We start from the raw sequence: 115,343 nt of genomic DNA, 5'->3' as shown, positions 1-115,343 counted from the left end.
AAAGGATTCACCCCAAGGAATACATTTTCCTGTTTATGTGGTTCCCCCGCGTTTTTTAACTTCAGCGATTTAGAAATTTGAAACTTTTTAAATTGTGTTGTAATAATACTCCCACTTACGTCATTTGTAAATATTTAAGTTGAATTTTTTTCGTAAATTCTTAGCGCTCGATTTGCATAGTGCATCATGAGTAAGAATAAAGTAAGGGCAATTCCTACGAATAAAAATTTTGCGTCAATAAAATCAAATAATGCACCGAATAATAAAGAGCCTATCGGGCCCATGCCGACAGAGACCGTTTCAATCAGTCCAAATACACGTCCACGATAATGATCTTCTACCGAACGCTGAATAAGTACGCCAATCGGGGTATTCGAGCAAATATTCATTGCGGATATACTGAATAAAACCATCATATAAAAAACAAAAGTTAGCTCTTTTGAAAAATCGAAAAAGAGTGGAATTGCGATACTTCCAATGAACATACAAGCGAGAATAACTGCACGTCGAATGAAAATAAGTGGTCTTCGTAAATCACTACGAACAGATAAATAAATGGACGCAATCAACATTCCAACAGCACCTGCTCCTTGTATAATCCCTACATTCGTAGAAGGCATTTTTAATTGCTCTACAAGGATAAAAACAATGCCTACACTAATTGCTGAATTGAAGAAGTTTAACCAAATATTCATCCATAAAAGAGACTTCACAAGTGGTTTTTCTTTTAAATACTTTACCCCTTCTTTCATACTTTGTAGCATGCTTTCTTTTTCACGTTTTTGATGTTGTTCAAATAATGTAAAATCCATTGTGGCTTCTAAAATTAACGCGATAAAATAAGCGACTGCCATCGAAATTAAGAATACTTGCATCGAGACAAAACCATATAACATCCCCCCGATAACAGGTCCACCAATCCCGCCGATTGAATAGGAAATTTGATTAAATGATAACGCTTTTTGTAGACGCTTTTTCCCCACCATATTAGGGATCGCACTTGAAAATGCTACGCCATTAAATGCACCAATCGTTGAGAAAATAGCGGTAATTGTATAAATTGCAACAACAGATAAACCAAATAGCCATGTATGTATAATTAATAAAACAACAGATAACGTAATACCTGTCATACTCGCGACAACAATTCGTTTTTTCGGAAAACGATCCGCGACATATCCTGCAAATGGTGCAGCCAATGCACGCGGTACAACATTAAATACGATATTCGTTGCGAATGACAGTGCCGAGCCTGTAATTGATAAAATATAGAGACTAATACCAAAGCTAAATACCGTAAAACCAAGAGATGTAAGCATTTTACTAATGAAAAAAGTAATTAAATTACGCGTTGCACGCCTTTCAATTTGAAAATCCACAGATGCCCTCCTTTACTTCGGTTATCGTAATATTTTACCAGATACAGTCATTCTGTAAAGAGGATTTAGTTGGCAGACACACACTTTCCGTATTATATTGACACTATAGATGAAAAAAAGGAGTTTTAAATATGACGACTATTTTAATTGTCGATGACGACTCACGCATTGTAGAACTAGTGGAAACACATCTACTCGAAAAAGGCTATCAAACAATCAAGGCAGCAAATGGTATGGACGCATTGGATCAACTAAAAAAACATAGCTGTGACTTGGCAATTGTTGATGTCATGATGCCCTTCATGGATGGTTTACAACTCACAAAAGAGATTCGAAAAAAATACAATATCCCGATTTTATTATTAACAGCGAAAGACCAAATTACAGATAAAGAAGTAGGTTATGAAGCAGGTACAGACGATTATCTCGTCAAACCATTCGAACCACTCGAACTACTATTCCGTGTTAAAGCACTTCTTCGTCGCTATGATGTACAAGAAGATACATTACTTCGCATCGGAAATATTACGGTGAATACGAACACATTTGAAGTAACGGTCGATCAGCGTTCATTGTTCTTACCACCGAAAGAATTTGATTTACTTGTTTATTTTATTCAGCATAAAAAACAAATTTTAAGTCGCGATCAATTGATTGAACAAGTATGGGGCGCTGATTTTTCAGGAGATGAGCGTACAGTTGATGTACATGTAAAACGTCTGCGCGAACACTTTAAAGAGATTTCGCCTTTCGTTCAAATTAAGACGATTCGCGGCATTGGTTACATGTTGGAGGAAACAGAATGAAATCGCTCTATACAAAATTTGTTGTTTATACAGTAGCGATTATGATTGGTAGTGGTGTCATTGCCTTTCTCATTTCAAATGGTTATTATCAACAAAAGCTAAAGCCAGTAAATGATGCAAAGAATACACGAATTGCACTCGATATTGCAGAATTTGCAGATCGTCATCCAGATATGAACTTAACCGAATATCTCGAAAATACAGCGGCAGTTGGCTATCAATTTTACCTCGTAAAGCCTGATTTAAAAGGTGAATTTTTCGGCTCAGATTTCCGTGAAAAAAATCTAAGTAAAAAAGAAATCGAATCAGTTTTAGACGGTAATATCTTTCATGGTATTCAAAACTTCCCTCAATCCACCTTTGTTACAGGGTTCTTTGCGAATGAATTGCAAAACTCGATTGGTGTTCCTTTAAAGCATGACGGCAAAAACTATGCACTCTTTATTCGCCCTGATATTAAACTACTCTTCGGCGAAATGCATATTCTCTTTGGTATTCTCTTTGTTCTCACGATTGCACTTAGTATTGTTTTTGTATTCATTAGCACAAAATATTTAGTGAAGCCGATTCGCACATTAACATCTGCAACACAACAACTCGCTAATGGTAAATTTGATGTAGCATTGAATGTGACACACCGCGATGAAATTGGACAGCTTGCAAAAAGCTTTACACATATGGCAGAACAACTTGAAAAAAATGAAACCACACGTAAAGAATTCATCTCCAATGTGTCGCATGATATTCAATCACCATTATCTAATATCAAAGGCTATACGAACTTATTAGAAAAAGAAGATTTACCAGAAGAACAAAAGAAACAATATATCGAAGTCATTAACCGTGAGATTACACGACTATCTGAACTAACGAAACAACTTCTTCTTCTCACATCGCTCGATCAAAATAAATCAATGATTCAACCAACTGAAGTTGATATTGCGCAGCAAATTCGTTCACTCATCAGACAGTACCAATGGCAAATTGGCGAAAAAGGATTAATGGTCGGTTACACACTCCCTTCTTCTTGCGTCATTGAAGGCGATGCAACTTTCCTAAATACCATTTTCGATAACCTTTTAACGAATGCGATTAAATATAATGAAGAAGGTGGGCAGATTGATGTTTCGCTTCGTGAAACAGACTCGCGTGTTATTCTACAATTTAAAGACACTGGAATTGGTATGACAAAAGAACAGCAAGAACGTATTTTTGACCGTTTTTATCGTGCAGATACTTCACGCACACATACTGTTACAGGAACAGGACTAGGTATGGCGATTGTGAAATCAATGGTACAACTACATCATGGCTCTATTTCAATTGATAGTGAGTTAGATGAGGGTACAGTCTTTACTATTTCATTACCAAAACAACTAAAATAATCAAAGAAGAAATCGCTTCATCGAGCGGTTTCTTTTTATATTCCATTTTTTACCTCCATTTATTCATATTCTATTCATATTCCGACCGTATAGTAAGAGTATCAAGAAAAACGGGAGGAAAAAATTATGTTTTCACTATCACTAAAAGAAATTAAATTCTTTAAATTACGTTATATCCTCATCGGGTTTATTTTATTCTTCGTTGCAGCACTTGTATTTATCATCAGCGGCTTAGCAAATGGCTTAGCGAATGATAATGCTTCATCGATGAAAAATATGAATGCTGTTTCGTATTATGTTTCAAAAGACTCCGATAATCGAATGGATCGTTCACGCTTTACAGCTACTGACGTTGAAAAGATTAAAACGAACGATGCACAACCTTTAGGTATTCAAATGATGACACTAAAGGATAAAGAATCAAAAGAAAAACTAGACGTTACATTAATGGGAATTAACCCTAGTCAATTCTTAATGCCAACTGTTGTAGATGGCAAAACCATTTCAAACACATCAAATAATGATGTCGTTGTTGATAAGACATTAGAAAAACAAGGCGCAAAAATTGGTGACAAACTATATGCGGAAAACTCAAAAACAACATTAACAATCGTCGGTTTTACAGAAGACCAAACATATAGTCATACACCAACAGTGATTATGAATACAGACACATGGTATAAAATCTTCGGTGGCAAAGAGAATGCTGGATTTAATGCAATTGCCCTAAAAAATGATAATGCCACAACAAAAGCAGATGTGAAAAATGCAGTTGCTGACGGTAAATTCGTTCCAAAACAAGACCTAATCGATACAATCCCTGGTTATAGTGCTGAACAAAGCTCATTAATGATGATGCTTGCGTTCTTAATTGTCATTGCGGTATTCGTACTTGGTGCGTTCTTCTACATCATGACAATTCAAAAAGTAAATCAATTCGGGATTTTAAAAGCGATTGGCGCAAAAAACAAATTCTTAATCGGTTCAACAATGCTACAAGTACTTGTATTATCTGTTGTCAGCATTGGCTTAGCAATTGGCTTCGCATTCGTTTTACAACAAATCATGCCAAACGGAATTCCATTCGTCTTTGACTTTGCGTTAATTCTAAAATTCGGTGGCGCATTACTTGTTGTTTCACTATTAGGTGCTTTATTCTCAACAACAAGTATTGTGAAAGCCGATCCACTACAAGCAATGGGGAGAGCTGAATAATGAATACACCATTACAACTTGTCAATATTCAAAAACATTTTAAAGATGGCGATAACGAAATCGAGATTTTAAAAGACTTAAACTTGAGCGTAGAAAAAGGCGAGTTTGTCGCAGTTGTCGGTCCATCAGGTTCAGGGAAAAGTACGGTATTATCCATCGCAGGTGCTTTACAAAGTGCCGATGGTGGTGAAGTCGTAATCAACGGTCGCGATATTAACCAATATAGCGATAAAGATAAATCGGACGTGCGTTTAAAATCAATCGGCTACATTTTCCAAGCAGCTAATCTTGTACCATTTTTAAATGTGTACGATCAATTAAAGCTTGTGACTGAACTTGCAGGTGATTGGAATGACGAAACGAAAAAACGTGCAGATGATTTACTAGAATCAGTTGGTTTAGCAAATAAAGCGAAAAAGACAGTTCAACATTTATCAGGCGGTGAAAAACAGCGTGTTGCAATCGCACGTGCTTTCATGAACGACCCTGATATCATCCTTGCCGACGAACCAACTGCAGCACTTGATGCCAATCGTAGTAAAGAGATTGTTGAATTAATCGCTAAAGAAGTTCACGATAAAAATAAAGCAGCCATCATGGTAACACATGATGAATCTGTCCTTCACTACTGCGATAAAATTTATGAAGTACATGATAAAAAATTAAGATTACGTAAATAACAAAAAGAGCCGAATCCATTATTTCAAAATGGGTTCAGCTCTTTTTTCATTCTTGTAAAACATGTTCATCGATTTGTTTCAAGTGATAATAGATGCCTTGTTGTTCAATTAAATCTGCATGTGTACCTACTTCTGCAATACGTCCCTCATCCACTACAAGAATCTGGTCCATCTGTTCCAACCCTTGTAGGCGGTGGCTAATCATGACAACCGTTTTCCCTTTCGTTTTTTGAATGAGTTTATGATGCAAACGTTTGGTTGTTGCAGGGTCAAGTGCAGAAAATGGCTCATCTAGTAACCAAACAGATGTATTTTTCAGCCACATGCGACCTAGTGCAAGTCGCTGCTTCTCCCCACCTGATAGGTTTTCGCCATGCTCTAACACTTGCATGTTTAAATCAAAATCAAGTTCCATCTCTTTTAATACATAGTCTAATTCTTCGTCTGTCGCAATTGGTTTTGCGATACGTAAATTATCACGAATTGTACCATAGAAGAAGTGATTTTGTTGTAACAATACCGTTGTCTTCTTCCATAAATCTTCGGATTGAATTTCTTCAAGCGGTTGTCCTGCAATTCGAATTTGCCCACTTGTTGGGTTATAGAGGTCGAGCATCAATTGGAAAATAGTCGATTTACCAGAGCCACTCGCGCCGACAATCGCTGTTCGCGAACCTTGTAAAGCCATAAATTGAATGTGTTGTAATGTGTCTTCAGCTTGCCCTTCGTATCGAAAAGATACATCTTGAAAAGCAATTGAAAATGGTTGCTTTTTAATAAATGTACCAACATCTGTTTCTTTACCAAAGTCCTCTTGTTCAATCATTTGTAAACGGGTCATCGCTTGATCCGACTCTTTCTCAAATGTAGGAACGAGTGCCATTGGAATCGCTAAATCAAACACCGTCAATGTAATTAACACGAGCATCGCTAAATATAAACCATTCAATGAACCTGTTGTCACAAAGTATGCACCAATCACGAGTACCGAAGCGACAGTCAGCATGGATACGAATGCATTGAGTGCTTGGTCACGAATAAGTGCCTTACTCTCCTTATGCTGTTCCTCTGCATAGGCATCCGCAATCGCTGCTACTTCATCCATTTGTTCATGTAATGTATGACTAATCGTTAAATCTCGATAGCCATATAAAACTTCCGTCATCTCCGTTGAAAGTGCCGCACGCTTTTCTAGCTTATGTTGCCCTACTTTTTCATGTCTTTTCGTTCGTAGTGTAGGAATAACAACTGCAGTTAAAATGAGACTGACTAGAATAACGAGCGCAATCCATACCGAGTAAAACATCGTAAAGAAAATCGTACAAATAAAGACAATTGCCAAAACAATCGGTGGATAAAATACTCGTAAAAAGAAATTTTGAAGTGACTCTACATCGCTGACAATACGCGATAGTAAATCACCACTACGATATTTTGTGAAGATACGTGGTGCTAGTCGTTCGAGTTGGTCATAAAAGGTCATACGAATATTACTCAATATTTTCAACGTACCTTCATGTGAGATAACTCGTTCAAAATAGCGACTTACTGATTTTGTAATGCCAAATAGTTTTAAACAAGCTGCTAAAATTAAAATAACGTAAAGTGGTGGTTTTAAAGAGGCTTCCGAAATGATATATCCACTCATCGCAAATAGCCCTGCAGCTGTAATACCACCAATACTTCCTAAAAGAATGGAGATGAGAACAGCTTTTCTTTCTTGCATGACTAAATTAACAAGTACCTTCATGTCGCTCGCCCCCTACCATTTCACGATAAATCGCACTCTTTTGAAGTAATTCCTGATGTGTACCTGTCTGTTCAATTGTTCCATTATGAACGAGTAGAATTTGATCTGCTTGTTGAATCGTATGCAAACGATGCGCCACTGTAATGACGGTTCGTGTTTGTGCTAATTCATCCATTACACGCTGTAACAATTGTTCTGTTTGCACATCTAAGCCCATCGTCGGCTCGTCAAAGAAGACAATTGTACATTGTTTATAGAAAGCACGCGCAATCGCTAGGCGCTGCTTCTCGCCGCCCGACATACCGCGACCTGCTTCGCCTACTGCTGTATGCATACCATTCGGTAATGTCGCAATCCAATCGCCTAATTGAGCCTGTTCAATTGCTCGCTGAATGGCTACTTCATCACAAGCACCTTTCTTCATTTGAATATTTTCTGCAATCGTTCCCGTAAATAAATACGGATGTTGTGAAATATAGGCAATCTGCTCAAACCAAGCATCTTTCGAGACTTCTTGACGCAGCTTCCCATCGATTTTCACATGACCTTCTGTTAATTCATATACACCAGCCAGAATGTTTAGAAGCGTCGTCTTACCCTGTCCTGTGGGTCCTACAATCGCTGTTCGACTATTCGGAGGGACTTTCACATTCAGTTGTTCTAATTTGAACGCATCACCATATTGAAAAGCACCCTGTTCAATCGCAATACTTGGTTGTTGTTCAAGTGACTGTGTCCCCCATTTTACTGGCTCGATTGGACGCTCTAATTCCTCTTCTAAAATTTCAGCTGCAGCCATAGAACCACGCCCTGAATGGAATGCACTACCTAAGTCTTTAATCGCATTATAAAACTCAGGGGCAATCGCTAAAATGAAAAATGCAGGGGCAAATGTCATCGTTTCAAATGTAATCATTTGATACGCAATTTCGATGGCAACTAGTCCAATTCCAAGTGTTACAACTAATTCAATGAAAAATGTCGAAGCAAACGCAACTTTTAAAATACTCATCGTCGATGTTTGAAAAGCACGATTATTCTCAGCTAGTTCTTCGCGTTGTTGCTTCCCTTGACCAAATAATTTTAATGTTTGTAGTCCTTGTACTAAATCTAAAAACTTCCCTGAAAAAAAGGTCAGTTCTTTTAATTGTCGTTCTGATTTTTTTTGCGTTTGTAAACCAACAATAATATACGCAACCGGAATAAGCGGCGCTGTACATAAAAGAATCAACCCGCTATAAATATGTGTCATAAATACGGCTATTAATAGGATGAACGGTACGAGCATCGACTGGATCACTTGTGGCACATAATCTCGGTAATAACTTTCTAACTGGTCAATCATCTCAATTAACATTGTCACTTTGCTACCGGTCTGTCCTTTGACGGATATCTGAAGCGGGTCTTGTTGCCACTTTTTAAGCAGTGACTGGCGGACACGTTTTTTCACATTCGTTGATAGACGGACACCTAATTGGCGATTTACACTCGTACAAATAACACGAATAATAATCGCACCAATTAATACTGCTATATAAGGAAATGTCGCTGAAAAAGCAGACTTTTTAATAAACACTTCATTGACAATTTGAACAATTGCATAAGACTGCGCAATAATTGCTAACCCTATACAAATAGAAAAAATAGCATTCCCTACTAAAACACCTTTTTGTCTCATTGCCCATTTTTGTAGCCATATCATGAAATTGCACCTTCTCTCTTAATTCCACTATAGAAGAATTTATTATGCTTTTCTTGTTCCAATACCCTTTTCTAGACAGAATTACTTTTTCATTCACAAAAATTACATCGCTTCTTCACAAACGTGAAAAGTTTTTGAAGTTTCGTCATAATTTTTAGAATGAGAGGCGAATGATTCGATTCCACAACCCAATGTCCCGTTCCGCCGAACCAATGTCTCGTTTTGTTGAGCGAATGTCTCTTTCTACAAACCAATGTCCCATTCCACACTCCAATGTCCCATTTCTCCGAGCGAATGTCCCGTTCCGCCGACCCAATATCCCCTTTCGCTCACAATAAAAAACCAGCATAATGCAAACATTATACTGGTCCGTTACAGGGCTTATTCATGCCATGTGTACGTATAGAGTTGTTTTTTCTCTTGGATTGCTAAGAAATAGTCCTTACCATCGTTTTTCGCACGATAATATGCATAATCTCCTACTTCAATTGTTGGTTCATGATCCTGTAAAGATTTTTTCATATCACTTTTCAAACCTGTATCAATTGCATCCTCTTTAAACTTATTTAATAGCTTTTGATAATAAGCTTGGTTCTCTGTCGTAACTTCTTCCATCTCTGTATTCGTCATAGAGGGTATTTTATCGTATTCATATAATGTAACCCATTGCCCACTTCCTGCTTGGGCTAATTCATGCGCTAGAATGGGTGATTCCGCAGTTGGTGGTGGAATCGTCACGCCCCATTCTTGTTTATATGCATCTACAACAACTTTCGGATCCATACCGCCTTTTCCAGTCAAAATGTATAGAGAAGCTGTAACCAAAATAATAAAGAGTAAGATAAAATAATATTTCTTTTTCATGTAGAATCTCCCATAGTAAGTGATATAGTAAGATTATCAAAAAATAGCGTTCTATACGAATGAATACTGTAAAATATGCAAATTTAATGTGCGACCTACCATGCGAAGTTCAGTATCGGTATAGCCTTGTTTTATATACAAAGTACGCGCACGTTCATTTCCTTCATCCAGTGTTAAAATAATACGTTTAATATGTGTAAAATTCTTTTGCACATAGCTTGGAATTTTTTCAAGAATTTTTGTCGCATAGCCATGTCCTTCATAACGAACATCTGTTGAAAAAGAACGTAATAAAATATCATGTTCGATACCTAAAAAAATCGAGAGGGCCTTTCCCCTCATGCAAAACAAAAAATGTTACAAATAAATCCTCATCCATCGCCAAAATAGAGTGCCTCTCGCAGTCTTCTATTTTTATAACTTCACGTGGTGAGGCAGTGTAAAGCAGTTGATCTTCTGTTAGTAAATAGTTTTGAATACGTGGCTCATCTTCAACCGTAAATTTTTTAAAATACATACATTCATCCCCTTTTCTTCATTTTACAGAAAGAACGCTTGTTCGTAAATTTTAAACTATAAAAAGAGGTACTACATTTATGGAAATCATCACAACTCAATTAATCTTCATCGCGATTTTCATTTTGATGATTCACTCAATTGAAACACTCGCTTATGCAGTTCGCTTATCTGGCGCGCGAGTTGGCTTACTTGCCTCGGCACTCTCATTATTTAATATTCTTGTGATGGTGTCACGTATGGCAAATATGGCGCAACAACCATTCACAGGAAACTTACTCGATGAAGCACCTCAAGATGACGGTTCTTTTTTAGAGACACAATTTCGCTTCATTATCGGCGCTTCAACAGTTGGCACACTTGTAGGTATTCTTCTACTTCCAACATTTATCGCGGTATTCTCACGAGCAATCATCCATTTAACAGAGGTTAATGGTTCAGTTGGTGCACTATTTAAAAAAGGATTTACAGAAGGTTACTTTCGCCGCAGTTTAAACTATATTCGCTTACCCAAACGAAAAGACTGGCAAGAGATTGAATGGAAGGATGCACCGTATCGCCTATTCTTTATTAATATTTTTATTACAGCCATCTATACGATTGGTGTCTTATCTGCTTTATATGCGGCGCTCTTAATGCCCAGTCATAGTGCAACTGCTACAATGGCATCTGGACTGATTAATGGTGTAGCAACAATCCTTTTAATTATTTTTATTGACCCAAAGATTTCTGTCATGGCGGACAGTGTAATCCGAGGAAAAGGTCGTTATAATCAACTGAAAACAGCAAGCATTTTTATGATTACATCAAGATTAATCGGTACTCTAGTAGCTCAATTATTATTTATTCCTGGGGCAAAATATATCGCTTGGTTCACAACACTCCTCTAGGAAAGGACATATATTGTCTATTTCAAACGTAAATTTAGTTGTATTTTTCAATAAATCTGATAAAATACGAATGGTCATTTGAAAGGGGTGTCAGCCATTGACTTGGGAGATTTTTAGTGTCGTCGGAACGATTGCTTTTGCAATATCTGGTGCAATTATCGCTATGGAAGAAGAATATGATATTTTCGGCGTTTACTTACTAGGAATCGTCACAGCTTTTGGTGGTGGTGCAATCCGTAACGCATTACTTGATATTCCTGTTTCTGCACTTTGGGAACAAACTTCATTATTCCAAATTGCGCTTGTATCTATAACACTCGTCTTTTTATTTCCCCATAAAAGTATCGCGCATTGGAATCGATGGGGGAATTATTTTGATGCGGTTGGTCTATCTGCATTTGCTATTCAAGGTGCCTTATATGCCGTCCACCTAAATCTACCTGTAGCAGCGGCTATCGTAGCAGGTATTTTAACAGGTTCTGGCGGTGGGATTATTCGTGATTTACTAGCAGGGCGTAAACCACTTGTTTTAAAACAAGAAGTATATGCCGTCTGGGCTGGAATCGCTGGTTTAATTATTGGACTTGAGTGGGTAAAAGCTGATTGGGCGCTCTACACATTATTTGTCGTCATCACGATTTTAAGAATCATTTCATATATTTATAAATGGACATTACCATTTAAATCGTTAAAACCAACGATTGTAAAATAAAAAGCTAGGTTGTTTTCGATGATTCATCGAACAACCTAGCTTTTATTGTATAATTTGCTGCCAACAAATCACTTTTTCTTCAAAAGATTTGACGTTTTTACCTGGAACGGGACTTGTTGAAGGCATAAGCATGTATGAAACTTGCTCTGAAAAAGTATGTTTAAAATACTTCAAAAAAACACGTTCTGCTTTCCCGCCATTAAAAACAATACGTTCAACATTCGGATAACGAACAAGCAACTGTTCAAAATCATTTGGCACTTCTTGTTTAATAGCTGAATCTAGACTTCCTATACGCTCACAAGAAGCAATCGCATCCCATAATCCAATCTGATTGTCTAATAACCATGCAATCTTTTTATCATATGTAGATGGTACATCTTGCTGTAAAATATGCGACATAATTCCCCAAAAATGATTTCGCTCATTTCCGTAATACTGCTGCTTCTCAAGAGAAATTTTCCCTGGCATCGAACCGACAATTAATACTTTCGTCTGTTCGTCAATAACAGGTGCTAGTACATTATTAATTTTAGCCATTAAAAGCTTGTTTTAGCTTTTCAAATTGTTCTTGAAGAGCTTCTAAATCCGGTTTTGATGCTTTTTGATCCGCCTTCACATTAATTTCATAACGTAATTTTGAATAATGTTCATCAAATTTTGCAACAGCTTGTTGGAAATCTTTTAATGGTTGGAATGATTCAAATTCCGGATCCATAAATGTATACACTTGGAATGAATGTACACTCGCACTAAAATGTGAATAGTTTTCCATACCTTTTTTACCTGTTGGCTCACCTTTTTGAAGCGCTACTGCATTGTCGATGATACTTTTAGCCGCATCAATTAATAATTGTGTATTAGTTGAATCCATATGTTACCCAACTACCTTTCTTTTAATCAAATTGACTTCTCTTACCAATTGTAGCATATCGACGCAAATTTTTTATATGTAAAACACTTGATTAAATTTGAACATTACAGCCCCTTTCAACTAATATATCCAGCCAAGGTGGAACATCTTCAATTGGATTATCACGTAAGTCAAGTTCTTGTAAATTCGTTAGTTGTAATAGCTCAGATGGAACCTCTGTTACTTGATTGCCTCGCATATTTAATACTTTCAAAGCCTGACATTTAAACATCTTACCAGGGAATCTTTTTAATTGATTCGCTTGTAAATCGAGTACTTCTAAGCTTGAAAAACTTGGCGTAAAATCCTGTATCTCAGCAATTTGATTATATCCTGCATAAAATTCTTTTAGATGAACAAGTGTATAAAATGAACGTGGAATTGTCATAATTTGATTATGGTCGATTGATAAATGTGTTAATTGAATAAGCATACCAATCTCTTCAGGGATTTGAACAAATTGGTTGTGTGAAATATTTAAAGATTTTAGTTTATGTAAATTCCCAATCGTACTTGGCAATTCTTTCATTTGATTATATTCAACGTGTAATGCTCCTGATAAATTTTGTAATAACCCTACCTCTGCTGGCATCTCTTCAATTTGATTATGGGATAGATTCAATTCTTCCAATTCAGTTTGTAAAAATAATTCATTTGGAAAACAAGTTAATTGTTGTTCAGATAAATCGACACATGTCATTTGACCTTCTGCATTAGAAAACATCTATTTAAAACCTCCTATCCTTTATTTTTATACAATCTTAGTATGCTAGTTATATCGTCACACTTATTTCATTATATAGTATAAAAGGTCTTTAATTATATAAAAAAATGGATATTATTGAAATGTAAGCATAACATCTCTATTAAAAATATAAACAAAACGTTATTGAATCTGTCTTTCCACTATGTATTTGTTAGAAATCAATATTTTTATTATTATACTAATAATATGATTTACCCAAATTATGTTATAAAAAAACCTCGAATACACTAATGTACTCGAGATTTTAAGATTACTTTTTTTGTTTTTGAATATAGATAACTAAACTTAACACACTAATTAAAATAATGATTAAATGTAGTGCTAATAAAAGTCCGCTTGTTTGTTCTGATATTGGTAACAATACCGTTAAAATACCGATACCTAATAAAAAATAGGCACTATTCGTTGCAACTTGTAATAGTGATTTTTTTATTTGAGTTACTTGCATACCAATAAGCATTTGCAAATTTTTAGTGCGCCATAAATAAATAGCTAATAAAATAAGTGCCGTTCCAATAACGGTTGTTGGCACAAAGTCCATCGCCTTCATATTCTTCATTCCTTACCTCGGTTGAATTGTCCATAGCCCACAACAATGAGCATATTTCTTAAATTGTACCTTGGCAAATGTCGAAATGATAGGTAAAAGCTTTGTCACGATAAAATAATATTCGCTATCATCCCACTCATCAATATGCTGTTTACGACATTTACTCTGTAAAAAGTGTGTTTCAAAGCTAATGTCGCCAATATAGACGACACCACCTTCATTTAGATGTGTCAATAATTCACGCAACAGCCTAACTTTGTCGTCATCTGTTAAGTGATGCATCGCATAGGTACTGATAATAACATCGAATTTTTGATTCGTAATCAACTTCGATGTATTGTGTAAATCGCCTTCGATAAAAGTCGCTTTTGGCATTTTATCGCGTGCAATGTTCAACATCTCTTCCGAAAAATCAATACCTGTAATATGATGTCCTGCATCATATAAACGTTTCGTTAGTTTACCTGTTCCAACGCCTAAATCGACAATGTTTTGTACATCCTTTGTACAAACTTTTTCGTATAAAGCTTCCATCATTGGTTCATACCCCGCAAAAGGATATGCCTCTTGTTCATCACTTAATTTAACTGTTTGATCATAGCTTGAAGCCCATAAATCAAAACCTTTATTATCCAACATCAATGTAGAACTCCTCCAGATTATTCCGGAGAATTTACATGTGTAAACCCTCCTTATTTGCTGTAATTGTTTTCATTGATTTAATCATGTCCAACACTCCTTCATTTTTTCTTTTTTTATTTAAGCTTCATCCCATTCATCAAAATACAATGCCATATGGTACTCATCAATATATTGATGATTTGGCATCTTTAAAATATCTTTTTCCATACCGATAATTTCAAAACCAAAAGATGTATACACACCTTTTGCAATTTGATTTTTCACATTAACTTTGAGATGAATTTGCTCACAACGTAATTCTTTTGCACGCATAATCGCTGCGGCAATAATTGGCTTACTAATGCCCTCTCCTTGATAATCTTGATGCACATAAATTCCTTTTAAAGAAGCGATATGACGCAATTTCAGCCTTGTATTTGTCTTTAACGTGACCATTCCTACAAGTTGTTCTTTCTCAAATGCGCCAAACACAATATGGTTTTGATTATTTAGAAAATTTTCAAAATAATGAGGTTCATATGTTACTTCTTCTTCATAAGATGCGGCAAACGCGGTTGGAGAGTGTTCAAGTGCTTGTAATCGTAATTCTCGATAGATCTGTGTATCTTCTTTCGTTAACACGCGAATACGCACAAAAGACCCTCCTTTATTTTTTGATATTATACCACATTTTAGCAATTACAAGCCATTATGACCCAAAATGAAAAATGAGCTATAACGAGTCGGGTAACTCGTTATAGCTCATTTAGATTCAAAAAGTGTAAGCGATTTTTTTGGAGAAAAGTGGCTTACCTTTTTGTTTCCAATATCTATTTTACTAAACATATGCAATAAAAACTAGATATAACTTTGTATAGGATGTAACCCTTTATCCTCGATTTAAAGCATTTTCTTCTAAAGCTACTATTTTAGAATTATTCACTATTGCTTGATTGGATTTACTTTGTAAAAATACGCTCATATTGGAATTCTTTTGTTGCTTCATCTCGTGTAATTAAGAAGACATCTGGATTCGTCATCTTCTGCCAATCTTCAAAGCTAAACTGATCATTAATTGTTTGTAAGAACATCGAGATTAAATTACCATGACTGACAACGACTGCTGCTTCTTCAGGTCGTTCAATTAACTCGTTCATCACTTCTACAATGCGCGCTTGTGCTGCACGACCTGATTCGCCACCCTCAAATTCTAAATCCATCTCTACAAAGCCTCTTTGCATCCATGTCAGCCAATCATCCACTTTTAATGTGCTAAATACACGCTCTGTTAAACGCTTTTCTTCATGAATAGGTAAATCACGTGATGCAGCAATTGGTTCAGCTGTCTGAACTGCTCGGTCATATGTACTCGCCATAATTAAATCGATGGGATACTCTTCAAAAAATGGAATTAAGTCTTGTGCTTGTTGACGTCCTTCTTCTGTTAATTGTGCTTTAGGCTGTTGACCATCCGCTTTACAATGACGTACTAGGTAGATTTTTTCCATAGAATCTCCTTCTTTCTAATTGATTGTCTCATTATACAAAAAGTGTGCCCGAATGAATAGTTATAACCTTTCATTCGGACACACATCTTAGCGTATAAAAAGCCACCATATAATATACAGCGGTAGTAAAAATCCTAAACTATATAAAACAATGCTTTTCCACATACACTTTAATTTATTAACCCATAACTGCATAGAAAACTTCCTTCATTCATTTTCTATAGTATAGTAAAAATCATTAGAAAATGCGATTAAAGTAGATTACGAATACCTAATATGAATTCATAAAGGAAATACAATGCGAAACCAATTAGAAGAATACCTGCAACAATAGAGACGTTTCGAATCACTTTGCGACTCATTGCCCGTCTTGAAATCGATACAATCGCTAATAGACCGACATCATGTAAAAGAATACCTGTTAAAATTCCGAGCCCTGCAAAACCGAATTCATGGACACTATATGACTTTGCGAGCACTGCACCAAATACAGATACCCAAAAGACTAAGTTTCCTGGCGATACAGCTACTAAAATTCCGTTTTTATATGTACGCCAAAAAGACTGATTCGGTTTTTCTCCTGCTAAACTAATTCCTTGATCTGCATTTTTAATCGAATCATACGCTAAATAAAATAAAAAAGCGGCGCCAACAATCCATAGTGGTAATTGAACAAATGGAAGTGCTAAAAATGAAGCTAATCCAAAATACAGTGCAATAATTAATGCGGCATCAATTGTCATGCCGCCAAGTCCAACTGCCCATCCATGAATAAAACCATTTTTCAAACCTTGTTTTGTCATTTCAACAGTCATGGCTCCGACAGGTAAAGCAATTGTAAATCCAACAATTAAATAAGAAATATATGTTTCCATAACTTTACCAACTCCTTACTTGATTATAAGGAGAATAATCATGAATATCAATACATAAATAAGAATATTTATACTTACAAAATATAAAAAAAGCAACTCTCCTAAGAGAGTTGCTTTTTACGGACAAACTTTAAAAATTAAAGTTTAGTTACGTTAGTAGCTTGTGGTCCGCGGTTACCTTCTTCAACTTCGAATTCAACTTTTTGACCTTCGTCTAAAGTTTTGAAACCGTCGCCTTGGATAGCTGAGAAGTGTACGAATACGTCGTTTCCACCTTCAACTTCGATGAAACCGAAACCTTTTTCTGCATTAAACCATTTAACTGTACCTTGTGTCATTATGAATGACCTCCTATTAATGAATTCAATAATAGATTGTTCAACCGAGAATAAAAATACACCTGCTAGAGTGACCGCATTATACAGTCTTCCAAACAGGTGAATGTATTGTATACGCTGAGCCAATTTCATTATTAATAACAGTATAACCTATTTTGTCCGATTTGTCTAAAAAAGACTATCCAATCATTAAAAATTTTCTGCTTTTTTATACAAAAATCTTTACTTAATCAAGGTTCCTTGATGGAAAAATAATTTCCAATCTTTCTCTTTTTTACGCCAAATCGAACTTCTTAAAGCTTGCTGTTTTGTTAAAATATTTGTTGTTTTATATGTTACTAGAATGACACTTTCATCTACAAAACGTTCTTCATAATCTTCTACACGGAAAAAACGTTCTGTTGGTGGTGATTCCTTACCGATGGCATTTAGCTGATCTTGTTTTGTGTATTGTGTACCGATTGTGCCAAATTCTATAAAGTCTTCATCCATCATTTGATCAAACTCATCATACACATAATCTTGCAATCTCATCTCTAAGTCATATATTTGCATCATAAGCATCTCCCCTATACTTCACAATACACTTTACTTATACCCCTTTATCTATGAATTAAAATTGTCATTTGTATTTGATTAATTTATACAGTAACAGGGAATGTAGATTAGGGATGAAAAATCACTTTAAAGGAGCGTTTTAAATGAATTTTAAAAATATTACGGTTGCTGGTAGTGGTGTTTTAGGAAGTCAAATTGCTTTCCAAACTGCTTTTAAAGGCTTTAACGTAAGTGTTTATGATATTAATGAAGGTGCGATTAAAGCCGCACAGGAACGCGCTCAAAAGCTTGCTGAGACATATAAACACGAAGTTGCAAGACATCCTTCAGAGGTAGACGATGCCCTCGCTCGACTTTCTTTCTATACAGATTTAGGTGAGGCTGTAAAAGATGCTGATTTAGTTATTGAAGCTGTTCCAGAACGAATTGATATTAAAACAAGTTTTTATGAACAATTAGCAAAAGTAGCACCTGAAAAAACCATCTTTGCAACGAACTCTTCTACAATGATTCCAAGTCAATTCCGCGATGCAACAGGACGACCTGAAAAATTCCTAGCACTGCACTTCGCAAACGAAATTTGGAAAAATAATACGGCTGAAATCATGGAACATGATGGAACAGATTCAAAATACGTAACAGAAGTAATTGATTTTGCTCGTGCGATTGGCATGGTTCCACTGCATATTTTAAAAGAACAGCATGGCTATATTTTAAATTCATTACTTATACCATTACTTAATGCTGCACAGGCATTGTACGCAAACGGTATTGCTGAACCACAGACCATTGATAAAACGTGGATGATTGCGACTGGTTCACCAAGAGGGCCATTTGCTATTTTAGATGTAGTTGGCTTGCAAACCGCTTACAACATCGTATCTGCAAGTGCAGATAAAAATCCGATTGCTGGAAAAATTGCTGACATTTTAAAACATGACTTTATTGATAAAGGAAAGATGGGTGTTGCGACAGGCGAAGGGTTCTATAAATACCCAAACCCTGCTTACGCCGATCCAAACTTCTTAAAATAATTCGCTCAACAAAGGAGAAATTTCGCTATGACGAGATTTCTCCTTTTTAATTTGTATAATTTCATTTGATTACGCATACTTAGAGTATTCATATATGTAGAAAGGGTTAAATAAATGGCTGAAAAAGAAAAAATCTCAAAGAAAAATTTTAAAAAGTTCGTTCAACTCGTTAAAAGTACCAATCCGCCAAAACTTCTAATCGTGATTGCGCTTATATTAACACTCTCCACAACTGCTGTATCGTTGATGGTTCCGCTATTCACGAAGAACCTCGTAAATGACTTTACGATTGACGATTTGAATAAGACAACCATCGCCTTATTAGTCGTTGCAATTCTTGTACAAGCATTATCAGGTGGGTTCTCCATCTATATTTTAAACCGTATTGGACAAAGTGTTGTCGCTGGCATGCGTGACCGTCTATGGAAGAAGTTATTGGTTCTACCCATTAATTATTTTGACGAAAATCCTTCTGGTGAAACAGTAAGTCGCATGACGAATGATACGACCGTCGTTAAAACACTTATCTCAGAACATCTTGCCAACTTCTTATCAGGTATCATCTCGATTATTGGTGCAATGATTGTCCTGTTCATTTTAGATTGGCGCATGACAACTGCGATGTTTATCGCCATTCCGTTAGCTGCCGCCATTCTAATTCCGCTTGGTCGTAAAATGTACAAAATCTCAAAGAATACGCAGCTTGAAACAAGTAAATTCACAGCACTTTTAACACAGGTACTCTCTGAGATTCGTCTTGTGAAATCTTCAAACTCTGAGAAAATTGAATACAATAACGGAGCAACAGGTATTCGTAACTTATTCAATTACGGTTTAAAAGAAGCAAAAGTATATGCTTTTATTGGACCGATTATTAACTTAGTTATGATGATTTTATTAGTTGTATTACTCGGTTATGGTGCTATGCGTGTATCTTCTGGGGCGCTATCAGCAGGTGCATTAGTAGCTTTCATCATGTACCTCTTCCAAATCATTATGCCAATGGCACAAATTGCAGAGTTCTTTACGCAATTCCAAAAAGCTTCAGGTGCAACCGAACGTATTATTGAAATTTTAGAAGTTGAAGATGAAAAAGATGGTTATGAAGAAGTTCAAAAAGTTGATGAAGCGATTCAGATTGAGCGTTTATCTTATAACTATCCAGATAAAGAACCTGTATTAAAAAACCTAAACTTTACGATTCCGCCGAATCAAGTAACCGCAATTGTCGGTCCGAGTGGTAGTGGTAAAACGACCTTCTTCTCTCTTATTGAACGTTTTTACCAACCACAAGAGGGAGCGATTCTTCTTGGTAATCAAGATATTCAAAACTTCTCTCTACTATCTTGGCGTAAGCAGATTGGCTATGTGTCACAAGAAAGTCCGATTATCGCAGGGACCATTCGCGACAATATCATATATGGATTAGAACGAGAAGTATCAGACGAAGAAATCAATCGCGTTATTAAAATGGCCTATGCCGATCAGTTTATTGAAAACTTAGAAGGTGGCATTTTAACCGAAGTAGGTGAACGTGGCATGAAGTTGTCTGGTGGACAGCGCCAACGTATCGCCATTGCACGTGCGTTCTTGCGTAACCCGCAAATTCTAATGTTAGATGAAGCAACATCGAGTTTAGATAGTAAATCCGAACAAGTTGTACAACGTGCGTTAGAGGAGCTCATGAAGGGGCGTACAACAATTGTGATCGCTCATCGCCTCTCAACCGTTATTCATTCCGATCAAATTGTCTTCCTAGAACAAGGTGAGATTACAGGGATTGGTACACATCAAGAACTTTATGCAACACATGCACTCTATAAAGAATTCTCTGACCAACAACTAAAAGGTTTACAAGCCTAATCAAAAAGAAGAATCGTTCCTCACGTGAAGGGGCGATTCTTCTTTTAATATTTAAGATTGTACTGCATAGCTTTCAACCTGTGCTTGAACTTTTTTCTTCATATGAACAACAGGCATTTGGTGTCCTAATAAATTCGTCGTTTCAAATGTAGATTCAATGTGCATACCATAAGATTCATAGAGATGAACATTACGTGATTCATTCGCGCGAACGTCGCAAGCAATCCATTGTACAGATTGTTGTTTTGCGATATTTTCTAAATGGGCAACTAGCTTTTTCGCATATCCTTTTCCACGTTGAGTTGGTAAAACACTCACACGAGAAAAAGTGAGTGTACCTTCTTTTATCTCATAGCGTGCCATCGCCACAGGACCTTCATTATTCAATCCAACAATTGCTTTTTGACCACGAGCTAACGCTTTTTTAACATCACGCTCTGTTTCCATGATGGCGCTTGATGGCGGATTCATATACTCTTTAAATGCTTCATGCATGAGCTCTACGATTAATTCCTCATTTTCTGTATGCACAATAATCATCTCTACACATCCTTTAACGAATTTTTATTCATTATTATACATAAAAATTCTATAAAAATGCAAGAACTATGATTTATTTCTTCCAGTGAAGTTGTTGTAAAAAGTGTAAAAAGTCTTCATACATTGTTTTAGCATCTTTTCCATATGTCATTAAATGTCCTGCTTGTTCATAACATTTTACAACTTTTTGTGTTGAACCGATCTGCTCGGCTACATAATTAGCTGTCTCTTCATATAACGCATCATCTTGTCCACCATATGCTAAATAGATGGGTACTTCGATTTGCGCTATATATTGCATTTGTTGTTCAATCATCTCAATAAAGGCTGGTATAATCTCCATCGGATGTGCTTTTAAAGCTTGTCGTGCCGCTTCTTTTTCTTCATCTGTACCTTCTTCATATTGTTGATGTTGTTTTGCATAATAGACCACTCTTTTTCGCAAGGTCACTTCATCACGCGTCATCGGTAGTGACATTGTAACAATTGCAAGTGGGTTTAATTCATGTGCTACTTTTAATGTGAGTACAGCTCCTAAAGATAGCCCCATCACAACAATCTCCTCATATCCCTCATCTTCTAGAAACTCATACGCTGATTGAACATCCTCCCACCAAGTAGATGGACCATACTGTAGTAATGTATCTGCCTTTTGGCCATGCCCCGTATACATCGGTGCATGAACCGTATATCCTTCTCTATTTAAAAACTTCCCAAGTTGTCGCATATCAATCGTCGATCCCGTAAATGAATGAAGTAGTAAAATCGCTTTACTACCGCCTTGAAAATAAAATGATTCCGGTGCTTTATATTTCATAAGTCCCTCCTGTTAGGTTTAAATATTAAAAATAATTTGCATATCTTCTGTTTTTTTAATAGACTAGAATACGTCAGTTTTTTAGAAAAGAAGGTGATTTTGTGGAAGACGCGTTGCATTATTTCGTCATTTCTACAACCGCAGGCTACTATGCACAATCTGGATTTGTAGCAGATATTGAAGAAGCACAAGCTTTTTGTTCTGAAATCGAAGCCGAAAGAGCTGCTCAAATTATTAAAGGTACAGTCTGCTCGCAATCTGTATCTTACGACGAACTTGAACAATCTTTTTTAGAACTCTCAGCACAATACGATATACTTTATACATTAGATGAGCAGCAAGCCATCCAAAGCATTTGCGTGGAGCTTCAAGCAATCTAAGTCTCTGGTCTTAGACAAAGTTACAGTCTGAGACCTTTTTGTTTTCCTTTTTTTCTTTTTATAATAATAAATATAGAAAGAAAAAGGAGGCTTAATATGAAAACCATTTTGAAGCAGTTAGGTATTTTCTCTTTTGCTGTATCAATGATGTTCGGAATTACATACTTACTCACAGGTGACCGATTCATGCCCTTCATTCCATCTGAACACTTCTATGCAGTAGCACATACAGCAGAAGAACAACAGCGCGTCAGTGGTCATTACGTATATGAAACCTACGCTGTAAATACAGCAGGTAAAAAACAATTCCTTGCATTCCAAACAGAACGTCCACTTCCAGAAGGTACATATGTGAAACTCTACGTAAAAGGCAATTATATCAAACTCATACAAGAAACTACCGCAGAAAGTATTCCATCAACAATGCGGAATTCACTCCATTAAAAAATATTCTAACGTCACATGGACGCTAGAATATTTTTTATTTGACTATTTTTTCTTTTAGCGTGATTTTTCGATATGCGACTCGCGGTTCTTTCACTTTCTTTTGATAGTTGGCAATTGTTACACCGAGCATGATAAATACTGCACCAATATAACCCGTCATGCCCATTACTTCTTGTAAGAATAAGAAGGCAAAGAAAGCCGAGAAGATTGGTTCAAGTGAGAAGAAGAAACCTGTGTTTTCAGGTGTTGTATATTTCTGTGCAATGGGCTGCATAACAAAACCATATGCTGAACAGATGAACGCTAAACCTAAAATCGAAATCCAAGAACCTGATGTTGTCGGTAGAGCAGGTGTTTCAAATGTGAACGCAATAATAATGGCATATAACGAACAAAAGCCTAATTGATAAATTCCTAATTGCAGTACATCGACCTTACGCGCAAACTGATTCGTCACAAGAATATGAATGGCATAACACAACGCACCAATTAAACAATAAATAGCACCAAGCTGAATAGAGAAGCCATCTTTTAATGTTAAAAATGCTAGTCCCATCATGACCACCACAACACCGATCATAATTTGCTTCGCTGGTAGTCGCTTCGTTAAAAAGATTTGCAAGATTGGTACAAGTACAACCGTTGTACTCGTTAAAAATCCTGCTGTCGAAGCATCTGTATATTTCGTTCCTAATAATAATCCTAAAAATACACCGTATAATAATGCACCAACAATCGCACTGTACTTGATCGTTTGCCACGATACGCGAACCATCTTCTTCGCGAATAATAACCACATGAAGATGAATGCGATAATACTACGCATTGCGACGATTGTAAAAGAAGGCATTCCATCATCTGCAGCTACTTTCATAAATAAATAAGACGTTCCCCACGCCATCGAAACTGTAATTAATAATAAGTTTGCTTGTTTCTGTGTCATTCCATCACTTCCTTATTTTTTCTTTTTCTTAGATTATCACCGTTGTTTACATTAATAAAACGAATATTTATAATAGTAATATTAGTTTTACTAATGTATAGGAGATGATGAAATGAATATTTATGAGTCCTTCGTTAAAATTGTTGAGCTCGGTAGTTTTACAAAAGCTGCTGAAGCGCTTGGTTACACACAATCAGCAATTAGTCAGATGGTGAATAATCTTGAAAAAGAACTCGATACAACGCTGATCATTCGTTCTCGCAAAGGAATTTCTCTCACACCAGATGGTGAGGAAATGCTACCTTTTATTAAAAATATTTGTCATGCACATAGTGAATTAAAAGAAAAACATCAAGAAATGCAAGGTTTGGAACGTGGTCTCATACGGATCGGTACATTTTCAAGTGTTTCGACGAATTGGATTCCAACCCTATTACATGACTTTAAACAACTGTATCCAGGTGTTCACTTCGAGTTACAACAAGGTGAATATACAAGTATTTCAAAATGGATCTATGAAGGGACCGTCGATTTTGGTTTTGTGAATCCTGCTGCTGTATCGAATTTAACGACTATTCCATTAGCACAGGATGAGGTCTTAGCTGTGCTACCTTACGGACATGAACTTGCTGACCATGATGAAGTACATATTCATGACTTAACAAAAGACCCTTTTATTCAAATTGACGAAGGAGATTTTAGTGAACCACAACACTATTTTGAGAAGGCAAATCTTACACCGAACACACAATTTAAAGTGTATGACGACTACACAATCATGGCGATGGTCGAACAACAACTCGGTATTTCCATGTTACCGAAACTCGTATTAAGCCGCTGCCCTTATCATATTTTGACGAAACGCATCTCGCCACCTGTTGTCCGTACAATTAGTCTCGCTTATAAAAATAAAAAAGTGCTCCCAATCGCAAGTCGCTATTTCATCGACTTTATTACGGAACACTTCTCAAAAAAACAGGAAACACGCATATAAAGCGCATTTCCTGTTTTTATTTAAATATCACTATGTGTTTCTACGCTCGTTAGTTTATTGAAAAACGGGTAGAATTGATCTTTTTCAGGTGTTTTACGCATCGCAATCGCACTGCGTGGATGTTCATTGAATAATCCAGTCAAAGCGTAGGCTGTATTATATCCCCACTCTACTTCCTTACTAAGCGGTACAAAACGATCATCAATTAATTTTAAAAGTGGTTTCATATCATAACGTGAAGCGGTTAAGTGACCCACTACTAATTCTGTTTGACAGTTCCCTGCGCCGCGTCCCATACCGTAAACCGATGTATCTAAAAATTCAACACCTAGCTCAATGCCTTCTAATGTATTAGCAAAAGCCATCTGTAAGTTATTATGCGTATGAATTCCTAAACGTTTTGACGGTGCATGCTCTTTGAAAAGCTTCACTAAGTAAGCAATGTCTTTCGGGAAAAGGCTCCCGAATGAGTCGACAACATATAGTACATCGACAACACTATGTTCAATTTTCTCTAGTGCTTCAACTAAATGTGAATTAATTGAATTCGATACAGCCATAATATTTAATGATGTTTCATAACCTAGGTTATGGAATTGATTAATTAAATCAAGTCCTTTATCAATGTCTTTTAAGTAACAAGCGACACGAATCATATCGAATGGACTTTCAGAGCGTGGTGCACATTCGCTTGGATCTACGCGACCGATATCAACGATTGCTGATAGCTTCGTATTTTTCTTTTCTGGGATTACCTCACGAATGAAATCATCATCACAGAAACGCCAAGGGCCACAACCATCTGCATCTAATAACTTAGGTGAGTTTTTATAACCAATCTCCATATAATCGACACCTGCATTATTTAATGCTTCGTATGTATCACGCACGAAGTCTACACTAAAATCCCAATTGTTTACGAGACCACCGTCACGAATTGTACAGTCTAAAATTTTCACTTGATTTGAGTTCATTGTCATCACCTGTCCTATCTACGAAATAAAGTTGATTATAACACATATCTGAATTTTTAGAATATTAAATTTCTCAAAAATGATAATTTTTTATTTTTATATAAAATAAAGCTGTTCTATAAATCAAATACAAATTTATAGAACAGCTACTTCCCTTGTCCAAATCGTTAAAGGCCCGATCGCTGACCAACCACCACGCATAGCAGCAGCCAATCGTTCATCTGCTTCATACCCCACAATGGGTTGTTTCGGAAAAAAGTTAGCCAAGACAGCAGGAATATCTTGAAATACATGGTCTACGCCAAATACATTAAAAATCCCGATAATCCCATGGCTTTGATAAGCTGAAAAACCGCCATATCCTTCTTTATGAAATACTAAAACATGAGGATCATCAATAATTGATGGCTGTAACATACCTTCTAAATTAGCCGCCACAAGCCAATTTTGAAATGCTTCTTCATTTCGAACCCACTTCCACTCACTACAATATGGTACAACAGAAGATGACGTCATCCACTGTGCTTTAAAGAGTTTCGTGAATCCTGGAATTTGTAAGGTTGCATAACTATCCATAATCGTCGATACGCGGTCTAGAATTTTTTCCACAGTCGCTTCTCTCGTCTCTGTAATCATCTCTGGATAATAACTCGGTACATATTGATCCGCAATCCATACGTTATCCATACAGGCTGTTGTAATATCATGTGTTGCGCAAACAGCTTTCCACCAAGCAATCTGGTTTAAAACTGCTTTTCTTAATAGCTTTTCTGGCATTTGGATCACCTCTAAACTATTAGTACCCTTTATTAAATGTTTCATTCTAATTTGATAGAATTTGTTCCCCTGTTAATTCAAATACATCCTGACAACTCGCACATACCGTAGGATTTTCAGAACTAATAATGAGCGTGACACCTTCTGCTTTTACAGAACGCAGACACTGTATGAATTTTTCTAGCTGCGCTTCTGTTAATGCTTTTTCAGGTTCTTCTATTAACAAAATAGACGGTGCATGTAAGCATGCGCGAATAAGCGCCATACATTTAATTTGAAAAGCATCTAGATGTACTGCTTTCTTCCCTAGTAATTCATGAATACCAATAAGCTTGCTTAGCTGATCTAAACGCTGCTTTCTCGCTCCTGGCAACTTATTAGTACCTGTTTGAAAAAAGAACGGTAGCTGAATATTCTCAAGTACGGTTTCATCTTTTAAAAATTCGTCTTGCGCAGGTAGATAGCCCATCTTCGTTTGTCTCAACACAGCTAAGTCGCCCACATCTTTTGTTTCATTTTGGTGGTACTCTAAGCGATATGTCCCGTTCGTCAAGAGGCGGAAACAACCAATTGTCTGTAGTAATTCATTTCGATAAGCGCCTGTAATCGCTAGTGAAGCTCCCTTTTCAACGACTAAATTCACTTTTTGAAAATACGGTTCTACCGCTGCATATTTTAATTGAATTTTAGACATGCTCTTGCTCCATTTCTATCGTTGTTTTCCGTAATACACGCCATAAAATACCGCCACCAATCATGGCACCTAGAACGAGATATAACACGAGTGGAATAATGGCGAATTGTGAAATCACCATAAACGGTATGGCTGGAAGAATGAGTGCAATCCCTAGTAAAATCCCCACTTCAATTCGAATATACTTTCGAATTTCACGTTCTGCCATACCACTCGTCATCAGAATACGGAACAACTGCTTCGTCCCTTCATTTCTACGCTTTTGAATACGCTGTACAGCTATAAACATACCCACTAAAGCAATCAAAAATAATCCATAAACGAGTACAGGGTTTGCTTTTAAAATCTTATTATAGATATTAACTGTTATTCCACCTGCGCCACCAATTGTAAATGACCAGAAATCTGATTGCTGTGATACTTCAAGCATGATATCGCGAATACCAATCTTAGATGCATTCGTTACGAGCATTGTATTTGCAGATGCGATCAATGATTCTTTTGCGAATACATTGTCTTCGCTTGGTGTTTGACGATATTGCTGTGACGGAACTAACACTTGATGCCCTGCTGACATTTGAGGTAATGCTGTTGTCACAATCGTTTGTTCACTCTTTAAAAAGCCGATGATTTTCGCTTGAATATCTTGACCATGAATACGCATGCGAAGTGAATCACCAATATCATACAACTGATAATAGTCACTTCCTAACACAACGGGCATAACTTCTTTGTCATCATAATCCTTAAAATCTTCTTGTTTAAAAAATGTCCCTGCATCCATCTCTAACTTATTTAACTTTTGTGCAGCTGCATTCACTTGAAGTCCATAAACAGGTATATACTGTCCATCTGCTTTTGCATTTTCAGGTGTAAATGCTTCATCACCGGAAAATTTCTGGATGAATACAGGAATCGGTGAAGCTGTATAAACGGTTAGTTGCTTATTATTTTGTAATGCTTGATTGAAGCGTTCCAATTGCTCAATTGTTGGTTCTTCTCCAATGAGTGTAAGATTGTAATTGTTTTGCCCTACAAATGTGGTTCCACCTTTTGCAGGTTCACTTTTATATGCTGTATGCAAAATCGTAAAATAGACAATTGAAAAACATAGCAGTGCGGCTGCCATAAGGATTAAATTCCATTTACGATTACGTTTATGCAAAATGTATAAAGCTCTCACTTATTTGTCCACCTTTATCTTTGTTAAATAAACACTTATAACAATTCTATACATAGGCAGCCAATCGGCGCAATGAAAAGCAATAAGTTTTAAAAACTTATTATAAAAAAACAAGGTATGTCTGATTAAACACACCTTGTCTTCATGCCATTATTTTTTTACAATTACCGCATAAATGAGTCCGATGATAGCACCTACCACAGCAGGAGCAGCCCACCCTAAACCGATATCATATAACGGTAAGTAATGCGAGTAGAATGTCTCAATTGATTCTAACACTTGTAATTTCGCACCAGGTACACTTTCAACCAATGCTTTGTAACCATCAATCACACTCACGAAGAATGTTAGGAACATCGACATCGCATATACACTTTGACGTGCTTTGAATAGCGGCGAGAACATCGTTAATAGAATTAAAACAATCGCTAATGGATATAAGAACATTAATACCGGAACAGCATATGTAATGATATTACTTAAACCAAAGTTCGCAATTAAGAATGATACAAACGTTAAAATGAATACAAACCACTTATAGCTGATGGCTGGAATAACTTCATGGAAGAATTCACTACATGATGTAATTAAGCCAATACTTGTTTTTAAACAAGCTAAGATAATGATAATCGCTAGTAAAATCCCACCGAATGAACCGAAGAAGTGTTTCGCAACAGCCGCAAAAATTAAGCCGCCATTTTCAAATGTTCCAACAGCGCCAACACTTGTACCGCCCATGTATGTGATAAAGCCATAAATAATCATCATTAAAGCCATTGCGAAAATTCCTGATTTCCAAGTTGCCATCGCAATATCTTTCGTACTTGTAATACCACGACTCTTAATCGCATTAATTACGACGATACCAAACGCAAGTGATGCTAATGCATCCATCGTATTGTATCCGCCTTTAAAACCTGTCATAAAGGCTTGATTCACATAGTCACCTACTGGCTTTTCAAAACTCCCCATCGGATTAACGACACTGACAATAATTAAGATGAATAAGAACACTAAGAATGCAGGTGTTAAATATTTACCGATATAATCCATTACTTTCGCTGGATTTAGTGAGAAGTAATATACAACTAAAAAGAATACAAAACTAAAAATTCCTAAAAATAATGATACTTGATCTGGATTTAAGAATGGTTCTAACCCTACTGTGAACGATACAGTCGCTGTACGCGGAATCGCAAAGAATGGTCCAATCGTTAAATATAGTACAACTGAGAATACAAGACCGAATAGTGGATGCACTCGATTCCCTAAGTCTCGTAAACCATCACTTCCTGATAAACCAATTGCTAGAATTCCCATGAACGGCAAACCGATTGCTGTAACTAGGAAACCAATTAAAGCCCACCAGAATTGCGTACCAGCCATCTGTCCAAGTTCGATTGGGAAAATTAAGTTCCCTGCTCCGAAGAACATACCGAATAACATCGTACCGATGATGGCGTATGTTGAAAATGGTACTTTTGTTTGCATATTTTTCCTCCTTATGACTTAAATCGTCTATTTAATATTGTAATTAGAGTATATTAACAATTTACTACAGACAATACAAGATGAACAGAGAATAAAGAGAAAGAATAAACGAAAAATAGATAATTTTGTATAATTTTTAGACTATTTTGTATTTTTGAGTATGAAAAAGTGTCGCTCTATCATTTATTTAAATTAAGATAAACGAATATGCATTAAGCTTATAACTCTATTTCCATTTGATTTTCCCATTCGCCGATCACTAAATTAAGTGAATCTTCTTCATCTGTCAATCTAAAATAAATAGGTAAAGGCAATGTAACCATGGCTTTATCAAAGCATTTTTTCACCCAATCACTTACTTCTTTCATCGTAATTTCTTCTAAATCATGATCATCAAAAAAATTAACAAATTTTTCAAACTGCTCCCCTGTGTCAAACTTTTTATACAACCTAAAAGGACCAACTAAATAAATGCCATCGCTATATCCACTATTTTCACTAACTTGATTAACACCATGATACTCATACTGTCTCACCCAATTAAGAATCGATTTATCATCTGTACCAATCGATCTCTCTATTGTATATAAACTTTCCGTACCGTTTATATACCTTAAAGCGGCTTGTATTTTTTCTTCTGATGAATATTTTGCCATATAAAAACTGCACCTCCAATTAGTAGATGTGTCTAATAATTGAGGTGCAGTTCAATCATACGAGATTTGTTCATTCAGATCAATTTCCGCTTCGAAAAACGAATAGCGGTAGGCAAGAAAAGAACGCAACGTCCTGTTGCAAATCTTGCCCCACTACATCACGTAGCGTTCGGGCATGGCTTCAAACTCCTCGTCACTGCGTTCCTGTGAGGTTTTCAGCTCACGCTATTCCCGCAGGAGTCGTTTTCTACGCGTTCAATTGATTTGATTATTCGTATTTGAGACATATTATTTTGTTCTGTACCAGGCTTTTTTCTATCAACTTTCTAAGTCTTACTTTATTCAATAAAGTATCCTTATAATTATAATTTTAATCCTCTAAATCGTATTCTAACTTTGAATAATAATAACTTGTATCAAAATTAAGATTTATTAATTTGCCTAAGTCATAACTTTTTTGTTTATAAATTTCTTTCATAAATTGTAAGAAAATATAACGACAACCATATAACTCACTTATTGAATCTAAATCTTCTCGTAAATCGATATAATCAATTTCATCACCTAAAGAATCATGTGTAATTGTTTCAAATTCTAAATTCGTATGCCACATGAAATCTAAAAACCCTTGTAAAACAGCTTTTTTATACTCATCTAATGAAAAAGTAGCAAATACTTGTTTTTTATAATGAAATTCAACTGTTTTTTTATGATAAAAAATTCTAATTTTAAAATTATCCATAACATAATCGTCTGCATAAAATATTAGATGATCGAGTTTTTCAATAGATTTATCTTTTGGTAATAAAGTTAAAACCAAATTATACCAAAACCTATATAATTCAAATACTTCTGTATTAAAAGGCAAGGGTTTTCCATCTACACAAAAAACTACTTTACCTCCAGGATATCCTCCAGATCGTCCAAACTCATAATTAAATACATCTAAACCTTCTAAATGGGTCATTTCTATGTAGCCTGGGTACTCTTGATTTTTATTTAACTCTTCTTTTTCAGGGGGGATTGTAATATACGATTTAATTTCTAATTTCATATGTTTTACTCCTTAATTTCAAGATTTAGGATAAAAAGAAGATACTGTAGTATGGTACCTGTAGTTAGGACACTCGATAAAAAGAGTGTTTTAATCACAGGTATTTTTTTATATACTTTACATTCAAGCTATAGGAAGAAGGCGACGTCATGAGTAAAATCATATTTACAAAACAAGAAATCGAAACACTTCTTTCATTAAAAAAGTTTAAAACCTAATCATACCATTAAAATTCAAAATAAATCATTTTTTTATTAAAAAAGGGGAAAATAGATTAAATTAACAAAAAAGAGCATCTAGAGGGTTTTTAACGTTCTTCAAGTTTGAAAGGAGTAATTGGCTCGTCGTGTGGGGCGGAAATCCCACAGAGTATCTTTATTTACGTTTAAGGATTATATCTGGAATAGCTGAGAAGCGTTTTTGACGGTTACGCTGAAAAGTCCAAGTTGACCTAGAAGGTTAAATGTGTTTGAAAGTCGCCTTGGCGAAGTCCAAATAACCGTCAAAATTTCGGAATGCAAGGGCTTGAGGGTGGAGATTTTTTGAATGTCTTTATCAAAAAATACTACCCATCCCTTGCGTGGAGAAAAGCCCTTATATAGAGAGTGAGAGTATAAGACCTATTAAAAGTTTAATAAAAATTGTTATATCAATAGTTTTGGAGATTTAGCACCGTATCAAAGAAAATACCGTATGATTTTTTGAAATCATACGGTATAACGAATGTAAATTGATATTTGATTAATTAACCAACTAACTCATTTTTCACTTGTTCATATGCTTGCCAAATCATTGTAGCATCTGTCGTAGATTGTGAAGCGAGTTGTTCAGCTGTTTCTTGTAAAGATTGTGTATCATGTCCTGCAAGCTTCATCATGACTTGTTGTTTAAATTGTTCTACATAAGTTTCCATACGTAATTCCTCCTCTATTGAATCATTTATTCATAGTGGCAGAATTACGTATCGTTCGTAGTACAGCACAAAAAAACAGTGGAATGATTTAGACATCTCCATCGGTTTTTCGTCGTACTGTGAGTATGTGATCCATATTGTGTTCGCATACTCAAACACCTCCTATCCGCGTAGGTTTTTGGTTGTACTCGAAGATTGGCAGGTCTCCTGGCTCGTATTCAACGTACTTTTCACCTTCCCATCTCATAAGACAGTGGTTTATCGAAAAGCACTCCTACTTACAGTTGCGGGACAGCGACGGACTTTCACCGTTCTTCCCTTTTAAACAAGTGCCATACACTTGTACCAACTTCTATTATTCCGTTTGATTTTATTATACAAGAAAAGAAAACAGGGTGGGACAAAACATGTCATTTTCCTTTTTTAGCGTTCGCAACGAAAAACCGGAACCGTGCTACAGCGCGATTCCAGTTTTTCTTATGCTCATATAGGATGTGTTTTTTGCCCTTATGTCCCAGCCTGTTTTCACGTTCTATTTAAATTCTTTCGTATAATGCCAATATTCATCATCTCGTTGCATACCGATATCTTCATATAGTTTTTGAGCAGCTACATTATCTGGATGTGTCTCAAGCGTGATGTACGCTGCACCCATTTGTTCACAAAATACAAATGCTTCCTCCATCAAGGCCCTCGCCGCACCTAACTTTCGGTGAGACTCCTCAACGAATAAATCGTTTAAAATATATGCGCGTTTTAATGCAAGTGATGAAAAACTTGGATAGAGTTGCGTAAATCCAATTGCTTTTCCTTCATGTTCTGCATATAAAATGATGGCATCCTCGTTTGTTAAACGCTTTTTAATAAAAGTCACCACTTCTTGTTCTTCAAATTGGCGACCATAAAACTGTAAGTATCCTTGAAATAATGGCACAACCTTTTCTAGATCCGCTTTCGTTGCATATTGAATTTCCACATCATCCACCCCTTTTCCTTATTGTACCAAAATGCAGCTTTTTTAAAATAAAAAAGAACCGCAATATGCGATTCCCTTTCAACTTCTTAATTCGTAGACTTTCGTGTTGCTTTTAAGATTGAACGTACTGCTAAAACGAGACCTGCTGTAAAGGCGACAAAAATAATGGACGCTGTCATACAAAAACCTCCTTTGTCAAAAAAAGAACCGTATATGCACGATTCTTTCTGTTTTTAAACTTATTGTTGTTTTTCAATCCATAATGCAAACGCATCATTCGTTTCTGCTTGGCGTTCAACGTGTGCTGTTGGGTCATGTGTTTCTAACACTTCATTCACACCAACTGCTACAATATCATCATCTTTGACAATGATGGCACCGAAAGGCTTTCCACCATTCACTGTATTCTCATATGCTAGTTCAATTGTTTTTTGCATCCACTGTTCTTTTGTCATCTGTGTACCTCCGAATTTGCCTATTTTGCTCTCATATTATATGAAAAAAATATTTATTTAGACAATCGCTAGATGTTTACTTCGAATCACTTTTTAACGATAGAACAAATTAACCCATCACCGATTGGTAGTAGTACTGAAAATAGATGTGGGTGCTGTGCTACATATTCATTATATTCACGCATAATACGTGTACGTTCTTGTAAATGTTCAGGTAAAGAATCTTTAACCGTTTCGTCTGCTACGCCACCTAGCACCAACACGTTATCCATAACAATAACTGCACCATCTTCTGCAATGTCTACGCAAGCATCTAAATAATGTTTATAACGCTCTTTATCCGCATCAATAAGGAAGAAATCGAATGTTTCTTGGTCTTCTTTTAACTGCTTCAAAGATGTTAACGCATCTCCAATACGATAGTCTACAACTTCACCATATCCTGCGCGCATGAGGTTTTCTTTCGCTAGTTTCGCATATTCTGGCTCTAATTCTAATGATAGAAGTGTGCCACCTTCTGCTAAACCTCGCGCAATACAGAGCCCACTATAGCCACCTAGAGCACCTATTTCTAATGCTTTTTTAGATTGCTTTAATGTCGCAAGAAGCGTCAGCCATTTTCCTGTCGCATTTGAAACCGAGATATTTTTCATACCATGCTCTTCAATTGTTTTTAAAATATGTTGTAAATGCTCATCTTCATTTCCAAAGTACCTATCTGCGTATTTATTTACTTGTTCCATCATTCGTTTTCCCCCTCCTCTATTTCAGAGCGTTCCACTTGAAAAACATTTTTAAACTCCTCAATAATCATTTCAACCGCTTTCAATTCGCCCTCAATCACTGGACGACTACTCGCAAATTCTTCCCGCTGTAGTTGATCTTTTAATGTTTCTTGTTTCACATAGAGCATCTCCAAAAAGCCAAGTGCGCGTTTACGACGAAATGTTTGCGTACGTTGTTCTTCTCCACCATGATGATCTCGATCATTTGGTTTTTCTCCCCGACGATATTCTCGCATTTTCATCTTTGAATAACCCCTTTCTAAAATTGAAAGTGTTGTTCTTTACTTATTCAATCGACACGTCCACACCGTATTGGCGCATGTTCAATGTACGGGCGATGCCTTGTGAAGCAAAGTTATCCCATGTTGTGCTGTAGAGTGCGACGCGTCCTTGGCGTTGCACATCTCTTGCCCACGCTTGTGCCACTGCTGCGCCGTACCCTTTTCCTCTTGATTTAGGATGTGTGTAGACGCTTGCTTCAGCTGCTACTGCACTTTGTCTAGCTGTACAACAAATCGATGCAATGCGGTCTAACTCCATGACTACATAACAGGGTTGCTTCATATCAAAATTCATATAAGTGAATAGGAAATCGTCTTTTAATAGCTCTTTATGTTGCTCCGTTACGTGTAAAACCTTAGGCGAGATTTCTTCAATTGTAGGGAACACATAGGTTGGTCCCATACGGAATTCATGTAAATCTGCGCGATTCATTAGCTGATGAATTAAATCAACGAGTAAATCTTCATCTGCATCTTGAATCGTATTTTCTAAACGCTTTTTAAATACTTCATCTACTCGCGACGAAAAGCGCATCTGCTTCCCATCTCTTGTTACACCAATATGAACTGTCGGTGCTGGTTCAAATGGTGGTTCATTCATTACCGTTAATGCGCCTGCTTCATTTTGTTGGTACAGTACATCTAAATGTAACTGCATTAAATCTTCATCACGCACGTTCATCACTCCCTTTTGGATTTATGAAATGGCTTGTTTAATATGCGCTAAATGGTGATTGCCATGCCATGCATATAAACCAATAGCTTGCTTTACTTGAATCGCTTCTCCATTTGGATAGACGAATTTCTTTTGCAATTGTTCTTCCGTCAATGAGCGTAAAAAGTGTAACCAGCGTTGATGAAGCGAAGCAATTAATTGTAATGATACTTCCACAGGTAATGTATAGTCTGCTAACTCAGCCCATAACTGTTCTTCATATGTTGAAATCGTCGGATTATTTTCTGTCACCGCTAGCTTCATACGAATATAACTATTCATATGACTATCCGCAATATGATGCACCACTTGCTTTACCGTCCAACTACCCTCACGATATGTTTTTTGTAATTGATCCTCTTCTAAATGCATAACCGTTTGATTTAATAAACGTGGTAGTGCTTCAATCTCGTATAGCCAAGCTGTTAATTTCGCACCGTCCACTTCTTCTGGTACATCAAAGCGACCAATCGGATAACGTTCATCCATACTTTCTCATCCCCTTTGTATAAAATAAAAAGTACGTCCTATTTATATAGTAACGTACTTTTCAAATATATTTCCATTCACAAAGGAAAAACTTTTTCTAATGATGGTGTCCTCCACCGCCATTTGAAGATGGTGTATTCGATTGTAATGCATCTGTATCTTTTTTCGATAGTTTCCCAACTAATAAACGTTGTGTTGGTGAGATGGTTTCTGTTTTTGTTCCTGCGTGAATCTGTACATAGTATAGTCCAGGTTTTTTAAAGTCGAATGGGAACGTAAATGTCCCGTCTTTCTCCTCTAAAGCGGCTGTCATATCTAATGTCACCGAGCGATCTACATTCCAAATCGAGATATGTGTAAACTGAAGATCTTTCGCAGATTGACCATCTTGTAATAGTTTAAAGTGAATCGTATGCTCTCCCTCTTTTTCATACGCTTCTTTCGATAAAAATTGAACTTCTAACGGTTGTTCTTTTTTATATAGTGTATTTGCATCGGAACGTGTTTCACAGCCTGCTAGCACGAAAATCAATGCGAAAACGACTACATACATGAGTTTTGATTTTATCATTTCGTGCCTCCTATGCATTAAAGAATTTTTTCAGTTTTGCTACGCGACGAATTACTAAAAAGTCGAGTAAGAAAATCACAATAAGTGATAAACCAACTAATGGGAAGATGATTCCTAATACGACTAATAGGATGTAAAAACCATAGGCATGACGTGCGCTACCTGATTTTGGTGCACCTAATTGATGGCTCGGTTTTCGTTTCCACCATAAATAAATACCGCTACATACTACTAACACAATGCCAATACAGATAAGCACACTAATTAATTGATTGATAAGTCCAAACTGTGTTCCTTTATGAAGTGTAATACCGAGTGCAATCGCCTTACCCATCCAACCATAGTTGTCATAACGATAATCAGTTAATACCGCACCTGTATACTGATCTAAATGCATTGTTACTTCATCTTGTGCTTTATTCGGGAAAGCAGAGATTGTGTACACACCTTCTGCTGTTTGCGGTATGACAATTTTATAGCCTTCTGGTACACCACGTTTTTCAGCATTTTCTTCAATCGTTGTAAGTGATACACGTTCATAATTTGGAATTACGGTTGACTTAGGAACTTCTAATGTTTCTGCTGCCCACGGTACTTTTGTTAAATCTTTCGTCTGTGTCACAGAATCAGGGGGATTACCTGTCCAAATACTTGGTGGATACCCCTGTCCTGTGTTCGTTACGATGGATTGGAAGTTTGTACCCCAAAAGCCCGACCACGGTAACCCTGTTGCGATTAAAAAGGCAATACCTGCTGTTAACCAAACGGCTGGAACTGCATGCAAGTCGCGACGCAATGCACGTCCACCTTTATTAAAACGAATAAGGAATGTACCGCCTTTTTCTTTTTTTGATTTACGAGGGAACCATAAATAAACCCCTGTAATGATTAAAACAATGACCCAACAAGTTACGAGTTCAACCAGACGGTCACCCCATGTTCCCACCATTAATTCACCATGTAATTCTTCAATTCGATCCATAATACGATCATGGTTATCTAATTTTTTAATCACTTCACCATTGTAAGGATTTAAAAAGACTGTATACGTGGCATCACCTTCTGCCAAACCGACTTCGCTTGAACGTGTAGGCGAACTACTTGGTTTGAAAGATGTGACTGTTCCTTCTGGGTATTGTTTTTGGACGACAGCTACCTGTGCATCTGCATCCATCTTTGTACTTTCTTCTTTCACTTCATAATACGAATGATAAAGTGCTTGTTCAATCTGTGGTTTAAATAAATATGTACCGCCTGTAATCGCTAAAACAATTAAGAAAGGCGCAACAAAAATTCCTGCGTAAAAATGCCATCGCCAAATTGTTTTATACAGTTCTGTTGTCTTCTTTTTCATTCATGTAATCTTCCTTCCTTTTTTCGATTTGTTTAATATACCAAGAAAATGTGAAATAACAATGAAACAATGTATTTAAATGAGGGGGATTTTTTTGTGAAAAGAATGATGACAACAATTATTTGTACAAGCCTATTTTTAACAGCTTGTAGTAGTGAAAAAGAGAGCGAGAAATCTTCAGAAAATACTACCTTTAAAAAAGCCGTGGAACAAGGAAAGCTCGCTTTAGCAAAAGGTGATGTGGAAGATGCTTTGGCATCATTTGAACTCGCAGAAAATGAAAATCCACAAGATGCCAATACGAAAAAATATGTAGAACAGCTACAACAAGTGAACCATGTGGATGACTTAATAGAGGAAAAAGAATATGAATGTCAAAAAAGCCAATCAAACGATGGAGAAATATACGCTATTTTCCCTTGTCCAAAAAGAATTATCTGATTTAAAGAAAACAGCTGAATCAAAACAAAAGGAAATAAAAAAAGAAACGACCAAAACAAATACAACACCTAAAACCCAAACAACCACAACACAAACGACACCTCAAAAAGAGAATCTATATGCGAGTTACATGAATAAGGCAACTCTCATCGGGCAGAATTTCGATAAAATAGCATACGCAATAGACGGTGAACGTCAAGATAGCTTTGACCCTATGTTAAAAGCGTTTGATACAAGTTATAAGCAGTGGGATGCTCTATTAAATGAAATTTATGGCACATTAAAATCGCGTCTATCTTCATCCGAATTCACTGTGCTACGTGATGTACAGCGCAATTGGATTAAAGAACGTGATCATAATGCTGGTAGCGCATCTGCCTATAGCGAATATGCACCAGAGATTGCCTATACAGAATCTTTAGCTGCTTCAACAAGAGAACGCTGTTATGCACTTCTTGAACAATACCGCGAAACATTACGCTAACCAATCACAAGCCACTTCAAACAATCTAAAGTGGCTCTTTTTTATGAAAACGCTTCGAATAAGAATAAATTGTGACAACCGTAAAAAACACTTCCATTTTTCTAAAAATCATGTAGAATAACTTATAACAAGTTTTGTTATATAACAACAATAACTTGTAATATAACAAAGAACGGAGAATGACCATGTGGGTTGTAACAATTTTCAATAATATTCATGATATTCGTATGTTTGAGTACACAAATAAGGATGCTGCTACAGAAAAGCTAAAAGGATGCAACAACGCTATTTTATCTTATACAAAATAAAATCATGAGGTTAAAAAAATGAATCAAATGCTTTATGAACCCTTACCTTCTGTCTCTCACAATTAGATAGAAGGTCTTTTTTTCGTTTGAATGCATAGAAGTAAAACGTAAAACACATACATTTCATACCATTACAGTTCTATTCTCTTTTACAGTAAAAAATAATATATGGATGAAATTGGATAAAAAAACATATATGATTGAACTAGTAATTATAGAAAGGACTTTTTAACATGAAAAAATTCGTTATATTTTTAGGCATTGTGATTTTAATTGGGCTATCTATTTTTGGATACATCGAAACTAAAAAGTATCTGGTTAAAAATGATGTTCATACATATCTATTAAAGGAAAAAAATATAAAAGAAGCTGACATTGAAGTATTAGATCCATTCGTAGCTAACTTAGACGGAGATAAAAATTGGCTAGTTTATGTAAAAATCAAAAATGATCCTAAAAAATATTACTATTATAAAAACAGTGATACAGACCGTATTCTTTTAGAATCGGCTGAGTAAGAATAAGGAGACAATAAATTGAAAATCATCGGTCTTTTAATACTAGGTATACTATTAAGCTTATTTTTAGTCACATTTTTAGAGGATATCGGCTTACTAATGCTTGCTGGGTTAGGCCTTGGTAGTTTATTTGTCATTATCTATCAATTAGAAAGAAACTACAAAAATAACCAATAGAAAAACGATTTAGTCGAAGCTGACTAAATCGTTTTTCTATTATTCCTCTTTAAATAATTCTTCTAACATCTTTTCACGATTTCTCAAAAAGTATGTGGAGATTTGTACATGTGATGTTTCTTCATAAGCTACTTCATGAATTGTTTCATCAAATTCATAAATTTTTGCGTTGGGGTATCCCAGTAAAATTGGTGAATGTGTCGCTATAATAAATTGTACATTCTGTTCTTTCTCTAGATCATGTAAAATCCGCAGTAATGTCAGCTGCTTTGCTGGAGACAATGCAGCTTCAGGCTCGTCCAATAAATAGATTGCCTTTTCACGAAAACGATGTTGAAAGAGAGACAAAAAAGATTCGCCATGCGATTGGTGATGCAATGACTTTCCCCCGTAAGATTTAAAACCATCCTCATCCACTTCGTCAATGTGAGATGCAAATTGATAAAATGTTTCCGCTCTTAAAAAGAAACCATCTATCACTTTGGGCATCCAAGATAGACGTAAGTAATCACCTAAATGTGATTCACTCGCATGTACATTATAAGCTCTTACATTTTGTCGACTTCCTCCAGCTGTATGAAAGCCAATTTGATCGGCAATAGCTTCAAGTAAAGTTGATTTACCTGAACCATTCTCACCTACAAAAAACGTAACAGTTTGATTAAGCGATAAAGTATCTAAATGGTGAATCGTCGGAATCGAGAACGGATATACAGAAAAATCTTGTACTTCTTCTCTCTTTAAACGACAGCTTTTTAAAAACATCACATGACTCCCTCTTCTTATTTCATCGGAACCCAACCCGGGCGACTTTTAATAATTTCAAACATCGTCGTTGGTAAAACAGGTGGATTTTTCGTATCAAGTGCTGTTTCCACTTGTTCACCACGTTGAATTTTCTCTACCCAATGTGGTTCAATTAATAATTCACGACCAATTGCGAGTAAGTCTGCACCGATATGTGATGCATTCTCTAAATCTTTTTTACTGTAAATTGAACCTACTGCAATTAGCGGTAGTCTGCCTGCGATTGTTTCTTGAAGTGCTTCTACACGTGTAGTCGCTGTACCACTATAGCGACGTGGCTCTGAATCAAACTGCATTTGTGAGACATGTAAGTAGTTAAGTGGTTGGTCTGCTAGAACATCTACTAATTCTAGTGTCTGATCCATTGTAATACCATCTTCTTCAGGCTCTTCTGGAGAGAAGCGGTAACCAACGATAAATGCGTCATTTGCATATTTTTCTTTTGCTTGTTGTACAGCTTGTACGACTTCTAAAATAAATTTCATACGGTCTTCACCATACACATCTGTACGCTTATTCGTGAAGCCACTGAAGAATTGTTGTAATAGGTATGTGTTTGCACCATGAATTTCGACACCATCAAAGCCTGCTTCAATTGCACGTCTTGTCGCTTCATGGAAGTCACGTACAATTTGTTGTACTTCTTCTGTCGTTAAAGCACGTGGTGTTGGCTGTCCATCAGTTGTAATATCGGTTGCACCGACCACTTCTGGTACTTCATTCGCTGGACTTTGACGACCTGCGTGGAAAATTTGCAAAATCGCCTTCGCGCCTCCGCTTTGAATCGTTTTCGCAATACGACGTAAACTCTCCACATAACGATCATCATGTGCTGAAATCTGTCCTGGGAATCCCTTACCACTCTCTGATACATAGGCAACAGCTGTAATAACTGCACTTACGCCGCCTGAACGTTCTTTATAATAAGCAATCTCCTCATCTGACACAGTACCATCTGGATTACCAGAATACGTTGTCATTGGTGCCATAACGAGACGATTTTTTAATCTCACTTCATTATTTAACGTAATTGGTTCAAAAGCATTCATACAAAAATTCCCTCCTCATCATTATGTAAAAATTATGACCTTGTTCAAAATAAATTTCAAAAAATATGCTTATCATTTTAGTTGGGATTATGAATGGCTACAGCGTCAACTCCAAAAACACATAAGGGTCTTGTCTCACTTCTCGCCCTACTTTCACATCTAATGCCTGTTGAAAACAGGGTCCATCGATAACTGTCGTATGAAATTCACCCTGTTCACCACATGGGTCAATTCCTCGCTCAATCAATTCATTCATAAACTCAATCGACAACTCACGCCCTAAATCCGATGCCTTCATTCCGAGTGACTCATTTATCGTGACAATAATGGCTCGATATCCTCTTTCTACAACCTCTTTTACAATCGATGTACGTTCTTCTTGCCATAATGGCATAGCGAGCTGCAATCCTGCTCGCGCTGCCACTTGTTCATGCCAGAGACCATGCTCTAGTAAATCTATATCTCCTGTCACAAGTGCTTCTGCCCCTGCTTCTTTTGCTGTTTTTAACGCTTCTACAAAAGCTTCCTCGTAAGTTGCCCAACTCGCTGATACTTCAAAAACAGGAAGACCTATTGCTTTTGCCTGCGCGCGCACAAGCTCTGAACCTGTCGCATGTGAACGTGAACGCTCTCCTTGTTCCTCCATCATAACGAGTAAGCCTATTACTTCTCCTTGCTTCATCGCCCATTCAAGTGCGAGTGTACTATCCTTACCACCACTATAAGACACGATACTCTTTTTGTTAGCGGCATTCTGTTTCCATGTATTCATATACTTCATTCCTTTGGTAATGTAATCGTAAAGCAGCTTCCCACATTCACTGTACTCGTTACTTGAATCGTTCCACCATGTTGCTCAACAATCTCTTTTGCAATCGCTAACCCAAGCCCCTCACCACCAGAAGAACGCGCGCGGTCTGTATCAACACGATAAAATCGTCTAAAGATATAAGGTAACTTCTCCTGTTCAATTCCTCTACCTTCATCAATCACTTCAAGCTTTGTGCCATATGTTTTAATCGTAACCTTCGAACCGTCGTCACTATAACGAATGGCATTTTGCACGAGATTCATGACTACTTGTTGCATCTTCATAACATCCATCTGTTGTGATTGTGCTGACTGTAGTACATAATTCATCTCACGTTTCTCTCCTAGCACTTCTAAAACAGGCATTAAATCTTCTACTAACTCATTAAAACTAATCATTTCCAACTGTAAGGGTTCTTGGCGATCTAAACGTGATAATTGTAGTAGTCTCTCAATTAAAGCACTCATTCTTTCTGTTTGAAGATGAATTTGCGTAACAGAATCTTCTACTTGTTGTACATTTTCAAAATTCGAACGAAGAAGCACCTCTGTAAAACCACGAATCGATGTAAGTGGCGTTTTTAATTCATGTGACGCGTCGGAGACAAACTGCTCTAATACTTTCTTCGTCTCCTTCTCTTTTTCAAAGGCTTGCTGTACACGTTGTTGCATCTTTTGAATTGCACTTTCTAACTGTTCAACTTCAATTGGCGCCTGTTCAACTGCGACTGCTTTTCCCATTTGATCGACTGTTAATTCACGCACTTGCTCAGATAATTCGTCTAATGGGCGCAATGTACGACGTAAGATTTTCTGATATAGCCAAAAAACAATCGTAAAAATAATCGCAACAACGATTGTATAAATAATTAATTGTGTGAACATAATTTCATTTTCTTCATGTGTTGGGAAAGAAACTTTAAGTGTTTGACCTGCCACATCTCGTTCAATTGTACGTGATGTGACTTTATCATCGTCATCTCCACGAAATGAACGAATTACTTCTCCATCCCATTCAATACGAGCATTTAAAAATTGTTTTTCGAGTAACTCACGTGATTCAGGTGTTAATTCGCCACCTCGTACATTTAATTGTTTACTCGCCATTTTCACATTATCTTGTTGTTGGTATTCTACAGAATATTTAAAAATCCCAATTTGTAAAATACCGAGTATCACATATAAAATAGCAAAAATAATCGATGTTCGAACAAGTAATTGTTTTTTCATTCGGTCACATCCAATTTATAACCGAAGCCCCTCAATGTTTGAATCACTTGATGTTCAGGGTCTTGTAGCTTTTGACGAAGCGTTTTTATATACGCTTCAACGACGTTCTCATTCCCGTAATAATCGTACCCCCATACAGCATTCAAAATCGCTTCTTTTGATAGCACTTTGTTTTTATGTTGAATAAAATAGCGTAATAATTTGTACTCGGTACGCGTTAATGTGAGTATCTCTCCTTGATACGTGATTTGTTTTTGTTCATCATCAATTGAAAAAATACCTGTTGGTTGTTCTTCATATTGTGGTGTATTGCGCAGTCGTGCTTGTACACGCGCAATCAGTTCTTCAAAGCTAAATGGTTTTACCATATAATCATCTGCACCTGCATTTAACCCCGTTACACGGTCGGTCACTTCTCCTTTTGCAGAAAGTAAAATAACTTGGCAGTTTATATATTTTTTCAAACTACGACATACTTCATACCCATCCATACCAGGCATCATAATATCAACAATGGCAACATCTGGTTTCCATTTCTCTGCTAATTGAATGCCTGTCACTCCTTCAGAAGCAGTGATTACTTCATATCCTTCAGCTTCAAGCCCCATCTTCAAAAATTGTGTAATACTTTCCTCATCATCAATGGCTAAAATTCGTGTCATATCCCCATTCTCCTTTTTTCAGCTAATTTTCAGCTACCCTTCATTTGAAATACAGCATCCTTTTCTATACTTGGTTTAACAGAAAGGATGATTCGTATGAATGCTAAATGGCTATCATTTCTTATATTTCTTTTACCACTTCCATTAATCTTTTGGCAAATTACAACACAAGATCATGGATTCGCTTTTTGGAACGTTGTCACCGTATCATTCGGTGCAATCGCATATAGTTACCTGTGCTTCATCTTATTCTTAGGTACACGTCCAAGATGGATTAAATATGAAGTAGCACAAAAATTCCATCGTGTTTTACCAATTCTTGCAATCGCAGCGATTCTTCTTCATAGCCAAACAGAAGACTTTGTAAATAATCCACATGGTTTACATGGTGCTGGTGGCTATGGTGAACTATCACAAAATGTATTTCTAATCATGGGTGGATTGAGTATCTTATTCTTAGCAACAAAATGGTTACGTTATACACCTTCTATTGTACAGAAATTCATGAAGATGTTCTCCTTTATCCATTATGACTGGATGAAGTGGGTACATCACTTACAAATCTTCGGGATTATCTTTATGGCTATTCACGTAATTCTAGTGAATATCGCTTACAATACACCGATGACAGCTGTCCCTTATATTGTGTACTTCGGAGTGGCACTTGTATTCTATATCCCATTCCTACTAAAAAAATTCGCAAGACGCAATGCAACCGTAGCATCTGTTACAGCTTTAAGCTCTGTAATGTATGAATTAAAACTACACATGAACAGTAAAAAACATGCACAACTTGGACAAGCAGCATGGATTCGCATCAATGGTATGGAACATCCATTCACGATTGCAGATGTGAATGACGATGAAGTAACCATCATCTTTAAAAAGGTTGGACCATTTACAAAGAAAATGGCACAATTACAATCCGGAGATCGTCTATACATGACGAAGGGTTACGGAAAGCTACCGAAATTTGAAAAACCAACCATTTATATTGCTGGTGGTAGTGGTATTGCTGTAGCGATGAGTTATATTAAAGCTTGGTCTAAAAATCCAACACAACCATTCCATCTTTACTGGTCTGTTCGTAAAAGTGACGAGTTAGTATATGACCGTTATTTCCGTCAATTACAACAAACAATTCCAAAATTTTACTACACACCATACGTAACACAAGAAGGGGTATGTGAGCGATTAACATATAAAGAGTTAGAACAAAATCTTTATTTAGAACAAGCTCAATGCTTCATCTGTGCATCAGCTAAAGCTAGCTTCGCCTTTGAAAGAATGTTACACAAAGTACAAGCAGATGATGTACATGCTGAAAACTTCTAAAACACAAAAAAGGTTTCGACAAATGTCGAAACCTTTTTCTTATTTTGCATCTTTATTTGTATAGTCTATCGTAGAGGGTTCCGTTGCTTTAAAGCCTTCTGGTGTGTAGAAACGTAGTAAATCTCCATTTACAATCTTATCTGAGATACTTAATTTCTCTGACACTTCAGCTTTAATTTTTTCAGCTTCTGGAATTTGATCTTCGCTTAATAATTCCCCCGTTTTATTATCATAATATTTATCATCTACAAAGAAATAGTTAGGAGTAGCGAAACCACCGTTACGGAAAGCTACAATTTCTTTATGATCTTTTGATAATAAGTCTGTACCCAATTGTACATATTTCTGTGTATCAACACCTAAAAGATGTAATAACGTTGGTAAAAGGTCAATTTGACCACCGTATGTGTGATCAACGCCACCTTTCATACCTGGTACATGAATGAATAATGGTACACGTTGTAAATTCGTATTTTCATATGGTGTAATCTCTTTATCCATAATTTGAGCCATCGCTTTGTTATGGTTGCTTGAAATACCATAGTGGTCACCATATAGAACAACCATCGTGTTATCATCTAAGCCATCTTTCTTCATTTGTTGGAAGAATTGTTTCACTGACTCATCTAAATAACGTGCCGTTTGGAAGTAATCGTCTACACTTTGGTCACCTGTTTTTTCTTTGCCAATCGTCACAAGATCTTGATCCATTTTATATGGGAAGTGGTTCCCTACTGTAATCAATTTTGTATAGAATGGTTCAGGTAATTCTTTTAGATATGGTTCAGATTGTTTAAAGAATGGCTTATCTAATAAACCATACTCAGCCATATCTTTTGGTGAGCTTGTATCATAGAAGCTTGCATCATAGAAATGATCGAAACCGAATTGCTTATAAATCACATTACGGTTCCAGAAGCTTCCGTTATTCCCGTGGAATACTGCTGATGTGTAACCTTCACCTTTTAGAATATTCGGTGCAGCTTGGTACGTATTTTGACCTTTTGTAATGTAAGCTGAACCTTGTGGTAAGCCAAATAATGAGTTTTCTAACATGAACTCTGCATCTGATGTCTTTCCTTGCCCTGTTTGGTGGAAGAAGTTATCGAAATACAATGTCTCTTGGTCTTTCATTAACTTGTTTAAGAATGGTGTTACTTCCTCACCATCCACTTTGTAATTTAATAAGAATGTTTGGAACGACTCCAAATGTAAATAGATGACGTTCATATCTTTGGCAGCGCCAAAGTATTCTTTATTCGGTTTTGCATAGTTTGAACGTGTATAGTTCAATACATCCGTAATATCACTACTATCAGCTAGTACACGTTCTGAAGAAGCTTGAACCGTTTCATATGTGTCATACGCTGTGTAGTTATACATACCCAAGTATTTTACGATGTACGTGCGGTCGAAACCACGTGATAATAATTGTGGACGATCAATTTCAGCTAATGCTAAGTTTACAACTGAGAAACCGACTGATACAGCTAAAATTAATGTAGCATTTTTTAGCGTTCCACGTTTTTCATTCACTAACTTATGCGTTTTCTTTGAGAAACGTAAATACATTAATGCAAATACATCAATAAAGAATAGAATGTCATACCATTTTAATAACGATAGTACACTACCACCTAAATCACCAAAGTTTTGTGTTTGCGTTACAGTTGGCAACGTAATAAAATCACTGAAGAAGCGATAATATACAGCATTGGCAAATAATAAAATCGTCATCAATGTGTAGATCACAACAAGTGCAGTTAGTTTTCGTTTGTCTTTCTTAAAGAAGAAAGACAGACCGAGTAGTAACACAACAGCGCCTAGTGGATTAATAACAAGTAAAAATTGTTGCAACACACCTTTAACTTCCAAGTTAAATTGTGTGACTTGTACAATATATGTTTTAATCCATAGCACAAGTACGGCTACTAAATAAATCCCCGTAAAACGATTCATAGACGAGAATTTTTTATCTTTCAACATATTTTTTACACCTACTTCATAAAAATTAAGTTCATTTTCAATAAATCATAAGCTATAACGTTTTTGTTTGTGAAATGTTTCATAAAAGAACACTTAGCTTATTTTACAGTATTTTTCTTTGAAGTTCTAATATAAATAACTTGATTTTTACATTCACTTATTAAGTGTACACAAGTTTGGCGATTTATGTAAACTTTTATAGTCTTATTCTTATCGATTGTAACTTTTATGTAAAGAGGTCATACATCCTATTCTGTTGTTGTTTTATTGTTATTTTCCTTAAAAAAATAGAGGAGCACCAAATAAACACTTACACCTATTAGCATTTCCTTTGTCACAATTGAAATAATAAATGTGACCATACTTCCTTCATTAAAATGTGACGCCTTTGGTAAATATTTTTCTGTTCCGATATGTAAAGTCATTAAATAACTAGTTAACACAATCAATACGTATAAAGTAATACTCCCCAAGATGAGTAGAGGATTTTTTCGTTCGTTCACTTCTAGCCAAATGGCACTAAATAGTAAAAAGAATGGACTCATTACTAAGATAAACAAAGATACCATATCTATATTATAGTATGTACACCCAAGTACAATGCTAACTAAAACAATTTCTAATGCAATATAAAAGTAGAATCTACCACTGATGTTCAGCATCTCTTTCTCCTTAATTTAAACGAATACGTTTTCTATAATGTATTTTAACTATCACTTTATTATTACTTATAAAAAAATAAACATGTATATAACACTACCATTTTAACAAAGTTTGTAACATGGTATAAATTAACCCCACTTCAATAAATTCACGCTATATAAAAATACTTTTATTTCATTTTTATTCCTAAAAGAAAATATGTAATAGAAAGCATTCTAGAATCGATGCTAAAAGACTTAAACTGATTGTTTTTTTATATAAAAAGCCTTATTTTAAATTACTTTTTAAAAATATCTTTTCTTGCTTATTTTTGAGATGAGATAGTGCATATTGAAATTTGAGTAATGAATAGATTGCTTCTACTTTTGCTAAACTTACCTCCCCTTTTATTTAAATAAGTGTAAAGTGAATCGAAAAATCGCTAGAATTAGATTCAAGAGAAAACTCAAAAAACCTTGAATAATACCTTCCCAAATCACTTCACGAATTAGATTTTTTACATCTCGAAAAAAATGTCGAATTCGTCCTTCTTTTTTTCGCATAGAATCTTCCTTTTTTAGAGATAGTATAACAAAAAGCAGGTGCAAAAGAATATGCACCTGCTTCACTTAACTATTTGTATTCTTCAAATTGCTTGTCAATTTTAGCTTCTTCTTTTTCATCATAATGATCATATTTTTGAATTTCATGTAATAAACGCTTAAATTCATGAATGACTTTCTTCTCTTCATACCATTCCTTCATGCGATGTGACTTATCATCTTCTTTATTCGCTTCTAACTTTTCAAGTACTTCATCCAATTTCATTAACGTTTCCGCCATTTTATCAATCACTTTGTCCTTTTTCTCTTCATAGTTTGTCATATATAAAACACTCCTTCTAATTTAGTGTGTAAACCCATGTACATGTGGTTCATCATCATCGTGGAATAAGACACGTGCATGATTTAAATCTTCGATACACTGTAAGAAATCTTCTATTAAAGAGTCTGCTAGGTTTTGACCTAAATCGGCTCGACATACAAAACGTTGAATGACAATATCATCTAAATCGGCTGGTAATGGATATGCTGGAACTTGCCACCCCTTCATTTGAAGACGGTCAGCTAATTCATATAAATTCCAAGATACATCGGCATCTTCTTTCAACGTATAACAAACAATGGGCAGATTTTCGCCATCATTATACAATTTAAAGAGTCCTGTCTCTTCAATTGCTTTTGAGATATTCATGGCTGCTTTCTGTGAATGTTTATGAATCTCACGATACCCTTCATATCCTAAACGGTAGAAATTATAGAATTGGCCCACAACTTGACTCGCACTACGAGAGAAGTTAATCGCCATTGTTGGCATATTCCCTCCTAGATAGCTCACATCAAAAATTAATTCTTTTGGTAGATATTCTTGATTTCGCCATAAAATCCAGCCAACACCTGGATATACAAGCCCATATTTATGCCCAGATGTATTAATTGATACAACATTTTTCAATCTGAAATCCCATGCAAGATCAGGATCAACGAATGGTACAAACATTGCACCACTTGCACCGTCTACATGGATAACAAGCTGATGTTCATGTGTTTCGTTGTACTTTTCAACAAGTTGATCGAGCGCCTCAATATCATCAAACTTACCTGTGTACGTAATACCTAAGATACCCACAATTCCAATTGTGTACTCATCTACATAATCCATTACCTTATCTAAATTAATGCTTAAATGTTCTTCATCCATTGGTACTTCACGCATCTCAATATCCCAATAGACACAGAATTTTTCCCAACATACTTGATAACCTGAAGAAATCACAAGATTTGGTTTTTGTGCATTTAAATCGAGTCCGCGTTCACGTGCAAGATTTCGCCAACGAAACTTCATTGCCATACCGCCAAGCATACAAGCTTCACTTGAACCAACAGTAGACGTTCCCATCACTTCCTCGGCATCCGGTGCATTCCATAAATCAGCTAGTACATTCACACAACTCGTTTCTAAGCGTGCTACTTCTGGATATTCTGATTTATCAATTGCATTTTTCTCCATTGTTTCAGACATTAATTTTGTGACTTCTGGTTCCATATATGTTTGACAAAAAGTCGCTAAGTTTTGTCTTGCATTTCCTTCATCAATTAACTGATCCTTAATTAATTGATAGGCAATATGGGCACTAATTGGTTTTTTACGTAACTTTTTCAAAACAACGTCTTTACCTGATGCTAACGAACCATACAAAGGGCTTGCATCATCTGGTAAGTGTTTTTTCTTCATAAAAGAACCTCCTTTCTAATTCAACTCTTTAAATGCTTCTTCTTTTTGAACTTTAAACATTCTAGGTTCTGTTGATTGTAAAAGCTCATCGGTCATTTGTACTTTAGCAATCTGATAATTCTCATACGATGTGTAGTAATACGTAAGTGACGTGTTACACATCGTTCCGACATATTGAGAAAAATCTTCTCGGTCATCTGCTGTAACAACAATTCCTTTTGGAATACGAACTGTTGAAAGGATATGATAGGCATTCGATACGCCCTCTGTTTCGTTCTCAGCTTGTTTAATATGTTCTTTAAAGAATGCCGCTCGAACGAATCGCTCAGGAGGTGTATAACCACCAGGTAACCCCATCGTTCCCGTTCCCTGTGAGAAAGCTCTTGCTTCATATTCACCAAATTTCACAGGAGGATATTGTTTCGGACGCACATGTAAATAGTTATGCAAATTCGAAAAATGCCATTGAATATTCGGCGTATTTGTCATAACACCTACAGGATTCTCTGTAATTGTTAGATTTTCTGTTAGCGGTTCAATAACAACGCATCTTCCTGTACGATCTGTCACAATCCAATGCAGTGGTGTAATAATGTTAATAAGCGGTGCCGATTTTGCTACAAGATGTACTTGATGTAATTCTTTTTCTAACTCATCAATCGTTGCAAAACGTTCAATTGCCCATGTAATAAATTCATGTGGTGCTAAATTAATTGCTCCTTCCTTACTATCTTCTGCATAATAAGCTTCCCCTGGTAAATAAAGTTCAGCCATTGATAAGCCTTTTTCATTTACACCATCGGCAACAGTATAGAGACCTTCAATCTCTGTTCCTGCACCTAGTACGCCATACTTACCAACATACTCTGTTCCATCCACTACTGACTCAAATGAATGTTCTCTTGGTAAATAAACAGGTTGTGTATCGAGTTCAAACGAAAAGTCCATCGTGCGTGATAATAGATACTTACCATCTTTTGTTACAGTAAAAATACTTGTACACATATTTACACATCCTTTACTTGTTTATGTTTCATATAGAAATGGTAAAAAACAAATGGAATTGCAACAGTTATGATAAAGCCTGCAGTCAATGTCAAAATATAAGTGGACCCTTGAGTACCCTTCAATTCACTGGGTATGATGAAGGCTGAGACAATAGCTAAAATCGACAAAATCAAACCACTTGAAGCGACAATTATTTTTGAGATATGGCCTCCGGGAACATTATAAGAGCGTTCCAATCCTTTGTTTTTTGCTTTTAAAATTAATAAGAAGTAACTAATAAACAACATGACATAGGCAACTAAATAGATGATAACGGTTAAAGAAATCGCGGTTAAAAACGATACATTATTACCGCCACCACCAAATGTTAAGATAGCAGCCCATATGCTTACTAAAAGACCTTGCAAATAAATAAGGGGTACAGGAACTTCATTTTTATTCGTCTTTTTAAAATAAGCTGGCAACAAACCTTTTTGTGCTACAAAATGAAGTCCTTCAGTAGGACTAACAATCCATGAACTTACTTGTGCGAGTACACCAATTGTTAAAAGAATGGCTGCTACTTTTACGAAGATGCCTAGCTCAGGATGTCCTGTTAAAACAAGCGTTTCAAAAGCCTGTACAACTCCTGAATTCAAAGATAACTTGTCACTTGGTACAACCATTGATACAACACTACCACCAATGGTGCTTAGAACAACTCCTGCAATAACGAGATAAATCATAATTTTCGGGTAATTCTTCTTCGGATCATCAAGTTGTTTGATATGCGGTGCAGATGCCTCTACACCCATATATGCCAACATGAAAGATACAAGTGCCGCAAAGTCTGTTTGGTTTTTTGGGAAGAATCCATTCTTTGTAAAGGAACTCGCAATTTCGTGTCCATTATTAAAATATTGAATCGATAAAACGAGTAAAAGAACTACTGGAATAATAATCCCTACGAAAAAACCTACTTTTGCAAGACGTGCTGTTAGTTGCGTTCCTCTAAATTGTAAAAATGTACAAGCCCAGAAAATAAGTAAAACTGCGATAAATTTATAAACCGGATTTTGATTTATAGCATTAAAATCTAATGCATATGCTAATGCACCAATAATGAAGTAAATCATCGTTACAAATCCAACCGTAATTTGAAACCACTGAAAGAAAATAGCCGCAAATCCAAAACGTTCGCCCATCATACGACTAACCCAACTGAATAAACCACCGTCCTGATTTCCTTTTACCGTAGCTAGCTCTGCTGAGCAGAGCGCTACTGGTAAAAACCAAAAAATACCGCAAAGGAGTAAATAAAAGACAAGCATGACACCTGACTCAGCGAATGTTGGATATTCGTACACCGTTATAAATAACGATGCGGTCATCGCAAAGAACCCAAACTTTGATATACTGCGTTTTTGTGTCATTCCATTACTCCCGTCTGTTTAAATATAAGAAAATCTATAGAAGTCCCGAATCTTCTAAAAGTTCTTCAATGAACGTATCTTTAATTTTCTTTAATTCATGCTTTGCCAACATGCCTTCTAAAATTGGAACTTTCATATCGCGAATACCTTTTTTATCATTTAAATAATAAGAGGCGCGCAGCAACATACGAATGTCATATGAAGAAGCGAATACTTCTGGTACGCCACGTTCAATATCTAGGAATGTGTAAACTGCTTCCATCGCTGTACGAACAGAATATTCTGTTGTAAATACCGTATCGCGTTCTGTTTCTGCAAAGTTACCGATGAACGCTAAGTTTTTAGATCCTTTGGGAACAACGAGTGGACGATCACCTAATGCACGTGGCATGAAGTAAGCCGTAATATACGGCATGTAACATGGGACTGTATTACATGAGTTACGTGCTAAATCTTCAATTTCATTCACCGGTACACCCATGTGGTATAACCATTCACATGCAATTTCCATTCCTGTACATTCTGTAATTGGTTTTTTAATATAATTACCAGGTTGGTCTGAAATTAGTGCATATACCCAAACAACTAATTCGTCTTTTGGCTGTGCTTTAAAATGTGGCTGTCGATTTAATGTATAACTCATTTTCCAATTAGAGTCTCTAGCATGAACAATACCGCCTGTTACAACTTTACCTGCATAGGGATCGCGTTTACTAATTCTCTCAATATATGGTGCTACTTTATCATCTAATGTTGTAACGGTTGCTGATACAAACCAACTTGCCTTAGGGATATTTTTGTAGAATTTTTCAGGATATCCAAAGTCCGCATCCTGTGCAGCTAAATTTTTCCACAAGTCCCATCCACCGCTTGTTTTATATGTTGGCGGTGCGGGTTCGTCTTGTGTTCCATATGTTGAACTATCTGTGATTGAACCATTCGTTACAAATACAAGGTCGTCTTCACTTAATTGAACGACTTGCTCTTCACCTTTTACTGTAAGATGAAGTTCTTTTGCAACCTTCTCTAGACCACCTTTACTCATCATCACATTTTTTACTACTGTGTCATATTGGAAATGAACACCTTGTTCTTTTAAATAATTCATTAACGGTAAAACTAGCGATTCATATTGATTATATTTAGTGAATTTTAATGAGGAGAAATCTGCGAGGGCATCAATATGGTGAATAAAGCGCATGAGGTAGCGACGCATTTCCATTGCAGAGTGCCATTCTTCAAAGGCAAACATTGTGCACCAATACGTCCAGAAGTTTGATTCAAAAAACTCTTTAGAAAAAACATCTGTAATTTTTTTATTTTGTAAGTTTTCTTCTTTTTGAAGGCATAAATGTAAAATCTCTTTAACGGATTTTTCGCTTAGCGTGAGTTGACCGTCTGTTGGATAGCGTTCACCTTTTTTATGAATAATACGGCAATGAGATGAGTTTGGATCATCTTTATTCAACCAGTAGAATTCATCAAGTACAGAAGCATTCTCTACTTCAAGTGAAGGGACAGAGCGAAATAAATCCCATAAACATTCAAAATGTGCTTCCATTTCACGACCACCACGAATAACAAATCCAGCGTCAGGACGATCAATGCCATCCAATGAACCTCCTGGTATCGAGAGTTCCTCTAAAATATGAATACGCTCTCCTGGTACTTGACCGTCGCGCACCAAAAATGCTGCGGCTGCTAAAGATGCTAACCCTGAACCAACTAAATAAGCGGATACGCGATCGGCTCTTTCTGGTTTTCTCGGTCGTGCAAATGCTTCATAGTTACCATTACTTCTATACATAGTTGATTCCTCCCAAATTACATGTGTAGTCTTTTGTTAAAAAAACAGTCTACCAACTGCCTCTTCGGGTGACGAACAATCGGGCTAAATTTTATCATTCAAAATCTAACCACTCTACCACAATTCGTTCCCCCTATTTCACAACTTTAACCATTTTTAATCGACTCAATTTTCCATATTTTTTGAAAATCCATACCATAAACTTTTTATAAAAAGCTAGGTTATGTTACGCATCTACTATTTAAAACAACTTTTATAAAATAACAAAAAATTCTTTTTTGATAGAAAATTTCAAATATAGTATTGTTCATTATTTTGAGCGGTGCTATACTGAACCAACAAATATAATCATGATTATAAAATAACTGTGGTTATAAATTACATAATCTAGGAGGCTGAACATGACAAAAGAAATCATTACTAACTTTCCTTATACGTTTGAAACAATCGAAAATACGTGGATTCCACTACAAGATGGAACAAACTTATCAAGCCGCATCTGGTTACCGAATGTACCTGTAGGTGAAAAAGTACCTGCCATTTTAGAATACATTCCTTACCGTAAAACAGATGGAACACGCGCACGTGATGAGCCAATGCATGGCTATTTTGCTGGTAACGGTTACGCAGTTGTTCGTGTAGATATTCGTGGTTCTGGTGAATCGGATGGCTTACTAAAAGATGAGTACTTAAAACTTGAACAAGATGATGCGCTTGAAGTCATCGAATGGATTGCAAATCAGCCTTGGTGTGACGGCAATATCGGCATGATGGGTAAGTCTTGGGGTGGCTTCAACTCATTACAAGTAGCAGCACGACAACCAAAACATTTAAAAGCAATTATTACATTAGGATTTACAGATGATCGCTATAACGATGATATTCACTATAAAGGTGGCTGCTTACTAAACGATAACTTCTGGTGGGGAGCAATCATGCTTGCTTATCAAATGCGTCCACTTGACCCGAATATCGTCGGTGATGAATGGCGTGAAAAATGGTTAGAACGTTTAGAAAATATGCCTTTATGGATGGATCAATGGCTGCAACATCAAACAAAAGATGACTATTGGAAACATGGCTCTGTTAGTGAAAATTATGATGCGATTCAAGTTCCTGTATTTGCACTTGATGGCTTTGAAGACTCTTACACGAATACCGTATTGCGTCTTATGAAAGGGCTTTCAGTTCCGCGTAAAGGTGTCATCGGACCTTGGGCGCACGTCTATCCACATGATGGTGTTCCAGGACCAGCAATGGGCTTCTTACAAGAGGCTGTAAAATGGTGGGATCATTGGTTAAAAGGTAAAGAGACCGATACATTAGACGGTCCAATGGTTGAAGTTTGGATGGAAGAAAGCATGCCACCTTCTGCTTTAAAACCAATCAGTAAAGGTCGCTGGGTTGGGCTAGAAGCATGGCCTTCTCAAGATGTTGAAGAACAAATTTATCATCTGACACAAAAGCAATTAACAACAACTGCTTCAACTAATCACGAAACAGTTCAGCTAAAAACCCCACTAAATCATGGTTTATTATCTGGTGAATGGATGGGTGCTGGTGTATTAGGAGAGACACATTCTGACCAACGTCTTGATGATGGAATGGCAATGGTATTTGAAGGTGACTCACTAGAAGAAGCTTTTGAAATTCTAGGCGATCCGACATTTAAAGTAACACTCTCAAGTGACCAAACACATGCGATGCTATTCGCTCAGCTATCGGATGTTGCACCAGATGGTTCTGTCACAAGAGTATCGTATGGTGTCATGAACTTAACGCACACTAAAAATCATGAAGAAGTTCAACTGTTAACACCAGGGGAAAAATTCGAAGCACAGGTAACACTCGATTGTTGTGCACATACATTTAAAGCAGGTCATAAAGTGCGTCTATCGATTGCGACATCATTCTGGCCGATGTTCTGGCCAATGCCGAAAGATGCAACATTGACAGTCGATTTACACACAGCACAACTTACACTTCCTTTATTCAAAGGAAAAACAACAAATGGACCAAATATGCAGCCGCAAAGCGCATCATTAACACCGACAACGATTTTACAAGAAGGACGTGTTGATCGTTCGATAGCTTACAACATCTTAACGGATACATGGACTTGTATTACTGACGGTGTAGGCGGTGTATTTGGAGAAGGAATTTATCGCTTTGACGATATTGATGTGACAGTAGAACACAATTTAAAACGTGAACTAACATTATCAAATCAAGATCCACTGTCTGCTGCTTATACCATCACACAAAAAATGAAACTTGGTCGTGAAGGCTGGTGGATTAACGGGGATATTCGTGTGACACAAACAGCAGATGCAGAATATTTCTATATTACAGGGGAAATGATTGTCCATGAAAATGATGCACATGCATTTACAAAAATATGGGATACAAAAACGAAACGTATTGGTTTATAACCAATAGAAACAATGGGGTGTTGGGATGGAAGGAAAATTAAAAAGAAACTTACCGACTTTACTGATTTTAATTATTGCAGGGGAAATGATTTATACACTTCCCTACTTCAGAAACTATTACTATGATGTCTTTTTAGAGGCATTTAATCTAACAAATACACAAATGGGGTCACTGGGGAGTGCCTACGGTATTTGTTGTATCATCTCGTATATTTTTGGTGGTTATGTAGCTGACCGATTTAAGACGAAACATCTATTATCATTGTCACTCATTATGACAGGTGCACTTGGTTTTACGCTCTTATTATATCCACCATATCCTGTTCTTCTTGTGATTTACGGCGCTTGGGGTATTACGTCAATTATGACTTTCTGGGTAGCTTTAATCAAAGCGGTTCGTTCATTAGCTGCTTCAAATGAACAAGGTAAAGCTTTCGGATTCTTCGAAGGTGGTCGTGGTCTTGCCAAAGTAATCGAATCTGCGTTAGTCCTTGCGATGTTCGCTTTTGTCGCAAAAAAATTAACAGATAGTATGGCACTAACTTCTGTTATCATCTTCTACTCTGTTATGTGTATCAGTTTAGGATTAATCATTCTATTTATCTACCGCGAACCTGTCAGTAATGCGGCAGTTGAAGCTGGTGAAGCAGCTGACCAAACTAAATTCAAATGGCCTGTTCTATTCAAAATCTTAAAAATGCCAACAACATGGTTAGCAGCAATTTTAATCTTAACGTCTTACTCAATGATTAATAGTTTCTATTACATTACACCATATGCAACAGCGGCATTCGGTGCATCAACTGTTATCGCTGCTGCGCTTGGCTATTTCTCACAATATTGCCGACCAATCGGTAGCTTTAGTTCAGGGATTATCGGTGACCGCATCGGTATTTCGAACATGGTCATTATCGGTTACTGTGTATTGGCAGCTGGCTTAGTTGCACTTATTTTATTACCAGGTAAACCGTCGTTAATTTTATTATTACTCATTTTTATCGCAGTCATTTACATCTCGATGTACGCACTACAAGCAACACACTTTGCAATTCTTGTAGAGGGTGACTATCCTGTAGAAACAACCGGTGCTGTCGCTATGCCACTAATGATTGTTGGTTATAGTGGTGAAGTCTTCATGCCAATCGTTGCAGGTGCGTGTTTAGACCACTTCGGTGGAATCGAAGGATATAAAGTACTCTTTGGTATTCTACTTGGCTTAACGATTTTAGGTTTATTAACAGCTATTGTATGGCAACGTATGACGCGTGTAAAACGTAAAGAAATCGCAGCTGTGAAAAAAGCAACTATCGTAACAAATTAAATCTCTTGAACAAGTGAACGTACATTGTATGCGTCACTTGTTCTTTTCTATGTAAAGACGGATTTCTTTTTCCATTCACACCTTCATTCCAATAGTTTGTTATAATTTACCTAATACATATACGGAAAGGTGACACGTAATGAATAAAAAAGAGATTCAAATGAGTCGTATGTGGAAATACTTTGTAGATGCAACGGCTGACATTATTCAAGAAGAAGGTTTAGAGCACGTAACGATTCGAAAAGTAGCTGATCGCGCTGGCTACAATAGCGCAACGATTTATAATTACTTCTCTGAAATGTCTCACCTGATCTTCTTTGCATCAATGAAATTTTTAAAAGACTATACAGAGGAAGTTGCACAATATATTCAAAAGGGAAAAGATCCTATTGAACAATACCTACTTGCTTGGGAATGCTTCTGTCGTCATTCTTTCAAACAACCACAAATCTTCCATGCAGTATTTATCATGGACTTAACAGATCCACCTGAAAAGCTATTAGAAGATTATTATAAAATTTATCCTGCTGATTTAATTAATATTCCTGAAGAATTACAAAGCATTTTATTCGAACGTAATGTTTCAAAACGTGGACGTTCATTCCTTGAGATTGCTTTAAAAGAAGGGTATATCAAAGAAGAAAATGTTGATGCAATTAATGAATTGACGATTCTAGTATGGCAAGGTATGTTTACAAATATTTTAAACAATCGTAAAAGCTATGATGCTCAAACAGCTGTTGATATTACGATGAATTACATTACAGAAATCGTTCAAAATGCCAATCTGTTTCATTTTAAAGAACCAAAACAAGAAGAATAAACCACCTTCCAATTTTAGTTATAAATGATTATAATGAGGGTGTCTTGTTATAACGAGCTATAAAAGGAGTTCATTCATAATGAAAAAGATTTATAGTTTAGTTACAACCTTATTGTTACTCGCACTACTGACCGCTTGTTCGAATACAGAGACTTCGAAAGAATCTTCATCTAAGCAGCCAGTCGACCTTACTGTGTCAGCTGCCGCTAGTTTGCAGGATGCTTTAGTGGAACTTCAAAAAACATATGAGAAGGAACACACAGATGTCAACGTACAGTTCAACTTTGGTGGGTCTGGTGCTTTAAAACAACAAATTGCGCAAGGAGCACCTGTTGATGTATTCTTTTCAGCAGCTTCAGAACCATTCGATGCATTAGTACAGAGTGGTGATATTGAAAAATCCAAGCAAGTGAACTTATTAGCCAATGAATTAGTTTTAATTACACCAAAAGATACAAACAACAATATTCAGTCTTTTAAAGACTTAACAACAGCAAAAAAAATTGCACTTGGTACACCTGAATCTGTACCTGCTGGGCAATACGGTCGCGAAACGCTTGAAGCTTTAAAGCTTTGGACAAGCGTAAAAGACAAAATCGTCTACACAAAAGATGTACGCCAAGTCTTAACCTATGTAGAATCGGGTAATGTAGATGCTGGTCTTGTTTATGAAACAGATGCGCGTACTTCCGACAAAGCTCAATTAGTTGCGACTGCTAAAAGTGATACACACCAGCCCATTATCTATCCTGTTGGAATCATTAAAGACAGTAAACATCCAAAAGAAGCACAAGCTTTTTATGATTTCTTACAAAGTGATGAAGCGATGAAAACATTCGAAAAATACGGGTTCAAAGGAGCGAAATAGTGTATGAATACGGACATTTGGACGCCACTCAAGCTGTCGCTACAAGTTGCATGCATCGCGAGTATTGTCGTCCTTATTGTCGGTATTTTGCTGGGCAAATGGATGGCACATCGGCAGTTTCGCGGGAAGGTACTCTTTGAGACACTCCTTCTACTCCCACTTGTGTTACCGCCTACTGTTGTCGGCTTTTTACTCATTGTCATCTTCGGAAAAAATAGTTTTGTCGGTGACGCAATTGAATGGCTCTTTCACGCACCCATTATTTTCACGTTTTGGGCAGCTGTTCTGTCCTCGATTGTCGTCGCATTTCCATTAATGTATCAATCGACAAAAACAGGTTTTGAAGGTGTCAGTCGTGATATTGAAAATGCTGCGCGTGTAGACGGTGCAAGTGAATGGAAAGTCTTGCTATTCATCTCCATTCCACTTGCTGCCAAAGCCATTATATCGGGTGGTATTTTAAGCTTTGCGCGTGCATTAGGTGAATTTGGTGCTACATTAATGTTTGCAGGGAATATTCCTGGTAAAACACAGACTGCACCACTTGCCATCTATACTGCAATTGACTCAGGGAATATGAGTGTTGCATGGACACTCGTCATTTGTATGGTAGTCATCTCATTCATCATGTTACTCTGTGTTCATCTCATTCGAGTTGATGCATAGACAAAACATGTCACTTTTTTAGCGTTTGAAACAAAAAACTGGAACCGCGTCAAAACGCGATTCCAGTTTTTCTTATGTTTATATACATGCATGCCCAGACTATTTTATTTAGCCGCCACTAATCGGTGGAATAAATGCTACTTGGTCCCCTTCATTGACAATCGTTTGATCGCGCGCAAATTCTTCATTCACAGCTGTCATTACCTGTCCTAACGAGAGTAATGGATACTCTTTCTCTAACCAAGCTTTCACTTCTGCCACTGTTTTCCCTGCTAATGGCACTTCCATCTGTGCTTGCCCCATACTTTCTTGTAATTGTGCAAAGAATAAAATCGAAATCATCTTATTCCGCCTCCTCTGGTCGTCCGTTTGGATACGGTACATTTTCTAGTTGGTCGCCAATCCAAGCAGTCCCGTCTTCCCAATGTTCTTTTTTCCAAATCGGAACAATTTGTTTAATACGCTCAATTGCAAATTCATTCGCTTCATAGGCAACTTTACGATGAGGCGAAGATACTGCAATCACTACTGCAATATCTGAAATCGCTAATAACCCGACACGGTGTGTAATCGCTAATCGTACATCCGGCCACTGCTCTAAAATTTCACGTTCGATTTGTTCGAACATTTTAATCGCCATTGGTGCATAGGCTTCGTATTGCAGTGACAATGTTTTTTTCCCTTTTGTCATCTCTCGAACCGTACCGATAAATAATGTAACTGCTCCTGCGTTACGATCCATCACCTTCGCACGCATCGCTTCTACATCGATTGGTTGGTCTACAATCTCAAACTTATTCTCCTGCATGTTCAAACCTCATTTCCTTACATAAAAATGCTAGATAATCCTCTTTTGCGTCAATTGAAAAAGTAGGATAGTTCGTTGGTAATTCACCTGTATAAGTCGGCCAATACAGCACACACATAATCTCATGTAACTCTGTCAATAACTCATAATCTTCTTCCATTTGTAAGATGACGATTTTGGGGTAGGAAGCATGTTTATACCCTTCAATTAAAATCAAATCAATCGGAAAATGCTGATATAAAGCAAGGATCTTCTCTAAGTTCCAGTGGTCTCTTTTGGCACTTAACCGTAGAACCCCCCCACCTTCTACTGCTGCCACTGCTGCACCTGCTCGTTCATGACGTGTGCTATCTTTTGAACTTTCTACATCAGGAATACCGCCATGCCCATGATGTTTGATTGTCGCTACACGTAATTCAGTCGCAGTGGCTTCTCGAATGAGTTGTTCCATCAATGTCGTCTTACCGCTATTTTGATACCCTACAACTTGGAGTATTTTTTGATATTGTCCCATGGCCACTCACTTCCCTGTAAATCTTCTAACAGTAAAACATCTACTGGCATATCTTTTTCATAACCTCTCGAACCACCCGGTAATACGATGAACGCATTCGCAGTTGCTAAAGAGGATACCGCACTCGATTTATTAAAGCCAGATGGTGTCGCTACTAATCGGCCATCATTATAATGCAGCGTCGCTCGAATAAAACGTGTGAATGGATTCGCTTTCGTAAAGTCCTCACCCAATATCGCTTTTTCTCTGCGTAAATGTGGTGTTGTACTGCCAAAGCTTTTTCGAATAATCGGACGGGTGAATAATTCAAATCCAACATAACAAGCCGATGGATTACCTGATAAACCATAGAGTAGCTGACCATCTAAAGCGGCAACAGTTGTTACACTCCCTGGTCGCATCGCTACTTTATTGAATAGAACAGTTGCACCAATCGCTTCATAAATCGCTGGTAAATAATCGTAATCTCCCACTGATACGCCACCTGTTGTAATTAAGATATCCACTTGTGTTAAAGCTTTTTTCACTTCTTCAATGCATACATCTAAATCATCATTAAACTGCCCGAAGTATTTCGCAGTTGCACCTGCTCGCTCAATTTGCGCCATGATCATGTATGCATTACTATTACGAATTTTACCTGCTTGAAGCGGTTCATTCGGTTCAAGTAATTCGCTACCTGTTGCAATTACACCAACAACGGGCTTTTTAAAAACAGGTACTTTCGCATAACCAAATGTCGCGAGTAATGCGATCACACCTGGATTAATAAACTGTCCTTTTTGAATTAATACTTCGCCTTTTCGAACATCTTCGCCTTGATATGAAATATTCGTGCCTGCTTCATACGAACGGTTAATCGACATATACGTTTGTCCATCTCGTACTTCATCTTTTGTTAGTTCCAACATCACAACAGCATCACAGCCTTTTGGAATCGGAGCGCCAGTCATAATACGTACTGCTTCAAAAGCTTGTACTTCCTGTTCATACACAAAGCCCGCACCAATCTCACCAACGACTTTGAATGATACTGGTGTCTCTTTTGTCGCTTTTTGACTATCCACTGCACGAATCGCAAAACCATCATAAGGAGAACGGTCAAAAGAAGGGACATCTTGATCTGCAGCAAGATTTTCTGCCAAGAAGCGTTCATTCGCCTCTATGAGTGGAACCCATTCTACTTTTTCTGTATAAGCATAGTCCATCACACGTTTAACTGCTTCTGAAACAGCAATCGGATTTCTTTTCTCTACCATATTGAACACTCCTCATCCTAGTAATTGATAATAGATTTTTTTTGCTTGTTGCGGGTCTTGTACACCATGAATGACGACGCGACCATCTTGGAATAAAACAAAGCGATATGTATCCGTTTGATACGATAATAAATACGGATTACACTGCACATTCCCTTGTTTTTCAAGTTTAGACTGTAGTGCTTGAAAATCATATTGAATCGCTTTTGGCGGACGAATTTGAACTGCATCGCGCCCACATAAAACATCTAATTTCGTTTGATTTTCGTACGCTAAATAAGGATGTGTCGCTTGTTCGCCACAGCATGGACACGCAGTATTTTGCATCTTCTCCACATTAATTTCAAAATGTTGATTTTGCCAGACATCAAATGTTTTATATTTACGGTTCACTGCTTCTATATTCCCCGTTAATATTTTCAGTGTTTCAGCTACTTGGTATGCTGCTACAATTTGCACTGCTGGACTAATAATTCCTGCCGTATCACAGGTCATCGTCGTTTTAGGAATGACGTCAACTAAACAGTAAAAACAAGGAGTTTCGTCTGGAATAACCGTATAAGTTGCACCGTAGCTACTCACACATGAACCATACACCCACGGAATTTTATATTTAGCACTAATATCATTTAAGATAAAACGGATATCAAAATTGTCAGTCGCATCAATTAAGACATCTACTGTTTCAACGAGTGTTGGCAGTAATTCACTTGAGGCATCTGCGATATGCACTTCGATGTCTACATCCGAATTAATCGCTTGTAAACGTGATTTAGCTGCAATCACTTTCGGAAGTTTTTCAGCTGCATCTGCTTCTGTATAAAGTTGTTGTCTTTGTAAATTGCTCCATTCGACATAGTCGCGGTCAATTAACGTTAATTTCCCTACACCAGCACGCGTTAATGCCTCTGCACTCGCACTTCCTAATGCGCCAACACCGACAATTAACACATGTTTTTCACTTAATAATTGTTGTCCTTTTTCACCAATTGGGCGAAATAATTCTTGTCTTGAGTAACGGTCATTCATGACGACTCGCCACCTTTCTCTTACAATTTTTGTTTGACGTTTTTATTTATAGCTTTATAATAAGACTCAAAATACGCACAAGGAGGTCGCTGTCTTTGCACCCTACACATCAAGAAGTAGCGATTCACGCAGCCATCTTAACGGTTAGTGATACGCGAACGAAGGATACCGATACCGGCGGACAATTAATTCATACACTGTTACAAGATACAAAATTTGAAGTTGCCGACTATGTAATCGAACGCGACGAACCCATTCAAATACTCGAGCATGTTCGCCAATGGTCTGCTCAAGAACACATCAATACCATTATTATTACAGGTGGTACTGGATTCTCACAACGCGACCAAACATATGATGCGGTTACACCTCTTTTTGAAAAAGAGATGATTGGCTTTGGTGAGTTATTCCGTTCATTAAGCTATGACGAAATTGGTCCAAAAGCGATGTTCAGCCGAGCTACGGCTGGTTGCTTTAAACAGACAGCCATCTATGTCATACCTGGTTCAAAAAATGCAGTCAATCTAGCCATGCAAAAACTCATTTTGCCTACTGTACAACACTTCGTAGGGGAGTTGCACCGCATATGAATATTGCAGGTGTCGTATTAGCTGGCGGACAGTCCTCTCGCTTTGGTCGTCCTAAAATGTTTGAACCCTTACATGATGTACCACTTTATCAATATAGTCTTCAATCCTTGAAAGAAAATCAATTATCACGTTATATTATCGCAACAAATGATGATCTACTCCCCTTCTTTCAACCAGATGAACAACTGACTTTTCTCATTGAAAAAACAAAACATCAAGGACCTCTTTTCGTACTACATGAACTGCTTCAAACATTCAAAGAAATCGATTGGTTCTTTTTAATCGCAGCAGATATGCCTTACATGACAGCTGATTTTGTTCAAAAAATGTTGCATAAGATAGACGAATCATACGACGCCATCATTCCAAAACAACATGAACGCATCCAGCCACTCGCTGGTTTATACCATCGAAAGATTTTAGAAAAAACCGCGGAACTCATCGCACAAGAGCGACGAAGTATGAAGGCTTTGCTCGACCTCATCCACGTTCATTACGTTCCATTCTCGGATAACGAGCGTGTATTTACAAATATTAACTACGAACAAGATTTACCAAAAGGAGATTAACTTATGACAAACTTTACACATTGGAACGACGAAGGTAGACCGAAAATGGTCGATATTTCAGATAAAGATATTTCAAAACGCACAGCGATTGCACGCAGTACGATTACACTATCCGACGAAGTGTACGAAGCCATTCAAAATGGCGGTATTAAAAAAGGCGATCCAACACAAGTGGCACAAATCGCTGGAATTATGGGTGCAAAGAAAACGTCCGATATAATCCCGATGTGTCACCCTATTATGTTACAAGGTACAGATTTTACATTCGATTATCAAAAAGTAGAACAAGGCTATGAACTGCATATCGAAGTAGCAGTCAAATGTAGCGGTAAAACAGGTGTTGAGATGGAAGCACTAACAGCTGTTTCGATTGCGGCACTAACATTCTACGATATGTGTAAAGCAGTTGATAAATCGATGGTGATTAAAGAAACTTATTTAGTTCAAAAAACGGGTGGTAAAAGCGGCGTTTATAATCATCAATAAAAAGAGAGAGGCAAAGGTGAAATACCTTGCCCCTTTTTTATTTATTTTGCTGCTACTTTTTTCTTGTTGTACGCTACAAAGTAGATTGCACCAACAAAGATTGCGCCACCCACTGCATTACCTAAGAATGCTGGTACAACATTTGAAACTAAGTCTGCCCATGTTGCATGTCCTGCGAAAATAGCTGCTGGAATAACGAACATATTGGCAACAACGTGTTGGAAACCAAGTGTAACGAATGCCATGACTGGGAACCAAATACCAACGATTTTCCCGATGAAGTCTTGTGCACCGAATGATAGCCATACAGCTAAACATACTAACCAGTTACAACCGATTCCTGATACGAATGTATGTAGGAATGAATCCCCAATTTTAGCGTCTGCGACAGCAATTGTCTTATCTAAAAATGGACCTGTCTCTGTTAATCCTAAAAAATGACCGAAAGCAAATGCCACAAATAAAGCACCTAATAAGTTGGCTAGTGTTACCCAGAACCAGTTAATACATAATTGCGTGAATGTGATTTTTCTTGCGTATAATGCTAAAGGTACGGTCATCATATTACCAGTGATTAAATCAGCCCCTGCTAATAAGACAAGAATCAAACCAAGTGGGAAGACAGAAGCTCCAATTAATGTGATGAAGCTTCCCCACTCTGCTGGCATAGCTGCCATAACACGAATATCTAATAAAAATCCTAATGCGATAAATGCGCCGCCTAAAAAACCAAGAACGAGCATTTTTTTGATTGGTGATGCGACTTTCTCGACACCAACATTTACAGCAATTTCTGCGATTTCTGCAGGTTTATTAAAACTCATAACTTCTTACATCTCCTCAAATTTGTACATTATCCACCGATATGAGACATCTCGATTTTATGTTTCTTTCTCTCTTTCATCGTCTGCTCATTTCGTTCATCTGAATAACGATCGATTCTGTTTTCCCAAACACGTGAAATCTGTTTTAATACGATTTCATCATCTTCTTCATTGCGAATTAAGTCTCGTAAATCCGTTCCTTTTGTCGCAAATAAACATGTGTATAACTTCCCTTCAGCCGAAATACGCGCGCGTGAACATGTAGAGCAAAACGAGTCGGTAACGGATGATATGACACCAATCTCTGTCTTTTGATCTGCGTATTCAAAGCGGGATGCGACCTCCCCTTTATAGTTCGGGTCAATCGGTTGAATGGGCGAAAAAGCATTTACTTTTTCAACAATCTCTTTTTTCGAAACAACATCATCTAAACGCCAGCCGTTTGAATTTCCGACATCCATATATTCAATATAGCGAAGAATATGTTGTCTCTCCTTGAAGAAAGCAGCCATCTGTTCAATATCTTGATCATTGACCCCCTTCTTCACAACCATATTAATCTTCACTTGAAGTCCTACTTCAGCGGCTTTTTCAATACCTTCTAAAACAGTTTTCACTCGACCACGTCGACCATTCATCTCAAAGAATCGATCCTCATCTAATGAATCCAAGCTAATCGACACTCTTTGTAAACCTGCATCTTTTAAAGGTTGGGCGAATTTTTTTAATAGTGTCCCGTTCGTCGTCATCGCAATATCTTTCACGCCTTCTACAGCGTCAATCATGTGAATAAGTGTAGGTAAGTCTTTTCGTAATAAAGGTTCTCCACCTGTAATCCGAATTTTTTCAACTCCGAGCGATACAAATACTTTTACCAGTCTTTGAATTTCTTCAAAACTGAGGATTTTATCGTGTGGTAAAAAGGCATAATCAGGTCCAAATACTTCTGCTGGCATACAGTAGCTACAACGAAAATTACAACGATCTGTTACGGATATTCGTAAATCCCTAAGCGGTCTTTGAAGTTGGTCTTTAACATGATTCATATGAAATTCCTCCTTCTTTTTTCATCCAAATTAACATTCGTCTTGTAATTGAATGCGTTCTTGATGTGTATATACATTCATTCCCTCTTTTCGAATGAAGCCTACTGTTGTAATACCTAAATGGTCTGCTAATTCTAAAGCCAAAGCTGTTGGTGCAGATTTTGATAAGACGATTTCACAGCCAATTTTTGATACTTTCAGTAAAATTTCTGAAGAGATGCGTCCGCTGAATACAATGATTTTATCTTGCATCGAGATTTGATTACGTAGGCAATAACCATAAATTTTATCGAGTGCATTATGACGACCGATGTCCATACGACTTAATACGATACCTGAAGCATCACAGAGTGCAGCATTATGCACGCCGCCTGTTTCCTGAAAAATTGTCGCATCATTTTGCATGTTGTGCATAAGACGATGACATTCTTCTGGTGTAACGCGCACATGTACTTCTTCCATCTTCTTTGCCACTAAAGCATCATTCGCAAAGACAAACCCTTGACGACTGGCACCACAACACGATGTAATGTAGCGCTTATTTTGCATCTGTTGGAAATATGGATTGACGCGTTTCGTTTTCACATGTACGAATCCTTCTTTCTCTTGATGCCAAATTTGTTCGATATCATCAAAATCTCGAATGACACGTTCAGAAGCTAGATAACCAATAACCATATCTTCTACATATTCAGGTGTACAAACCATCGTGACAAATTCTTCTTGGTTTACTTTTACAGTAACCGCGTATTCTGTCACAATCGTATCTTCCATTTCTTTCGCATTATTTCCCACAATACGAAGAACATTTCTTTTTACTGTGTTTTCCATCTGGCATCTCCCTCTACTCCGTAATATTGTCCTCAAAGACAAAAACAGAAATGGCAATATCCTCTTCAATTTTAATATCAGAGAAAAGGTGAACAAGCTTAGAACCAACTAACTCCTCCATGCCATCAGGTGTTTTTTCAGCATATAAATCTTGAATCATCGAAGTTCTCGCAGCGTGAACCATTTTAAGTCCTTCTGGCGAATTTGCGATGAATTTTTCCGTTGGTGTGATATTTCCCACCAATGTCGATACTGCCATATTCTCCACAAAAACGGTGTGAATTCGTTCTGGACCTTTACCGAATAAATCCTTTCGTAGCTTACGAATAATATCATTAAACGCATGAATTTTTTGAGACATATTAACCATTCTCCTCACATGTTTTTACTTGATTTTACCATTTCAACGACGAGCCCACCCTTACAATTGGTTAATGATAAAGCAACTCCTCAGAAATTTAAAGAGCTTTTTTTATTGATAATAATTCTCAATAAAGAATATTTCTCGGATGATATTGTGTAATCGGATGAATAGGTCTATAATTGTGTCAGTTATATGGATTTTTCTTTTCGTTATGATTTTTGGTATTTTCTTATTCCATTCGAATGGGTAAATGCTATTTTTCTTAACGATGAGTTAAGTCTAACAATTTAAAAAGTAGATTGGATTTTTAGCAAGAGATGCTAAGAATTTTATCCACCATGTCTAATCAACATACAAACTTTTTGTGTGCTGATTCATGGTGGATTTTTTTTTACAAAGTTTCGATACACAGATCACCACTTGTTTATTTATTTTGTGGAATTTAGGGAATAGAAATACATAACAAGACAATTTTTTTAAAAAAGCTCATTTTTTCTATTCTCTCATTTTTTTCAAAATGAACGCGCTGATGATAACGTATCAAAATACAAAACGGAGGAACTAGCCCATGACACAAATCAAAATTAACGGTTTGCCTTATGACGTTGAACCAGATGCAACGATTCTTGAGACAATCAATAAATACAACATCGAACATCCACAAGTATGTTATGTACCTTCAGTTGATCCGATTAAAACATGTGATACTTGTATCGTCGAAGTAGACGGTCAACTTGTACGCTCATGTTCAACAAAAGCGGTTGACGGTATGAACATTCAACTCGACTCCCCTAATGCCAAAGGTGCACAAACAGAAGCGATGGATCGTTTACTCGAAAACCATATGCTTTATTGCACAGTTTGTGATAACAACAATGGTAACTGTACATTGCACAACACAACTGAAATGATGGGTATTGAACATCAAAAATATCCTTTCTCTCCAAAAGAAGAACCAGAGAATGCAGTAGATAGCTCTCACCCATTCTACCGTTACGATGCCAACCAATGTATCGCTTGTGGTCAATGTGTTGAAGTATGTCAAAACCTACAAGTTAACGAAACATTATCACTTGATTGGGAAGCTGAACGTCCTCGTGTTATTTGGGATGAAGGCGTCGACATCAATGATTCTTCATGTGTAAGTTGTGGTCAATGTGTAACTGTATGTCCATGTAACGCACTAATGGAAAAATCAATGCTTGGTGAAGCTGGCTTCATGACAAGTATTAAACAAGATACATTAGAACCAATGATTGATTTAATCAAAGAAGTAGAACCAGGTTATAGCGGTATTTTTGCAATTTCTGAAATTGAAGCAGCGATGCGTAGTAAACGTACAAAGAAAACAAAAACAGTTTGTACATTCTGTGGTGTCGGTTGTTCATTCGAAGTTTGGACAAAAGGTCGTAAAATCTTAAAAGTTCAACCTTCTGAAGGACCTGTTAATGCCATCTCAACTTGTGTTAAAGGTAAATTCGGTTGGGACTTCGTCAACTCAGAAGAACGTATTACAAAACCATTAATCCGTAAAAATGATGAATTCGTTGAATCATCTTGGGATGAAGCACTTGATTTAATCGCTACAAAATTAGGCGGTATCCAAAAAGAACATGGTCCTGGCTCTGTCGGATTCATCTCTTCTTCAAAAATTACAAACGAAGAAAACTACTTAATTCAAAAAATGGCACGCCAATTATTCGAAACGAATGATGTCGATAACTGCTCACGCTACTGTCAATCACCTGCTTCAGATGGTTTACAACGTACAGTTGGTATCGGTGGTGACGCAGGTACGATTAAAGATATCGCAAAAGCAGGCTTAGTTATTATCGTTGGTGCAAATCCAGCAGAGGGACACCCTGTTTTAGCAACACGCGTAAAACGTGCACATAAATTACACGGTCAAAAATTAATCGTTTCGGACGTTCGTAAAAACGAAATGGCAGAGCGCTCAGACATTTACATGCATCCAAACCAAGGCACAGACCAAGTATGGTTAATGGCTGTGACAAAATACATCATCGACCAAGGATGGCATGATGAAGCGTTCATCCAAAACAACGTGAACTTCTATGAAGAATTCAAACAAGTTCTTGATAAATACACACTTGAATACGCTGAAAAAGAAACAGGTATTTCAAAAGAGACATTAATCGAAGTAGCGAAGATGATTAAAGAAGCAGACGGTACATGTGTACTGTGGGGTATGGGTGTTACACAAAATAACGGTGGTTCTTATACTTCAGCAGCTATCTCAAACTTACTACTTGCGACAGGTAACTACCGTCGCCCAGGCGCAGGCGCTTATCCATTACGTGGTCACAATAACGTACAAGGTGCTTGTGATATGGGTACATTACCAAACGTATTACCGGGTTACCAAAAAGTAACGGACGATGCAGCGCGTCAAAAATTCGAAGAAGCATATGGCTCAAAAATCCCAGCTGAACCAGGTCGTACAAACATGGCAATGCTGGATGCGATTACAGATGGCGATATGAAGGCGATGTATTTAGTTGGGGAAGATATGGCATTAGTAGACTGTGATTCAAACCACGTCGATTATGTATTATCACAACTTGAATTCTTCGTTGTACAAGATTGCTTCCTATCACGTACAGCTCAATATGCAGATGTCATCTTACCAGCATCTCCATCACTTGAAAAAGAAGGTACATTCACAAATACAGAACGTCGTGTTCAACGTCTATATCAAGTACTTCCATCTCTTGGCGAATCAAAACCAGACTGGGTTATTCTACAAGATGTAGCACGTCGTTTAGGTGCTGATTGGAACTACAACCACCCAAGTGAAATCTTCGCTGAAATGGCAAGCTTAACACCATTCTTTGCACAAGCAAACTATGATGTTCTTGAAAACTGGGGTAGCTTCTGTTGGGGTAGCCTAGATGGTAAAGATACACCACTTCTTTACGAAGATGGCTTCAACTTCCCAGACAAAAAAGCACGCTTCGCATTAAATGACTGGATTCCACCAGTAGAATATGAAGCACAATATGATTGCTTAATTAATAACGGACGTATTTTAGAACACTTCCACGAAGGAAATATGACGAATAAATCACAAGGTATTCAATCAAAAGTACCTGAAATTTATGTCGAAGTATCACCTGAACTTGCAAAAGAACGTGGTATTGAAGAAGGTGCATTACTTCGATTAGTATCACCAAATGGCGCACTAAAATTACCAGCGTTAATTACAGATCGTGTACAAGGTAACGAACTATTCTTACCGATGAACTCGACAAGTAAAGATTCAGCAATCAACTTCTTAACAGGTCAAACATTAGATGTGAATACATCTACACCTGCTTATAAACAAACAAAAGTACGTGTGGAAGTTTTAAAATCAAAAGGTAAATCACCGCTTCCAAGAACAAATCCACGTTCTAAAAAACGTCATCCGCAAAACGGTGTTGAAGTACAACGTAAATGGGATCGCCCAGGTTATGTACACTTAACAACGAACGGGGGAGAATAATTATGGCTGCACCAATTAATACGATTAAAAAACAAGTTCTAACAGAAGAACAAGTAACAGAACAAAAGCTAGAAAACTTAAAGCAATTAGTGAGCGAAAGCGACAGTGCCATTCAACAAATCATGCAATTGATTGGTGAACTTGATTCAATCGGCGCTTTAGACGCAGCAAACAAAATGCTTGAAGCAAAAGAAGACGTAGCAAATATCGCATTAGGTCAATTAACAAGTAAACCTGTAACGAACATCATCAATAATATGATGGGCGCTGCAGGGGCACTTGCCTCTTTAGATCCTGCTGTTACAACAAAGTTAGTAGCAGGTTTGATGAGTGGCGTGGACGAAGCGAATAAAGCAATCGCTGAACAAGATAAAATCAGCAAACTAAAACTCATCAAAATGATGAACGATCCAGATGTCAATCGCGCGATGAATTTCGGTATCCATTTCCTTAAAGGGCTTGGCAGTAATTTAAAATAGTAAGGTGGTATACCCCGTATGTTAACAAAAGAAAATGTGGTGAATGCATTAAAAGACGTGCAAGATCCTGAACTTCATAAAAGCGTTGTCGAACTAAACATGGTACGCAATGTTCAAATTGATGGTACGCATGTTTCGTTAGAAGTAGTGCTAACAATTAAAGGTTGTCCGCTAAAAGCTAAAATCCAACAAGACGTGGAAGATGCATTAAAAGCAATCGGCGCAACAGAAGTAGCATTACAATTCGGTACAATGACCGATGAAGAACGCATGGCTTTAACTGCTTCGTTAAAAACACAAAACGTCAACAAGCAAGGTATGCCGAAAATGTTAGAACCCGATTCAGGTGTACAATTTATCGCCATCACAAGTGGTAAAGGTGGCGTAGGTAAATCAACCGTAACGATTAACCTAGCTACTGCACTTGCGAGACTTGGCAAACGTGTTGGGATTGTGGACGCTGATATTTATGGCTTTAGTATTCCAGCTATGATGCGTACACAGCAAAAACCGACGATGATTGACCAAACAGCGATTCCTGTAGAAGTAGCAGGTGTTAAAATTATGTCGATGGGCTTCTATACAAAAGACAATCAACCTGTGATGTGGCGTGGACCAATGCTAAATAAATGGATTCGTAACTTCCTTGTAAACACACATTGGGGCGAACTCGATTATTTACTAATTGACCTACCACCAGGAACAGGAGATGTCGCAATCGATGTCGCGGCGATGATTCCACAAGCAAAAGAAATCATCGTCACAACACCACATAACACCGCATCATACGTTGCCTCTCGTGCAGGTATGATGGCCATTCATACAAAACATGAAGTGTTAGGTGTCGTTGAAAACATGGCATACTTTGAAACACCAGATGGTCAGAAGAACTATATTCTAGGTCAAGGTGGCGGCGACAACCTTGCACGCTCACTAAAATGTGAGGTTATCGCACGCGTACCATTCGCAAAACCAGAAGAAAATCTTGGCTCATCGATTTACGATGAAGACTCTGTCGTAGGTGAAGTATTCACAAACCTTGCAGAAGACATCATTTATAGCTAATTTAAAAACAGGTTGGAACATATACACTATGCTTCCAACCTGTTTTTTATTATTGAATGTACCCTGCTTTTCGCAACACTTGCATGAAGTAAAAGCGATATGTGTTTTGAACAAAACTCTCAAGTGATAGTCCTACATTCAATTGATATTTTGAAAAGATAAAGAAGAAGCGCTTATCCCATTTTGAACGTAACAGCACGCCCGCTTCCTCTCCGTACTTCTCTGTAAACTCCACAATGAGTGGTTCAATCATATGTGCACAATGCTCTTTTAAATTACCTAATGCATCCGCATCTTTATCTTGTTGGAACTGTTTAATCCATAGTTTTAACTGCTCATCCATACTAAAAACATCCTTTTCAATCGAGTTTCTTCCTATTTAAATATTATACTATTTTTCGATTGAGAAATCTGCTCTCACTGCTGTTTAAGTGGATGCCCCTCAACAAACTCAATTAAGTCCCATAAGTTTCCGTATAAGTCTGAAAACACAGCTACTTTTCCGTACGGTTGCGTCTGTGGCTCTCTTACAAACTCAATCCCCTTTTCGTACATATCACGTACATCACGCTCAAAATCATCCGTTTGTAAAAATAAAAAGACGCGTCCACCCGACTGTCATCCGATAAAAGCTTGCTGTTTTTCATTCGAATTAGGTGATGATACAACCGACCAGCGCTTATTCTGCTCTGGTTGTTCTATATCTTCTACCAATGTAAAATGCAGTTTTTTTGTATAAAATGCAATCGCCTCATCATAATCTTTTACGACAAGTACGACATGTACAATCGATTTTTTCATCTCGATTTCCTCCTATAAAAAAAGACTAAGGATTCCTCCTTAGCCTCCTCTGTTATAATGAACGTTTTAAAATTTCTTTTACGTCTTCTTTTGATAGTGGCACATAGCTACCGATTTTTTCAGCAACCATTGAACGCTCTGCCATTAAATCAAGCTGTGCATCATCAATATCAAAATCAGCTAATTTTGTTGGCGCACCAATTGAAGTCCAGAATTCTTGTAAAGCCGCAATCGTTTCTTTCGCAAGCTCCGCATCTGTCTTCCCTGTCGCATCTAAATCAAAGACATTCTTACCTAGTTGCGCCACTTTTTCAGGTTTTTGTTCGCTAACGAATGACATCCAAGAAGGGAATAGAATCGCTAAACCGCCACCATGTGGAATATCATACACAGCAGAAACTGCATGTTCAATCATATGTGTCGCCCAGTCTGTTTTCACACCCATTGATAAGACACCATTCAATGCGAATGTACTGTTTAACATCATTACTTCACGATATTCGTATGAATGTAAATCCTTCACAAGTTTTGGACCTACTTCAAGTACTGTACGTAAAATCGACTCGCCAAAACGGTCTTGTAGTGGTGTGTTCGTTGACGCATTGAAATATTGCTCGAATACATGCGACATCGTATCGACAATACCGTAAATTGTTTGATTCAATGGTACAGAATACGTCAATTCAGGATCTAAAATACTGAATTTCGGATACGTATGAATCGAACCGAATGAACGCTTATCATTCTCTTCCCAGTTTGTAATAACGCCACTACCATTCATTTCAGAACCTGTCGCCGCAATCGTTAATACCGTTCCAATTGGCACAGCTGATTGTGTGAATGCTTTTTTCGTTACAAGCTCCCACACATTCCCGTCATAATGCGAACCCGCTGCGATTCCTTTTGCACAGTCAATAACACTACCGCCACCAACAGCTAAAATAAAATCAAGTTCATGCTCTTTTACAAGATCAATCCCCTTTTGAACAGTTGTCAGACGTGGATTTGGTTCTACACCAGCAAGCTCAACTACTTCTTTACCTGCAGCTTGTAGATGTTTTATTACTTCATTATAAACACCATTCTTTTTAATACTACCGCCGCCATATAATAGAAGAACGCGTTTTGCATCCGTTGGTATTTCTTGATCTAATGACTGAATTTGCCCCTTACCAAAAACAATTTTCGTTGGGTTTTGATACTTAAAATTTTCCATGCATGTTCCTCCTTGGATTCAGCTATCACTTTGAATGTACTTAGCTTACATTTTTTAACGCATGGATACAATTAATTAGCTCATTTTTTTAAAACGAGTGGTAATACATTCTCTAGAGTTGAAGGGATAATTTTATTCATCATCAAGATCTTTACCAAGAATGCTATCAACATCCATTAAAAACATTTCATATAGTGTAGTGTTTTGTATATCGTTTTCTTTTATATATTCGATCAGTACCATTAGTAAATTGTTAGGATTTCTTTTTAGAAATCCAATATCATCTGTAACATCGAGAATAGGCTCATTTAAGTAGATATGTGATTTAGGTTTAGTAAGGTATGTCCAATGTACTTGAGGGTAATTCTTAATAAGTGTTTCACCATAATAAATCGCAATATCCCTTGCTAAAGCATAATCTTCTTTCTTTAATTCCACTGTATTTGCAAGAAGTCGTTCTTTTGCATCTTCAAAAGCGAAATCAGGATATTGACGCAAATCTTCTAGTTTTGCTTCAATCTCTTCTTCAGATAGTTGATCAATCGTAATAGTTGATAGAAACCATGTAAAAAGAGGAATCAATGACTCTTTAGAGTAATCAAGCAGAATTTGTCCGTTTGACACTTGCTTTAAAATCGCCATTCGTTCTGGTATTTGTGATACATACCATTCAAAATATTGTTTCGCTTCTTTTTTATTCATCTCTTCAAAGGGTTTTATATTAAACGTTGGTGTCATAGATGGATAATCCATTACATAACTCCTTTATTTTTATTGGTACTTTTAAAGGAATGCGTCCTTTTCAACCTACCCTCATGATTCATACTTCACTTGATTTTTCTTTTTTAGAACGAGTGGTAATACATTTAGTACAATCATACACACCGTAAAAATCCAACACACTATATGCATAGTCGGAACTACATCCGCTAAGGCGCTCATATCATTGTGACTGATCCAATCTACAATCATCGTTATAAACGAACACAGAGTCAACGCAGTTGCTGAAAGCGCAACCCACATTGCTATATAACCTCTCTTAAACTGTAAAAGCCTGATTACTGTTGCAACAAGGGCTATACTTAAAAAAATCATCTCCATGAACAATCCCTCCTTATGAAACATACATGACGTTTCATATGTTAGATTGTTCCAATTTTAAGAATAGACTTCATTTAATAGACCGTCTTCAATTCTAAAAATGCGCTGACATTGTTCAGCGATTTGTAAGTCATGTGTCACAATAATAATCGTTTTTCCTTCTGCATGAAGTTCATGTAAAATGTTCATGATTTCTTTAGAAGTCTTTTGATCTAAAGCACCTGTTGGTTCATCAGCTAATAAAATAGCTGGATTATTAATTAATGCACGTGCAATCGCGACACGCTGTTTTTGTCCACCAGATAAAGAAGTTACTTTTTGATTCTCTTTACTCGCTATATTGAGCTTTTGAAGCAATGGTAATAAATGTTGTTTTTGTTGTTGTCTCTTTTCTTTATTCTTTTCATACGTAAGTGGCAATAACACGTTCTTTTTCACAGAGTAGTCCTCAATTAATGAAAAGTCTTGCATTACAAAGCCAATCGATTGATTTCGTATGTGCGCTAATTCTTGATCCGTTTTCCCCTCAATATCAAAACCATTCAGATGATAATGACCTGTTGTTTGTGAATCAATACACCCTAAAATACGTAACAATGTAGATTTACCAGAACCAGATGTTCCAACAATTGCAATCATTTCTCCTTCATGAATGGTGAAGTTCACATCTTGCAAAGCTTGAACTTGCTCTTTTGATGAGATGCGATAACTCTTTGATAAATGTTTCACTTCTATTAATTTCCTCATGATTTTCTCCTTAGCATTTGATCAATTTTCATTTTTCGAATACGAATGATGGGTACAATCCATAAAATCATACAAGAAATCACCGTCATCATGATTGAGATTTGGAATCGATGAAGAATCATAAATACGACACTATTGGCAAGTGCAAATAATATAATAAGCTGGCTACATAAACGGAAGATAATTTGATTTTTCGTTGCACCTGTTAAAATATGTACACCTAGCTCAAACATGTATTTTCGAATAAATTGTAAATACGATACGGTAATGCTAATCAATGTGAAAATACTAATTAAAATCGTAAGCATCAACTGCATTTGAATCCACTTTTTCTTATCTTCCATTACATAAGGCATCTGCTTACTTAAATCTCGATAAACAAAAGAGACATGCCCCTGATTTTGAATAAATGCCATCGTATCACGTATCTCTTGTTCATTTGAAGTTGGAATCATCGTCCCACTTAATAGCGCATAATAATCTGTATTATCCTCTAATACAGGTGTTGGCAGTAAGATTGCATAATCCAATGAGATAAAATCTTTTGATGCAGCGAGATTAATATAACTCATATTCTCTTGTAGAATACCAATAACACGATAATGTTCCTCATCACTCGTAAATTCACTACCCACTTGTAGTGACGCTGCTAATCCTGAACCAATAACAACCGGAATAGGTTGCTTTGTCGTTTGAATTTCATCCTGATGAAAGTATCTTCCCTGCGATAACTTCAATTGCGCAAAATCATAAAATGAAGCATTTGCAAAAGGTAAAACATCAATATAGACTTGATGTCCCTCCACAATGACATCACGTAAATTAGGTTCGAAATACTGTAAGTCAAATGGATATGTTGTTGTATATAATGAAAAGGCTCGACTATCTTTCTTCTCATAAATTTTTTTATAAATTGCTTTATAATCATCTAAATGTTTTGGCTGATTCAACGTCTGATCTAACTGTTTTTCCGTTGTTAAATCGTAGAAATAGTAAATTGGCTCTGACTTTGTTAAGCGATTCACTTCTTGTTTCATATTGGATAAATCTTTGATGTTTTCAATAACAAAATTCGCAATGAAAAGTAAAAGAATACACTGTAGCCATAATAATAGAGAGAGCCATTTACGCTTCCACAAATCTTCTAAGGCAAATTGTATTTGCTTCATCTATCGTTTTCGCTCCTTTTTCACAATATGCGTTTGATAGTAATAACGAATACTTGGATATGCAATACTCGTACCTAATACAAAACAGAAAATGAATGTATAGAGTACCGCATCAAAGCGAAACGTATGAATTAATGTATCAAATAGCTGAATCTGATAAATTGCATACGCAATGATTGTCCCGATGATAAAGCTACTGAAAATAATAAACCAATAATCTTTTAATAATCCCCATTGAATCCTTTGGTAGCTGCCACCAACCATATAACGAATATGAATTTCTTCTTTACGTGACTCAATCCATGTAATAATCGTCGCAATGGTATTAATCAAAATTAAAATAAGTGTCAGCATCAATACAATTAGTAAAATCATTTGTTCTTTAAAGACAAATGTTATACGTTCCATTAGAGATAATTGATTCGATGTAAGTTCCAAATCTACGCCTTCATGTTGCATTTGAAATGTATGTACAACCTCTTGTAATTTCTTTTTTTCGATTCCATCTATTAAAAAATCTCCTTCAAACTTCGCCTTCTGATTCATCGTGTAGTAAATCGTACTATTCATGCGCAAACTATCATTTGGGTTATTAAATGTTGCATACACTGTGTAGACCTTCCCAAAAGCACGAAGAGAGGGTTTACCTGAATCTTCATTAAAATTTTGTTTATAACTTTCATCGACGAAAGCACTTTGATTAGGTAACCCCTCGATTTTTTTATCACTTGCTAATCGGAAAGGATAGTTTTGAAGAAAGATTTCCTTACTAACATACGAAGCATCGCGCTTCATCACTAAAAAAGAGTCATCCTTTTTGCGAACGGTATCTAACCATTCTTTCACCGTAACGCTTGGACTTTGCTCTTTTGTAACAGTTAATTGAAAACTTTGTTCGGTTAAGTCATCTTCTAACTTCCCGCTATTCTCAAAAGAAGTAGCAAGTGAAGAAAAAACTAAACAAACAAATACGGTAAAAACAATATAATAAATAAATAAGTAAAACGATTTTTGATAAGGCATAATCTGATTATGTATGTACTTTAATGACACATACATACTCCCTTCATATAATTTCCTTATAAAAGGTTATCATACAAAATTAACCACTTCTATCATTCACTGAAAAAAGCATCTTTTTACTTATATATACTATTTCTTTCGCATCATGTTTGGGTCTCAGACAGTTGTTATCCGATTTCTTTTCAATCTCTCTAAATATCGCTTCATAATCCAGTAGCACCCATATCCGATTGCTCCACCAAGCGTATTTAATAGTAAATCATCCACATCAAATAATCCGAGCGTGAAAATATATTGGACTGTTTCATAGAATAAACTACACATAAAAGTTGCCCCAATCACCTTCAACCATGTTGGACGCTTGAAAATGAGCAGTCCCGCAAAGAAGCCAAATGGTACAAAACCAATAACATTCCCAATAAGATTACGCATCGCACTCAAAAATGTTGTTCCCTCTATTTGTACGTACGATTGAATCGTATGGAAAGGCACAAGATTCACTTCTTTCAAAAAGAATAGCCCCTCCTCTTGAAACAACAATAAGCGCCCAATCTGACTGATACTATAATATTTCATCAGTAATTGATACGTTAACAATAGTAAATAGAGCAGAAAAATCCCCCATAAAATCCCCTTCATTGATTTTTGCATCTTACACCTCTTTATCTTTTGTCTATACAATAGAACGCTTCACAAATGACAAAGTTACCATAAAAAGGGTTATATAGAAAAAATCTGTTTTATTCAAAAATAAACCCTACCTATATGCACAAAATATCCATGTAGGTAGGGTTAAATCAAATTCTATTTTAAATGCTTAGTTCTATAATGTTGGTTTGGAATAAAGTTTGATTAAAAGTATGCTGCAAATGTTAATTTTATAGAATGTTCATTTTATAGATAGAAGGTGTCACCGTCAACCCAAATTGAACATTTTTTGCTCATTAAGGATGAACACTTTTTATTCGGTAAAGATTCTTTGTTGATGTTTTAAACGATGACTTTCATTGTTCATATGAATGACCTCGACTCTGTGTAACAGGCGGTCTAAAATAGCAGTCATCATCCCTTGGTTATCCACTAACTCTGTCCATTCTTCTGGACTTCGATTTGATGTCAATATTAGCGAACTTTGTTCGTATAGCTGATGTACGAGTTGAAAGAATAAAGTGGCTTCCCGTTGATCTAAAGCCATATACATCACATCATCAATAATAATTAAATCTGATGCTCTCAAACGTTTTAATTGGATTTGTGAGCGATGTGTAAATTCTTCTGTTTTCAATAACTGAATTAATTCTCCCATTGTTATGAAATAGACTTGAAAGCCTTTTTGAATGGCTTCAATGCCTAAGCCTACGGCTTTTAAATTCCTAGGACCAGCAGCACTAAACCCTGGACAAGGAAAACCAAAAGAGTATATATCCGCTTCAGGAAAAGATTGTAGATGCCGAATATTAGCATTTTGAATAGTCGTTTCTGGAAAGTAGTTTGTATATGTCTCTATGGCTTCTTTAAAAAAATCTAAAGCATATACCGTCTTAAATAAACTTTTACTTCTTAAAGAAGTAAATTGTTCTTTTTCCCGAATGTCTATATTTCTTCCTAGATTCGCTTCAATACCTGCCCATTCAAAGCCTAGTTCAAAACCTCCGCATCCGCTGAACAGAGAAACAATACTAATTTTCTTTGAATCATATGTTGGTGCTAAAGTTACTACGTCTTTCTTAGTTTGTAATTCATTCTCTACAAGTAATGAAAATACTTCTTTTACTGTTAGTTCTTCAGTCATTGCCCTAACCCTTTTCGATTGTTTTCACAAACGAAAAAGGATAAGAATAAATCGTGTGTTGAAAGTGACGAAATTTCTCAACTGGCTCTAAGTGGTCAGTTTACTCCTCACTTATTCCTTTTACATCAACAAAGCATTTCCGTGCCCTGTTGTCTCTTGCGTCAATGAGAGAAAGTAATCAACGACTACTTATAACCTGCTCTAGCAGGACTTTAAAGACAAGACTTCAGTAAAAAAATACATATAGTTCCTCCTTTACTTTTTCTCTTGAACGAAACCTCTAAAAATTGCTTGATGATTAATACGATAAATCAAGAAGCGGTTGCTATTAGTAGAACGTTCAAGGATTGGATAGTGCAACCATCCTTTTAGTTAAATATTTGAGAACGACAAAAAAAACACTTTCTCAAATAAAAGTTCAGACGAGTCCCTATAAGGATCGTTAGAACACTCATTAAGAAAGTGTTTAAAAATTGCTCTACCGTTTGGCTGAGCATCATAAAAGTCGTAAATCAAATATGAAATTAATGTATCATATATGAAATTTAGCGTCAATCGCTCATTCTAAACGTCATCTAGCAATTTTCATTCTAATAAACAATACATAAAGTATGTTGCTCAACAATCGCGCCCGATTGCTTAAGAAAGCTAGAAGTCATTTAATTTATCTCTGGTATTCAACTTTTAAATTGAATTTGTCTTCGTTTATATACATTCAAGGTGATCAGCCAACTAGTGACAACGACTCCTGTAAAAAGGAATAGCATATTACTATACAAATAAGTGGATTGATCAAGGTCCATAGGTAGCAACTTCTGATTCAGTAAGCGTACAGATAATAAACCACCAACAATTGCAATACCTATTCCCTCTGATAAAAAACTGGTAAAATTAAGCAAACTCATTCCGGCACCAGCTTCCTTTTGTTTCAAACTACTTGAAACAATTGTAGATATAACTGTTTTGGTGAATGACAGCCCACCAAAAACAAAAACTAATATAATTGTCAGTAACCATGGTGTTACTTCTAAAAAAAAGGCAGCAATTAAAAAGCTAACGGAAAGAAATGTAACTCCAATGGTTAACACGTACAATGGACCTTTTCTATCAACAAGTAATCCACCAATGTAACCGAAGATAATAACGCTCATTGTTCCAGGGAAAATAATCACACTGCCAATTGCAGCAGTACTTAGTTGATGTACATCTTTCATCATGTAAGGAACCATAGAGATAAACCCTGCTACTGTACCAAATATAAGTCCTCCACAAAGGACACCAATTATAAAAGAAATATTTTTCCCCAGTGCAGGTTCAACAAAAGGTTCTGTTACTTTCCTAATATGTTTTACAAATATCAGGAATGACAGAATACTGATGATCAGAAAAGAAATGTTATAAGATGTTGTAAACAGCATAAAAAATACAATGCCCACTGACATTAGTATAATTCCTACAATATCAAAATGACCTTTTATCCTTACTTCTTTTTTCAACAATTTAATAAGGAACGGAACAGTGATAATTGTCATCATTGGAATGAGCAGAAGATAAGACCAATGGATAAAATGAGCTATCATTCCACCAATAGCTGGACCGATACCTTCTCCCATAGCTACTATGGAGCCAATAAGACCAAACGCTTTACCCCTATTTTCCTTTGGAATATAGCGCGCAACTACAACCATCACGAGTGCTGGAAATGCAGCTGCACCAGCTCCTTGAATAAATCGAGCCAGAATAAGTATGGGAAAAAAAGAATGTCCAACAAACCCAATTACCGATCCGAAGCAATTTATTATAATCCCAAATAGGAGTAACCTTTTAATGCCTAGCTGATCAGATAGCTTTCCATATAGAGCTGTTCCAATAGAAAAGGTTAACATAAAGGCTGTGTTCACCCAGTTTGTACTCGCCGGTGATTTATTAAAATCATTTGCAATATCAGGTAATGAGACGTTCAAAACCATTTCATTTAATACGCTAAAAAAAGATAGAACGCAAAGCCAAATTAAAATTTGGTTGTGTCGTAAATTTGATTGTGAATAAGACGTATTCACATTTCGCCCTCCAATAATGAGGGTAGACGCAGTTTATAGGGCTAATGATACGTTTCCCTCTTTTAATTGAACCCTGTTACATTCATTGCACTTCATAATTAATGCCTCCTAATCTTGATTGAAACATTTTACCACATACAGATGTCACCGTCAACCCAAATTGAACATTTTTTGCTCATTAAGGATGAACACTTTTTATTCGGTAAAGATTCTTTGTTGATGTTTTAAACGATGACTTTCATTGTTCATATGAATGACCTCGACTCTGTGTAACAGGCGGTCTAAAATAGCAGTCATCATCCCTTGGTTATCCACTAACTCTGTCCATTCTTCTGGACTTCGATTTGATGTCAATATTAGCGAACTTTGTTCGTATAGCTGATGTACGAGTTGAAAGAATAAAGTGGCTTCCCGTTGATCTAAAGCCATATACATCACATCATCAATAATAATTAAATCTGATGCTCTCAAACGTTTTAATTGGATTTGTGAGCGATGTGTAAATTCTTCTGTTTTCAATAACTGAATTAATTCTCCCATTGTTATGAAATAGACTTGAAAGCCTTTTTGAATGGCTTCAATGCCTAAGCCTACGGCCAATAATGTTTTCCCTGCACCAGGTGGTTCCAAAAGAATTAAATTGTAACTTTGCTCTAACCATTGGAACTCCTGCAGCTGTTTCATTTGGCGCTCTGTAATCGCTGTTTGCTCCTCTAACTGAAACATATGCAACGGCTTATGGTATGGGAAACGTGCCCACGATAAACGCTTTTCGATACTCTTTTCTTCTCGTCTTCTAAGCTCTAATGTTGTTAGTTCATCAATAAATTCTAAATATGTCCACGATACTTGTTCCGCTTGGCGGAGAAGCTCTGGGAGCCCCTCAGCGGTTTCTGCTAAACGTAATTGCTTAAATGCCTGTTGGATATCTGCCACACTTTTACTCATATTATTTGCCTCCCATACGTTGAATGTATTCTTTTAAATCTCTCGTTTGAACTGCTATTGCTAGCGATTCTTTTGATTCTTTTACAGTAGTTATTGGCTGCTCAGGTTCGATATTTGTACGCTTAAAATAGGCGACAACGTCTCGGAACTCATTTGCGCTGTATAACTTTTCTTGAATACATTTATGTATTGCTGCAGATAACCATTCGGGATTCTCTTTCGCAATTTTTTGGAATAACAATAATTGATCTCTACGATATCGACCGTATGTATGACAAACATCTTGAATATATTGTTCGGCCCCATCATATGGAAATAAAGTGAGCACATTTCGTTGTAACTCATCGAGCGACTTAGAGCGATCACGTCCATGATTTAGATTTTTTATCAACTTGCCTTTTTCTAAACTGATGGTATGTTCCGCAAGTATTTCGCCAGTATGCGGTGCTAAGATTTTTAATTTTTGCCCTTGGGGCACTATTTGTACGACTGGATAATTCGTATAGGTTCCTAGTGGAACGGAATATCGATTCGATGTGTACCGGACTGTGTTGTCCTTGTTGACATTCCTTGTTATAATTTCTGTATGGTTGCTTTCTAATATAGGAAGCGGTGTAGAGACTTTTTTTAAGTGTTGCTTTTCCAGGAGAAACACTTCGAAAGGTCTCTTTTTTGTTGTATTGTGCACTTTATAATTCCCGGTACGTTCTAACCATTTTAAAGACCTCTCATTCCAGTCCTCAAGTGTTGTATAAATTCGATTTTTAGCGAAATTATATTTTACGTATTTTACAACACTCTCTATTTTACCTTTGGATTCGGGATCTGCTTTGCGGCACAGATAGATTTTAAATTTCCGGTCTTTTATATACTGTTGAAATTCCTTTGTTAAAATGAGGTCGCCTGCATTTTCACTTACCGCAATTAAATTGTCTTGATCGTACACAATTTCATCTGTTATACCGCCATAAAACTGAAAAGCTTTTTCGTGACAGGCTATTGTATCTCTTGTCGTAAAAGGACGATCTAACCACACAGTGAATTTATGTCGAGAGTGCGCTAACACAAAGGCAACGAAGTATAATTTCACTTCTTTACCACCTGATGTTTTTTGAATAGTTTGTCCCCAATCTACTTGTAATTGCTTCCCTGGTGGCAGCTCAATGACCGCTTCGTATTCACGGGGTTCATCTACCTTATCAATTTGATAAATTTCGCGAATTTCATTTACATAACGTCTAACTGTACTTTCCCCAACATCAATTTCAGGGTATTTCTCTTGTAGCCAATCTAAAACTTGTGCCCCTGTTAAGTTTGGAAACTCAAGTAACCAACCTACAATCCAATCTTTGTATTCATCCAGCTTCTTCTTACGGCCAGTCTGACTAAACTCATTTACTGCATCTTCAAATGACATATCTAAATATTTATACACGGTATTACGTGATATTCTTAGTCGCTTTGCAATTTGCACAATCCTTAATCCACGATCACGCAATTGATGAATTTCGATATGTAACACAAGCTTCTCCTCCATTAGTACAGCCTCCTATTAAACTGATATTTCCAGTTTACAGGAAACTATTGAATTGGTGAAAAAGTGTTCAATTGAAATGAGCAAAAACTGTTAATTTTATTTTAGCGGTTACAGAAGAAACCCACACATTTTGAACAAAGATTGATCAAAATATATAGGTTTCATATTTAAGCGGATTTACTTTTTATAAAAAAGATTGATCATTTTATAAATTTTTAAACCAACCATCTCCTTTAGTGTACCTTTGATGATTGATTAAATGAACATGTAAATGTTGTGTTGAATCTATTCTTAATTTGTTTTTATACATTCTTTGAAGAGAAGATTGATTCATCTTTTCAGTAGAATAATGAAAAATATGAACGTCCTTATTTTCCTCTTCTATTAAACTTCTAAACATTCCATTTATATGACCATCATCTCCGTTAAAACCATATCCAATAATTGCAATAGAATCACATTGGTTATTGCTTCTTTTATTTTTTCTTTAGGTACTTTATTAATTTATTTTAATAACAAAAATGTAGTAGTACCTAATCATGTTAAAATTGCTCTTTTAGACTCAGGGCTATCAAAAAAAAAATATAGTGAAGTAATTGTAGAATTTTATGAAAAAACAACAGATACTCATGCAGATATCATGTTAAAAGCTATATTAAGCAAGATTGAGAAAAATAATCAGAAAAAAATAACAATTATTGATTATTCGGTAACAAGTTCTGGTACTAATGTTTCTGAACAGAAAGTATTAACAGCGTTGCAAAAAGCAATCGATCAAGATGTAGATATCATTAATATGAGTTTTGGATTTAAAAAAGATATTCCAGAATTAAAAGAATTGATTAATCAAGCTAAATAGATTCCAATTGCCATCGCAATTGGTGGCGTTATTATTAGAGGAGTAGCATCAGTAGCTGCAAAAAATCTAACAAAAAATTCAATTAAGATTGCAGGAAAAACTTACAAAGGGCAACCTAAGAAGAAAGCAAAAAAGGCTTTGAAAGATTATAAAGGTGATACCTTTAAAGTAGGAAAAACAGGGAAAGTAGGAAAAATGGGCTCTAATACATTAGAACATATTTTAGTTGAACATCATCTTAAATATTGGAAAGGAGAAGAAAAAAAGACCTTCTTCGATCCTAACCTTAAGATTAAAACTATTCGCAATTATATGAAACAAACGATTAGTACCAATGTGAAAAATATAAAGAACGGATCAAAGAAAAAAGGTGCAATCATTACAATAACTAAAAAAATAAATAAAGTAACGTATAAAATGGCTATACGAGTTGATGCAAAAGGAGCAATGACCGTATCTTCTTTTTATCCTGCTGAAAGGAAGTAAGAAAAATGAAACTTGAAATTAAATCATACATTAAAATTCCACCTGAAAAAGAAGAGCTAGATGAAAATCAAACGTATCCAGGTTATATCGAAATGACTGATTTAGAAGATTTAGATGTATTTAATTATGCATTTGGACGATCTGGGGGATATCCTGGAGGTAGAGTTGTTTTCTATGTAGATGGTGAACCATTGCTTTTTGATAAGTTTGATACAAAAGTAGATGAATTATATAATTTTTGGTTTACTCTAATTTCAACTTTATTACCACAAGATAAATCTCTTGATAGAAATACTTATTTAGTACTTTATGAGAGTGATTATGTTATGGATAATTTTAAAATCACAATTTTTTATCATAAAAAAACCGTAGAATTCCATTATGAAAAACAAGTAATCGCGACTTTTTCATTAGATACCTATAAAGAAGCCGTTTTACAAGGTTTTTTAGATTTCATGTGGCATACGAATTTAGAATTTGAAGCGATCACACATGATACTTACGATGAAGAAATTGACTATGTTGAATTACGAGAGGATACAGATGATGTAAGTGAGCTCTACGCTTGTCGTTATATTTTCTTACAATATATGAAGGAAATTTATAAACAAAAAAGTTATGATTTGAACAAATTAATAAATTTTGATTTTGATACAAGTTATTATAGTTCAAAGTTAAAATATGACTTAGGAGATTAAGTTATAAGATTACAAAAAAAGCAAGATAATTGAAGTGATCCCTAAAAATTAGACACAGTTATTTCGTTTAAACATCTTGTAAAAAATGAGTTCGGTATTGTACCGAGCTCATTTTTTATTTTACCTTAATTCGTTTTATGTTGGGGTCCCGTCATAAAAATGCGGATTTACAACGTTAAGCCCTTATAGTTACTTTAAACTGCTTGATATAACAAAGATAAGGAATAACTGTCCTATAAACGACGGATTTTGATACAACCTAGTAATGCTGCTAAAATTGGCTATATTTTGAGGATAATTTGTTTCAAAACATTGCTCAAAAACAAAATCTTACTAACCAACGTTATTAAAACTCCTTATCGTTGTAAATCTGCGGAAATCTGACGCTACCCCTTATAAGGCATTTGCCAACGTCACAACCGCTAAAGACCTCAATACAGCCTTTGAGATGTGGTTAGCGGATCACAAGAAGGAATTCGGCAGAAAAGAGCTACAAGCCCTTAAAACGATTGTGAGACACTCTGTAAAGGTGCCAGGAATCGCTACACTAAAATTAAAGACCGTTGTTAAAGTCGCAAAAGAAGAATTCGACTTTAGTTTTGATTTACGTACAGCCAAACGTGCGGTAGCCAAAGCGAAAAACTTAGGTATGCTTGTGACACTCGAAACACGCACAGCAAAAACAAATTTAAAGGGCCCATCTATTTATGTATGGCAACCGTACCAATGTCAAAATGTCCCTACGGAGAAAGTGGGGACAAACATCGAAAAAATTGCGAAAGAATGCGAAGAACTCAAGCGTAGCAAGCAATCAGACGAAGTCGCACAGTCACCAAACGCAAATATGGAAATGTCACCACATAAATCTGTCTTTATTAAAGCCATTAAAAATAAATTATTAAATACGTATTCATACGGGTTTAAAACCATTTCTAAATCAATCGCTATTAAGCAAGAACGAAAAATCACGCTGCTTACACAACCAGTGAAAAATCCAACGGACTTTAAGCCACTAAAATTCATTAGTCGATTAAAACAAGCCATGTACAACAGCCTAATGAACCGCAGATCCGATGTAAAAGCCGTAACAGAAATGATTTATAGCAAAGTACACAGCTTTACGAAGTTTGACGTGTGGAAAGAACATAAAGACATCATGCTTGAACACTTATTACGAGTTGTTGAGGTTTGTTTAGACGCACGTAAAAATAAAAAACTCGACCACATTAAATCCATGCGTGGATTTATTAACCATTGCTTAAACGAAGAGTTAACAGCGTATGTTTTCAACGAAATTGAAAAATTAACACCAGCACCTGCTAAAAAAATGAGCCAAGAAATTGGTGAATTATATCAAAATGCGTTGAACGAAAAACACGCTTTTTACGAAAATGAATTAGAAAAATATTATCGCTAGGGAATTCAAAATAAAAAAAGGATCGCCAACTTTTTGTTTTTTTCTCGCACAAAAATAAATTTTTCGGTTCCGTTTTTCTAAAAATGATTTTGCACTTTTTGAAATTTGTTTTGAACACGCATTTTGTCGATTAGTGAGAAAGAGCATAAGGGAAATGTGCTATCACTTACGTGATGGTCTAGGCAGAGCCTAGTATTTTCGTGATAGCGTGATTTTTTTCATTTGCCCACCGTATGCCCACCACTTTTGAGGGCTTTGCCCGCCATTTGCCCACCAAAAAAAATCGAATGTCCACCATTTGCCCACACATTTTTTTCGATTTTTGGTGAGGGCAAGCTACGGGTTTGCCCGGGCAAACCCACATAAAATTTTTTCGCTCGCCCCAAAAGGGCAAGCTACGGGATTACCATGGTAATCCCTAAAATTTCATTTTTGCTTGTTAGGAATTCCTAAAACCTTTTGTGTCGTTGCACTCGAAATGAAAAATAAAAGAGCTGCAAGGAACAGGGCGCACTTACACATCATGTTCATGATGCGTGCGAAAATCAAAAATCCCTGGCACAAAAATTTGGCGGATCGTACCGATGAGCCAAATTTTTTCAGACCGTTAAAAGCAAAATTTGCTGACGCAAAAATGAAAAAAACGAAAAAAAAAGTAACCAATTACGGCTACTTTTTTGCATGGAAAAGATTGGCTATTTCGTGTAAAGGGGTGTTATGGGAATATGCAGCTAGATGTAGAGAAAGTTAGGGTTATTGTTCAAAAAGAATATGATTATCAACCGGAATCTATTGCAATCTAAGAAGTATTAGATGCTAATCTATTTAACCACGATTTTTTTGATAACTTCAATGTCTTTTTTATAAATTTGCTAAGTGGAAATTTCTACTTTTCTACTTTTGCGAGAAATTATTCGAAATATTACATTTGTGTTACAAAAATAAATAGATAAAATCATAAAAAGGAGAAAATTTCAATCGATATTTTACACTGATGGTATCTTCTATAACAATGCCTTTTCTTATAAGCCCCCTAGTCGATTCAGAATATATGCTTTATTATTCTTTTCTTTTTTGGGGAATAGGAATAAAAAGGATAGCAATTATTGGGCCTAAATATAAAGAGTACTTAATTAGATTGTTTGTGGTATAACCCATTAAATAAGGTAATCCTACAAAAATCATAATAATACCTATTATAAAAAAGGTATATTTTACTTTTTTGTTCACAGTTCATTAGACCTCCTTTTATAAAAATTATAGATATAAATTCTTGTTTTCCTTTTATTTATTAATTTTACATGGTTTTTAATGTAAAGTATGTAAAAAGGAGTGGTTTTAATGAAAAAAATTATTAGTTTAATAATGATAGTCAACCTAGTTTTTATATCTAGCATTATATTTATTCCTAATAAAGCAAGTGCTGACAATAACCCTGTTATAGATCAATATGTTACAGCAAAATCTGTCACAAAAAATAAAGATGGAACTATTACAATTAAGTATAAAGTAAAAAAAGGTTTTTCTCCAGGGCATTCAATAACATCTGTAAATATTTCAGCAGGATATTCATGGCCTTCAAAATATAGAATTGGAAGCCACCATAACTACTATAAGGCAATTAAGAATAAAAAAGGAACCTATAGTATGACTATTCCAAAGCCTAAATTAAAAGTGATAGGCACGCAACAAGTTCAATTTAAATTGTCGGCTGGCAGATATTCAACATCAAAATTTCTAAAAAATGTATTTAATTATCCTACAGGTACTACAATAAAAAGATTTGAAATCACTAAATCTTCCGCAATATCAGAATATATTTATGTAACAGGTATAGGTTATGCAATAAAACTCTTTCCTGGTGGAAAAATAACTACAGCAGCAGCATCAGGATGGTTGATGACTTATACAGGATCAGGGTTAGGTGTTGTAAAAGGGTTTCCTCCAAAAGTAGCGGGTCAATATTATCAAGTTAAAACTTATTACAATAGCAAAGGACTAAATGTTCAAACCAAAATTTGGTCTTCAAAAAAATCATATAAGAAGAAGGAAACACCTATTTATAACAAAACTAGAGTATCGAAATGGTAATTTTAAATAGAAGAAAAATCTCAATTTCTATCAACATCATGCATAACTTCTATCAAAAAGAGCTTACTTACTACAAGTAAGCTCTTTTTTGTACTTCATCTTTATCATATTCAATATGTTTTCCACCTACTTTCTATAAATACAGTCCAAGGGAAAAACATACGCTAAGTCTTCGGCTATTTTTTTATATCAAAGGTGGATTTCCAAAGGACATTGATATGATCCATCCAAAATATGAAATATGTTTTAGTAAGTCTTCTCGCAAATTTTCTTTTTCAAAATGAACTTAAATACTAAAGATAAAATAATGTTAGATTCCAATGATGAGTTAGAAGATGAGGTTGATAATTGGATAATAGAAGTATATGGGGTCCCGTCAGAAAAAATCCCTTAACGTTGTAAATCCGCATTTTTCTGACGAGACCCCATTACGGGCTTACGCATCAAAAAAGCAAAGTCAATTAATTATTCGACTTCGCTTTTTTATTTTTTCAAACTAAAAAGTATGAATATTTATTTAAGATATGAGCTAATATAGTAGCAACTCACGTAACGAATGTGTATACATCATTCTTCATAAATGTTTAATATCATTTTTGCCAACATTAAAATAAAAATCACTACTATCCATTTAATCACTTTCTCAGAATACCCTAAATTTTTATTCCATTTATAGATTGCGAATGAAAATATTAGTAATAGAATTATATTAAGAGATTTAATTATATTAAATTCGTAGAATAAATTTGTGAAAATCAACAAAACATAATTTATTAGTAGTAACCCATATACTAGCTTGTTATAAATTTTATTTGAATTCCAATTAAAAAATAGAAATGGAATAAAACATACGATGCACGTAATAATAGCGCTATACCATAAAACAGTAAACATTTTTCTAACTCTCCTATTTAATAAAGTCGTAAATACTTATTATAACGTATATTTATTTCGCATTTAAGTGCTGATTTTTTAGTAAAGAATTTATTCTTTAAAAAGGGGTTTGTACTTTTCTTACAAAAATGCTATGATTTTCACAACATATTTGAACGTAAAAAAAGCAACCTTACGTGACATAGAAGTGTTGGTAGCACTTTCTATATCGCTTTCCCGTATCTCTGACATACGGTACTAACTTGTAATAGTTGCTTCATTTACATTATAAGTTTGTATCTCTTTAAGTGCTGAAACACTTAAATTTGATACTTCCATTCTATAAAGTTTTACGGAACTTTTCAAGGACTTATTACTGTGATGAAGCCAAAAAAGCACGTTTGTATCGTAAATCACGATACAAACGTGCTTTTTTCGTTCTTGAGGGAGAGAAAACTATGACAAAAACAATCACGTACACATACAACCCAGCAGCTTATAGGGGTCCCGTCATAAAAATGCGGATTTACAACGTTAAGCCCTTATAGTTACTTTAAACTACTTGATATAACAAAGATAAGGAATAACTGTCCTATAAACGACGGATTTTGATACAACCTAGTAATGCTGCTAAAAGTGGCTATATTTTGAGGATAATTTGTTTCAAAACATTGCTCAAAAACAAAATCTTACTAACCAACGTTATTAAAACTCCTTATCGTTGTAAATCTGCGGAAATCTGACGCTACCCCGTTATGAATCCTTTTAAAATTTTTATCCTCTTAATTGATTTTTAAAGAACAATACGGTTTCTAATTCATCTTCCCTGTCTTTAAAAATCCCCAACCTTTTTCCAACTGCGACCGCAAATTCAACATAAGCATTTCCTTCGGCTGTAATTAAATTTTCACACACGGTTACATCGGTTTCACTCTTGAATGCTTCATTGAAATAATGCTTGTAAGCCAAGTCATCGTCAATAGAAGTGGAATATTTCCTTTCTCGTAAAACGCCTGCTGCTGCTAGAAAGGTAGTCCCTCCACAAATCGCTGAAATCACTTTACCTTGGTCATCGAACTCTCTAACAAGATTCAATACCCGTTCATCCTTAATAAACGGGTCAGGTTCCCCACCAGGTATGATTAAAGCATCATAGTTGTTTGGATTACATGCCTCGATATTAATATCTAATTTGACCTTGAACGCCCCTTTATGAGTGACTTCATCATTTAATGCAGTAGTATTAATTTCTACACCAGTTACATTTAAAATATAGGATAAAATACTAATTTCCCAATCAACATACCCTTCATACAGAAAAAATAATGCTTTCAACGGTTTATTCCTCCAAGTTTTTTTATAACAATCTGCTCTAGTAATTGTATAACAACATTCCCTAAATTTGATTTGGGAACGTTTATTAAGTTTGTTTTGTATACGTTATAAATATTTAATCAATTGATTATAACCAATTATTCACATAAGCAGCTAGCCCAACAATCGCACCCACTGTGGCACCAAAAAATACAAAATAGCTCGTTTTTATTTTGGTGATGTTCCATTTGGTATTTGTAGTATTCATCAAAAATCCCTCCTCCTTTTTATGATAATTATAAATTACCATAAAAAGGATTGTACTTATATATCCCCAAAGTGGCATTTGGGAACGTTTATTGTATGTATACACTATTTTTTAAAATCAAAAAAATTAGATAAACTTGTTGGTTTAAATATTACTTCATAATCAACTAACTCTTTTTGTACTTCTTTTGTTAAAGATTGACCAATTTCATTATGAGCAATTATTTCCTCATTTGCATTTTCTTTTAAAGCGTCTTTATCCCAATCTATCCATTCACCATAGGCATTCATCCACGTATTTAATTCACTTTTCAAACGTTTAGAAAAATTAAATTCTTCTAAATCAAGGTTGTAGCCACAAACTGCACACCATAATGCGTCTGCTCCTACATCTCCCTCAACTTTAATTTTTTTTAAGCTAGGGCAACCACAAACTTCAATCATTAAAAACCCTCCCTGAATTCATTCACTGGATAATTGTAACAGTATCCCACATTTTAAATATAGTTCCCAATGCGATGTTATGGAATCAAAATCGCTTCAATTCCATAACTACTGATAACGCCCTTTAACAAAGTGTCTGACAATCATTTAAAGGCTTGTAGCTCTTTTCTTCACGTTCCATCTCACAAAGACTAGATTAAGCTCTTTAACAATTGTGAAATTGGCGAATGTATTATATGCTACTGAATTGTAATTATACGTAATAGAACGCTGCAGACTGTGCACGTCTGTGTTGGTTTGAAATAAAGTTTGATTAAAATATTGCTACAAACGTTGATTTTATAATAAAAGAAATCCATGTATTTTGAACAAAGATTGATCAAAATATATGGATTTCATATTTAAACAGATTTAGTTTTTATAAAAAAGATTGATTATTTCCATATGTCCGTTCAGAATTGAGCCAAAATCCGAAACTAGGCAATCTGAAATTAAAATATTTTAGTCTACCTTTTATAAACTATCAATCTTAATTCAAAAATTCCGTTACGGTCTTACCAAACCACTCGTTATGGCTTTCTTTAAACTTCCTGAAATACTAATAGCGCAGAATTCATTTTGGACCATCTCCTCATATTTCTTTTGAGCTACAACTGCCAGCATCTTAAAGTGTTCTAATGAATGTGAATTAAAATTGATTGCTTTGAATTCTTCAAAAGAAGAGAAAGTACCAAGATATTCTAAAAAAGTTTTGAAAACTTCTGTATCATCAAAATATAAATCATTTGTATAACTATATTGTAACCTTGTATTAAATAAGTAATCCTTAAGCTTTATAAGTAATTCGAATTGTTCTTTTTTCAATTGAAAAAATTCCATAGGCAAGTATCGGCTCTCAAAAGGTTGTTCTTTGTTATACATTATTTTTCCAGACATTTTAGAAATATAACCACCAATAAATACAACCAAAACATCAGCAATCCTTAACCCTGGATACATTTTCGAATCTAGGCCCTCTTGGACTTCTAGTAAATTTAATTCTTCAAAATATTTGCTGTCTATACCATTATCTAGCCTTAACTTAAGGTTGCTTCTATCGATTTGTAATTCTATTAACCATAAATCAATAGTAAAAACTGCTTTCTTCCAATTAAAAGTAATGAATTTAGAATCCTCATAAGATTTACTTATTAAAACATCTTTAAAACGGTTAAATATCTCTAAAAGAGATTTGTAGTTAGCGATTTGAATTGTTAATCTATTTGGTGTTGGTTTATCATACTTTAGGATGAAAGCTTTAATATCATTAATGATTAAGCCTAATACTTCTTCATCGGAAACTTCTCTATTAAATAAAGCTTTTATCACCTTTTCACTGGCTTCAATTGAGGCATACTTTGATAATGAATAAAGTATTATATTTGCAAAAGGTTGTTTTGTTTTTTCTGCAATAGATAAAATCCAATCTTTAAATCTTTTATCTATTGCGAGAGGAATTTTATTGACTGCAAAGAGGTGATGCTGTACTTGATACTTCTTTAAAAGATCAAGTAATTCACTATAAAATGCAATTGCTTTTTTATTCATACTAGCAGCACCATATTCAAAGTTTCTTTTTAAAATTAAAGCTCCTTTGACTTCATCAATGATTTTCTGAGATTGTTGCCGTTCATTTAAATAATTTTGCTCAACAACTGTATATTCTTTCTCTAATCCCTCTATATTCTCACCAGATATTTTTACAACAGATGAAACGAAAGTTTTCATGTTGTCAGTGCCTAATTGAATCTTCTGCGAATCACTATACAATTCTTTATCATCTAGAGCTTTTATTGTGTTTTGTGTTCCTTTTTCATCTAAAAATAAATAGTCCATACTACATCTTCCTTATATATATGTTATTTTTAAATCATGCACTGTGTTTTTCTAATAGCTTAAACGGATTTTCAATATCTTCTGTAATACACTTATCAAGCATCATTTTTAAATGCCCTTCATTGCCGCTCTTGATAAAAAGTTTAGTAAAAATATTGAAATATTTTTCATTCATCTCTGATTGTTGCTGTATATATAAATCTTCTTGTATATAATGCGATCCATCATGTGTCCATTTTATTAATGAAGATACAATTATTTTTTCATCTTCGTCAAAGTATTTTATAAGACTATCCAATTCAATCCCACCAAGAAATTTAAAATAGTTCTCTAAAATTCTTCTCATAACATTTTGAATGATATTGGCACTTGAATCTTTTAATTCTATCAGTTCTTTCCATAAAGCCTCATATGAAGTTGTAATTGGATTTTTTTCGTACCTTTTCACATATGAACCATCTTTCGCATTTTTTCTTATAATAAAATAACTACAGTTACTTATTTTATAAGTTATCTCTTTTAGAAAATACGTATTATGCGTTGATACAAATAATTGTTCAATTTTATATTTATCACTATTTTCAATTAAATCTTTAACTAAAGTGGACACAATATATAATATCGTACTATCCAAACTAGAAATTGGATCATCAATAAAAAGTATTTTTTTATTTTCTACACTTTTAACAATGTGGTAATAATAAAGAAAAGTAATGAATGTTTTTTCTCCCTCACTCAAAGTTTTATTAGCATCTTCCCCATTTTCTCTCACAATTTTATACTTACCTTCGTCTTCCGCAGCTTTTAATGAAAAATTTTTAAAGCCGTATAAACGTAACTGTTTATTAATTGCAATTACTGTAGATGAAATCCCAAATATACTTGCTTTAATTTTCTCATACATTTGTTGGTCTTTTATGATATATGCATTTTTTTGCTCAACAGAGCTTTGTAGTCCCTTTATCTTTCCATTTAACTGATTAAGCTCTCTATTAAACCTTTTATACTCAGCGTCAGTTGCATTTAAAAATACTTTCCAAATATCTCTTACTAGTCTTTCTTTTTTCTCAGCTAATTTCTGTATTGTATTATTATGAATTTCTATTTTTTCATTATCGATATTTATTTGTTCACTTAACTCTACTAATTCATTTTCAAATAATTTTAATTCAATTTTATTTGAAGGTGCTTTTTCTTTTTCAGAAAGATGTTTTAAATTTTCCTCGTTCTTGGCTTGTATTTTTAATAAAATATTTTCAACCATACCTTTTTCAAGATACTTATTATCTAAAGTCTGTAATCTCTCTAAATATGTGATTACATCTTTTGCATATTCTTTATATTTAATAATCTCTTTATTTAATTCTATTATTTCATTTTCAAATTTTTCATTAAAATATTCTGAAAGATAGTTGGTTATTTCTTCTTTTAACTCACTTCTACAAAAAGGACAATAATCTAAATTGTTCTCTTGAATAGTTTTATATCCTTCATGAACCCACGTATGTATATTTAATTTTTCAACTAAGTGTGCATATTCTAAATCTTCTTTACCGATAATTGACTTATTGAAAATTGTACTATTCGGCTCATATCTTATTTCTAAAACTGGTATTTTGCTTACCTCACTTCGTTCTTCAGAAAATACTACTTCCGCACGTTTAAAAAGCTCATCAATATCTATTAATTCTGATTTATTTGAAAGCACTTGTTTACAGTATTCATTATAAAAGCGTTGCTTACTTCCATGTAACCCTATAAATGCACTTTGATACAATTCACTTATTCTATTTGTTTTATCACTTTTTTTATCCCATATTAAATCGATAAAACTTTTTTTAGATTCATCTATTTTTCTCTTAGTAATTTCTAGATTATCTTGAGCTTTAATTTTATCCTGTTTATTTTTTTCTATATTTCTTTGAATTTCATCCAACTCTATTTGTTTGTCTACGTGATCTTTACCTAAAGTAAATATTCCTGGAATATCATTATCAGATTTAAAATTATCATCGATAAAGTTCTTATTATAGACTAAGCTTTCTTCTATTCTATTTCCCTCATAAGTGCAATCTGAATAAGCTACATCATCTATATTAAGAAAAGCTCTAGATAGAGTTGATTTACCTGTTCCGTTATTACCATAAATAAAATTGACCTTCTTTAAATCTTCAAATTTTGTGCCTACTTCATTGTAACTAGCTACATTTTTTAAAGAAATGTTAGATAACATATAGATTTCCCCTATTCTCTTGATTTTTAAAAATAAGAGGATTCCAAAACATATTAGAATCCTCTTAAATATTTTATAACTCCAACGCCAACTGCTCTGACATTAGCTCTGCTTGTTCAATTACTGTTTCTACCGCTTGTTTACTGATTTCTGGTGGGTAACCGTATTTCTTCAGTAAGCGCCGTACGATAACACGCATTTTTGCACGTGCTGATTCTCGTAAGTTCCAATCAATACTCATATTCTCTTTGATGGACTGAGTTAATTCATGTGCAATAATTTTCAATGTATCGTCACCTAGAACTTGTTCAGCTGTATCGTGTGAAGCTAAAGCATCATAAAAGGCGATTTCTTCTTTAACCATGCCATTTTCTTCGCCACGTTTATAGGCGTCGTCCATCTCTTTAGCTAACTCAATTAATTCCTCGATAACTTTTGAGGTTTCAATCGTGCGCTTATTATATTTATTCAGCGAGTTCGCTAGCATTTCAGAGAACTTGCGGGCTTGAATTAAGTTACTACGTTGTACACTGCGTACTTTACCATTCAGTAAACGATTCAATAACTCCACTGCCAAATTCTTTTGTGGTAATGCTCGAACATCCTCTAAAAATTGATCAGATAAAATCGAAATATCTGGATTCTCTAGTCCAAGCTCTTTATAAATATCAATGACATCTTCCGAGATAACTGATTTTGAAATCAATTGATTAATTTGTGCATCCATTTGTGTTGCTGTTTTCTTTTTACTGCCATCACCGATTGTTTTCACGATACTTGCTTTTACAGCTTTAAAGAAACCAATCTCATCATTTAATTCTTCAGCTTCTTGTGTTGTGGCACATAGCGCGTAGGCTTTCGATAACTCTGTAACGGTATCAAGGAATCGTTTCTTCTCTTCCTCACCTAAACCAATAATATAATCCATCGTATTCACAATTGCTTTAATGCGTTGTGATGATTTTTCGGATTTAAAACCTGAGTAATCATGACCATGTAACATTTCTAAAATAAGCTGATGTTTTTCTAACATGACATCTACGGCAAGTGCTGTATCAACACCAGCTGTTTCGCGGTCACTATCTGTATATTGCTTCAATGCTTGTTTTAAATTATCGGCAATCCCAATGTAATCAACAACTAAGCCACCTGGTTTATCTTTAAATACACGGTTTACGCGTGCAATTGCCTGCATTAAGTTATGACCTTTCATCGGCTTATCAATGTACATCGTATTCATCGCAGGTACGTCAAACCCTGTTAGCCACATATCTCGTACAATAACGATTTTTAATGGATCATCATTGTCTTTCATGCGACGCGCTAAAAATTCACGACGTTTTTTATTACCGATAAACGGTTGCCATTCTGCAGGATCACTCGATGAACCTGTCATTACAATTTTAATAGCACCTTTGTCGTCATCATCTGAATGCCAATCTGGGCGAAGTTTAATGATTTCTTTATATAAATCAATCGCGATACGACGTGACATGACGACAATCATCGATTTACCGAACATTCCTTTTTCACGTTCTTCATAGTGATGAACTACATCCTGTGCCATTTTTTCAACGCGTGAACTTGCACCAGCGATTGCTTCTAAACGTGACCATTTTGACTTTAGCTTTTCCTTTATTGATAGTTCTTGATCTTCTGTAATATCTTCATAATCTTCATCAATCGCTAATCCCTCTGGTAACTCTAGAGGAATAACACGTGACTCATAAAAAATCTTAACTGTCGCACCATCTTCTACAGCCTGTGACATATCATAGACATCAATGTATTCACCAAATACTGCTGGTGTATTGCGGTCTGTTGATTCTACTGGTGTCCCTGTAAATCCGATAAATGAAGCATTCGGCAATGCATCACGAACATATTTCGCATAGCCATACTTCACTTCACCTTCGTGATCTTTTTGTTGTGATAACGCTGCACCGAATCCATATTGTGAACGATGGGCTTCATCTGCCATGACAATAACATTTGTACGATTGGTTAGACATGGCATTTCACCTGTTTCTTCATCAGGTGAGAATTTTTGTAGTGTCGTAAAGATGATGCCTCCTGATTCTACATTTAATAATTCACGTAAAGATTCACTAGACTGTGCTTGGCTCGGTGATTGGCGTAAAATATCCTTCGACATTGAGAATGTTTTATACAGCTGATCATCTAAATCGTTACGGTCTGTTAAAACGACTAAAGTTGGATTATTCATTGTTTTAATTAACTTACCGGCATAGAACACCATCGATAAACTTTTACCAGAACCTTGTGTATGCCAAACGACACCAATCTTATGATCACCATCTTCCGCAGTTGCTACTTGTGCTTTTTCAACTGCTTTATTCACTGCATGGTATTGGTGATAAGCAGCTAAAATTTTGAATGTGTTTTCACCATCTGATTGGAATAAAATAAAGTTTTGAATAATATCCAGTAATCGACGAGGTTCTAACATGCCATTAATCATGACTTCAAGTTGAGGTTCAGCAGGGCTTGCTAATGAAGTGCCGTCAACCGTACGCCATTTCATAAAGCGTTCTTCATTCGCAGTAAGAGAACCTACACGTGCATTAATACCATCACTCGTAATTAAGAAAGCATTGTAACGGAATAATGTTGGAATCGCTTGTTTATACGTTTGGATTTGATTGTATGCATCTGAAATATCAACATCTTCATTCGTCGCATTTTTAAGTTCCATCACAACAACAGGTAAACCATTTACAAAAACGATGACATCTGGACGCTTATTAGATTGTCCTTCAATAATCGTAAACTGATTAACTGCCATAAAATCATTGTTTTGTGGATTTTCAAAATCAAACACATAGACAGAAACAGTCGGATTATAACCATCTTCTCCTTGTACTTGTATCTCAATACCATCCGTTGCAAGTTTGTGAAATTGTTTGTTGTTTAGCGTTAGATTTGGTGAGGCATTGGCGATGATCTTTTGAACAGCTTCTTCAATGATTTTTACAGCAAGGGTTGGATTAATCTTGCGTAAAGCCTCACGCAAACGATCAACCAATACAACATCTTGAAAACTATCACGCTCTGAATTCTCGCCATCCGGTGCAATATCTGGACCTTCAATAATTTCATACCCTAGTTCTTCTAACCATTCAAGTGTTGCTACCTCTAGCTCGGATTCATTGTATTTAAACATGTCTTACACCTCCAAATCATCAGGTATTTCGATTTCACCTGATAGTAGTTTTGGGAGGAGCGTGTCACGGAGTTGTTGTAAATTGATATTTTCTTCTTCTAACAAACTCATTTTTTCGTAAAATCTACTAACTGTATTTTCGAAGTTTGCTATTACTTGTTCATTCGAATAAGCATATTTTAATCGTTTCAAATCATTCAAATTTATTGCATTAAATACTGCACCATTAGCTCCTAAAATAATTTCTTTAACTAAATTATCTACAATATTATATAAATAAAATTGTTTATCATCTTTATGTTTTAATGCAAAACAAGATTGATTCATTGCCATAGGTCTATTAGCCAAAGCTAGTTTGCCTACTGTACCACGAGCTGTGATAAATAAGGTATTCTTAGGATATAATTTACTATTACATTTTTCTAATCCCAAATCAGTGATTGATTTCTCTGTAGTAGTTGTATAAAGATTATTTTTTGCATCTTTTGGTGTAAAAAATGGAATAGTTCCATGCCAATAGCTTTCTTCTTTTGTTTTAGGGGTACCACCACTTAAAAAATCTACATTTTCAGAAAGATATTTTACACTCCACCCTTTAGGTATCTCCCCTAACTCACTTTCCACCATTTCTCCACCACTTGATTTGTACGGTTTTCCTTCTTCATTTGGAAATTCGAAGTCGATGAACCAATGTTTGAAAAGGGTTTGAGAGATTTGTTCTAAATTATTTATCATCAAATAATTAGTATCTATTTTCTCGTCTAAATATTTAAGTATTGATACTATTTTATTTTGAGATTTTAAGGATGGTAATGGTATCTCTAAGCTTTTTATATTGTATAAAGGTAATTTCCCCTGCGCCGATCCAACTTTTCTAGAAAGAATTTTAGCTTGTCCTTTCTCGGAATTTAAATAATAGTATATAAAACGTGGATTTGCTTGTTTTTTATCAATTATTAATCTAACAGCATTTTCAGTAAGGTTTGCTCCATGCATATTCGAGTTAATATAAAAAACCAATCCAATTGTATGTCCAACAACTGCTAAACAGACATTATCTTCTTCTACAATATATTTTGAGATTTTTTGATAAACACTCGAAGTTAAATATTGTAAATCTCTTTCATTTACTTGATTATTTTCTATATCAACAAGTCGGATGTATGGATGGTCAGTTGGACTAGTTATTAAACTTTCTCCCTTTGGTAATCTTTTACCGCCTTTTACATTAGCTATTTCTTCAATTTTCGTTATGCTAAATTCCATACCCAATACCACCTAACGCTTTACGAATCTGTTCTTCTAATTCCTTCGATTTCGCAAATTGCTCAGATAACTCATTTGTTAAACGTGCCATTTTTTCTTCAAATGGTTCGCCGTCCTCTTCTTCATCTGCTAAACCAACATAGCGTCCAGGCGTTAAAATATGATCATTTTCGCGTACTTCTTCAATCGCTACTTCTTTACAAAATCCTGCTTCATCTGTGTATTTAATTTCATTTGTACCGCGCCATGCATGGAATCTCTCTGCGATTCTTTGGATGTCTTCATCACTAAATTCTTTATGTGTACGGTCAGCCATATGCCCTTCATTACGTGCATCAATAAATAAGATTTTTTGGTCACGGTCACGTTTACCAGTTTTTGCTTTGCTTTTTGATACAAACCAAATACAAACTGGAATCGGTGTTGAGTAGAATAATTGTCCTGGTAATGTAACGACACATTCCACTAAATCATTTTCAATCAGCTTTTTACGAATTTCACCTTCGCCACCTGAATTAGAAGACATAGAACCGTTTGCTAAAACGAAACCTGCTGTACCTGCTGGAGCAAGTTTAGAAATCATATGTTGAATCCATGCATAGTTAGCATTTCCTTCTGGTGGAATACCGTATTGCCAGCGCACATCATCTTTAAGCTTATCGCCACCCCAATCTTTAATATTGAACGGTGGATTTGCCATAATGTAGTCAGCTTTTAAGCCTTTATGTAGATCATTTAAAAATGTATCTGCGTGATGTGGGCCTAAGTTTGCATCAATCCCACGAATTGCTAAGTTCATTTTACAAAGTTTCCATGTCGTTGGATTAGACTCTTGACCATATACAGACAGGTTATCAATACGACCTTGATGTTCTTTAATGAATTTAGATGATTGTACAAACATACCACCAGAGCCACATGCAGGGTCATATACACGGCCTTTGTATGGTTCTAGCATTTCAACTAGTAAGCGAACGACTGAAGATGGTGTGTAGAACTCGCCACCATTCTTGCCCTCTGCGCTTGCAAAGTTACTTAAGAAATATTCGTAAACACGACCGATAACATCTTTTTCACGGCTCTCTTCATCACCGACTTTGAATGAGAATAAGTCGATTGTTTCGCCAAGACGTGTTTTATCTAATTCAGGGCGTGCAAATGACTTAGGTAATACCCCCACTAATGATGGATTTTCTTTTTCAATTGCAACCATTGCAGCATCAATTAATTGACCTACTTCTGGTTTCTTCGCATTGTCTTTAATGAATGACCAACGTGCTTCTTTTGGTACAAAGAAAATATTCTCCGCAATATATTCATCGCGGTCTTCTTCGTCTGCCCATTCATCTTCTTTTAATTCTATATATTTTTCTTCAAATGCATCAGACACATATTTTAAAAATAATAAACCTAATACAACATTTTTATATTCACCAGAATCCATTGATCCTCGTAATTTATCTGCCATCTTCCATAAATTTTCTTCAAAACCTAAGTTTGCTGTCGCCATGTTGTTTCCTCCTACTATCTGCTAAATCTATATACCTATTATATCAGTTAATTTATAAATACAATGACCATTTACAAATTATTGTATAAAAGTAGTTTGATTTATTAAATATATGACAAAACCCCTATGAATGAAGTGAGTTTACTTCATTTATAGGGGTTAAAAATATTCTTACTCCACTGTCACACTTTTCGCTAGGTTACGTGGTTTATCCACGTCACAGCCGCGTTGTAGGGCTGCATAGTAGCTGATTAATTGTACTGGGACAACTGCTGCTAGTGGTGATAGTAATGGGTGTACGTGCGGGATTGTGATGGCATCGTTTGCTTCTGCCATGCCTTCCATTGAGATGATGCATGGGTTTGCACCGCGTGCTACGACTTCCTTCACGTTACCGCGTAAGTTTAGTGCGACTTCTTTTTGCGTCGCAAGTGCAATGACAGGTGTGCCGTCTTCGATTAAAGCAATCGTACCATGCTTCAATTCACCGCCAGCAAATCCTTCTGCTTGAATATACGAAATCTCTTTTAATTTTAGTGCGCCTTCCATACTCACGTAGTAATCCATGCCACGTCCGATGAAGAATGCGTTACGTGTTGTTGCTAGGAATGATTCTGCTAGTTTAGCAAATTCTTCTTTGCGATCAATAATTGATTGAATCGCATTCGCCGCAATACCTAATTCTTTCTTCAATTCGATTTCTGGTTGGTCTGCCACAACATACGCTGTAATCGCTAATACTGCAACTTGTGCTACATAGGCTTTTGTTGACGCTACTGCGATTTCTGGACCTGCATGTAATAATAATGTGTAGTCGGCTTCACGTGATAATGTTGAGCCTGGTGCATTCGTCATCGTTAATGCTTGATAACCTAATTCTTTCACCTTCACTAATACTTGGCGGCTATCTGCTGTTTCACCTGATTGTGAGATGAAGATGAATAATGGTTTTTTCGATAGTAATGGCATGTTATAGCCAAACTCACTTGCAATATGCACTTCTACAGGGATTTTGGCAAGCTTTTCAAAGTACTGTTTACCGATTAATCCTGCGTGGTAGCTCGTACCTGCAGCAATAATATATAGACGATCTGCTTCTTTAATCGCTTGTTGAATTGCTGGGTCAATCGTTAATTGACCTGCTTCATTTTCATACTTCTGTGTAATGCGACGAACGACTGCTGGTTGTTCATCCATCTCTTTTAACATGTAGTGTGGGTACGTGCCTTTGTCGATATCGCTCAAATCAAGTTCTGCTTTATATGGTGCGCGTTCTACAACGGTTCCATCTAACTTTTGGATTTGAATTGAATCTGCTGTCACAATCACCATTTCTTTATCATGTAATTCAATAAATTGATCTGTTACGTGTAACATCGCCATAGCATCTGATGCCACAACATTGAACTGTTCGCCAACACCTACTAATAGTGGGCTACCTTTTTTCGCTACATAAATGACATCTGCTTCTTCTGCATCTAATAAAGCTAACGCATAAGAACCTTCTACTAATGTTAGTGTTTTACGGAAAGCTTCTGCTGTTGTCATACCTTCATTTGAAAAGTGTTCAATTAATTGCGCAATGACTTCTGAATCCGTATCACTCGTCATTGTCACACCTTGTAAATATTCATCTTGTAATAAATGATAGTTTTCAATCACACCATTGTGTACTAATGTAAAACGTTTTGAAGCACTTTGATGTGGGTGTGCATTCACATAGTTCGGTACACCATGTGTCGCCCAGCGTGTATGTCCAATTCCTGTTGTTGCATCTACTGTCATGTCCACGACATCACGTAAATCTGCAATACGTCCTTTTTCTTTGAATACCTGTACACCCGCTGCATTCTCTACTGCAATACCCGCTGAGTCATAACCACGATACTCTAATTTTTCTAGTCCCTTCAACAAAATTTCCTTTGCATCTAGTTGACCAATATAACCTACGATTCCACACATATTTAATTCCTCCGATATTTTGCAAATTATGAAAAGAGAAAAAGTCCATAGCAATGAAAGTTCGCATAGAAATTCCCTTACGAACAGTTTCTCTGTCTCTCTATGATTTGCCATTTCATCTCTTTGTCTAATGAATCACTTCACTATTTTAAAGATGAACTTACGATCGGGCTGTCGACCGGGAGGCATCCGCCGAAACTTTCGATACTCCTCCACCTCGTCTACTGAAGATACTTGTCGTCCGATTTCTTCAGTACTGGCGCTATAACTGTTTTTCCGATTTACGCTTCTACACAATCCTCCTCAGCAAATTATCAGAACTATATCATAAACGGTAAAAGAATATACGTCAATTTAAAACATACAAATATCATTTTATTTATATAATATTCCCAATTTCCCAGGAAATAAACACGAAAAAAGACAGTGTCGGCTTATTTCCAACACTGTCTTTTGAATGATGTTATTCAGCTAAACCCATTTCTTCTTTTACAACTGCTGCAATGCGTTCACAATATGCATCACATTGTTCTTTCGTTGAAGCTTCGACCATTACACGTACAAGTGGTTCTGTGCCTGATGCACGTACTAATACACGTCCATCACCATTCATTTCCGCTTCTACAGCTGCGATTGTTTCAGCTACTTTTTCATTTTGTGTCACAGCATGCTTATCTGTTACACGTACATTGATTAATTTTTGAGGGAAGATTGTCATTTCAGCTGCTAATTCTGATAGACGCTTACCTGTCATCTTCATTGTATTCACTAGTTGTAAGCCTGTTAATAAGCCATCACCTGTCGTATTGTAATCAAGGAATACGATATGACCAGATTGCTCACCGCCGACATTGTAGCCACCTTCACGCATCGCTTCTACAACGTAACGGTCTCCAACTTGTGTTTGAATACTCTCGATTCCTTCTGCTTCAAGTGCTTTGTAGAAGCCCATGTTACTCATCACAGTTGAAACCACTGTATTCTTATTTAAACGACCTTTTGCATGATGATATTTTGCACAGATATACATAATTTGATCGCCATCTACAATCTGTCCTTTTTCATCGACTGCAATTAGACGGTCTCCATCACCATCGAACGCTAAACCGACATCAGCACCCTTTTCAAGTACGAATTCAGCTAATGCTTCTGGATGTGTTGAACCTACGCCATCATTAATATTTAAACCGTTTGGTGAAGCACCCATTGATGATAGATCGGCTTCTAGATCAGCATATAAATGTGTCGCAAGTGATGACGTTGCACCATGTGCACAGTCAAAAGCAATATGAATATTTGAGAAATCTTCATCTACTGTTTGTTTTAAGTATTGGATATATTTAAGTCCACCTTCAAAGTAGTCACTTACAGACCCTAAATCAGCACCTGTGGGACGAGGTAGTGTATCTTCATCTTGATCTAAAAGCGCTTCGATTTCCGCTTCTTGTTCATCTGATAATTTAAAACCATCTGGACCGAAGAATTTAATCCCATTATCTTCTACAGGATTGTGTGATGCTGAAATCATAACACCTGCATTTCCACTCATTGCGCGTGTTAAATAAGCAACGCCAGGTGTACTAATAACGCCCAAACGCATAACCTCAGCACCAATTGAGATTAGCCCTGCTACCAATGCACCTTCTAACATCTCACCTGAAATACGCGTATCGCGACCAATTAATACCTTTGGACGTTCTGTTGCGTCTTTTGTTAAGACATATCCTCCAAAGCGACCTAATTTAAATGCTAACTCAGGAGTTAGCTCACTATTAGCGACGCCACGTACGCCGTCTGTACCAAAATATTTACCCATTTGATTTTTTCTCTCCTTCAAAACCATTCCTCATATACGTTAGTCTTGTTTCGTAAAACGAACTTTTATTTGATCTAACGACGGAGTCAATTCTATACCTTCTGAACTCTTTACTTGGATTGGTAGCTCTTGTATCCCATCATCAATTTTACTTGCATCAGCAAATGCTTGAATATCTGCTGTCGTCAGAGCTGAAATTAATTTAGAAGCGCCTTTTGCTATCACATTAATTTGCCCTGATGATGGTGTAATAAATTCTGCACTATAATCTGTAATGTTCATGCCTTGCAACTTCACATTTATATTTTTAAATGTTTTTTCGACGTCTTCCGTTGCAGTATCTTCTTCATCTTTTTTCGCTGTATCTGTTTCATTTTTGTTTTTCGCGCTCGTCTCATTTTCTTTTGATACTTTTACGCGTACATCAACTGCTGCAAATGATAAATCTGCTACACCTGTAGGTTTTTCGAGTGTTCCTTTAACAGTTGTCGTCTTTTTCAAACCTTCTACATCTGCATTTACAACAACCTGTTGTATTTTTTCTAAATTACCACGTGAACCATATACAAGTACTTTATCAGATTTAGGGGTTACACCATCAACTGTATAACCTTTTGCCGGTTTTCCTTTTTGGTTTACAACGAGTGGCACTTCTTTATTATACTCAGATAACTCAACTTTTACTTTAACGGTTTTTGGCTCTACGTCAACATTTAAAATATTCATATTGCGGTCAAAGATTTTAATTCCCGCTACCTTTTCGAATGTCTTATCTGCATCTTTACTCGCTGAGACTGTAGCTTTTACATACGTAATGCGATCAATCGCACTCTTTGCACCAGATACAGTTACCGTTTCTGGCTCTGTTGTCATGTTTTTCACGTATTTTGTATCTGCAAGCTGCCCTTCATTAATTTCAGGTTCCACTTTCACATCTTTTGTAATACGTTCTTCTACATTTACTTTTGCTGTTTTCGGTTCGACTTCTACAGCTAGTTTATCAGAGAATCCTTCAGGTTCAAACTTAACGACATGCGTTCCCGAAGGCTGATCTTTGATATTCGCAACCACTTTAATATTACGACCTGTTTTCGTTGTGATAACAATGCCTACAGGACCGCTAATTTTAACATCAACAGTCTGTGGTACGCCTGTGACAACAAAGTTATTATCATCGTATCGTAATTCAACAGGCACATCACGCAAAACTTCTTCTTTAATACCAGAGTTCGTCGAATCAATCGTATTACCGCTCGGTCTCACACTAAAAAACATTAGAATAGCTAGAGCTAAAGCTGTAATACGAAGCATCCAGGGGTTATCAATAAATTTATTCACTATTTTTTGCCCCCTTTCCATGACCAACGTGTTGTATTTTTCTCTGTCGTATCACCGAACCAAGCATTACGCAAACGTTGTTCAAACTCCTCCATTGAAAGGTCACGATGTAATTCACCGTTCACTGTTAAACTAATGCCACCTGTCTCTTCTGAAACAATGACAGTTACTGCATCTGTTACTTCACTAATTCCGATTGCTGCGCGGTGCCTTGTTCCTAATTCTTTTGAAATGAATGGACTCTCTGATAGCGGTAAATAACACGCTGCCGCTGCAATACGATTCTTTTGAATAATAACTGCACCATCATGTAATGGTGTATTTGGAATGAATACATTAATCAGTAATTCTGAAGAAATATCTGAGTTCATCTGAATACCTGTTTCAATGTAATCATTCAAACCCGTATCTTTTTCAATTGAAATCAATGCACCAATACGACGCTTCGCCATATAGCTAATTGATTTTGTCATCGCACTAATTAAACGATCACGTTCCTCCTCTTCCTGCATACCACTTCGAGCAAAGAGCTTTCCGCGCCCTAACTGCTCTAGCGCTCGACGAAGTTCAGGTTGGAAGATAATAATAATTGCTAAAAAACCATAATCGATTACTTGATTTGTCATCCAGCCTAACGTTGTAAGCCCTAAATATTCTGTTATAATTCGAATAATAATAATGACGAAAATACCTTTTAATAATTGAACAGCTTTTGTGCCCTTAATTAATGTAAGTATTTTATAAATGACGAACCAAACAAGTAAGATGTCTAAAATATTTAGAAATGTCCTTACTAGTTGATTCTCTGTTAAATTCGTTATTTCATTAATAAATGTCATGTGGAATCCCCCACTTTTCTAGCGCGTACGTATGGTAATAAGTATAGCATAACATACCCCGTCCTCGCCTTTTTCAAGCCAAAAAAGGATAGAATTTACTTATCATATAGCCTGATATTCAAAAGGACGGAAAAATGCAGCTGCAAGTTTCCGTCCCCTTTAGTTATTCGAATGTGAATAGCTTTTTTGTGCCGTCTTTGATGGTGTACCATAACCATTCAAATGTATCATCAATTTCTTCAATCTGGCCTGTTACATTTGCAGTAGAAGCCATGTACTTACCGTTAATAACGGTGACATCCCCTTCTACCTTACCATCAATGACTAAATCACCATTTGTGACAACGATATCCCCTTTTACCGTTTGTCCTGCCGGTACAGTCACGCGATCTCCTTCAACAATCATCCCCGGATGTTCTGTTACAGAAAATGCTGAGCGGTCATTGTATCCTGATAATAAAGAAGCACTCATTAAAATCATGAACAGTGCGGCTGCGACAAGAATCGGATGCCTTCTCAACCATCGCTGCACACCGGACTTTAATTTTGGCTTTGGTAATCGGAACATAACGCGCTCTGTAAATCCTGCTGGTACAGGCATCGCTTGTAATGTTCCCACTAAGTAAACGACACGATTTAATTCATCCATATGTCGTTGACAATCCGGACATGTCTGTAAATGTTCAGTAAGCACTCGATCATGCTCAGAACTAATTTCTCCATCTAAACGCTCATGCATATAGTGGACAATCTCTTTTGGACATGTGTGCATCATGCTTCCCCCTACACGTCACCTAACTGCTTACGTAACGCTTCTCGCCCTCTGTGTACACGTGTTTTCACAGTACCTAGTGGTATTTCGAGAATATCGCTAATCTCTTGCAGCGGTAACTCCTCAATATACTTTAAAATAACGACCGTACGATATTTTTCTGGCAATCGACCAATTTCGTAATGAATACGTTCTTTTAACTCCATACGTTCTACTTCTTCGTCTGGTAGACGTTCTTCTGACGCAATTTGCGAATACATATCTAGTCCTTCAGTTCCCGGTACTTCGGCATCTAAGTAATAGTCCGGTTTCTTCTTTCGCAAACGGTCAATACAGAGATTCGTCGCAATACGAAACAACCATGTTGAAAATTTTCGCTTCGGATCAAATGTATGCAAATTTATATATGCGCGCACAAATGCTTCCTGTGCGATATCTTCAGCTTCTTGTTGATTCCCAACAATACGATAGCATACGTGATAAAGACTCTGCTGGTAAGAGTTCACAATGTCAGAATACGCATTTTGATCGCCCTTCAGCACCTGCTTTATTCGTTTGTGTATTAACGTGTCCATTGTGATGTTCCTTCCAACTAAACTGTACTTGATATACGTTTTATTCCATCATATAGTTTCAAAAATCGAGTACGTATATTATTGTAACATGAAGAAGGGGGTTATGACTTTTCAAACTATACCAGTGATTCACCTAATAGCGAACCCATTAAGCCTACAGCTACATTTGCTGTTGCATTCTTCGTATCTAAAACAGGATTCACTTCTACAAATTCAGCTGATGTTAACAGGTTCGACTCTTGCAGCATCTCCATCGCTAAGTGACTCTCGCGATATGTAATCCCTCCTGGTACTGGTGTCCCCACACCTGGCGTATACATTGGATCTAAACCATCTAAATCTAAAGATAAATGCAAACCATCAATTTCACGAGAACGTAGATAAGCAAGTGCATCTTCCATAACAGCCGCCATTCCTAAACGGTCAATCTCATGCATTGAATATACTTTAATGCCCTTTTCTTTAATTAGTTCGCGCTCTCCTTCATCTACCGAACGTGCACCAATAATTACTAAATTTTTCGGATCAATCTTCGGCTGCTCCCCGCCAATATGCGTTAGCTTTTCATGTCCTAGTCCCATTGCTACTGCAAGCGGCATACCATGAATATTTCCTGATGGTGATGTTTCAGCTGTATTCATATCCGCATGCGCATCATACCAAATCACACCTAGATTTTTATAATGCTGCGCAAGACCTGCTAATGTTCCAATCGCAATACTATGATCACCACCTAATACAAGTGGGAATTTTTTATGTTCAACTGCTGTCGCAACTTGTTCTGCTAATTTTGTACATGCTTCTACAACTGCGCCTAAATTACGCAATTTCGGATGTACTTCTAGTTTGGCTGCGTTTGGCACGTAGATATCCCCTTCATCTACAACTTCATGTCCTAATGCCTCTAAACGCTCTACAGCACCTGCATAACGAATAGCACTCGGTCCCATATCTACACCTCTACGCATTTGACCAAAATCGATTGGCACACCAATCATTGAAATATTTAATGTTTCCATTAAAACAACCCCCTTTGTTAGTTGTTTCTATTGTAAACATTTTTATGTAAATGGTTCAACTGCACATGAATTCGCATAATTATTCAAAAATAGCTATTTAAAGAATAGATTTTCTAAATGAAAACCCTATCTTTGTTTTTCATTTTTTCGCAAAAAAAAAACCATCTCAACAACGTGAGATGGATGCAATCATAATGGATGAGTCATGCAGGATTCGAACCTGCGACCCTCTGATTAAAAGTCAGATGCTCTACCAACTGAGCTAATGACTCATTATAAAAACAAAAATGGCTGGGGTACCTGGATTCGAACCAGGGCATGACGGAATCAAAATCCGTTGCCTTACCGCTTGGCTATACCCCAACAATGGAAATGATATTTAAATTAAATGGTGGAGGGGGGCAGATTCGAACTGCCGAACCCGAAGGAGCGGATTTACAGTCCGCCGCGTTTAGCCACTTCGCTACCCCTCCGACAAAAAACAATATGGTGGAGGATGACGGGATCGAACCGCCGACCCCCTGCTTGTAAGGCAGGTGCTCTCCCAGCTGAGCTAATCCTCCGAAATATGAATGGTGACCCCTACGGGATTCGAACCCGTGTTACCGCCGTGAAAGGGCGGTGTCTTAACCGCTTGACCAAGGGGCCATCAATTTAAGTCTTTCTTAACAAGACAAGAATTATAATATCATGTTTATGATGTTATTGCAAGTGTTTTTCGAAAATAATTTTTAAGTTTTCGTAAGCTTCCAACCGGGCTCGAACCGGTGACCTCTTCCTTACCATGGAAGCACTCTACCTGCTGAGCTATGGAAGCATAGCTTTTAAACATAAAAAATGGCTCCGTTGGCAGGACTCGAACCTGCGACCCTCTGATTAACAGTCAGATGCTACTACCAACTGAGCTACAACGGAACAACACTATTATTTTGTTGTGCTATCTCTAACACAATTATTATTATAACAAAATATAAAGTAAATGCAATAGCTTTTTAAATAAATTTTAAAACTTTTTATTTTCTGATTTCATTCGTTTATCTAAGTATTTTGAAGCCATTATGGCGTTTTGTTTTACGTTTACATACCTAAATAGGTTTTTATCTCACAATAGTTTATAACGTGTTTTAAAACGTATTATATAGCTTAAAATAACCTCATTCTATATATTACTATAAAAGACTGTACGAGCTTGTAGAGCAGCTTTTTAACTAGCTTAAAAGGGATCATCTACTGTAGATTCTTTCAAG

The 115,343-nt window shown here is 36.1% G+C and carries 117 protein-coding genes, 7 tRNA genes, 1 pseudogene and 2 riboswitches (1 of these 127 running past the window's edge); of the genes and pseudogenes, 33 read left to right on the top strand and 92 right to left on the bottom strand.

Annotated features, from left to right (window positions below; genetic code table 11):
* Window positions 1-77, bottom strand: a riboswitch (cyclic di-AMP (ydaO/yuaA leader) (it extends 68 nt beyond the left edge of the window).
* Between the two features lie 57 nt (window positions 78-134).
* Window positions 135-1,379 carry an MFS transporter gene (locus ASO14_RS00990; RefSeq protein ID WP_068450401.1) on the bottom strand — a complete coding sequence of 415 codons (1,245 nt, stop codon included), beginning with the start codon at window positions 1,377-1,379 and terminating at the stop codon, window positions 135-137.
* A gap of 131 nt (window positions 1,380-1,510) precedes the next feature.
* On the opposite strand from ASO14_RS00990, the gene ASO14_RS00985 reads away from it, so the two are divergent.
* The 4 genes from ASO14_RS00985 (at window position 1,511) to ASO14_RS00970 (ending at window position 5,465) form a co-directional block, all read left to right on the top strand.
* Window positions 1,511-2,185 (top strand): response regulator transcription factor, encoded by a 675-nt coding sequence (locus tag ASO14_RS00985; RefSeq protein ID WP_068450399.1) that lies wholly within the window; start codon window positions 1,511-1,513, stop codon window positions 2,183-2,185.
* Window positions 2,182-3,570, top strand: a complete 1,389-nt coding sequence (locus ASO14_RS00980; RefSeq protein ID WP_068450397.1) for a sensor histidine kinase — start codon at window positions 2,182-2,184, stop codon at window positions 3,568-3,570. Before ASO14_RS00985 ends, ASO14_RS00980 begins: the two co-directional genes overlap by 4 nt.
* 126 nt (window positions 3,571-3,696) lie before the next feature.
* Window positions 3,697-4,785: an ABC transporter permease gene (locus ASO14_RS00975; protein ID WP_068450395.1), complete on the top strand. Its 1,089-nt coding sequence runs from the start codon at window positions 3,697-3,699 to the stop codon at window positions 4,783-4,785.
* On the top strand, window positions 4,785-5,465 hold the full coding sequence (locus tag ASO14_RS00970; protein ID WP_068450392.1) for an ABC transporter ATP-binding protein: 681 nt from the start codon (window positions 4,785-4,787) through the stop codon (window positions 5,463-5,465). Before ASO14_RS00975 ends, ASO14_RS00970 begins: the two co-directional genes overlap by 1 nt.
* A gap of 46 nt (window positions 5,466-5,511) precedes the next feature.
* Here the strand turns inward: ASO14_RS00970 and cydC are convergent, their stop codons facing one another.
* The 5 genes from cydC to ASO14_RS14920 form a co-directional block, all read right to left on the bottom strand.
* Window positions 5,512-7,215 (bottom strand): thiol reductant ABC exporter subunit CydC, encoded by a 1,704-nt coding sequence (gene cydC, locus ASO14_RS00965; RefSeq protein WP_068450390.1) that lies wholly within the window; start codon window positions 7,213-7,215, stop codon window positions 5,512-5,514.
* Window positions 7,199-8,917 (bottom strand): thiol reductant ABC exporter subunit CydD, encoded by a 1,719-nt coding sequence (cydD, locus tag ASO14_RS00960; protein ID WP_068450387.1) that lies wholly within the window; start codon window positions 8,915-8,917, stop codon window positions 7,199-7,201. The genes cydC and cydD overlap by 17 nt, the downstream gene beginning before the upstream one ends.
* A 381-nt stretch (window positions 8,918-9,298) precedes the next feature.
* Window positions 9,299-9,781 carry a hypothetical protein gene (locus tag ASO14_RS00955; protein WP_068450385.1) on the bottom strand — a complete coding sequence of 161 codons (483 nt, stop codon included), beginning with the start codon at window positions 9,779-9,781 and terminating at the stop codon, window positions 9,299-9,301.
* 51 nt (window positions 9,782-9,832) lie between these two features.
* A complete protein-coding gene (locus ASO14_RS00950; RefSeq protein ID WP_068450382.1) occupies window positions 9,833-10,123 on the bottom strand; it encodes a GNAT family N-acetyltransferase in 291 nt (96 codons plus the stop codon).
* Window positions 10,080-10,298: a hypothetical protein gene (locus ASO14_RS14920; protein WP_156422321.1), complete on the bottom strand. Its 219-nt coding sequence runs from the start codon at window positions 10,296-10,298 to the stop codon at window positions 10,080-10,082. The genes ASO14_RS00950 and ASO14_RS14920 overlap by 44 nt, the downstream gene beginning before the upstream one ends.
* A 79-nt stretch (window positions 10,299-10,377) precedes the next feature.
* On the opposite strand from ASO14_RS14920, the gene ASO14_RS00945 reads away from it, so the two are divergent.
* The gene (locus ASO14_RS00945) at window positions 10,378-11,187 is read left to right on the top strand and encodes a lipid II flippase Amj family protein (protein WP_068450380.1); all 810 of its coding nucleotides are present in this window, start codon (window positions 10,378-10,380) and stop codon (window positions 11,185-11,187) included.
* Window positions 11,188-11,284: 97 nt separating this feature from the next.
* The gene (locus ASO14_RS00940) at window positions 11,285-11,899 is read left to right on the top strand and encodes a trimeric intracellular cation channel family protein (protein WP_068450378.1); all 615 of its coding nucleotides are present in this window, start codon (window positions 11,285-11,287) and stop codon (window positions 11,897-11,899) included.
* 42 nt (window positions 11,900-11,941) lie between these two features.
* Here the strand turns inward: ASO14_RS00940 and ASO14_RS00935 are convergent, their stop codons facing one another.
* From ASO14_RS00935 to ASO14_RS00890, 10 genes are all read right to left on the bottom strand, one after another.
* Window positions 11,942-12,439 carry a DNA-deoxyinosine glycosylase gene (locus ASO14_RS00935; RefSeq protein ID WP_068450375.1) on the bottom strand — a complete coding sequence of 166 codons (498 nt, stop codon included), beginning with the start codon at window positions 12,437-12,439 and terminating at the stop codon, window positions 11,942-11,944.
* Window positions 12,432-12,773, bottom strand: coding sequence for a hypothetical protein (locus tag ASO14_RS00930; protein WP_068450373.1), 342 nt, complete (start codon window positions 12,771-12,773; stop codon window positions 12,432-12,434). The genes ASO14_RS00935 and ASO14_RS00930 overlap by 8 nt, the downstream gene beginning before the upstream one ends.
* 91 nt (window positions 12,774-12,864) lie before the next feature.
* Window positions 12,865-13,536: a leucine-rich repeat domain-containing protein gene (locus tag ASO14_RS00925; RefSeq protein WP_068450370.1), complete on the bottom strand. Its 672-nt coding sequence runs from the start codon at window positions 13,534-13,536 to the stop codon at window positions 12,865-12,867.
* Window positions 13,537-13,828: 292 nt separating this feature from the next.
* On the bottom strand, window positions 13,829-14,137 hold the full coding sequence (locus ASO14_RS00920) for a hypothetical protein (RefSeq protein WP_156422320.1): 309 nt from the start codon (window positions 14,135-14,137) through the stop codon (window positions 13,829-13,831).
* 3 nt (window positions 14,138-14,140) lie between these two features.
* The gene (locus ASO14_RS00915; RefSeq protein ID WP_068450367.1) at window positions 14,141-14,767 is read right to left on the bottom strand and encodes a class I SAM-dependent methyltransferase; all 627 of its coding nucleotides are present in this window, start codon (window positions 14,765-14,767) and stop codon (window positions 14,141-14,143) included.
* Between the two features lie 120 nt (window positions 14,768-14,887).
* On the bottom strand, window positions 14,888-15,403 hold the full coding sequence (locus tag ASO14_RS00910) for a GNAT family N-acetyltransferase (protein WP_068450365.1): 516 nt from the start codon (window positions 15,401-15,403) through the stop codon (window positions 14,888-14,890).
* 305 nt (window positions 15,404-15,708) lie between these two features.
* The gene (locus tag ASO14_RS00905; RefSeq protein ID WP_068450363.1) at window positions 15,709-16,257 is read right to left on the bottom strand and encodes a histidine phosphatase family protein; all 549 of its coding nucleotides are present in this window, start codon (window positions 16,255-16,257) and stop codon (window positions 15,709-15,711) included.
* A gap of 251 nt (window positions 16,258-16,508) precedes the next feature.
* On the bottom strand, window positions 16,509-17,132 hold the full coding sequence (locus ASO14_RS00900; RefSeq protein WP_068450361.1) for a LysE family translocator: 624 nt from the start codon (window positions 17,130-17,132) through the stop codon (window positions 16,509-16,511).
* 137 nt (window positions 17,133-17,269) lie between these two features.
* Window positions 17,270-17,470: a cold-shock protein gene (locus ASO14_RS00895; RefSeq protein WP_068450358.1), complete on the bottom strand. Its 201-nt coding sequence runs from the start codon at window positions 17,468-17,470 to the stop codon at window positions 17,270-17,272.
* A 222-nt stretch (window positions 17,471-17,692) separates the two neighbouring features.
* Window positions 17,693-18,028 carry a nuclear transport factor 2 family protein gene (locus ASO14_RS00890; RefSeq protein ID WP_068450356.1) on the bottom strand — a complete coding sequence of 112 codons (336 nt, stop codon included), beginning with the start codon at window positions 18,026-18,028 and terminating at the stop codon, window positions 17,693-17,695.
* 143 nt (window positions 18,029-18,171) lie between these two features.
* Between ASO14_RS00890 and ASO14_RS00885 the strand changes: the two genes are divergently transcribed.
* Together ASO14_RS00885 and ASO14_RS00880 are read left to right on the top strand one after the other, a co-directional pair.
* Window positions 18,172-19,062, top strand: coding sequence for a 3-hydroxyacyl-CoA dehydrogenase (locus ASO14_RS00885; protein WP_068450354.1), 891 nt, complete (start codon window positions 18,172-18,174; stop codon window positions 19,060-19,062).
* A gap of 114 nt (window positions 19,063-19,176) precedes the next feature.
* On the top strand, window positions 19,177-20,925 hold the full coding sequence (locus tag ASO14_RS00880; RefSeq protein WP_068450353.1) for an ABC transporter ATP-binding protein: 1,749 nt from the start codon (window positions 19,177-19,179) through the stop codon (window positions 20,923-20,925).
* A gap of 51 nt (window positions 20,926-20,976) precedes the next feature.
* Here the strand turns inward: ASO14_RS00880 and ASO14_RS00875 are convergent, their stop codons facing one another.
* A complete protein-coding gene (locus ASO14_RS00875; RefSeq protein ID WP_068450351.1) occupies window positions 20,977-21,465 on the bottom strand; it encodes a GNAT family N-acetyltransferase in 489 nt (162 codons plus the stop codon).
* 73 nt (window positions 21,466-21,538) lie between these two features.
* A complete protein-coding gene (locus ASO14_RS00870) occupies window positions 21,539-22,282 on the bottom strand; it encodes an alpha/beta hydrolase (RefSeq protein WP_068450350.1) in 744 nt (247 codons plus the stop codon).
* Window positions 22,283-22,383: 101 nt separating this feature from the next.
* On the opposite strand from ASO14_RS00870, the gene ASO14_RS00865 reads away from it, so the two are divergent.
* Both ASO14_RS00865 and ASO14_RS00860 read left to right on the top strand, forming a co-directional pair.
* Complete coding sequence (locus tag ASO14_RS00865) at window positions 22,384-22,662, top strand: hypothetical protein (protein ID WP_068450348.1); 279 nt, start codon at window positions 22,384-22,386, stop codon at window positions 22,660-22,662.
* A gap of 96 nt (window positions 22,663-22,758) precedes the next feature.
* Window positions 22,759-23,106, top strand: a complete 348-nt coding sequence (locus ASO14_RS00860) for a YxeA family protein (protein ID WP_068450346.1) — start codon at window positions 22,759-22,761, stop codon at window positions 23,104-23,106.
* Window positions 23,107-23,143: 37 nt separating this feature from the next.
* Here ASO14_RS00860 and ASO14_RS00855 read toward each other — a convergent pair whose 3' ends face one another.
* Window positions 23,144-24,052, bottom strand: coding sequence for a DMT family transporter (locus ASO14_RS00855; RefSeq protein WP_068450344.1), 909 nt, complete (start codon window positions 24,050-24,052; stop codon window positions 23,144-23,146).
* Window positions 24,053-24,164: 112 nt separating this feature from the next.
* On the opposite strand from ASO14_RS00855, the gene ASO14_RS00850 reads away from it, so the two are divergent.
* Window positions 24,165-25,046, top strand: coding sequence for a LysR family transcriptional regulator (locus ASO14_RS00850; protein WP_068450342.1), 882 nt, complete (start codon window positions 24,165-24,167; stop codon window positions 25,044-25,046).
* A gap of 20 nt (window positions 25,047-25,066) precedes the next feature.
* On the opposite strand, the gene ASO14_RS00845 is transcribed toward ASO14_RS00850, so the two are convergent.
* The 16 genes from ASO14_RS00845 to ASO14_RS00775 all read right to left on the bottom strand — a co-directional run bounded on the left by ASO14_RS00845 (window position 25,067) and on the right by ASO14_RS00775 (window position 38,414).
* Window positions 25,067-26,020 (bottom strand): aldolase catalytic domain-containing protein, encoded by a 954-nt coding sequence (locus ASO14_RS00845; RefSeq protein ID WP_068450340.1) that lies wholly within the window; start codon window positions 26,018-26,020, stop codon window positions 25,067-25,069.
* A gap of 135 nt (window positions 26,021-26,155) precedes the next feature.
* Window positions 26,156-26,797 (bottom strand): hypothetical protein, encoded by a 642-nt coding sequence (locus ASO14_RS00840; protein ID WP_068450338.1) that lies wholly within the window; start codon window positions 26,795-26,797, stop codon window positions 26,156-26,158.
* 46 nt (window positions 26,798-26,843) lie between these two features.
* The gene (locus tag ASO14_RS00835; RefSeq protein WP_068450336.1) at window positions 26,844-27,491 is read right to left on the bottom strand and encodes a P-loop NTPase family protein; all 648 of its coding nucleotides are present in this window, start codon (window positions 27,489-27,491) and stop codon (window positions 26,844-26,846) included.
* Window positions 27,484-28,674: a hypothetical protein gene (locus ASO14_RS00830; protein ID WP_068450334.1), complete on the bottom strand. Its 1,191-nt coding sequence runs from the start codon at window positions 28,672-28,674 to the stop codon at window positions 27,484-27,486. Before ASO14_RS00830 ends, ASO14_RS00835 begins: the two co-directional genes overlap by 8 nt.
* 150 nt (window positions 28,675-28,824) lie before the next feature.
* Window positions 28,825-30,165, bottom strand: coding sequence for a branched-chain amino acid transport system II carrier protein (gene brnQ, locus ASO14_RS00825; protein WP_068450332.1), 1,341 nt, complete (start codon window positions 30,163-30,165; stop codon window positions 28,825-28,827).
* Between the two features lie 218 nt (window positions 30,166-30,383).
* Window positions 30,384-30,821, bottom strand: coding sequence for a transposase (locus tag ASO14_RS00820; protein ID WP_068450330.1), 438 nt, complete (start codon window positions 30,819-30,821; stop codon window positions 30,384-30,386).
* 370 nt (window positions 30,822-31,191) lie between these two features.
* Window positions 31,192-31,875, bottom strand: a complete 684-nt coding sequence (locus ASO14_RS00815; protein WP_068450328.1) for a hypothetical protein — start codon at window positions 31,873-31,875, stop codon at window positions 31,192-31,194.
* Window positions 31,876-32,620: 745 nt separating this feature from the next.
* Window positions 32,621-32,788 carry a hypothetical protein gene (locus ASO14_RS14915; RefSeq protein WP_156422319.1) on the bottom strand — a complete coding sequence of 56 codons (168 nt, stop codon included), beginning with the start codon at window positions 32,786-32,788 and terminating at the stop codon, window positions 32,621-32,623.
* A 180-nt stretch (window positions 32,789-32,968) separates the two neighbouring features.
* Window positions 32,969-33,153: riboswitch (cobalamin riboswitch) on the bottom strand.
* A gap of 167 nt (window positions 33,154-33,320) precedes the next feature.
* Window positions 33,321-33,764: a GNAT family N-acetyltransferase gene (locus ASO14_RS00810; RefSeq protein WP_068450326.1), complete on the bottom strand. Its 444-nt coding sequence runs from the start codon at window positions 33,762-33,764 to the stop codon at window positions 33,321-33,323.
* 239 nt (window positions 33,765-34,003) lie between these two features.
* Complete coding sequence (locus ASO14_RS00805; RefSeq protein WP_068450324.1) at window positions 34,004-34,219, bottom strand: tRNA-specific adenosine deaminase; 216 nt, start codon at window positions 34,217-34,219, stop codon at window positions 34,004-34,006.
* Window positions 34,220-34,305: 86 nt separating this feature from the next.
* The gene (locus ASO14_RS00800) at window positions 34,306-34,962 is read right to left on the bottom strand and encodes an O-methyltransferase (protein ID WP_068457177.1); all 657 of its coding nucleotides are present in this window, start codon (window positions 34,960-34,962) and stop codon (window positions 34,306-34,308) included.
* Window positions 34,962-35,246 carry a hypothetical protein gene (locus tag ASO14_RS00795; RefSeq protein ID WP_068450322.1) on the bottom strand — a complete coding sequence of 95 codons (285 nt, stop codon included), beginning with the start codon at window positions 35,244-35,246 and terminating at the stop codon, window positions 34,962-34,964. Before ASO14_RS00795 ends, ASO14_RS00800 begins: the two co-directional genes overlap by 1 nt.
* Before the next feature lie 43 nt (window positions 35,247-35,289).
* A complete protein-coding gene (locus tag ASO14_RS00790) occupies window positions 35,290-35,961 on the bottom strand; it encodes a GNAT family N-acetyltransferase (protein WP_068450321.1) in 672 nt (223 codons plus the stop codon).
* Between the two features lie 21 nt (window positions 35,962-35,982).
* A complete protein-coding gene (locus tag ASO14_RS00785; RefSeq protein ID WP_068450318.1) occupies window positions 35,983-36,489 on the bottom strand; it encodes a YfiT family bacillithiol transferase in 507 nt (168 codons plus the stop codon).
* A gap of 97 nt (window positions 36,490-36,586) precedes the next feature.
* A complete protein-coding gene (locus tag ASO14_RS00780; protein WP_068450317.1) occupies window positions 36,587-37,060 on the bottom strand; it encodes a FixH family protein in 474 nt (157 codons plus the stop codon).
* Between the two features lie 10 nt (window positions 37,061-37,070).
* The gene (locus tag ASO14_RS00775; protein WP_068450315.1) at window positions 37,071-38,414 is read right to left on the bottom strand and encodes a PepSY-associated TM helix domain-containing protein; all 1,344 of its coding nucleotides are present in this window, start codon (window positions 38,412-38,414) and stop codon (window positions 37,071-37,073) included.
* A gap of 96 nt (window positions 38,415-38,510) precedes the next feature.
* Here ASO14_RS00775 and ASO14_RS00770 point away from each other — a divergent pair, with 96 nt between their 5' ends.
* From ASO14_RS00770 to ASO14_RS14910, 4 genes are all read left to right on the top strand, one after another.
* Entirely contained in the window at window positions 38,511-38,855 is a 345-nt protein-coding gene (locus ASO14_RS00770; RefSeq protein ID WP_068450313.1) for a hypothetical protein, read from the top strand.
* Window positions 38,782-39,339, top strand: a complete 558-nt coding sequence (locus tag ASO14_RS00765; RefSeq protein WP_082701319.1) for a lysozyme inhibitor LprI family protein — start codon at window positions 38,782-38,784, stop codon at window positions 39,337-39,339. The genes ASO14_RS00770 and ASO14_RS00765 overlap by 74 nt, the downstream gene beginning before the upstream one ends.
* A 541-nt stretch (window positions 39,340-39,880) precedes the next feature.
* Window positions 39,881-40,165 (top strand): DUF3139 domain-containing protein, encoded by a 285-nt coding sequence (locus ASO14_RS00760; protein WP_068450310.1) that lies wholly within the window; start codon window positions 39,881-39,883, stop codon window positions 40,163-40,165.
* 18 nt (window positions 40,166-40,183) lie between these two features.
* Window positions 40,184-40,342, top strand: a complete 159-nt coding sequence (locus tag ASO14_RS14910; RefSeq protein WP_156422317.1) for a hypothetical protein — start codon at window positions 40,184-40,186, stop codon at window positions 40,340-40,342.
* A 39-nt stretch (window positions 40,343-40,381) separates the two neighbouring features.
* Here ASO14_RS14910 and ASO14_RS00755 read toward each other — a convergent pair whose 3' ends face one another.
* The 5 genes from ASO14_RS00755 to ASO14_RS00735 all read right to left on the bottom strand — a co-directional run bounded on the left by ASO14_RS00755 (window position 40,382) and on the right by ASO14_RS00735 (window position 44,900).
* Window positions 40,382-41,107, bottom strand: coding sequence for an AAA family ATPase (locus ASO14_RS00755; RefSeq protein WP_068450308.1), 726 nt, complete (start codon window positions 41,105-41,107; stop codon window positions 40,382-40,384).
* Between the two features lie 17 nt (window positions 41,108-41,124).
* Window positions 41,125-42,198: an NADH-dependent flavin oxidoreductase gene (locus tag ASO14_RS00750; RefSeq protein ID WP_068450306.1), complete on the bottom strand. Its 1,074-nt coding sequence runs from the start codon at window positions 42,196-42,198 to the stop codon at window positions 41,125-41,127.
* A gap of 97 nt (window positions 42,199-42,295) precedes the next feature.
* Window positions 42,296-42,970, bottom strand: coding sequence for a Dph6-related ATP pyrophosphatase (locus ASO14_RS00745; RefSeq protein WP_068450303.1), 675 nt, complete (start codon window positions 42,968-42,970; stop codon window positions 42,296-42,298).
* Between the two features lie 5 nt (window positions 42,971-42,975).
* Window positions 42,976-44,238 carry a sensor histidine kinase gene (locus ASO14_RS00740; RefSeq protein WP_068450302.1) on the bottom strand — a complete coding sequence of 421 codons (1,263 nt, stop codon included), beginning with the start codon at window positions 44,236-44,238 and terminating at the stop codon, window positions 42,976-42,978.
* Window positions 44,235-44,900 (bottom strand): response regulator transcription factor, encoded by a 666-nt coding sequence (locus tag ASO14_RS00735; protein ID WP_068450300.1) that lies wholly within the window; start codon window positions 44,898-44,900, stop codon window positions 44,235-44,237. Before ASO14_RS00735 ends, ASO14_RS00740 begins: the two co-directional genes overlap by 4 nt.
* Before the next feature lie 96 nt (window positions 44,901-44,996).
* Between ASO14_RS00735 and ASO14_RS00730 the strand changes: the two genes are divergently transcribed.
* Window positions 44,997-46,235 carry a ferric reductase-like transmembrane domain-containing protein gene (locus ASO14_RS00730; protein WP_068450298.1) on the top strand — a complete coding sequence of 413 codons (1,239 nt, stop codon included), beginning with the start codon at window positions 44,997-44,999 and terminating at the stop codon, window positions 46,233-46,235.
* 39 nt (window positions 46,236-46,274) lie between these two features.
* On the opposite strand, the gene ASO14_RS00725 is transcribed toward ASO14_RS00730, so the two are convergent.
* From ASO14_RS00725 to ASO14_RS00695, 7 genes are all read right to left on the bottom strand, one after another.
* Entirely contained in the window at window positions 46,275-48,221 is a 1,947-nt protein-coding gene (locus ASO14_RS00725) for a lipoteichoic acid synthase (RefSeq protein WP_068450296.1), read from the bottom strand.
* A 248-nt stretch (window positions 48,222-48,469) separates the two neighbouring features.
* Window positions 48,470-48,883, bottom strand: a complete 414-nt coding sequence (locus ASO14_RS00720) for a hypothetical protein (RefSeq protein ID WP_068450294.1) — start codon at window positions 48,881-48,883, stop codon at window positions 48,470-48,472.
* Between the two features lie 613 nt (window positions 48,884-49,496).
* Window positions 49,497-49,748, bottom strand: a complete 252-nt coding sequence (locus tag ASO14_RS00715) for a hypothetical protein (protein WP_068450293.1) — start codon at window positions 49,746-49,748, stop codon at window positions 49,497-49,499.
* Window positions 49,749-49,769: 21 nt separating this feature from the next.
* The gene (locus ASO14_RS00710) at window positions 49,770-51,158 is read right to left on the bottom strand and encodes a glutamate decarboxylase (protein ID WP_068450292.1); all 1,389 of its coding nucleotides are present in this window, start codon (window positions 51,156-51,158) and stop codon (window positions 49,770-49,772) included.
* A 15-nt stretch (window positions 51,159-51,173) separates the two neighbouring features.
* Window positions 51,174-52,163, bottom strand: coding sequence for a choloylglycine hydrolase family protein (locus ASO14_RS00705; protein ID WP_068450291.1), 990 nt, complete (start codon window positions 52,161-52,163; stop codon window positions 51,174-51,176).
* A 2-nt stretch (window positions 52,164-52,165) separates the two neighbouring features.
* Entirely contained in the window at window positions 52,166-53,578 is a 1,413-nt protein-coding gene (locus ASO14_RS00700; RefSeq protein ID WP_068450290.1) for an amino acid permease, read from the bottom strand.
* Between the two features lie 34 nt (window positions 53,579-53,612).
* Window positions 53,613-55,385 (bottom strand): oleate hydratase, encoded by a 1,773-nt coding sequence (locus ASO14_RS00695; protein WP_068450289.1) that lies wholly within the window; start codon window positions 55,383-55,385, stop codon window positions 53,613-53,615.
* A 401-nt stretch (window positions 55,386-55,786) separates the two neighbouring features.
* On the opposite strand from ASO14_RS00695, the gene ASO14_RS00690 reads away from it, so the two are divergent.
* The 5 genes from ASO14_RS00690 (at window position 55,787) to modB (ending at window position 61,495) form a co-directional block, all read left to right on the top strand.
* Window positions 55,787-57,817 (top strand): CocE/NonD family hydrolase, encoded by a 2,031-nt coding sequence (locus ASO14_RS00690; protein ID WP_068450288.1) that lies wholly within the window; start codon window positions 55,787-55,789, stop codon window positions 57,815-57,817.
* Between the two features lie 25 nt (window positions 57,818-57,842).
* A complete protein-coding gene (locus tag ASO14_RS00685; RefSeq protein ID WP_068450287.1) occupies window positions 57,843-59,138 on the top strand; it encodes an MFS transporter in 1,296 nt (431 codons plus the stop codon).
* A 139-nt stretch (window positions 59,139-59,277) separates the two neighbouring features.
* The gene (locus ASO14_RS00680) at window positions 59,278-59,961 is read left to right on the top strand and encodes a TetR/AcrR family transcriptional regulator (RefSeq protein WP_068450286.1); all 684 of its coding nucleotides are present in this window, start codon (window positions 59,278-59,280) and stop codon (window positions 59,959-59,961) included.
* 79 nt (window positions 59,962-60,040) lie between these two features.
* Entirely contained in the window at window positions 60,041-60,829 is a 789-nt protein-coding gene (gene modA / locus ASO14_RS00675; protein ID WP_068450284.1) for a molybdate ABC transporter substrate-binding protein, read from the top strand.
* A gap of 3 nt (window positions 60,830-60,832) precedes the next feature.
* Window positions 60,833-61,495, top strand: a complete 663-nt coding sequence (modB, locus tag ASO14_RS00670; RefSeq protein WP_068450283.1) for a molybdate ABC transporter permease subunit — start codon at window positions 60,833-60,835, stop codon at window positions 61,493-61,495.
* A gap of 108 nt (window positions 61,496-61,603) precedes the next feature.
* Here modB and moaD read toward each other — a convergent pair whose 3' ends face one another.
* The 5 genes from moaD to ASO14_RS00645 are packed head-to-tail and all read right to left on the bottom strand — an operon-like array spanning window position 61,604 to window position 65,105.
* On the bottom strand, window positions 61,604-61,837 hold the full coding sequence (gene moaD, locus ASO14_RS00665; protein ID WP_068450281.1) for a molybdopterin converting factor subunit 1: 234 nt from the start codon (window positions 61,835-61,837) through the stop codon (window positions 61,604-61,606).
* Between the two features lies 1 nt (window position 61,838).
* On the bottom strand, window positions 61,839-62,303 hold the full coding sequence (locus ASO14_RS00660) for a molybdenum cofactor biosynthesis protein MoaE (RefSeq protein WP_068450279.1): 465 nt from the start codon (window positions 62,301-62,303) through the stop codon (window positions 61,839-61,841).
* Complete coding sequence (gene mobB / locus ASO14_RS00655; protein ID WP_068450277.1) at window positions 62,290-62,817, bottom strand: molybdopterin-guanine dinucleotide biosynthesis protein B; 528 nt, start codon at window positions 62,815-62,817, stop codon at window positions 62,290-62,292. The genes ASO14_RS00660 and mobB overlap by 14 nt, the downstream gene beginning before the upstream one ends.
* Complete coding sequence (locus tag ASO14_RS00650; protein WP_068450276.1) at window positions 62,784-64,076, bottom strand: molybdopterin molybdotransferase MoeA; 1,293 nt, start codon at window positions 64,074-64,076, stop codon at window positions 62,784-62,786. The genes mobB and ASO14_RS00650 overlap by 34 nt, the downstream gene beginning before the upstream one ends.
* Window positions 64,077-64,088: 12 nt before the next feature.
* Complete coding sequence (locus ASO14_RS00645; protein WP_068450274.1) at window positions 64,089-65,105, bottom strand: MoeB/ThiF family adenylyltransferase; 1,017 nt, start codon at window positions 65,103-65,105, stop codon at window positions 64,089-64,091.
* A 95-nt stretch (window positions 65,106-65,200) separates the two neighbouring features.
* On the opposite strand from ASO14_RS00645, the gene ASO14_RS00640 reads away from it, so the two are divergent.
* From ASO14_RS00640 to moaC, 3 genes are read left to right on the top strand one after another with little or no spacing between them, the layout of a single operon-like run.
* Window positions 65,201-65,695 carry a MogA/MoaB family molybdenum cofactor biosynthesis protein gene (locus ASO14_RS00640; RefSeq protein ID WP_068450272.1) on the top strand — a complete coding sequence of 165 codons (495 nt, stop codon included), beginning with the start codon at window positions 65,201-65,203 and terminating at the stop codon, window positions 65,693-65,695.
* Window positions 65,692-66,264 carry a molybdenum cofactor guanylyltransferase gene (gene mobA / locus ASO14_RS00635; protein ID WP_068450270.1) on the top strand — a complete coding sequence of 191 codons (573 nt, stop codon included), beginning with the start codon at window positions 65,692-65,694 and terminating at the stop codon, window positions 66,262-66,264. Before ASO14_RS00640 ends, mobA begins: the two co-directional genes overlap by 4 nt.
* Before the next feature lie 3 nt (window positions 66,265-66,267).
* On the top strand, window positions 66,268-66,750 hold the full coding sequence (gene moaC / locus ASO14_RS00630; RefSeq protein WP_068450268.1) for a cyclic pyranopterin monophosphate synthase MoaC: 483 nt from the start codon (window positions 66,268-66,270) through the stop codon (window positions 66,748-66,750).
* A 41-nt stretch (window positions 66,751-66,791) separates the two neighbouring features.
* Here moaC and ASO14_RS00625 read toward each other — a convergent pair whose 3' ends face one another.
* From ASO14_RS00625 to ASO14_RS00610, 4 genes are read right to left on the bottom strand one after another with little or no spacing between them, the layout of a single operon-like run.
* Entirely contained in the window at window positions 66,792-67,574 is a 783-nt protein-coding gene (locus tag ASO14_RS00625) for a formate/nitrite transporter family protein (RefSeq protein ID WP_068450266.1), read from the bottom strand.
* A 29-nt stretch (window positions 67,575-67,603) separates the two neighbouring features.
* Window positions 67,604-68,620: a GTP 3',8-cyclase MoaA gene (moaA, locus tag ASO14_RS00620; protein WP_068450264.1), complete on the bottom strand. Its 1,017-nt coding sequence runs from the start codon at window positions 68,618-68,620 to the stop codon at window positions 67,604-67,606.
* Window positions 68,621-68,650: 30 nt separating this feature from the next.
* Entirely contained in the window at window positions 68,651-69,451 is an 801-nt protein-coding gene (gene fdhD / locus ASO14_RS00615; RefSeq protein ID WP_068450262.1) for a formate dehydrogenase accessory sulfurtransferase FdhD, read from the bottom strand.
* A 13-nt stretch (window positions 69,452-69,464) separates the two neighbouring features.
* Window positions 69,465-69,812: a Na-translocating system protein MpsC family protein gene (locus ASO14_RS00610; RefSeq protein ID WP_068450260.1), complete on the bottom strand. Its 348-nt coding sequence runs from the start codon at window positions 69,810-69,812 to the stop codon at window positions 69,465-69,467.
* A gap of 571 nt (window positions 69,813-70,383) precedes the next feature.
* Here ASO14_RS00610 and fdhF point away from each other — a divergent pair.
* Genes fdhF through ASO14_RS00595 form a run of 3 tightly spaced genes read left to right on the top strand, consistent with a single transcriptional unit; the run spans window position 70,384 to window position 74,864 of the window.
* Window positions 70,384-73,320, top strand: coding sequence for a formate dehydrogenase subunit alpha (fdhF, locus tag ASO14_RS00605; protein ID WP_068450258.1), 2,937 nt, complete (start codon window positions 70,384-70,386; stop codon window positions 73,318-73,320).
* A 2-nt stretch (window positions 73,321-73,322) separates the two neighbouring features.
* Window positions 73,323-73,799 (top strand): helical membrane plugin domain-containing protein, encoded by a 477-nt coding sequence (locus tag ASO14_RS00600; protein ID WP_068450256.1) that lies wholly within the window; start codon window positions 73,323-73,325, stop codon window positions 73,797-73,799.
* Window positions 73,800-73,817: 18 nt separating this feature from the next.
* Entirely contained in the window at window positions 73,818-74,864 is a 1,047-nt protein-coding gene (locus ASO14_RS00595) for an Mrp/NBP35 family ATP-binding protein (RefSeq protein WP_068450254.1), read from the top strand.
* Window positions 74,865-74,913: 49 nt separating this feature from the next.
* On the opposite strand, the gene ASO14_RS00590 is transcribed toward ASO14_RS00595, so the two are convergent.
* The 14 genes and pseudogenes from ASO14_RS00590 to istA all read right to left on the bottom strand — a co-directional run bounded on the left by ASO14_RS00590 (window position 74,914) and on the right by istA (window position 87,243).
* Window positions 74,914-75,207 (bottom strand): hypothetical protein, encoded by a 294-nt coding sequence (locus ASO14_RS00590; RefSeq protein WP_068450252.1) that lies wholly within the window; start codon window positions 75,205-75,207, stop codon window positions 74,914-74,916.
* 74 nt (window positions 75,208-75,281) lie between these two features.
* Window positions 75,282-75,665: pseudogene (locus tag ASO14_RS00585) on the bottom strand (VOC family protein).
* Window positions 75,666-75,717: 52 nt separating this feature from the next.
* Entirely contained in the window at window positions 75,718-76,881 is a 1,164-nt protein-coding gene (locus ASO14_RS00580; RefSeq protein ID WP_068450250.1) for an iron-containing alcohol dehydrogenase, read from the bottom strand.
* Between the two features lie 132 nt (window positions 76,882-77,013).
* Complete coding sequence (locus ASO14_RS00575) at window positions 77,014-77,634, bottom strand: hypothetical protein (protein ID WP_068450249.1); 621 nt, start codon at window positions 77,632-77,634, stop codon at window positions 77,014-77,016.
* A 60-nt stretch (window positions 77,635-77,694) separates the two neighbouring features.
* Window positions 77,695-77,982, bottom strand: a complete 288-nt coding sequence (locus ASO14_RS00570; RefSeq protein WP_068450247.1) for a hypothetical protein — start codon at window positions 77,980-77,982, stop codon at window positions 77,695-77,697.
* A 57-nt stretch (window positions 77,983-78,039) separates the two neighbouring features.
* Window positions 78,040-78,729: an ABC transporter ATP-binding protein gene (locus tag ASO14_RS00565; protein WP_068450245.1), complete on the bottom strand. Its 690-nt coding sequence runs from the start codon at window positions 78,727-78,729 to the stop codon at window positions 78,040-78,042.
* Window positions 78,726-79,898 carry an ABC transporter permease gene (locus ASO14_RS00560; RefSeq protein WP_068450243.1) on the bottom strand — a complete coding sequence of 391 codons (1,173 nt, stop codon included), beginning with the start codon at window positions 79,896-79,898 and terminating at the stop codon, window positions 78,726-78,728. The genes ASO14_RS00565 and ASO14_RS00560 overlap by 4 nt, the downstream gene beginning before the upstream one ends.
* Window positions 79,899-80,951, bottom strand: a complete 1,053-nt coding sequence (locus ASO14_RS00555) for an ABC transporter permease (protein WP_068450241.1) — start codon at window positions 80,949-80,951, stop codon at window positions 79,899-79,901. It abuts the gene before it with no gap.
* Between the two features lie 126 nt (window positions 80,952-81,077).
* Window positions 81,078-81,572, bottom strand: a complete 495-nt coding sequence (locus ASO14_RS00550) for a VanZ family protein (RefSeq protein WP_068450239.1) — start codon at window positions 81,570-81,572, stop codon at window positions 81,078-81,080.
* 310 nt (window positions 81,573-81,882) lie between these two features.
* Complete coding sequence (locus ASO14_RS15265) at window positions 81,883-82,713, bottom strand: ATP-binding protein (protein WP_068450237.1); 831 nt, start codon at window positions 82,711-82,713, stop codon at window positions 81,883-81,885.
* A 677-nt stretch (window positions 82,714-83,390) separates the two neighbouring features.
* A complete protein-coding gene (gene tet(L), locus ASO14_RS00540; protein ID WP_068450235.1) occupies window positions 83,391-84,773 on the bottom strand; it encodes a tetracycline efflux MFS transporter Tet(L) in 1,383 nt (460 codons plus the stop codon).
* A 33-nt stretch (window positions 84,774-84,806) separates the two neighbouring features.
* Window positions 84,807-84,869 (bottom strand): tetracycline resistance efflux system leader peptide, encoded by a 63-nt coding sequence (locus ASO14_RS15300; protein ID WP_013762478.1) that lies wholly within the window; start codon window positions 84,867-84,869, stop codon window positions 84,807-84,809.
* A gap of 99 nt (window positions 84,870-84,968) precedes the next feature.
* Complete coding sequence (gene istB, locus ASO14_RS00535) at window positions 84,969-85,721, bottom strand: IS21-like element helper ATPase IstB (protein ID WP_068450233.1); 753 nt, start codon at window positions 85,719-85,721, stop codon at window positions 84,969-84,971.
* Window position 85,722: 1 nt separating this feature from the next.
* Complete coding sequence (gene istA / locus ASO14_RS00530; protein WP_442911260.1) at window positions 85,723-87,243, bottom strand: IS21 family transposase; 1,521 nt, start codon at window positions 87,241-87,243, stop codon at window positions 85,723-85,725.
* Window positions 87,244-87,718: 475 nt separating this feature from the next.
* Here istA and ASO14_RS00525 point away from each other — a divergent pair, with 475 nt between their 5' ends.
* From ASO14_RS00525 to ASO14_RS00505, 5 genes are all read left to right on the top strand, one after another.
* On the top strand, window positions 87,719-88,117 hold the full coding sequence (locus tag ASO14_RS00525) for a S8 family serine peptidase (protein WP_068450229.1): 399 nt from the start codon (window positions 87,719-87,721) through the stop codon (window positions 88,115-88,117).
* Window positions 88,118-88,255: 138 nt separating this feature from the next.
* Window positions 88,256-88,603: a hypothetical protein gene (locus ASO14_RS00520; protein WP_068450228.1), complete on the top strand. Its 348-nt coding sequence runs from the start codon at window positions 88,256-88,258 to the stop codon at window positions 88,601-88,603.
* A 5-nt stretch (window positions 88,604-88,608) separates the two neighbouring features.
* Window positions 88,609-89,301: a hypothetical protein gene (locus ASO14_RS00515; protein WP_068450226.1), complete on the top strand. Its 693-nt coding sequence runs from the start codon at window positions 88,609-88,611 to the stop codon at window positions 89,299-89,301.
* Between the two features lie 448 nt (window positions 89,302-89,749).
* A complete protein-coding gene (locus tag ASO14_RS00510) occupies window positions 89,750-90,718 on the top strand; it encodes a hypothetical protein (RefSeq protein ID WP_156422316.1) in 969 nt (322 codons plus the stop codon).
* 523 nt (window positions 90,719-91,241) lie between these two features.
* Window positions 91,242-91,469 carry a hypothetical protein gene (locus tag ASO14_RS00505; protein ID WP_156422315.1) on the top strand — a complete coding sequence of 76 codons (228 nt, stop codon included), beginning with the start codon at window positions 91,242-91,244 and terminating at the stop codon, window positions 91,467-91,469.
* A gap of 308 nt (window positions 91,470-91,777) precedes the next feature.
* Here ASO14_RS00505 and ASO14_RS14900 read toward each other — a convergent pair whose 3' ends face one another.
* On the bottom strand, window positions 91,778-91,948 hold the full coding sequence (locus ASO14_RS14900; protein ID WP_156422314.1) for a hypothetical protein: 171 nt from the start codon (window positions 91,946-91,948) through the stop codon (window positions 91,778-91,780).
* A 111-nt stretch (window positions 91,949-92,059) separates the two neighbouring features.
* On the opposite strand from ASO14_RS14900, the gene ASO14_RS00500 reads away from it, so the two are divergent.
* A complete protein-coding gene (locus ASO14_RS00500) occupies window positions 92,060-92,809 on the top strand; it encodes a hypothetical protein (RefSeq protein ID WP_068450220.1) in 750 nt (249 codons plus the stop codon).
* Between the two features lie 1,647 nt (window positions 92,810-94,456).
* On the opposite strand, the gene ASO14_RS00490 is transcribed toward ASO14_RS00500, so the two are convergent.
* The 21 genes from ASO14_RS00490 to ASO14_RS00390 form a co-directional block, all read right to left on the bottom strand.
* Window positions 94,457-95,017, bottom strand: coding sequence for a DJ-1/PfpI family protein (locus tag ASO14_RS00490; protein WP_068450218.1), 561 nt, complete (start codon window positions 95,015-95,017; stop codon window positions 94,457-94,459).
* Between the two features lie 351 nt (window positions 95,018-95,368).
* Entirely contained in the window at window positions 95,369-95,707 is a 339-nt protein-coding gene (locus ASO14_RS00485; protein ID WP_068450216.1) for a hypothetical protein, read from the bottom strand.
* Between the two features lie 546 nt (window positions 95,708-96,253).
* The gene (locus ASO14_RS00480) at window positions 96,254-97,582 is read right to left on the bottom strand and encodes a hypothetical protein (RefSeq protein WP_068450214.1); all 1,329 of its coding nucleotides are present in this window, start codon (window positions 97,580-97,582) and stop codon (window positions 96,254-96,256) included.
* Window positions 97,583-97,616: 34 nt separating this feature from the next.
* Window positions 97,617-99,815 carry an AAA family ATPase gene (locus ASO14_RS00475; protein ID WP_068450212.1) on the bottom strand — a complete coding sequence of 733 codons (2,199 nt, stop codon included), beginning with the start codon at window positions 99,813-99,815 and terminating at the stop codon, window positions 97,617-97,619.
* Between the two features lie 73 nt (window positions 99,816-99,888).
* Window positions 99,889-102,999: a type I restriction endonuclease subunit R gene (locus ASO14_RS00470; RefSeq protein ID WP_068450210.1), complete on the bottom strand. Its 3,111-nt coding sequence runs from the start codon at window positions 102,997-102,999 to the stop codon at window positions 99,889-99,891.
* A 3-nt stretch (window positions 103,000-103,002) separates the two neighbouring features.
* Complete coding sequence (locus ASO14_RS00465) at window positions 103,003-104,265, bottom strand: restriction endonuclease subunit S (RefSeq protein ID WP_068450208.1); 1,263 nt, start codon at window positions 104,263-104,265, stop codon at window positions 103,003-103,005.
* Window positions 104,255-105,775 carry a class I SAM-dependent DNA methyltransferase gene (locus ASO14_RS00460; RefSeq protein WP_068450206.1) on the bottom strand — a complete coding sequence of 507 codons (1,521 nt, stop codon included), beginning with the start codon at window positions 105,773-105,775 and terminating at the stop codon, window positions 104,255-104,257. Before ASO14_RS00460 ends, ASO14_RS00465 begins: the two co-directional genes overlap by 11 nt.
* A gap of 171 nt (window positions 105,776-105,946) precedes the next feature.
* Window positions 105,947-107,737, bottom strand: coding sequence for a glutamine--fructose-6-phosphate transaminase (isomerizing) (glmS, locus tag ASO14_RS00455; RefSeq protein ID WP_068450204.1), 1,791 nt, complete (start codon window positions 107,735-107,737; stop codon window positions 105,947-105,949).
* Between the two features lie 463 nt (window positions 107,738-108,200).
* On the bottom strand, window positions 108,201-109,553 hold the full coding sequence (glmM, locus tag ASO14_RS00450) for a phosphoglucosamine mutase (protein ID WP_068450202.1): 1,353 nt from the start codon (window positions 109,551-109,553) through the stop codon (window positions 108,201-108,203).
* A 39-nt stretch (window positions 109,554-109,592) separates the two neighbouring features.
* Entirely contained in the window at window positions 109,593-110,891 is a 1,299-nt protein-coding gene (locus ASO14_RS00445) for a CdaR family protein (protein WP_068450199.1), read from the bottom strand.
* A complete protein-coding gene (gene cdaA, locus ASO14_RS00440; protein WP_068450197.1) occupies window positions 110,891-111,730 on the bottom strand; it encodes a diadenylate cyclase CdaA in 840 nt (279 codons plus the stop codon). Before cdaA ends, ASO14_RS00445 begins: the two co-directional genes overlap by 1 nt.
* A gap of 163 nt (window positions 111,731-111,893) precedes the next feature.
* Window positions 111,894-112,502: a zf-HC2 domain-containing protein gene (locus ASO14_RS00435; RefSeq protein WP_068450196.1), complete on the bottom strand. Its 609-nt coding sequence runs from the start codon at window positions 112,500-112,502 to the stop codon at window positions 111,894-111,896.
* A gap of 11 nt (window positions 112,503-112,513) precedes the next feature.
* A complete protein-coding gene (gene sigW, locus ASO14_RS00430; protein ID WP_068450194.1) occupies window positions 112,514-113,077 on the bottom strand; it encodes an RNA polymerase sigma factor SigW in 564 nt (187 codons plus the stop codon).
* A gap of 116 nt (window positions 113,078-113,193) precedes the next feature.
* Window positions 113,194-114,096, bottom strand: a complete 903-nt coding sequence (rocF, locus tag ASO14_RS00425) for an arginase (RefSeq protein ID WP_068450192.1) — start codon at window positions 114,094-114,096, stop codon at window positions 113,194-113,196.
* 199 nt (window positions 114,097-114,295) lie between these two features.
* Window positions 114,296-114,368: transfer RNA gene (locus ASO14_RS00420), tRNA-Lys, on the bottom strand.
* A gap of 16 nt (window positions 114,369-114,384) precedes the next feature.
* Window positions 114,385-114,459: transfer RNA gene (locus ASO14_RS00415), tRNA-Gln, on the bottom strand.
* Between the two features lie 26 nt (window positions 114,460-114,485).
* Window positions 114,486-114,569: transfer RNA gene (locus ASO14_RS00410), tRNA-Tyr, on the bottom strand.
* A gap of 14 nt (window positions 114,570-114,583) precedes the next feature.
* Window positions 114,584-114,659, bottom strand: a tRNA-Val gene (locus ASO14_RS00405).
* Between the two features lie 10 nt (window positions 114,660-114,669).
* Window positions 114,670-114,744: transfer RNA gene (locus tag ASO14_RS00400), tRNA-Glu, on the bottom strand.
* A gap of 96 nt (window positions 114,745-114,840) precedes the next feature.
* A tRNA-Thr gene (locus ASO14_RS00395) sits at window positions 114,841-114,913 on the bottom strand.
* 21 nt (window positions 114,914-114,934) lie between these two features.
* Window positions 114,935-115,011 (bottom strand) — tRNA-Asn (locus ASO14_RS00390).
* Window positions 115,012-115,343: the final 332 nt, after the last annotated feature.

The organism is Kurthia sp. 11kri321 (assembly GCF_001534765.1).
Classification (GTDB): Bacteria; Bacillota; Bacilli; order Bacillales_A; family Planococcaceae; genus Kurthia; species Kurthia gibsonii.
Note: the sequence above shows the minus strand (reverse complement) of the source record. Positions and strands in the feature narration are given on the sequence as shown.

Coding starts and splice junctions, on each gene's coding strand:
- ASO14_RS00480 (WP_068450214.1), bottom strand. CDS start 97,582: ATGGACTATTTATTTTTAGATGAAAAAGGAACACAAAACACAATAAAA.
- cydD (WP_068450387.1), bottom strand. CDS start 8,917: ATGATATGGCTACAAAAATGGGCAATGAGACAAAAAGGTGTTTTAGTA.
- modB (WP_068450283.1), top strand. CDS start 60,833: ATGAATACGGACATTTGGACGCCACTCAAGCTGTCGCTACAAGTTGCA.
- ASO14_RS00740 (WP_068450302.1), bottom strand. CDS start 44,238: ATGAAAAAACAATTACTTGTTCGAACATCGATTATTTTTGCTATTTTA.
- cdaA (WP_068450197.1), bottom strand. CDS start 111,730: ATGACATTTATTAATGAAATAACGAATTTAACAGAGAATCAACTAGTA.
- ASO14_RS00745 (WP_068450303.1), bottom strand. CDS start 42,970: ATGAATACATGGAAACAGAATGCCGCTAACAAAAAGAGTATCGTGTCT.
- mobB (WP_068450277.1), bottom strand. CDS start 62,817: ATGGGACAATATCAAAAAATACTCCAAGTTGTAGGGTATCAAAATAGC.
- ASO14_RS00705 (WP_068450291.1), bottom strand. CDS start 52,163: ATGTGTACAAGTATTTTTACTGTAACAAAAGATGGTAAGTATCTATTA.
- glmS (WP_068450204.1), bottom strand. CDS start 107,737: ATGTGTGGAATCGTAGGTTATATTGGTCAACTAGATGCAAAGGAAATT.
- ASO14_RS00505 (WP_156422315.1), top strand. CDS start 91,242: ATGTTCATGATGCGTGCGAAAATCAAAAATCCCTGGCACAAAAATTTG.
- ASO14_RS00515 (WP_068450226.1), top strand. CDS start 88,609: ATGAAACTTGAAATTAAATCATACATTAAAATTCCACCTGAAAAAGAA.
- ASO14_RS00435 (WP_068450196.1), bottom strand. CDS start 112,502: ATGCACACATGTCCAAAAGAGATTGTCCACTATATGCATGAGCGTTTA.
- ASO14_RS00835 (WP_068450336.1), bottom strand. CDS start 27,491: ATGTCTAAAATTCAATTAAAATATGCAGCGGTAGAACCGTATTTTCAA.
- ASO14_RS00785 (WP_068450318.1), bottom strand. CDS start 36,489: ATGGATGAACGTTATCCGATTGGTCGCTTTGATGTACCAGAAGAAGTG.
- ASO14_RS00510 (WP_156422316.1), top strand. CDS start 89,750: ATGTGGTTAGCGGATCACAAGAAGGAATTCGGCAGAAAAGAGCTACAA.
- ASO14_RS00915 (WP_068450367.1), bottom strand. CDS start 14,767: ATGTTGGATAATAAAGGTTTTGATTTATGGGCTTCAAGCTATGATCAA.
- ASO14_RS00920 (WP_156422320.1), bottom strand. CDS start 14,137: ATGAAGAATATGAAGGCGATGGACTTTGTGCCAACAACCGTTATTGGA.
- fdhF (WP_068450258.1), top strand. CDS start 70,384: ATGACACAAATCAAAATTAACGGTTTGCCTTATGACGTTGAACCAGAT.
- ASO14_RS00760 (WP_068450310.1), top strand. CDS start 39,881: ATGAAAAAATTCGTTATATTTTTAGGCATTGTGATTTTAATTGGGCTA.
- ASO14_RS00550 (WP_068450239.1), bottom strand. CDS start 81,572: ATGCAAAAATCAATGAAGGGGATTTTATGGGGGATTTTTCTGCTCTAT.
- ASO14_RS00890 (WP_068450356.1), bottom strand. CDS start 18,028: ATGATGCAAATATATGACTTAGAGATGAGATTGCAAGATTATGTGTAT.
- ASO14_RS00980 (WP_068450397.1), top strand. CDS start 2,182: ATGAAATCGCTCTATACAAAATTTGTTGTTTATACAGTAGCGATTATG.
- ASO14_RS00735 (WP_068450300.1), bottom strand. CDS start 44,900: ATGACACGAATTTTAGCCATTGATGATGAGGAAAGTATTACACAATTT.
- rocF (WP_068450192.1), bottom strand. CDS start 114,096: ATGGAAACATTAAATATTTCAATGATTGGTGTGCCAATCGATTTTGGT.
- ASO14_RS00460 (WP_068450206.1), bottom strand. CDS start 105,775: ATGGCGACAGCAAACTTAGGTTTTGAAGAAAATTTATGGAAGATGGCA.
- ASO14_RS14915 (WP_156422319.1), bottom strand. CDS start 32,788: ATGGAAACTTATGTAGAACAATTTAAACAACAAGTCATGATGAAGCTT.
- ASO14_RS00625 (WP_068450266.1), bottom strand. CDS start 67,574: ATGAGTTTTAATAAACCTGCAGAAATCGCAGAAATTGCTGTAAATGTT.
- ASO14_RS00610 (WP_068450260.1), bottom strand. CDS start 69,812: ATGTCTCAAAAAATTCATGCGTTTAATGATATTATTCGTAAGCTACGA.
- ASO14_RS00850 (WP_068450342.1), top strand. CDS start 24,165: ATGAATATTTATGAGTCCTTCGTTAAAATTGTTGAGCTCGGTAGTTTT.
- ASO14_RS00570 (WP_068450247.1), bottom strand. CDS start 77,982: ATGGAGATGATTTTTTTAAGTATAGCCCTTGTTGCAACAGTAATCAGG.
- ASO14_RS00970 (WP_068450392.1), top strand. CDS start 4,785: ATGAATACACCATTACAACTTGTCAATATTCAAAAACATTTTAAAGAT.
- ASO14_RS00800 (WP_068457177.1), bottom strand. CDS start 34,962: ATGGAACAAGTAAATAAATACGCAGATAGGTACTTTGGAAATGAAGAT.
- ASO14_RS00700 (WP_068450290.1), bottom strand. CDS start 53,578: ATGACACAAAAACGCAGTATATCAAAGTTTGGGTTCTTTGCGATGACC.
- ASO14_RS00645 (WP_068450274.1), bottom strand. CDS start 65,105: ATGAATGACCGTTACTCAAGACAAGAATTATTTCGCCCAATTGGTGAA.
- ASO14_RS00950 (WP_068450382.1), bottom strand. CDS start 10,123: ATGAGGGGAAAGGCCCTCTCGATTTTTTTAGGTATCGAACATGATATT.
- ASO14_RS00870 (WP_068450350.1), bottom strand. CDS start 22,282: ATGAAATATAAAGCACCGGAATCATTTTATTTTCAAGGCGGTAGTAAA.
- ASO14_RS00710 (WP_068450292.1), bottom strand. CDS start 51,158: ATGAAGAAAAAACACTTACCAGATGATGCAAGCCCTTTGTATGGTTCG.
- ASO14_RS00590 (WP_068450252.1), bottom strand. CDS start 75,207: ATGGATGAGCAGTTAAAACTATGGATTAAACAGTTCCAACAAGATAAA.
- ASO14_RS00465 (WP_068450208.1), bottom strand. CDS start 104,265: ATGGAATTTAGCATAACGAAAATTGAAGAAATAGCTAATGTAAAAGGC.
- ASO14_RS00930 (WP_068450373.1), bottom strand. CDS start 12,773: ATGGATTCAACTAATACACAATTATTAATTGATGCGGCTAAAAGTATC.
- ASO14_RS15265 (WP_068450237.1), bottom strand. CDS start 82,713: ATGACTGAAGAACTAACAGTAAAAGAAGTATTTTCATTACTTGTAGAG.
- ASO14_RS00475 (WP_068450212.1), bottom strand. CDS start 99,815: ATGTTATCTAACATTTCTTTAAAAAATGTAGCTAGTTACAATGAAGTA.
- ASO14_RS00820 (WP_068450330.1), bottom strand. CDS start 30,821: ATGGCAAAATATTCATCAGAAGAAAAAATACAAGCCGCTTTAAGGTAT.
- ASO14_RS00575 (WP_068450249.1), bottom strand. CDS start 77,634: ATGGATTATCCATCTATGACACCAACGTTTAATATAAAACCCTTTGAA.
- ASO14_RS00985 (WP_068450399.1), top strand. CDS start 1,511: ATGACGACTATTTTAATTGTCGATGACGACTCACGCATTGTAGAACTA.
- mobA (WP_068450270.1), top strand. CDS start 65,692: ATGAATATTGCAGGTGTCGTATTAGCTGGCGGACAGTCCTCTCGCTTT.
- ASO14_RS00875 (WP_068450351.1), bottom strand. CDS start 21,465: ATGATTATTGTGCATACAGAAAATGAGGAATTAATCGTAGAGCTCATG.
- ASO14_RS00815 (WP_068450328.1), bottom strand. CDS start 31,875: ATGAAATTAGAAATTAAATCGTATATTACAATCCCCCCTGAAAAAGAA.
- ASO14_RS00925 (WP_068450370.1), bottom strand. CDS start 13,536: ATGTTTTCTAATGCAGAAGGTCAAATGACATGTGTCGATTTATCTGAA.
- ASO14_RS00660 (WP_068450279.1), bottom strand. CDS start 62,303: ATGCAGGAGAATAAGTTTGAGATTGTAGACCAACCAATCGATGTAGAA.
- ASO14_RS00945 (WP_068450380.1), top strand. CDS start 10,378: ATGGAAATCATCACAACTCAATTAATCTTCATCGCGATTTTCATTTTG.
- cydC (WP_068450390.1), bottom strand. CDS start 7,215: ATGAAGGTACTTGTTAATTTAGTCATGCAAGAAAGAAAAGCTGTTCTC.
- ASO14_RS00680 (WP_068450286.1), top strand. CDS start 59,278: ATGAATAAAAAAGAGATTCAAATGAGTCGTATGTGGAAATACTTTGTA.
- brnQ (WP_068450332.1), bottom strand. CDS start 30,165: ATGCAAACAAAAGTACCATTTTCAACATACGCCATCATCGGTACGATG.
- ASO14_RS00935 (WP_068450375.1), bottom strand. CDS start 12,439: ATGGCTAAAATTAATAATGTACTAGCACCTGTTATTGACGAACAGACG.
- ASO14_RS00470 (WP_068450210.1), bottom strand. CDS start 102,999: ATGTTTAAATACAATGAATCCGAGCTAGAGGTAGCAACACTTGAATGG.
- ASO14_RS14920 (WP_156422321.1), bottom strand. CDS start 10,298: ATGTATTTTAAAAAATTTACGGTTGAAGATGAGCCACGTATTCAAAAC.
- ASO14_RS00895 (WP_068450358.1), bottom strand. CDS start 17,470: ATGACACAAGGTACAGTTAAATGGTTTAATGCAGAAAAAGGTTTCGGT.
- ASO14_RS00955 (WP_068450385.1), bottom strand. CDS start 9,781: ATGAAAAAGAAATATTATTTTATCTTACTCTTTATTATTTTGGTTACA.
- ASO14_RS00725 (WP_068450296.1), bottom strand. CDS start 48,221: ATGTTGAAAGATAAAAAATTCTCGTCTATGAATCGTTTTACGGGGATT.
- ASO14_RS00565 (WP_068450245.1), bottom strand. CDS start 78,729: ATGAGGAAATTAATAGAAGTGAAACATTTATCAAAGAGTTATCGCATC.
- ASO14_RS00500 (WP_068450220.1), top strand. CDS start 92,060: ATGAAAAAAATTATTAGTTTAATAATGATAGTCAACCTAGTTTTTATA.
- ASO14_RS00885 (WP_068450354.1), top strand. CDS start 18,172: ATGAATTTTAAAAATATTACGGTTGCTGGTAGTGGTGTTTTAGGAAGT.
- ASO14_RS00720 (WP_068450294.1), bottom strand. CDS start 48,883: ATGCTGAACATCAGTGGTAGATTCTACTTTTATATTGCATTAGAAATT.
- ASO14_RS00730 (WP_068450298.1), top strand. CDS start 44,997: ATGAATGCTAAATGGCTATCATTTCTTATATTTCTTTTACCACTTCCA.
- glmM (WP_068450202.1), bottom strand. CDS start 109,553: ATGGGTAAATATTTTGGTACAGACGGCGTACGTGGCGTCGCTAATAGT.
- ASO14_RS00765 (WP_082701319.1), top strand. CDS start 38,782: ATGAATGTCAAAAAAGCCAATCAAACGATGGAGAAATATACGCTATTT.
- ASO14_RS00880 (WP_068450353.1), top strand. CDS start 19,177: ATGGCTGAAAAAGAAAAAATCTCAAAGAAAAATTTTAAAAAGTTCGTT.
- sigW (WP_068450194.1), bottom strand. CDS start 113,077: ATGGACACGTTAATACACAAACGAATAAAGCAGGTGCTGAAGGGCGAT.
- modA (WP_068450284.1), top strand. CDS start 60,041: ATGAAAAAGATTTATAGTTTAGTTACAACCTTATTGTTACTCGCACTA.
- ASO14_RS00580 (WP_068450250.1), bottom strand. CDS start 76,881: ATGGAAAATTTTAAGTATCAAAACCCAACGAAAATTGTTTTTGGTAAG.
- ASO14_RS00600 (WP_068450256.1), top strand. CDS start 73,323: ATGGCTGCACCAATTAATACGATTAAAAAACAAGTTCTAACAGAAGAA.
- ASO14_RS00860 (WP_068450346.1), top strand. CDS start 22,759: ATGAAAACCATTTTGAAGCAGTTAGGTATTTTCTCTTTTGCTGTATCA.
- ASO14_RS00695 (WP_068450289.1), bottom strand. CDS start 55,385: ATGTATAGAAGTAATGGTAACTATGAAGCATTTGCACGACCGAGAAAA.
- istB (WP_068450233.1), bottom strand. CDS start 85,721: ATGAGTAAAAGTGTGGCAGATATCCAACAGGCATTTAAGCAATTACGT.
- ASO14_RS00905 (WP_068450363.1), bottom strand. CDS start 16,257: ATGGAAAAAATCTACCTAGTACGTCATTGTAAAGCGGATGGTCAACAG.
- ASO14_RS00690 (WP_068450288.1), top strand. CDS start 55,787: ATGACAAAAGAAATCATTACTAACTTTCCTTATACGTTTGAAACAATC.
- ASO14_RS00795 (WP_068450322.1), bottom strand. CDS start 35,246: ATGAAAATGCGAGAATATCGTCGGGGAGAAAAACCAAATGATCGAGAT.
- ASO14_RS00855 (WP_068450344.1), bottom strand. CDS start 24,052: ATGACACAGAAACAAGCAAACTTATTATTAATTACAGTTTCGATGGCG.
- ASO14_RS00775 (WP_068450315.1), bottom strand. CDS start 38,414: ATGAAAAAGAAGACAACAGAACTGTATAAAACAATTTGGCGATGGCAT.
- ASO14_RS00595 (WP_068450254.1), top strand. CDS start 73,818: ATGTTAACAAAAGAAAATGTGGTGAATGCATTAAAAGACGTGCAAGAT.
- moaC (WP_068450268.1), top strand. CDS start 66,268: ATGACAAACTTTACACATTGGAACGACGAAGGTAGACCGAAAATGGTC.
- ASO14_RS00780 (WP_068450317.1), bottom strand. CDS start 37,060: ATGATAAAATCAAAACTCATGTATGTAGTCGTTTTCGCATTGATTTTC.
- ASO14_RS00650 (WP_068450276.1), bottom strand. CDS start 64,076: ATGGTAGAGAAAAGAAATCCGATTGCTGTTTCAGAAGCAGTTAAACGT.
- ASO14_RS00485 (WP_068450216.1), bottom strand. CDS start 95,707: ATGATTGAAGTTTGTGGTTGCCCTAGCTTAAAAAAAATTAAAGTTGAG.
- ASO14_RS00755 (WP_068450308.1), bottom strand. CDS start 41,107: ATGTTTTTAAAAAGCTGTCGTTTAAAGAGAGAAGAAGTACAAGATTTT.
- ASO14_RS00845 (WP_068450340.1), bottom strand. CDS start 26,020: ATGAACTCAAATCAAGTGAAAATTTTAGACTGTACAATTCGTGACGGT.
- ASO14_RS00560 (WP_068450243.1), bottom strand. CDS start 79,898: ATGAAGCAAATACAATTTGCCTTAGAAGATTTGTGGAAGCGTAAATGG.
- fdhD (WP_068450262.1), bottom strand. CDS start 69,451: ATGGAAAACACAGTAAAAAGAAATGTTCTTCGTATTGTGGGAAATAAT.
- moaD (WP_068450281.1), bottom strand. CDS start 61,837: ATGATTTCGATTTTATTCTTTGCACAATTACAAGAAAGTATGGGGCAA.
- moaA (WP_068450264.1), bottom strand. CDS start 68,620: ATGAATCATGTTAAAGACCAACTTCAAAGACCGCTTAGGGATTTACGA.
- ASO14_RS00840 (WP_068450338.1), bottom strand. CDS start 26,797: ATGCCAGAAAAGCTATTAAGAAAAGCAGTTTTAAACCAGATTGCTTGG.
- ASO14_RS00975 (WP_068450395.1), top strand. CDS start 3,697: ATGTTTTCACTATCACTAAAAGAAATTAAATTCTTTAAATTACGTTAT.
- ASO14_RS00805 (WP_068450324.1), bottom strand. CDS start 34,219: ATGACAAAAGAACAGTGGATGCAAAAAACAATTGAACTAGCATATGAG.
- ASO14_RS00900 (WP_068450361.1), bottom strand. CDS start 17,132: ATGGAAACATATATTTCTTATTTAATTGTTGGATTTACAATTGCTTTA.
- ASO14_RS00750 (WP_068450306.1), bottom strand. CDS start 42,198: ATGAATGCTTTTGAACCAATTACGTTAAATAATGAAGTGAGATTAAAA.
- ASO14_RS00715 (WP_068450293.1), bottom strand. CDS start 49,748: ATGACAAACTATGAAGAGAAAAAGGACAAAGTGATTGATAAAATGGCG.
- ASO14_RS00685 (WP_068450287.1), top strand. CDS start 57,843: ATGGAAGGAAAATTAAAAAGAAACTTACCGACTTTACTGATTTTAATT.